Here is a 114,817-nt window from a genome sequence, read left to right on the forward strand (position 1 = left end):
ATCTCGTAGGCCGCACCAAGTAATTGGTAGGTCTGGGCAGATTTGAACTGCCGACCTCACCCTTATCAGGGGTGCGCTCTAACCAACTGAGCTACAGACCTATAACAGGGTCGCGTTACAGCATCGTCTTTCACAATGAATCAAGCAATTCGTGTGGGAGCTCATCAGCAGGCTGATGTCTTCGATTAAGGAGGTGATCCAGCCGCAGGTTCCCCTACGGCTACCTTGTTACGACTTCACCCCAGTCATGAATCACACCGTGGTAACCGTCCCCCCGAAGGTTAGACTAGCTACTTCTGGTGCAACCCACTCCCATGGTGTGACGGGCGGTGTGTACAAGGCCCGGGAACGTATTCACCGCGACATTCTGATTCGCGATTACTAGCGATTCCGACTTCACGCAGTCGAGTTGCAGACTGCGATCCGGACTACGATCGGTTTTGTGAGATTAGCTCCACCTCGCGGCTTGGCAACCCTCTGTACCGACCATTGTAGCACGTGTGTAGCCCAGGCCGTAAGGGCCATGATGACTTGACGTCATCCCCACCTTCCTCCGGTTTGTCACCGGCAGTCTCCTTAGAGTGCCCACCTTAACGTGCTGGTAACTAAGGACAAGGGTTGCGCTCGTTACGGGACTTAACCCAACATCTCACGACACGAGCTGACGACAGCCATGCAGCACCTGTGTCAGAGTTCCCGAAGGCACCGATCCATCTCTGGAAAGTTCTCTGCATGTCAAGGCCTGGTAAGGTTCTTCGCGTTGCTTCGAATTAAACCACATGCTCCACCGCTTGTGCGGGCCCCCGTCAATTCATTTGAGTTTTAACCTTGCGGCCGTACTCCCCAGGCGGTCAACTTAATGCGTTAGCTGCGCCACTAAAATCTCAAGGATTCCAACGGCTAGTTGACATCGTTTACGGCGTGGACTACCAGGGTATCTAATCCTGTTTGCTCCCCACGCTTTCGCACCTCAGTGTCAGTATCAGTCCAGGTGGTCGCCTTCGCCACTGGTGTTCCTTCCTATATCTACGCATTTCACCGCTACACAGGAAATTCCACCACCCTCTACCATACTCTAGCTCGCCAGTTTTGGATGCAGTTCCCAGGTTGAGCCCGGGGCTTTCACATCCAACTTAACGAACCACCTACGCGCGCTTTACGCCCAGTAATTCCGATTAACGCTTGCACCCTCTGTATTACCGCGGCTGCTGGCACAGAGTTAGCCGGTGCTTATTCTGTCGGTAACGTCAAAATTGCAGAGTATTAATCTACAACCCTTCCTCCCAACTTAAAGTGCTTTACAATCCGAAGACCTTCTTCACACACGCGGCATGGCTGGATCAGGCTTTCGCCCATTGTCCAATATTCCCCACTGCTGCCTCCCGTAGGAGTCTGGACCGTGTCTCAGTTCCAGTGTGACTGATCATCCTCTCAGACCAGTTACGGATCGTCGCCTTGGTGAGCCATTACCTCACCAACTAGCTAATCCGACCTAGGCTCATCTGATAGCGCAAGGCCCGAAGGTCCCCTGCTTTCTCCCGTAGGACGTATGCGGTATTAGCGTTCCTTTCGAAACGTTGCCCCCCACTACCAGGCAGATTCCTAGGCATTACTCACCCGTCCGCCGCTGAATCCAGGAGCAAGCTCCCGTCATCCGCTCGACTTGCATGTGTTAGGCCTGCCGCCAGCGTTCAATCTGAGCCATGATCAAACTCTTCAGTTCAATACTGCTTGGGTTTTTAAGAAACCCTAAACTTGGCTCAGCAATCTCAAATGACTATGTGATTTCTCGCATGGCCACTTGTGATGCTGATAATCTATGCGACGATCAGTCCGTACTCACAAGCACCCACACGAATTGCTTGATTCGATTTGTTAAAGAGCGTTTGGCTGAGAGCGTTTCGCCTCAACCGAGGCCGCGCATTCTACAGCAGCCTTGTTTCGTGTCAAGCGTTTATTTTGAAGTTTTTTGCGAGAAACTCGTTTGGCTTCAACCACTTGACTCGCTGCGATCTCTCGTAGCGGGAGGCGAATCTTACAGCACCAGAAGATGCTGTCAACTGCCTTTTTCACCGCTGCCGATCTGGTGATCGAAGCCCTTCGTACAACGCCGAACTCGCTTCACTTGCTAGCTAACCTATTGATTAGAAAGAAGTTTTGCGTTCCGTTTGCTGCGGAAGTGGGGCGCATTATAAGGGGATCCGAACAGGCGTCAACCTTTTATTTCAGGAATCTTTCAGATCGCGGAAAACGCAGCGGGGGGGCCTGTCGGCCTCCCCGCCCATGAAATGCAACACCAGTCAGATCACCCCGGCCACCCTGAGCGACTTTACCGCCTGCTCATCCAGCCCCAGTATCTGCTCGAGCACCGCCTGGGTGTGTTCGCCCAGCAACGGCGGCGCCCTGCGGTACTCCACCGGCGTGCGTGACAACCTGATGGGGCTCGCTACCTGGGGCACATGACCTGCCAACGGATGAGGCAGCTCCAGGGCCAACCCTCGTGCCTGCACCTGCGGATCCTGGAACACCTGCGCGAGGTCGTTGATCGGACCGCAAGGCACCCCTGCCCGCTCCAGAAGCGCCACCCATTCGCAGGTGGTCTTGAACACCGTCGCCTGACGAATGAGCGGAATCAGTATCCCCCTGTTCGCCACACGCTGCTGGTTGGTGGCGAATCGCGGATCGTCCGCCCATTGAGGCTGGCCCGCCACTTCGGCGAACTTGCGAAATTGCCCGTCATTCCCGACAGTCAGAATGAAGTCGCCATCTGCCGTGGGGAAGTCCTGATAAGGGACGATGTTCGGGTGCGCGTTGCCCAGTCGCCTGGGTGCCTGACCGGTGGTGAGGTAGTTCATCGCCTGGTTGGCCAGGCAGGCCACTTGCACGTCCAGCAGCGCCATATCGATATGCTGGCCTTCGCCGGTGCGGTCACGATGGGCCAGCGCCGCGAGGATCGCGCTGGTGGCATACAAGCCGGTCAGAATGTCGGTCAGCGCCACGCCGACCTTGATCGGGCCTGCGCCCTCCTCACCCTCGGGTCGACCGGTCAGGCTCATCAAGCCGCCGAGACCCTGAATCATGAAGTCGTAGCCCGCCCGCCTGGCATAGGGACCGGTCTGGCCGAAGCCGGTGATCGAGCAATAGATGAGCCGCGGATTGATCGCCTGGAGGCTGGGGTAATCCAATCCGTACCCGGCCAACCCACCCACCTTGAAGTTCTCGATGACGACATCCGAGTTCTGCGCCAGCTCGCGTACCAGGCGCTGGCCTTCCGGCTGGGTGAAGTCGAGGGTCACCGAGCGCTTGTTACGGTTGGCCGAAAGATAATAGGCGGCCTCACGGGTATCGTCGCCGCGGGCATCCTTGAGAAATGGAGGCCCCCAGGCGCGGGTGTCATCACCGCTACCCGGCCGCTCCACCTTGATCACGTCAGCTCCGAGGTCGGCGAGGATCTGGCCGCACCACGGCCCGGCCAGTACGCGCGACAAGTCCAGCACGCGCAGATGCGAAAGCGCTCCCATCACTCTGCTCCTCTATTAATAGAAGGCCTGAATGCCGGTTTGCGCCCTGCCCAGGATCAGCGCATGAATGTCATGGGTGCCTTCGTAGGTGTTGACCACCTCCAGGTTGACCAGATGTCGCGCCACGCCGAATTCGTCGGAAATGCCGTTACCGCCCAGCATGTCTCGGGCCAGCCGCGCGATCTCGAGCGCCTTGCCACAGGAGTTGCGCTTCATGATGGATGTGATCTCCACGGCCGCCGTGCCCTCGTCCTTCATTCGGCCCAGGCGCAGGCAGCCCTGCAGCCCAAGAGTGATCTCGGTCTGCATGTCGGCGAGCTTCTTCTGGATCAGCTGATTGGCCGCCAGCGGACGGCCGAACTGCTGACGGTCCAGCGTGTACTGGCGCGCCGTGTGCCAGCACGCCTCGGCTGCACCCAATGCGCCCCACGAGATGCCGTACCTGGCGGAGTTCAGGCAGGTGAACGGCCCCTTGAGCCCACGGACTTCGGGAAAGATGTTTTCCTCGGGCACGAACACGCCGTCCATGACGATCTCGCCGGTGATCGACGCCCGCAGACCGACCTTGCCATGGATGGCGGGTGCGCTCAGGCCCTTCCAGCCTTTCTCCAGTATGAACCCGCGGATGTCACCCTCATCGTCCTTGGCCCACACCACGAAGACATCGGCGATCGGGCTGTTGGTGATCCACATCTTGCTGCCGGTCAGGCTGTAGCCGCCTTCGACCTTGCGCGCCCGGGTGATCATCGCGCCGGGATCAGACCCATGGTTGGGCTCGGTCAGACCAAAGCAGCCGATCCACTCACCGCTGGCCAGCCTGGGCAGGTACTTCTGCTTCTGCGCCTCGCTACCGAAGGTTTCGATCGGCACCATCACCAAGGAGGATTGCACGCTCATCATCGAGCGATAGCCCGAGTCGATACGCTCCACTTCACGGGCGATCAACCCATAGCACACGTAATTCAAGCCACTGCCGCCGTATTGTTCGGCGATGGTCGCACCCAGCAACCCGACCTCGCCCATTTCACGGAAGATCGCCGTATCGGTGCGCTCATGACGAAATGCCTCGATCACCCGAGGCGCCAGTTTGTCCTGGGCGAACTGGTAGGCGCTGTCGCGCACCATGCGCTCTTCTTGGCTGAGCTGCTGGTCCAGCAGCAGCGGGTCGATCCAGTTGAAGCTTGCTTTACCGGCCATGCGACGGCTCCTCGAAATAAGCCTGATTGAATTCAGCTGGCCTTGAGCCTAGGCCGGATACGATTGGAGGACAAACGACAATTGCGCACCCACTCGTGCTGTTTCCTCACTCCGGAAACGGGCAAGATCAGCATGATCGTTATCGACAAGTGAGACTCAGGTACATGCGCCGGAAGATCCCCAGCACCACCGCGTTGATATGTTTCGAAGCTGCAGCTCGCCATGAAAGCTTCACCAAGGCAGCTCAAGAGCTCGAACTGACCCAAGGCGCGGTCTGTCGCCAGATCGCCAGCCTGGAGAGCTTTCTCAATGTGGAGCTGTTCCGGCGCTCCCAGCGCGGCGTGAAGTTGAGCGAAGCGGGGCTTTCCTACAGCCGCCAGGTGAGCGCTCAACTGGACGCCGTGGAGCGTGACACCTTGTCGGTGATGCGCCAGCAAGGCGCCAGTGTGATCGAGTTGGCCGTGGTACCCACGTTCGGAACACAGTGGCTGGTGCCACGCCTGAAGGACTTCCAATTGCATCACCCGCAGGTGACGGTGAACCTGACCAATCGCACTCGACCGTTCCTGTTCGCCGACACGCCTTTCGACGCGGCCATCTACTTCGGTGACGCTGACTGGCCAGGGACCCAGTCACACCGGCTGATGGGCGAGAACCCCGTCCCGGTGTGCTGCCCGCAGTGGCTCGAACGGCAGGACGCTCTGGAGGCGAAGCACATTGCCCGACTGCCGCTGCTGCAACAGACCACCCGCCCCTATGCCTGGCGGCAGTGGTTCGTCAGCCTGGGCATGACCGTGGAGGCCGACATGACCGGCCCGCGCTACGAACTGTTCTCCATGTTGGCCCAGGCAGCCATGCATCAGATGGGTATCGCGCTCATTCCGCCTTTCCTCATTCAGCGCGAGCTGCAGGAGGGGCGCTTGGTGGTCGCTAATGGACATGCGCTGGCCAGTGCCAAGGCCTACCATCTGATGATTCCCGAGCGAAAAGTCGAATCGGCGGCCTTGCGCGCATTTCGTGACTGGCTGCTGAGGCAGGCCCGCGCCTACGTGAGTGAAAAGTGACGCCGGGAATTTGTAGTTGTTACCCTGAATAACCTACAGATATATTCGTATGTCGCATATTCATAACTCTGGAACCAGAACTGCAAGCACCGGTCAGCTCCTCGCAAACCTGAATCACGATGCGGCATTTACGACATTCACCAATCCAGGAGCGAAAAACGCGAGAATATCCTGTTTTCGTGACTGTGCATGCGTAAGCATCTAGTTAGACGAGTCGAAGCACCACATCTGCGTCATTTGGTCACATATTGACTTGTAGTTTTGCATTCGTTTCGCTCCAAAATTGATTGCCGCCTTGTCTCTACATCTGCAAAATGCCTTGCCCGCCCCGCCTGGGGCGGTGCGCATGTTCGACGGCCGCTCCATCCGCCCTACCCGAAGTGGGCTGGATTCAATAACGATAAAGGTCAGCGCAGGAGACAAAGACGTGCACATAGGTGTTCCTCTCGAGACGCAGGCGGGCGAAACACGGGTCGCCGCGACCCCGGAAACCGTCAGGAAACTGGTCGCCCAAGGCCATCGCGTCACCATTCAAAGGGGAGCGGGGCTCAAGGCCAGCATTCCTGACGAGGCCTACGAAACCGTGGGTGCCGGATTGGGCGATGCCGCCGATGCACTCGGCGCGCAGGTGATCCTGAAGGTCGTCGCACCGAGCCAGGCCGAACTGGCCCGGATCGAGCCCGGCAGCATGCTGGTAGGCATGCTCAATCCCTTCGACAACGACCTGATCGACAGGATGGCCGAGCGCGGCATCACCGCCTTCTCCCTGGAAGCTGCACCGCGTACCTCCCGGGCACAGAGCCTGGACGTGCTCTCCTCGCAAGCCAACATCGCCGGTTACAAGGCAGTGTTGCTGGCCGCCCATCACTATCCGCGCTTCATGCCCATGCTCATGACCGCCGCCGGCACCGTCAAAGCCGCGCGCGTGCTGGTGCTCGGCGCCGGCGTCGCCGGCCTGCAGGCCATTGCCACGGCCAAGCGCCTGGGGGCAGTGATCGAGGCCTCGGACGTGCGTCCGGCCGTGAAGGAGCAGATCGAGTCCCTGGGCGGCAAGTTCATCGACGTTCCCTACGAGAACGACGAGGAGCGGGCCTGCGCCGAGGGCGTGGGCGGCTATGCACGGCCGATGCCGGCCAGCTGGATGCAGCGCCAGGCCCAGGCTGTGCACGAGCGCGCCAGGCAGGCGGACATCGTCATCACCACCGCTTTGATTCCGGGCCGCAAGGCACCCACCCTGCTGAGCGCGGAAACCGTTGCGCAAATGAAGCCGGGCTCAGTGGTCATCGACCTCGCAGCAGCGCAGGGCGGCAACTGCCCGCTGACCGTGGCCGACCAGGTGGTCGTCGCCCACGGAGTTACCCTGGTCGGCCCGACCAACCTTCCCGCACAGCTGCCGGCAGACGCCTCGGCGCTGTACGCGCGCAACCTGCTGGACTTCATGAAGCTGCTGTTCGACAAGGACGGCGCACTGGTGATCAACCTCGAAGACGATATCGTCGCCGCGTGCCTGATGTGCCGCGACGGCCAGATCGTGCGCAAGAACGGCTGAGGAGCGCGACTATGGACGACATGCTGATTTCCCACGGCATCTACAACGTGATCATTTTCGTGCTGGCGATCTACGTGGGCTACCACGTGGTGTGGAACGTCACCCCAGCGCTGCACACGCCGCTGATGGCCGTTACCAACGCGATCTCGGCGATCGTAATCGTCGGCGCCATGCTCGCCGCCGCCCTGACCGTGACCCCGGCAGGCAAGCTGATGGGCACACTGGCCGTGGCACTGGCGGCGGTCAATGTGTCCGGCGGGTTCCTGGTCACCCGGCGCATGCTGGAGATGTTCAAGAAGAAAACCAAGAGCGAGGGGCAGAAGCAACCATGAGCATGAATCTGGTCACCCTGCTTTATCTAATCGCCTCCGTCTGCTTCATCCAGGCGCTCAAAGGACTGTCGCACCCGACCACTTCACGGCGCGGTAACCTGTTCGGCATGATCGGCATGGCGATCGCGGTGATGACCACCGTGGGCCTGATCTACAAGCTTGCGGCGCTGTCGCTGGGCGATGGCAGCGCTGCCGCCGGCATCGGCTACGTACTGGTCGGCCTGCTGATCGGCGGCAGCGCAGGCTCGATCATGGCCAAGCGCGTGGAAATGACCAAGATGCCCGAGCTGGTCGCCTTCATGCACAGCATGATCGGCCTGGCCGCCGTGTTCATCGCCATCGCCGCGGTGCTGGAGCCTCAATCCATGGGCATCGTCAGCCGCATCAGCGATCCGATTCCTGCCGGCAACCGGCTCGAACTGTTCCTGGGGGCCGCCATTGGCGCCATTACCTTCTCAGGCTCGGTCATCGCCTTCGGCAAGCTGTCAGGCAAATACAAGTTCCGCCTGTTCCAGGGCGCGCCGGTGCAGTTCCCCGGCCAACACAAGCTCAACCTCGTATTGGGGATCGCGACCCTGGTCCTCGGCCTGCTGTTCACCTTCACCGGGCACTACAGCGCGTTCAGCCTGATGCTGATCCTCGCGTTCGTCCTGGGCGTGCTGATCATCATTCCAATCGGCGGCGCCGACATGCCGGTGGTGGTATCGATGCTCAACAGCTATTCGGGCTGGGCGGCGGCGGGTATCGGCTTCTCGCTGAACAACTCGATGCTGATCATCGCCGGGTCCCTGGTCGGCTCCAGCGGGGCGATCCTGTCGTACATCATGTGCAAGGCGATGAACCGCTCGTTCTTCAACGTGATCCTGGGTGGGTTCGGCGGTGCCGTGGAGGCCAGCGCCGGGAATGGCGCCAGGGAGCAGCGCCCGGTCAAGTCCGGGTCTGCGGACGATGCCACCTTCCTCCTGAGCAATGCCGACAGCGTGATCATCGTGCCTGGCTACGGCCTGGCCGTGGCCCGCGCTCAGCACGCCCTCAAGGAACTGACGGAAAAGCTGACGCATGCAGGGGTGACGGTGAAGTACGCCATCCACCCCGTGGCGGGCCGCATGCCCGGTCACATGAACGTTCTGCTGGCCGAGGCCGAGGTGCCTTACGATCAGGTCTTCGAAATGGAGGACATCAACGCCGAGTTCGGCCAGGCGGATGTGGTGCTGGTGCTCGGCGCCAACGACGTGGTCAACCCGGCGGCGAAGAACGATCCCAAGTCGCCGATCGCCGGCATGCCGATTCTCGAAGCCTTCAAGGCCAAGACCATCATCGTCAACAAGCGCTCGATGGCCAGTGGGTATGCGGGCCTGGACAACGAGCTGTTCTACCTGGACAAGACCATGATGGTGTTCGGTGATGCCAAGAAGGTCATCGAGGACATGGTCAAGGCGGTCGAGTGATTCCCACTGGGATACGCCGCTGAACGCGCAAGGCCCTGGGTGTTGTCCCCAGGGCCTTGCACGTTTCATGACCCAGATCAAAGGCACGCGGGGCTCGTGGCTCCTACGACCATGGTCGTGGGACGGCCCGGGGCGAAATCACTAGACTGCCCTGCTGTAGCCCAGTAGCCCGAGATAACATTTCATGTACCGTGATCGTATCCGCTTGTCCTCCCTGCACAGCAAGGTAATGAGTGCGGCCGATGCCGCTGGCCTGATCGAGGACGGCATGACCGTCGGCATGAGCGGCTTCACCCGCGCCGGCGAAGCCAAGGCCGTACCCCACGCGCTGGCCGCGCGCGCCAAGCTGTCGCCGCTGAAGATCAGCCTCATGACCGGCGCCAGCCTGGGCAACGACCTGGACAAGCAACTGACCGAGGCCGGTGTCCTGGCCCGACGCATGCCGTTCCAGGTCGACAGCACCCTGCGCAAGGCCATCAATGCCGGGCAGGTGATGTTCATCGATCAGCACCTGTCCGAAACCGTCGAGCAATTGCGCAACAAGCAGCTGACCCTGCCCGACATCGCCGTCATCGAAGCCGTGGCGATCACCGAGCAGGGACACATCGTACCGACCACCTCGGTAGGCAACTCGGCCAGCTTCGCGATCTTCGCCAAGCAGGTGATCGTCGAGATCAACCTGTCGCACAATCCCAATCTGGAGGGCTTGCACGACATCTATATACCGACCTATCGCCCCACGCGCACGCCGATCCCCCTGGTGAAGGTGGATGACCGCATCGGTAGCACTGCCATCCCGATCGACCCGGCGAAGATCGTCGGAATCGTCATCAGCGACCAGCCAGACTCGCCGTCCACCGTGGTGCCTCCGGACGACGAAACCCAGGGCATCGCCGACCATTTGATCGACTTTCTCAAGCGCGAAGTGGCGGCAGGCCGCATGAGCAACAGCCTCGGCCCCTTGCAGGCCGGCATCGGCAACATCGCCAACGCGGTGATGTGCGGTCTGATCGACTCGCCGTTCGAGGACCTGACCATGTACTCGGAAGTCCTGCAGGACTCCACCTTCGAACTGATCGACGCGGGCAAGCTGCGCTTCGCTTCAGGCAGCTCGATCACCCTGTCGAGCCGGCGCAACGCCGACGTGTTCGGCAACCTGGAGCGTTACAAGGACAAGCTGGTGCTGCGCCCGCAGGAGATTTCCAACCATCCTGAAGTGGTGCGCCGCTTGGGTATCATCGGGATCAATACGGCGCTGGAGTTCGATATCTACGGCAACGTCAATTCCACCCATGTATGCGGCACTCGGATGATGAACGGCATCGGTGGCTCGGGCGACTTCGCTCGCAACGCGCACCTGGCGGTCTTCGTCACCAAATCCATCGCCAAGGGCGGGGCCATCTCCAGCGTGGTGCCGATGGTGAGTCACGTGGACCATACCGAGCATGACGTGGACATCCTGGTCACCGAGCAGGGTCTGGCCGACTTGCGTGGCCTGGCGCCCCGCGAGCGGGCGCGGGCGATCATCGACAACTGCGTGCACCCGGACTATCGGGCAGCGTTGGACGACTATTTCCAACGCGCCTGTGAACGTGGCGGACATACGCCACATATCCTGCGCGAAGCCTTGAGCTGGCACGAGAATCTGGAAGAAAGCGGTCGGATGCTGGCGGGCTGATCAGTTCACACCCTTTCCAACAAACGGCCATTACACCTCTGCGTGCGATGGCCAATGAGCCGACGGCGCAGACCACGAAAAAACTGTACTACTGTACCGTTTATTCAGACCCTGCCGGTGGTCTAGATACATCATGCCAGGCAAAAATGCACCAATATAGGGCGAACCAGTACAGTTTCGCCATTTCCGGGTGCAACAGTCGCTCTAAACAGTTAACTGGCCACACTCTATACTGTTTAACTGTATCTACTGCGCTGGACAGGACAGGAGGATGATTGGCATCAGTTAAATCACTACCTAGTCCCGCCACAAGCGGAAGGATGACACATCATGGAACGTACACTCAGTTCCGGTCTGGTTTTCGAAAACAACACTGAATCCAAAGCTTCGGCTCCCCTGCGCGCCGTCTCGACCCTGCTGCTGTGGCAACGTCGCATCGCCAGCCGTCGTCAACTGGCTCGCCTCGACGCGCGCCTGCTGGCTGATGCTGGCATCAGCGAGTCCCAGCGCTACCAAGAGCTGAGCAAGCCTTTCTGGCGCTGAGCCTGGCCCACCGGTCTTGCGCCGGATAGGCTTTCCAAAAACCCGTCGCAGGGAACTGCGGCGGGTTTTTTTATGACCGTTAAATATCTTCTGCACAGCCAGTACAGTTACCAATAAAGTAAATTACTGGCGGTACAGTTGGAGTTAGTTGCTTCATATTTCGAAACAATGCGGGGTGTCGGATAAGCTCCTTGGCGCCGTGCCCAATCCCATTACATCATGGTCTTCAGGTATCCTGAGCTGTCTCACAGGCGTCCGAACAACTCGATCCGTTTTCGCAGGAGCTTTATCCATGTCCCGTCAATTCTTGCTCGGCGCCGCCGCGCTGTTAGCCCTGGCTGGTACCGCCCACGCCAGCAGCTTCGTGGTCACCACCGATACCGTGGTACGCGGGGTGGCCGCATCCACGGACGCCACGTCCGATGCCAGCTCGTCGCTGCGTGACAAAAAGATCATCGAGGCCGCACGCGACGATGCCGCCAGCTTCGTCGGCAGCCAGGGTGCCATTCGCGGTGCCAAACTGGAAAGTGCACTGGCCCATATCCGACAGACGACGCCGACGCTGCACGCCAGCGACGCGCAGTTGGCCGAGGCCATCCTGGCCCTCTGAGCAGACCTTCGATTGAGCGCAGTCGGCGCCTTGGTCGACTGCGTCTTACGCATCGAACCCATGCCTGACTGTGATCGAGCCAATGCGTTACCTGATCTTTCTGCTCCTGGCGCTCACCTGCGCGGGAAATGCGTCGGCCATGGACGTCACCACGCAGTTCCCCATCATGACCAGTTACGTCACTTCCCAGGTGACGACCGCCCCCTTCGATCGCAAGATGATCGGTATGGCGCGGGATGACGCCGCAGCATTCGTGGCCAGCGAAGGCAAGATCCGTGGCGCACGCCTGCAAGCCGCGCTGAGGGTACTGCGTCGGAGCCATTCGCTGGACAGCCACGACGACCTTGAACTGGCAGAGGCAATTCTCGTCCAATGACCACCCCCTCGCTCCCTGAATTCTCCGGAGATGCTCCATGCGTAAACCGCTGATCGCCGCCACCCTCGGCATGCTGCTGCTGGCCGACGTGGCTCAGGCACAGACCCTGGTGGCCACCAGCAACATCATCGTTCGTGCCTTCGGCCGGTCGATCGACTTCACGTCCGATACCACCACCTCGATCCGCGACTCCAAGGTGGTGCGAGAAGCCCACGACGACGCCGCCAGCTTCGTCGCCACCCAGGGCGACATTCGTGGCGCCCAGCTGGAGGCAGCCTTCGCCACCCTGCGCGAGCGCGTGCCGCAAGCACGTGATGCCAGCGACCAGGTGCTTGCCCAAGCCATCCTCGCCCTGTGAAGCGCACGCGTGCCTGGCTGTTCGGCTGCGTCCTGACGCTGCTCGGCACGCCCGTGCTCGCCGAATTACAATTGGCGTTGCACACGGACGGCCTGAGCGCCAGCGAGCGCCAGGCGTCGCAAGCGCTGCTCGACGAGGCGATGACAAAGCTGCCGCCGTCCTTCAAGCAGCGACTGGATCGGCGCATTCTGGTGAGCTGGACAGATCGCATGCCGACCGACGCCTACGGCCAGGCGTCGCCCGTTTCCAGCCTGGAACTCAATGCCCGCCTGCTGCCGAGCCTGGCCGACGGCAGCGCCGCCCAGCAGAAGACCGATCGCCCCCACGGCACCGTCCGCGAAGAGCTGCTGGCGACGGTACTGCACGAAGTCACCCACATCTATGATCGCGCGCGTCTATGGCAGGGCGCCGAGCGCTCGCTCATCTTGCGCTGCAAGCGCCAGGAACGTTCGCTTGGCCAGATCGGCCTGCCGCAGCAGTGTCGAGGCGAAACCGCGCGCCGGTTCACCCTGAGCGATGATCCGCGCCTGCTCGACCTGGCCGGATGGCAGCAGTACGTAGGCCGGCGCGGCGAGCGAGAACAGCACAACGGCCAACTGGTACGCAGCCCCGATGCCTACGAGCTGAGCAGTCCCAAGGAATTCATCGCGGTCAACATGGAGTACTTTCTCCTCGACCCCAGCTACGGCTGTCGCCGTCCGGCGCTGAATCAGTACCTGCACGAGCACTTCGGCTGGTCGCCACAGCAGCAAGCCTGCGCCCAGGGCCTGCCCTTCCTCAACGCCGGCAGCGATTTCGCCCGCGAGCCGCTCGGTGAAATCGACCCCGAGCGCGTCTATCAGGTGGATTACCTGCTGGCCGAAGCCAACCAGAACTGGGTCAGCCGCTGGGGGCACAGCATGCTGCGCCTGGTGATCTGCGCGCCAGGCCGGCCGCGTGGCCCGGATTGCCGCCTGGATCTGGACCGGCACCTGGTGCTGTCGTACCGGGCCTTCGTCAACGACGTGCAATTGTCCAGCTGGGATGGCTTGACCGGCGCCTACCCTTCGCGGCTATTCGTGTTGCCGTTGGGCCAGGTGATCGACGAATACACCAAGACCGAACTGCGCAGCCTGTCGTCGGTGCCGCTCAAGCTCGACCGCCAGCAGATCGAGGATCTGGTGCGCCAGGCGGCAGAGATGCACTGGAGCTACGACGGCAACTACTATTTCCTGTCCAACAACTGCGCGGTCGAGACCCTCAAGCTGATGCGCAGCGGCACTGCCGATCCACGCTTCGCCGACCTGGACTCGATCTTGCCCAATGGCCTGCTGGAAGTGCTGAAGGGACGCGGTCTGGCCGATACCCATGTATTGGACGATCCACGCGAGGCCTTGCGCCTGGGCTATCGGTTCGATTCCTACCGGGATCGCTACCAGGCCATGTTCGATGTACTGAAGAAGCAGTTACCGGTGCGTCAAAGTAGCGTGGAAGACTGGCTGGCTCAGGATGCCGAACAGCGTCGGCCCTGGTTCATGCAGGCAGACCTACGCACCAGCGCCGCCTTGCTCCTGCTCGAACAGGCCAGCCTGCGCCGGCAACTGCTCCTGGCACAGGACGAGGTCAAGCAGCGTTACCTCAACGCCACCGCGCTGAAGGACGGCAGCGTCGACAAGGCCAATGCCACGCTCCAGCAGATGCTCGCCAACAGCGGGTTCCTCAGCCGGCCCGCAGAGTTGCTGGAGTCCCAGGGGTATGGCCTGCCCCAGCCGCAGGAGCGGGTGCACCTGGAGAAGATCAGCAAGGAGCGTCAGGCGCAGTTGCTGCGCCTGAGTACCGATCTGGACAAGGAAGTGCGGGCGCTGCTCGAACCTGCCCGGGCCAGGGAAATTGCCGCGATCGAGGCCAACGTCAAGCAGATTGGCGACCACCTGCGGGCCTTGCACAAGGCCGCCGGTGGTCTGCAACTGCCCTGAGAGGTCTGGTTACTTGATCGGACGCCAGGTGAGCGGGTAGCGATAGGGTTTACCTTCGTTGGCCCGCACACCGGCCAGGATGATCAGGATCAGCACCGCCACCGCCAGGATGGCGAACAGGACGATGCCGATCACCACGAACATCAGCAGGAAGCAGATGAACCCGGCGAGGGTGACGGTGATCTGGAAGTTCAGCGCCTCCTTGCCATGGGCGTCGACGAAGGGGTCGGATTCGCGCTTCCAGATCCACATCACCAGTGGCCCGAGCAGATGCCCAAGAGGCATCACCAGCCCGAGCAGGGCGCTGAAATGGCAGAACATCGCCCACTGCCGGACTTCGGCGTTGGGAATGTCGATCGGCGTGTTCGGCTCGCTCATGGTGCATTCGTCCCCTTGGCGAAGGATCAGTCGGCCAGCGCGGCCGTCTGCAGGTCGAAGATTTCGCTCATGCCCTTCTGGGCCAGTGCCAGCATGGCATTGAAGTCTTCAGGCTGGAACGGCGCGCCTTCTGCAGTGCCCTGCACCTCGATGAAGCCGCCGGCACTGGTCATGACCACGTTGAGGTCGGTCTCGGCGGCGGAGTCTTCCAGGTAGTCCAGGTCCAGCACCGCCTCGCCCTGGTACATGCCCACCGACACGGCGGCGATCATGTGCTTGAGCGGGTTGCCGCCCTTGAGGCCGCCCCGCTTCTTGATCACGGCCAGGGCGTCGCACAGCGCGACCATGGCCCCGGTGATGGAGGCGGTACGCGTACCGCCATCGGCCTGGATCACGTCGCAGTCTATGTACAAGGTGATGTCGCCCAGCTTGCTCATGTCCAGCGCGGCGCGCAGGGAGCGGCCGATCAGGCGCTGGATTTCGAGGGTCCGGCCACCTTGCTTGCCGCGGCTGGCTTCGCGCTGGTTACGCTCACCGGTGGCACGGGGCAGCATGCCGTATTCGGCGGTGAGCCAACCCTGGCCCTGGCCCTTGAGGAAGCGCGGGACACCGTTCTCGACGCTGACCGTGCAGATGACCTTGGTGTCACCGAACTCGACCAGTACCGACCCCTCGGCGTGCTTGGTGTAGTTGCGGGTGATGCGGATCGAGCGGAGCTGATCGGCGGCGCGACCACTTGGACGTTTCATCTGGGATACCTGTACTGGAAAGCGAATCAAGCGGTCATTATAGGGCGGCACGCCAACTCAGGGCACGCCCAATGTGACTTCAGGCACGCTCGCCAGGTTTTCCCACGCCGCCCGGCGCCTTGCACCTGCCTGATTGGGCGCCATCGTCGCACTGCGCTACAATCCTGCGCCTTGCCGCCCGAAGGCGCTCCGTTCATACCGTAATTCGCGAGGTTCTCCCATGGTGCACAGCATGACCGCCTTTGCCCGCGTCGAACGCGCTGGCAGCCAGGGCACCCTGAGCTGGGAGCTACGCTCGGTCAATCACCGTTATCTGGAACCCCATCTACGCCTGCCCGAGGCCCTGCGCGATCTTGAAGGCGCGGTGCGCGAAGGGCTGCGCCAGGGGCTGTCGCGGGGCAAGGTCGAGTGCACCTTGCGCCTGGCTGAAGACAGCACCGGCAAACCGCTGCAAGTCGACCGCGAGCGTGCCGCCCAACTGGTGGCCGCTGCCGAGAGCGTGGCGGCACTGATCCAGCAGCCCGCCCCGCTCAATCCCCTGGAAGTCTTGGCCTGGCAGGGCGTACTGGTCGCCGATGCGGCCGATCCGCAAGCGTTGAACGCCGAAGCTCTGACCTTGTTCGACGAAGCGCTCGCCGAACTCAAGGCCGGCCGCCAGCGCGAAGGCCAGGAGCTCGCACGGCTGATCGACGAGCGCCTGGATGCCATGACCCATGAAGTGGCTACCCTGCGTGCCCTGGTGCCCCAGATGCTCGCCGCCCAACGTCAGCGCATCCTGGACCGCTTCGCCGACCTGCAGGCCGAGCTCGACCCTCAGCGCCTGGAACAGGAGATGGTACTGCTGGCGCAGAAAAGCGACGTGGCCGAAGAGCTGGACCGGCTGAGCACCCATGTCACCGAGGTGCGCCGGGTGCTCAAGTCCGGCGGTGCCGCCGGGCGACGCCTGGACTTCCTGATGCAGGAGCTCAATCGCGAAGCCAACACCCTGGGCTCCAAGGCCTTCGACGCCCGCAGCACCCAGGCGGCGGTCAACCTGAAGGTGTTGATCGAACAGATGCGTGAACAAGTACAGAACATCGAGTAAGGCTACCCCACATGACTCACACCAGCGGCACCCTCTACATCGTTTCCGCGCCTTCAGGCGCCGGCAAGACCAGCCTGGTCGACGCCCTGACCCGGAAAGACGAGCAGATTCGCGTCTCGGTCTCCCACACCACCCGCGCCATGCGTCCAGGTGAAAGCCATGGCGTGAACTACCATTTCGTGGCCCATGACGCGTTCAGGGCGCTGATCGCCCAAGGCGATTTCCTGGAGCACGCCGAGGTCTTCGGCAACTTCTATGGCACCTCGCGCAGCGCGTTGCAGGAAACCCTCGCGCAGGGTTTCGACCTCATTCTGGAAATCGACTGGCAAGGTGCGCAGCAGGTGCGCCGGTTGATGCCCGAGGCGTTGTCGATCTTCATCCTGCCGCCCAGCCAGCAGGCGTTGCGCGAGCGTCTGGATGGCCGCGGCCAGGACAGCGAAGAGATCATCGCCGGGCGCATGAAGGAAGCGGTCAGCGAGATGGTGCACTACGACGAGTTCGATTACGTCATCGTCAATGACGACTTCGTCCAGGCCCTGGAAGACCTCAAATCGGTCTTCCGCGCCAACCGACTGCTGCTGGCCAAGCAGAAGCAGCGCCACGGCGCGCTGCTCGAGCAACTGGTCGGTTGAACCTGGGGCGCCCGGCGCCCCGAGGGTCAGTCCTGCAATTGCAGCTTGGCTTGCTGCTGCAAGGTGGCGCCGAGGAAGAAGGCCGGCGCCCGCAGCCGCGACAGCATCATCAGCACGATGCCCAGCACCGAGATGATCGCGGCGATCACGAATACCAGCCCCAGCCCACCGACGTGCGAGCCGCTGCCGAAGTCCGGCGAAGCGCTGTCCAGGGCAGTGCGCACGAAGATCACCGACAGGATCACGCCACCGAGCAGCGGACACAGGCCACGCATGAAGAAGTGGCGCAGGCTGTCGAACAGGCTGGCGCGGAAATACCAGACGCAGGCGAACGCGGTGAGCGAGTAGTAGAAGCAGATCATCATGCCCAGGGCGGTGATGGTGTCGGCCAGCACGTTCTCGCTCAGGCTGCGCATGGTCACGTAGAACGCTGCCGCCGCCACTCCAGCGCAGATCGTGGCGTAGCGCGGGGTCTGCGAACGGGGGCAGACGCTGGCGAAGCGCTGCGGTACGGCGCCGTAGTAGCCCATGGCGAGCAGCGTGCGCGCTGGCGAGACGAAGGTCGATTGCAACGAGGCGGCGGTGCTGGCCAGCACCGCGATCGACATCAGGATCGCCAGTGGCCCCATCACCGGCCCGGCCAGGTGGGCGAAGACATTCTCCTGGATGCGTGGGTTGCCCAGGCCCAACCCGCTGTCACTGACGCCGGCGAACTGCAGGGTGGCGATGGCGGTGAACAGGTACAACCCCAGAATCAGCAGCACGGTCCAGGTGGCCGCCTTGCCGGGCACCTCGTCGCTGCCCACCGACTCTTCGCTGACGGTCAGGCACACATCCCAGCCCCAGAAAATGAAGATCGACAGTGACAAGCCCGCCGCGAAGGCCGAGAACGACTCGACGCCGAACGGGTTGAACCAGGCGAAATCGAACGCCAGCGGCGGCGGCGCCGTGGTCTCGCCGAAAGCGGCGAAACCGAAACCCACCAGCACCAGCAGTTGCAGGGCCACCAGGCCATACTGCACGGTCATGGTGGTGCCCATGCCTCGGCAACAGATCCACACTGCCAGGGCGATGAACACGCAACAGGTGGTGACGTTGACCAGCAGGTTGTCGGCCAGCGCAGCCAGCTGGTGGTGCCCGGTGATCTGGCCAATGAACAGATAGAAGAAGTCCACTGCCACGCCAGCCAGGTTCGACAGCACGATGGTGGTCGCCACCACCAGCCCCCAGCCGCCGATCCAGCCGATCATCGGGCCGAACGCGCGGGCGGACCAGGTGAAGGAGGTGCCGCTGTCGGGTTCGGCGGCGTTGAGCTCGCGATAGCCCAGGGCTACCAGCAGCATGGGCAGGAAGCCGACGATGAACACCGCCGGCAGATGGGCGCCGACCTCACGCACGGTCGGACCGAGCGCGCCGGTGAGGGTGTAGACCGGGGCGATCGTCGAGATGCCCAATACGACGCTGGCCAGCAGGCCCAGCCGACCCTTGGCCAACCCTTTGCCGACACCTGCGGCGTTGCTGCCCTGCTCGGCCGCCGCACCCGGGGGACGGCTGGTTTCTGTGAATTCGCTCATGAGTAAGTGCCATTGCTATTGGTATTGTTTTTCCACAGGCCTTGCGTACAAGGCCCGCTTCCACTCATTGAAAGCTTGCTGCCAGTCAAGCCGTCCGCGGCTTGCGGGTCACGTCAGAATGCTGTCTGTCGCGCGCCCTCCCGTACAGCACGTGCGATGCAGGGCGTGGGAAATGCCTGAAACAGACAAACGCGAACCGAGTTCTGGTTCAAGCGCCATTGCCGGTGGCCATGCACGCCCGGCAGAAAGCTGGCACCGGCCGCATCGCGGCAGGGTACTGACGCTGTAGGGGGCGCCATTGTAATGATGCAGCTCGGCATTTGAAGGCGAACCGGTGAAAAGAATGCCGCACAGATGCTACGGCGCTGCCTGCGAACGGTCGTAGGTGCCACAGGCCGGCACGATCGCCTCAGCGCCTGTAAAGGCCGTCGCGTCGATGCAATGGCCCCGCTGAGGCTCAGTGGCTGCACGCTCATGAGCGTGCCATTTCGGCAAGAAGCATTTCAGGCAAGCAGCGAGTGCACGGGCAGGCCGATGTCATGGCTGTACATCCTGTGGTAGGAGCTTCTGTGGTAGGAGCTCCTGTGGTGGGAGCGGCCTGTGGGGGCAGCAGCGCGGCTAGCGGGAATGACGTCGGCGAGGCGACGATGACGGCTGATCTTGTTGTTCCGACGATCTCTTCGGTGATGGATTCGTCGGGGCATGGGAGCGTTGCTTCCCGCCTGCCGTTGCACTATAAGATGGGCTCCGGCGCAACAGACATTGGCAGATCGGCAAGCAGAGCGTGCAGACATGCAATATCAGATCACCCATGCAGACCTCGTGCTGGTGTTGGCACTGGAGCGCGGACGCTCACTGGCCAAGGCTGCGGAACTGCTCAAGGTCGATGTTTCCACGGTGTTTCGCTCCATCCGTCGGTTGGAAGCGGCCTTGGGCACGGCGCTGTTCGTCAAGAGCCGCAAGGGCTACCTGCCCACCGACACCGCCCAGGCCCTGGCCGAACAGGCCGAGCGCGCCGAACAGGCCCTGGAAGCGGCACGTATCGCCCTGACCAGCGGCGAGCAGGTGGTCAGTGGAACCGTGCGCCTGACCTGCACCGAGGCGGTGCTGCACAGCCTGCTGCTGCCGGCCCTGGCCGACTTCATGCCCAACTACCCGGCCCTGTCGCTGGAAATGGGCACCTCCAACACCTTCGCCAACCTGAGCCGTCGCGACGCCGACATCGCGCTGCGACTCACCAATACACCCCCGGAACACCTCGTTGGCCGTTGCCTGGGCTCGACCTCCTACGTGATCTGCGGGCGCGCGGAATTTCGCGAGCGGCTGGCCGAGTCGCCCTACAGCGTGCCCTGGATCGCGCCGGACGACGCCATGCACGACCACCCTACCGTGCTCTGGCGCAACCAGCACCACCCCGACCTGCTCGCGCGCTACCAGTGCAGCGGCATGTCGACCATCGCCCAGCTGGTGAGCACCGGCCTTGGCGTGGCGGCGCTGGCCGACTACATGGTCGATACCCTGCCCGGGGTCGAGGCGCTGAGCGAGCCGCTGCCAGGCTGCGATACGCAGCTGTGGCTGCTCACTCGCCCCGATTGTCGCGCCTTGCGCTCGGTACAGACCCTGTTCGAAGAGCTCACGCCGCGACTGCGCGATGCCATGCGCTGAACCTGTTGTGTTCGAGGGGGGCCAGGCGTTATCGTCGAGGTACTGCGACAACCCGTCTGTAGCGGCCTTCTGGCAGCTGCTGCAGGGACCCAAGCCGAGCACCGAGGCAAACAGTCCTTCCCTATTGGCTGGTGATTTTTTAAACTATCGAGTCCGCCTGCCCATTCTGGGCTGCACGCCTAACGCATCTGCTACTGAGGAACACCATGGCCCGCGTAACTGTTGAAGACTGCCTGGAACACGTGGATAACCGCTTCGAGCTGGTCATGCTCTCGACCAAGCGCGCCCGCCAACTGGCCACCGGTGGCAAGGAACCACGCGTTGCGTGGGAAAACGACAAGCCTACCGTCGTTGCCCTGCGCGAAATCGCCGAAGGCATCGTGACCAATGAATTCATCGCCGCCGAAGAGATCGTCACCGAGGATCCGGTGTTCGCCGCATTCGAGGACGAGAACAACGAGGCTATCTGATCGATGCCCTGTCGACGTCGCGCGGCGCCCGATCCTCTTCCTGCGCAAGAGGTGAAACCATGGCGGGTATAGAAGCCCTCGCCGAGCGGCTGTCGACTTATTTGGGTCCCGAACAGGTCAACCTGGTTCGAAGGGCCTATTTCTATGCCGAGCAGGCCCACGACGGGCAGCGCCGTCGCAGCGGTGAACCCTACGTGACGCATCCGCTGGCGGTTGCCAGCATCCTCGCCGACATGCACATGGACCATCAGAGCCTGATGGCCGCCATGCTGCACGACGTGATCGAAGACACCGGCATCGCCAAGGAAGCCCTCAGCCAGCAATTCGGCGAAACCGTCGCCGAGCTGGTCGACGGGGTCAGCAAGCTGACCCAGATGAATTTCGAGACCAAGGCCGAGGCCCAGGCCGAGAACTTCCAGAAGATGGCCATGGCCATGGCGCGCGACATCCGCGTGATCCTGGTCAAGCTGGCCGACCGGCTGCACAACATGCGCACGCTCGAGGTGCTGTCCGGGGAAAAACGCCGGCGCATCGCCAAGGAAACCCTGGAAATCTACGCCCCCATCGCCAACCGGCTGGGCATGCACACCGTGCGCGTGGAGTTCGAGGACCTGGGCTTCAAGGCCATGCACCCCATGCGTTCCTCGCTCATTCATCGGGCGGTCAAGAGCGCGCGGGGCAATCGCAAGGAAATCGTCGCCAAGATCGAAACCTCGCTGGCCAACTGCCTGGCGGCCGACGGCATCGCCGGCGAGGTCAGCGGGCGGCAGAAACACCTCTATGGCATCTACAAGAAGATGCGCGGCAAGCGTCGCGCCTTCAACGAGATCATGGACGTATACGCGTTTCGTATCGTCGTCGACAAGGTCGACACCTGCTATCGCGTACTGGGTGCGGTGCACAACCTCTACAAGCCCCTGCCCGGGCGCTTCAAGGACTACATCGCGATCCCCAAGGCCAACGGCTACCAGTCGCTGCATACCACCCTGTTCGGCATGCACGGCGTGCCCATCGAGATCCAGATCCGCACCCGCGAAATGGAAGAGATGGCCAACAACGGCATCGCGGCGCACTGGCTCTACAAGTCCAACGAGGACGAGCAGCCCAAGGGCAACCATGCCCGTGCCCGACAGTGGGTCAAGGGCATCCTGGAATTGCAGCAACGTGCAGGCAACTCGCTGGAATTCATCGAGAGCGTGAAGATCGACCTGTTCCCCGACGAGGTCTACGTCTTCACGCCCAAAGGCCGCATCATGGAGCTGCCCAAAGGCTCCACGGCGGTCGATTTTGCCTATGCGGTGCACACCGACGTGGGCAACAGCTGCATCGCCTGTCGCATCAACCGGCGCCTGGCACCGTTGTCCGAGCCGCTGCAAAGCGGTTCCACGGTGGAAATCGTCAGTGCGCCGGGTGCGCGTCCGAATCCGGCGTGGCTCAATTTCGTGGTCACTGGCAAGGCCCGCACGCACATCCGCCATGCCCTCAAGCAGCAACGTCGTTCCGAGTCGATCAACCTCGGCGAGCGCCTGCTGAACAAGGTCCTGACCGGGTTCGACAGCAGTTTGGAGCAGATCCCCCACGAGCGTGTCCGGGCCATTCTGGACGAGTACCGCCTGGAGCTGATCGAAGACCTGCTCGAGGACATCGGTCTGGGCAACCGCATGGCCTACGTGGTCGCGCGACGCCTGCTGTCGGCAGAAGGCGAGCAGTTGCCGTCGCCCGAAGGCCCGCTGGCGATCCGCGGCACCGAGGGCCTGGTGATGAGTTACGCCAAGTGTTGCACGCCGATCCCGGGCGACCCGATCGTCGGCCACCTCTCCGCAGGCAAAGGGATGGTCGTCCACCTCGAAGACTGCCGCAACATCAGCGAAATCCGACACAACCCTGAAAAATGCCTGCAGCTGTCCTGGGCCAAGGACGTCACGGGCGAATTCAACGTCGAGCTGCGCGTCGAGCTGGAACACCAGCGTGGCCTGATCGCGTTGCTGGCCAGCAGCGTCAACGCCGCAGACGGAAACATCGAGAAGATCAGCATGGATGAACGCGACGGCCGCGTCAGCGTGGTCCAGCTGGTGGTCAGCGTGCGCGACCGCGTGCACCTGGCGCGCGTGATCAAGAAGCTGCGCACCTTGACCGGGGTGGTCCGCATCACCCGCCTGCGTGCGTAGTCCGCCAACCGCAAGGAGTCAACATGACCAAGACCGTCATCAACAGCGACAAGGCCCCCGCCGCCATCGGCACCTACTCCCAGGCGATCAAGGCCGGCAATACCGTCTATATGTCGGGGCAGATTCCGCTTGATCCCAAGACCATGGAACTGGTCGAGGGCTTCGAGGCGCAGACCGTCCAGGTCTTCGAAAACCTCAAGGCCGTGGCCGAGGCCGCCGGCGGTTCTTTCAAGGACATCGTCAAACTCAACATCTTCCTCACCGACCTCAGCCACTTCGCCAAGGTCAACGAAGTCATGGGCCGCTATTTCGAGCAGCCCTACCCCGCACGCGCCGCCATCGGCGTGGCCGCCCTGCCCAAGGGCTCGCAAGTGGAGATGGACGCCATCCTCGTCATCGAGTGATGCACCAGGCGGCGGGCGCACGGCCTGCCGCGTTTCCTGCAGAAGGTCTCAACCCATGCGCCATGCCCTGCCCACTGCACTGGCAGCCCTCGTACTGGGCGGCTGTGCCAGTCATACCCCTGATCAACTCAACGGCACCTGGATCAACCAAGGCGCGATCGATACGGTCGTCACCACGGACCGTGTCGTGCAAACCCTGGACAACGCAGCTGTCGCCCTGGAATGGAAGCTCGATACAGCTGACAAGACCGCTAGCTACAGCACCAGTTTCGAGCGGGTGAGCGGTCAGTTGATGACCGACACGACGCCCTGGAAGGCGCGTTTCGAGGGCGAAGACCAGGAGCTGCAGCTGTCGGGCAAGCGATTGCTCACCCTCGACAAGGAAACCGGACTCCAGCGCTTCGAACGCAGCGACGATCCGGCAGCGGCCAGTGCGGCGTGGGGCGCGACCTTCGAAAAGGCGCTGAACCGCGCATTCCTCGGTGGCCAATGGCGGATCGTGGACGGCCCTGGCCAGGGCAACGTGGTTCGCTTCACCGATGACGGTACCGTCAGTGGCTTCCCCGCTCTGGACCGCTATGCCTTGTGCCTGGGCGGCGACTGCGCCGACATGACCGAAGGTCGGGACAGCCTGTGGCTGGAACACGACCAGCGCGGCGCGCCGTGGATACTCAAGCGTACGGGCAAGCAGATCGAGCTGTATGAGGCGCTCAACCGGGCCGGCCCTACCGAAAAGCCGCATCTGGTGGCCGGCAAGCGTCGATGGTTGCTCGAGCTCGACTGAGTCGACCTGGTCGCTGAGCACCTCCGGGCCTGTCCTGCACCGAGGGATCCGCCGAACGAGGGACGCTCGGTACCGGGTATGCAAAGCCTCCTCACCAGGCTTCGCAGGCCCGGTTCGCCATCATTGCTCTGGGTGCAGGAGAGCGGCATAGCCCTGACGGTAGCTTGGGTACTGTGGAACCCAGCCCAGGGCGCGCGCCCGGGCGTTGCTGCAACGCTTGCTGCCGGTGCGGCGCACTCGCTGCTCGTCCGACCACTTGGTGACGCTCAGGTAGTCGCGCAGCCAGGCCACCACCTCGGCAAGGGGCGCCGGATCGTCATCCACGCCCAGGTAGCAGGTGTGCAGCGCGACGCCTTCGGCGTCGGCCTGGAGCAGGAAGGCCAGCAGGCCTGCCGCATCCTCGGCGTGGATGCGGTTGCCGTACAAAGGTGGCGTCTCGGCGACTCGATACCCCTGGCGCACCTGATTGAGCAACCACTCGCGGCCTGGACCGTAGATGCCTGTCAGACGCACTACGCTGGCCGGTAATCCACTGTCCAGCGCCAAGCGTTCGGCCTCCAGCATGATCCGACCCGAATAACCTTCGGGTTCGGTAGCGTCCTGCTCATCCACCCAGGCACCGTCCTGCTGGGCATAGACGCTGCTGCTGGAGACGAACAGCAGACGCCGCGGACGCTGGCCGGTGCACGCCAGCCACCCCAAAACATGCCGCAGGCCCTCGACATAGGCCGCGCGATAGCCGGCTTCGTCGTGCTCGCTGGCCGCCACGCAATACACCAGGTAGTCCGGTGAGCGATTGGGCCAAGCCTGGGGCACCGAAGACTCGAACAGGTCGGCGGCCACGGGCACGACACCCCTGGGCAACTGCTCGACCCGACGTCGAACCCCCCACACGTGCCAGCCGGCCGACATCAGTCGCTGGGCGAGCCGGCCGCCTACGTCCCCACAACCTACGATCATCGCGGACAGATCCGACATCACTTCCCTCCAGTTACAAAGCTCCAGGCTAGCGCTATCTGACGATCAGCGGTCATGGAGCGCGTAAAAAAGTTACTCTATTGCTTTTGTTAACAAGAATTAGTTGCAATAATGGCGACCTGAAAGTTCTCGGTCCGTCTCGAGGCCATGGGGAACGTCATTCTTTTTCTTCATCAGGTCCGGCCAGCATGACTCGCACTCAACCTTCCGCTTCGCCAACCACATCGCGCGCCTGGGGCGCCATCGCTGCGCTGATGCTCAGCCTGGTGCTCACCCCTGCCGCCATGGCTGAAGAGCCTGCCGCCGCTGGCGCCAGCGCACCGGCCAGCACTGCCGGAGCCGCGCCTTCGGCCGCCCCTGCCGATACCGCGCAGGTGCCGAACCAGGCTCTACCAGCGACAGACGCCCAGGCCCCCGTCGGTCAAGGCACCGAAGCGGTGGTCGAAGACACCTCGCTGGGCATGGCTCACGACCTGTCGCCCTGGGGCATGTACAAGAATGCCGATGTGGTGGTCAAAGCCGTGATGATCGGTCTGGCCATCGCCTCCATCATCACCTGGACCATCTGGATCGCCAAGGGCTTCGAGCTGCTGGGCGCCAAGCGTCGCCTGCGCGGCGAGATCGCCCTGCTCAAGAAGGCCGCAAGCCTCAAGGACGCCAGCAGCGCCACCAACAAGGAAGGCACCCTGGCTCACACGCTGGTCCACGACGCCCTCGAGGAAATGCGCCTGTCGGCCAATACCCGTGAAAAGGAAGGGATCAAGGAGCGCGTCAGCTTCCGCCTGGAGCGTCTGGTCGCGGCCAGCGGCCGATCCATGAGCAGCGGCACCGGCGTGCTGGCCACCATTGGCTCCACCGCCCCGTTCGTCGGTCTGTTCGGCACCGTCTGGGGCATCATGAACAGCTTCATCGGCATCGCCAAGACCCAGACCACCAACCTCGCAGTGGTCGCGCCCGGTATCGCCGAAGCCCTGCTGGCCACCGCTCTAGGCCTGGTCGCAGCGATCCCGGCCGTGGTCATCTACAACGTCTTCGCCCGTTCCATCGCCGGCTACAAGGCACAGGTATCGGACGCCTCGGCGCAGGTCCTGCTGCTGGTCAGCCGCGACCTCGACCACCAGGCTGGCGATCGCGCCGCCCCGCACATGGTGAAAGTGGGGTAAGCCATGGGCCTGCATCTCAACGAAGGTGGCGACGACCTCGCCGAAAACCACGAAATCAACGTTACGCCGTTCATCGACGTGATGCTGGTACTGCTGATCATCTTCATGGTCGCGGCCCCCCTGGCCACGGTCGACATCAAGGTCGACCTGCCTGCCTCCACCGCCAAGCCGGCGCCGAGGCCGGAGAAGCCGGTGTTCGTCAGCGTCAAGGCCGACAAGAAGCTGTACATCGGCGATGACCTGGTGGCCTCGCCCGACCAGCTTGGCGCGATGCTCGACGCCAAGACCAAGGGTGACAAGGAAACCACTCTGTTCTTCCAGGCCGACAAGGGGGTCGACTACGGTGACCTGATGGAAGTGATGAACACCCTGCGCACGGCCGGCTACCTGAAAGTCGGTCTGGTCGGACTCGAGACGGCAGCCAAGAAATGACGAAGACGCGCTCCAACCTGGCGCGCTACGGTGTCAGCCTGGCCGCCGTGCTGGGTGTGCACGCGATCGCCGTGCTGCTCACGCTCAACTGGTCGGTGCCGCAGGCCATCGAACTGCCGCCGGCAGCGATGATGGTCGAGCTGGCGCCGCTTCCCGAGCCGGCACCGCCGCCGCCGCCCAAAGCCGTTCCGCCACCACCGGCACCGGTCGAGGAGCCGCCCCTGCCGAAGCTGGCCGAGGCGCCGAAGCCGAAGATCGCCATTCCCAAGCCGCCCAAGCCAAAGCCCAAGCCGCAGCAGCCCAAGCCGGAGAAGAAGCCGGAGCCGCCGAAGGACGAACCGCCCGCCAAGGAGCCGGTGGCCGATACGCCGCCGAGCAACGCGCCGCCGAAGAAATCGGCCGCGCCCGAGCCGAGCATCGCGTCCAACAGCAATGCCCTGCCGAACTGGCAGAGCGACCTGCTGCGTCACCTGAGCAAGTTCAAGCGGTATCCGGAAGATGCGCGTCGCAGAGGCTTGCAGGGCATCACTCGGCTGCGCTTCGTGGTCGATGCCGAAGGCAAGGTGCTGTCGTATTCGATCGCGTCGGGTTCGGGCAGCGCATCGCTCGACCGCGCGACCATGGACATGATCCGTCGTGCAGGCGCAGTGCCCAAGCCACCGGCTGAAATGCTCAACAATGGTCAGATCGAGGTCGTCGCGCCCTTCGTGTACTCGCTGGACAAGCGCTGACACATTCAATCTGTCACACAGCCGCAAGTCTGATAACGTGCGTCTATCGATTGCACCCGCTATGCTGGGGCCGCAACTTCATGGACGCACGTTATGACCCTCACAGAACTCCGCTACATCGTCACACTCGCCCAGGAACAGCACTTCGGCCATGCGGCCGAACGCTGCCACGTCAGCCAGCCGACCCTGTCGGTGGGGGTGAAGAAGCTCGAGGACGAACTCGGTGTGCTGATCTTCGAGCGCAGCAAGAGCGCAGTACGCCTGACCCCGGTGGGGGAAAGCATCGTCGCCCAGGCCCAGAAGGTACTGGAGCAGGCGCAGGGCATCCGTGAACTGGCCCAGGCTGGCAAGAACCAGCTCACCGCCCCGCTGAAAGTCGGCGCCATCTATACCGTCGGTCCCTATCTGTTCCCGCACCTGATTCCGCAATTGCATCGGGTCGCACCGCAGATGCCGCTGTACATCGAAGAGAACTTCACCCACGTGCTGCGCGAGAAATTGCGCAACGGCGAACTGGACGCAGTGATCATCGCCCTGCCCTTCAACGAGGCCGATGTGCTCACCCTGCCGCTGTACGACGAGCCCTTCTGCGCGCTGATGCCGGCCGATCACCCGTGGACGGCGAAGAAGACCATCGACGCCGGGTTGCTCAACGACAAGAGCCTGCTGCTGCTCGGCGAGGGCCACTGTTTCCGCGATCAGGTGCTCGAAGCCTGTCCGACCCTGACCAAGGGCTCGGAGGCATCCCGGCACACCACGGTGGAATCCAGCTCGCTGGAGACCATTCGGCACATGGTCGCCTCGGGTCTGGGCGTGTCGATCCTGCCGCTGTCGGCCGTGCACAGCCACCACTACGCACCCGGGGTGATCGAGGTCCGTCCGCTGACGGCCCCCGCCCCGTTCCGCACGGTGGCCATCGCCTGGCGTGCGAGCTTCCCGCGGCCCAAGGCCATCGAGATCCTCGCCGACTCGATTCGTCTGTGCTCGGTGGCCAAGGCGCCCACGCAGCAGCCGGCCTGACATCATGACCGAGCTGTCGAAGGTGCCGGTCACCGAGTTGAAGGGCGTCGGCGAGGCCATGGCGGAAAAGCTCGCCAAGGTGGGCCTGGAAAGCTTGCAGGACGTGCTGTTCCACCTGCCCTTGCGTTATCAGGATCGCACCCGCGTCGTACCCATCGGCGCCCTGCGCCCCGGCCAGGATGCCGTGATCGAAGGCGTGGTCAGCGGCGCCGACGTGACCATGGGCAAGCGGCGCAGCCTGGTGGTGCGCCTGGGCGACGGCACCGGCGTGCTGAGCCTGCGCTTCTATCATTTCAGCAATGCGCAGAAGGAAGGGCTCAAGCGCGGCACTCACCTGCGCTGCTATGGCGAAGCGCGTCCCGGCGCCTCGGGTCTGGAGATCTACCACCCGGAGTATCGCGCGCTCAATGGAGACGAGCCACCACCGCCAGTGGAACAGACGCTCACGCCGATCTACCCGACCACCGAAGGGCTCACCCAGCAGCGCCTGCGCCTGCTCTGCCAGCTCAGCCTGGCCAAGCTGGGCCCGCGCAGCCTGCCTGACTGGCTACCCGATGAGCTGGCCCGCGACTATCACCTGGCGCCGCTGGACGATGCCATTCGCTACCTGCACAACCCGCCTGCCGATGCCGACCTCGACGAGCTCGCCGAAGGTCAGCACTGGGCTCAGCACCGGCTGGCCTTCGAAGAGCTGCTGACCCATCAGCTTTCACAGCAGCGCCTGCGTGAAAGCCTGCGCGCGCTGCAAGCGCCAGCGCTGCCCAAGGCCAGCCGTTTGCCCGGCCTGTACCTGGCCAACCTGGGCTTCGCGCCCACGGGCGCCCAGCAGCGGGTCGGCAATGAAATAGCCTACGACCTCAGCCAGCCCGAGCCGATGATGCGCCTGGTGCAGGGGGACGTCGGCGCCGGCAAGACCGTGGTCGCAGCGCTCGCCGCCCTGCAAGCGCTGGAGGCGGGCTACCAGGTAGCGCTGATGGCACCGACCGAGATTCTCGCCGAACAGCACTACCTGACCTTCAAGCGCTGGCTCGAACCGCTGGGCATCGAAGTCGCCTGGCTGGCTGGCAAGCTCAAGGGCAAGGCGCGTACCAGCGCGCTCGAACAGATCGCCGGGGGAGCGCCGATGGTGGTCGGTACCCATGCCCTGTTCCAGGAAGAAGTGGTGTTTCGCAACCTGGCGCTGGCCATCATCGACGAACAGCACCGCTTCGGCGTGCAACAGCGCCTGGCGCTGCGCAAGAAGGGCGTGAACGGCCTGATGTGCCCCCATCAGTTGATCATGACCGCCACGCCTATCCCGCGCACCCTGGCCATGAGCGCGTATGCCGACCTGGATACGTCCATCCTCGACGAGCTGCCGCCCGGCCGCACGCCGGTCAATACCGTGCTGGTGGCCGACAGTCGCCGCTTCGAAGTGGTCGAGCGGGTGCGCGGCGCCTGCGCGCAGGGACGCCAGGCGTACTGGGTGTGCACGCTGATCGAAGAGTCGGAGGAGCTGACCTGCCAGGCCGCTGAGAGTACCTTCGAGGAGCTGGGCAGCGCCTTGGGCGAGCTGCGCGTAGGGCTGATCCATGGGCGCATGAAGCCTGCCGAAAAGGCAGCCGTGATGGCCGAGTTCAAGGCCGGCGAGTTGCAACTGCTGGTGGCCACGACGGTCATCGAAGTCGGCGTGGACGTTCCCAACGCCAGCCTCATGATCATCGAGAACCCCGAGCGACTGGGCCTGGCCCAGCTTCACCAATTGCGCGGCCGAGTCGGCCGGGGCAGCGCCGCGAGTCACTGCGTGCTGCTCTACCATCCGCCTCTGTCGCAGATCGGTCGAGAGCGCCTGGGTATCATGCGCGAGACCAACGACGGCTTCGTCATCGCGGAAAAGGACCTGGAGCTGCGCGGGCCCGGCGAGATGCTCGGCACCCGTCAGACCGGCCTGCTGCAATTCAAGGTTGCCGACCTGATGCGCGACGCGGACCTGCTGCCAGCGGTACGTGACGCCGCACAGGCGTTGCTGGCACGCTGGCCGGAGCATGTCAGTCCATTGCTCGATCGCTGGCTGCGTCACGGCCAACAATACGGCCAAGTGTGACCTTGGTCCCATTCGCGCACCAGCTTGAGTCACAGGCTGGTTATACTTCTTGTTCGAAAAAAGACACCTGGGAAGACAGACCATGACCGAAGTGGCCTTGGAAACCGCACACCCGCACGCCCCGCAGGTCATCCGGCTGTTGCTGGAAAAACTGGGCGTCGGCTACCGCGAGGTGCGCGAACAGCCATCTATGCCCGTCGCTTCGCGCGTCCAGGCAGTGCTGCTGGACGACGAAGTCGGCGCGCTCATGGTCCTCTTTCCACAGAGCCACCTGCTGGACCTCAAGCGTCTGGAGGAACTCACCGGCCGCAAGCTGACCGCAGTTCCCCTGGAGCGTCTCAGGAAGATGCTCGACAAACACTCGCTCAAGTGCCTGCCGGCCCTGCCGGCGCTCACCAGCTCGCCCTGCCTGTACGACGAACGGTTGCTGGCGGTCGAGACGCTGCTCATCCAATCGGGCGAGGACGGGCTGTTGCTCGAAATCGCCCGCGACGACTTCAAGCGCATGCTGAGCAAGGCCAGCGCCGGCGCGTTCGGTGTGGAAGTGGAGGGGATCCGCCGCAACCTCGATCGCCCCCACGACGACACCCGCGAGATTTCCCATGCGGTGCAGGCCTTCACCGCGCGGCGTATCCAGCAACGCCTGGAGCAGACCATCGAGATCCCGCCACTGGCCGATACTGCGCAGAAGATCATCAAGCTGCGGGTCGATCCCAACGCCAGCCTGGACGACATAACAGGCGTGGTGGAGACCGATCCGGCCCTCGCGGCGCAAGTGGTCAGCTGGGCAGCCTCGCCCTATTACGCCTCGCCCGGCAAGATCCGTTCGGTGGAAGACGCCATCGTTCGGGTGCTGGGCTTCGACCTGGTGATCAACCTCGCCCTGGGACTGGCCCTGGGCAAGACCCTGAGCCTGCCCAAGGATCATCCCCAGCAGGCCACGCCCTACTGGCAGCAGTCGATCTACACGGCGGCGGTGATCGAGGGCCTGACCCGTGCCATGCCTCGCACCGAGCGGCCCGAGGCCGGGCTGACCTACCTGGCAGGCCTGCTGCACAACTTCGGCTACCTGCTGCTGGCGCACGTGTTCCCGCCACATTTCTCGCTGATCTGTCGCCACCTGGAGGTCAACCCGCACCTCTACCACAGCTATGTCGAGCAGCACCTGCTGGGCATCAGCCGGGAGCAGATCGGCGCCTGGCTGATGAAGCTGTGGGACATGCCGGACGAGCTGTCCACGGCGCTACGCTTCCAGCACGATCCGGGCTACGAGGGCGAGTATCACGCCTATCCCAACCTGGTATGCCTGGCGACTTCGCTGCTGCGTTCGCGGGGCATCGGTGCCGGGCCGCAGGAGGAGATTCCCGACGCGCTGCTCGAGCGGCTCGGGCTGACCCGCAGCAAGGCCGAGGATGTGGTCAGCAAGGTGCTGGAGGCCGAAGCGCTGCTGCGCGAACTGGCCTCGCAATTCCAGCCGCCCCACTGACGGATTGCTCGCCCGGCGGCTACGTGGTGGAAGCTCAGGTCTTCTTCTTGCGCGGCTTGAGGTATTTCATCAGGCCCTGGAACCAGATCACCAGGGCCGGGTTGCCCTTGATCTGGATGCTCTTGTCCTGGATGCCCTGCATGAATGCCAACTGCTTGTTGGCCGCCTGCAACGTGGCGAAGCCATAGGCGGCATCCTTGAAGGCGATGGCGAACGCAGGATCGGGGTGAAGTCCGCTGCTGCTACGGATGCGCTCGCCGCTGACCTTGAAGTGCCTGGCCACCTTGCCGTCCAGCGTCTGCATCTGGAACACCAGGTCCTTGCCGCGCAGCTGTTGCTGAAACGCCGGGTTCCTGCGGCTGGCCCTGGCCATCAGCAAGCCCATCACCCAGAGAAGAAAGCGAAACTTCATCAGCGTGCCTCGATTGGAATATGACCGAAGCGCGGATTCTAGCCTCTTTCCAAGGCAATTACGTTAGTACCGATCCTGACTGACGGAGGCATGACGGGTGCGTAGCCACCCGTCCAATCCTGTGCCGCGAGCGGTCACTTGGCCTTTTTGGTGGGTTTGGCGGGTTTGGCGGCGCTTGCCGATTCGCCGACGACGCCCTTGAGGTTCTTGCCTGGCTTGAAGGCAACGGTGTTGCTGGCCTTGATCTTCACCGGCTCCCCCGTCTGGGGATTCTTGCCGGTGCGGGCGCCGCGATGACGTTTTTCGAAAGTGCCGAAGCCCACAAGCGTGACGGTGTCCTTTTTGAGCGCAGCCGTGATGCTATCGAGAATGGCGTTCAACACCTGGTTAGCCTTGTCCTTGGTCAGGTCGGCCTTTTCGGCGATGACGGCGGCGAGTTCTGGTTTACGCATGGTGAGGCCTCTTGGACGGAATTTTTGTTGTTATGCCTTGTGCCCGCGAGCGCAGCGCCGTGAGCGCCACAGGCTCTGGTGTGCAGCAGGCGCAGTGAGAATGGCACGGGCATGGGGGGCGCGCTAGTGCCTGGACGGCCATTGTCGCAGGCCTCAGACGCCATACACGACAGACCCAGCGCCATTCACGCCATCAGCGCGGGAAGCTGACGGTTCAAGGTGAGCTTTTCCTTCACGGCATCACCGGTCAGCGCGTAGCCCAGCAACTGACCTTCGGCGCTGTAGCACAGCATCTTCAGGTCCGCACCCTGCCCTTCGAGCTGCCAATGGCCTGTCTGACCCAGGGGTACAGGCGCCACCACCAGTGGGCAAGCCGGTGTCTTCACGGTAACGGGCATCGGGCCGTAAGTCACCGACGTCGGAGTGCCGGCCAGGGTCTGGGCCAGGGCACGGGCGCAGGCCATCAGGGGCATGACGTACAGCAGGTTGATGCCCTCGACCTCGGCGCAATCGCCCAGGGCGAAGATGTTGGCATGCGAGGTGCGCAGCTGACGATCCACCACCACCGCGCGATTGACCTGCAGCCCGGCAGCCGCCGCCAGATCGGTACGTGGACGTAGGCCCACGGCCGACACCACCAGGTCGCAATCGATCACGCTGGCATCGGACAGGTGCGCCCGAAGCGCGCCACCCGCCCGGTCGAGGCGGGTGAGCACCGGCCCCAGGTGGAACCGCACACCCAGCGCCTGCAGGCCGATCTGCACGGCGCTGGCGGCTGCCGGCGGCAGCAGCGTCGGCATCAGCTGCTCGCACGGGGCGACCACTTCGCACTGGTAGCCGCCCAGGCTCAGATCATTGGCGAACTCGCAGCCGATCAGGCCGGCGCCCAGTATCAGCACCCGCTGCTTACCGGCTGCCGCGGCACGAAAGCGCGCGTACTCTTCCAGGTCGTTGATCGCGAAGATCGACGCTGCGCCATCCCCCTCTACCGGAACCGGCACGGTCTGCGCGCCCCATGCCAGCACCAGGTCGCGATAAGGCACGGCTTCCTGGCCGATCCACAGGCGCCTGTGGCCTGGATCGATACCGCTGACGCGGGTGTGAGTGCGAATCTCGGCCTTGAGTTGCTCGGCCATCGCGCCGGGCTCGGCCATGCACAGGGCATCGGCTTCCTTGCCCTTGGCGAAGCTGGTGGAGAGCATGGGCTTGGAGTAGGAACGCCCATCGTCGGCGCTGATCAGCACCAGCGGGGTGTCGCCATCGAGCTTGCGAAATTCCCGTGCAAGGTTGTAGCCCGCCAGGCCAGTGCCGATGATCACCACAGGTGCCGTCATGTCGCATTTCCTCTCGTTGCGCAGTCGTCGATCAGCCGATGGCGATCATCTCGAAATCGCTCTTGCCGACACCGCAATCCGGGCACAGCCAGTCTTGCGGGACATCTTCCCAAGGCGTGCCGGGTGCGATGCCGTCGTCCGGCCAGCCTTCGGCCTCGTCGTAGATCAAGCCACAGACAATGCATTGCCACTTCTTCATCGGGTTTCCTCGCTCAGGCGTCGTGTTGCCGCTGGCGATCCTGGACGGTTGCCAGGGTAGCGCCGCGCAATTCATGGGGGCTTTGTACTGGCCCGGCGGGCAGGATGCAAGCACACCGGGCAATCATGCTAAGCTCGCCGCCTCTGTGGATGTCTCAAGCATACCGACGTGTCTCACGAATCCCCGCAAGCAGCCGCTGTGGCGTGGCTGGCGTATCCGCAAGTGGCGAGCGCACTCGACCGACGCAGCCTCGACTGGCTGTTCGACGAGGGCTCGCTGACCCGGCGCCTGACCCGCCTGTCCGCCGATCACTTCTGCGTCACGCCACTGTGCGAAGGCTGGCAGACCCTGCGCGAGGACGAATGCCTGGCCCTGAACCTGGTGCCCGGGGCGCAAGGCTGGGTGCGCGAAGTGTTTCTGCAAGGACACGCGCAGCCCTGGGTCTTCGCGCGCAGCGTGGCCAGCCGCGCGGCATTGGAGCGCGGGGGCCTGGACCTGGAAACCCTCGGTAGCCGCTCGCTGGGCGAGCTGCTGTTCTGCGACCACGCCTTCATCCGCCACCCCATCCAGGTGTGCCGCTATCCCCAGGCCTGGTTGCCGTCGCACTGCGCCCAGCAAGGTCTATGGGGCCGACGCTCGCGGTTTTCTCGTGAAAACCTGGATCTGCTGGTCGCCGAGGTGTTCCTGCCCGCCCTGTGGCAGGCCGACAAGGAGGTCTCGCACTGATGTACCTGCGCCTGCTGCAGTCGTTGAATCGTCTCCACCCGCGCGCCTGGGACTTCGTCCAGCTCAGCCGTCTGGACCGTCCCATCGGTATCTACCTGTTGCTGTGGCCCACGCTTTCGGCCGTCTGGATCGCCGCGCACGGCTCACCCTCCCTGGCCAACGTGCTGATCTTCGGGCTCGGGGTGGCGTTGATGCGGGCGGCGGGTTGCGCGATCAACGACTTCGCCGACCGCAAGGTCGACGGACACGTCAAGCGCACCGCCGATCGTCCACTGGCCAGCGGACGGGTGAAGCCGCGTGAAGCGCTGATGCTGTTCGCCGTGCTCACGGCGATCAGTTTCCTGCTGGTGCTGTGTACCAATGCCAGCACCGTGTGGCTGTCGTTCGGCGGCGTGGCACTGGCCTTCTGCTATCCGTTCATGAAGCGCTATACCTACTACCCTCAGGTGGTGCTGGGCGCGGCGTATTCCTGGGGCATCCCCATGGCGTTCACGGCGGCGGGCGCCGAACTGTCGGCCGTGGCCTGGCTGCTGTACATCGCCAACCTGCTGTGGACGGTGGCCTTCGATACCTACTACGCCATGGTCGACCGCGACGACGACCTGAAGATCGGCGTGAAGTCCACCGCCATCCTCTTCGGTGAGGCCGACCGGGTGATCATCCTCGGCCTGCAGGTGCTGTCGTTGGGATGCCTGTTGCTGGCCGGCAATCTCGCCGGGCTCGGTGGCGGGTTCTACCTGGGGTTACTCGCAGCACTGGCCTGCTTCGTGTGGGAGTTCCGCTCGACTCGCTCGCGCCAGCGCGAGGCCTGTTTCAAGGCATTCCTGCACAACCACTGGGCCGGACTGCTGGTCTTCGCCGGCGTGGTGCTGGACTACGCGCTGCGCTGAGCCATGGCCACGCCGCCTGGTGTGGCCGATGCAGGCGCCCTACCTTTCGGCCACGCAATCGAGGCCCGGCCAAGGCCGTCCAGCTCGTGGCCGTCACGCGTTACCGCAGGCCCGCAGCTGGCATGGATAACGCTCACCGATCGCTGGCGACAGCCCTTCGCAGCCTGGTCAGGTCACGCAATGTCGCCAGAATGGCCAGCACTCTGTCACACAGCTGCAATAATTCCGTTATCTAATGCGGGCCAAGACACCTTGGATGGGAGAGGTTTGAGCATGGTTGGCAGGAACATTCTGATCGTCGACGACGAAGCGCCTATTCGCGAGATGATCGCCGTTGCGTTGGAAATGGCCGGCTACGATTGCCTCGAAGCGGAGAACTCCCAGCAGGCCCACGCCATCATCGTCGACCGCAAGCCGGACCTGATCCTGCTCGACTGGATGCTGCCCGGCACGTCGGGCATCGAGTTGGCGCGCCGCCTGAAGCGCGACGAGCTGACCGGCGACATTCCGATCATCATGCTCACCGCCAAAGGCGAAGAGGACAACAAGATCCAGGGCCTGGAAGTCGGTGCCGACGACTACATCACCAAGCCGTTCTCGCCCCGCGAGCTGGTCGCGCGCCTGAAGGCCGTGCTGCGCCGTACCGGCCCGAGCGACAGCGAGGCGCCGATCGAGGTCGGCGGCCTGCTGCTCGATCCGATCAGCCACCGCGTGACCATCGACGGCAAGCCTGCCGAGATGGGCCCGACCGAATATCGACTGCTGCAGTTCTTCATGACCCACCAGGAGCGTGCCTACACCCGTGGCCAATTGCTCGACCAGGTGTGGGGCGGCAACGTCTATGTGGAAGAACGTACGGTGGACGTGCACATCCGTCGCCTGCGCAAGGCCCTGGGTGAAGTCTACGAAAATCTGGTACAAACCGTACGCGGCACCGGCTACCGTTTCTCGACCAAGAGCTGAGAACGGCAGCGAACCGCCCTGAGCGGCGGTCAGCAAGCCAATCAATGGACGTGAATGCACCACCGATCCACCTCTACTTGCAGCCTCTGGCCTGCAACTGGTCGCTGGATCCGAAGGATCCTGCGAAGTGAACCAGAACTGGCACGCCACCCTCATTCGCCACCTGCTGCTGTTGATCAGCGTCTGCCTGCTCGGCGGGCTGGTCAGTGGCGAGTATGGCTGGAGCCTGGCCATCGGGCTGGCACTGTACCTGGCCTGGACCCTCAAGCAATTGCTGCGCCTGCACGACTGGCTGCGCAATCACCAGCCCGATGAGGCACCTCCGGATGGCTATGGGTTGTGGGGCGAGGTGTTCGACAGCATCTACCACCTGCAACGCCGCGACCAGCGAGTACGCGGTCGCCTGCAGGCGGTGATCGACCGGGTCCAGGAGTCCACCGCGGCACTGCGCGACGCCGTGATCATGCTCGACAGCGACGGCAACCTGGAATGGTGGAACCGCGCCGCCGAAACCCTGCTGGGCTTCAAGACGCCACAGGACGGTGGCCAGCAGGTGACCAACCTGGTCCGACACCCTCGCTTCAAGGAGTATTTCGAGGCGGAAAACTACGCCGAGCCGCTGGAAATACCCTCGCCCATCAACGACCGCCTGCGCGTGCAACTGCACATCACCCGCTACGGCAACAACGAGCACCTGATGCTGGTGCGCGACGTCACGCGCATCCACCAGCTCGAGCAGATGCGCAAGGATTTCGTCGCCAACGTGTCCCATGAGCTGCGCACGCCACTGACGGTGATCACCGGCTACCTGGAAACCCTGCTGGACAACGTCGAGGATGTGAATCCACGCTGGACCCGCGCCCTGCAACAGATGAGCCAGCAGGGCGCTCGCATGCAGACGCTGCTCAACGACTTGCTGCTGCTGGCCAAGCTGGAAGCCACCGACTACCCCTCGGACAACCAGCCGGTCATGGTCCAGAGCTTGCTGCAGTCGATCAAGGGGGACGCCCAGGCGCTGTCCGGGCCCAAGCGCCAGCACATCACCCTGGAGGCCGTGCCGGGCGTACGGCTCAAGGGCAGCGAGTCCGAGCTGCGCAGTGCCTTTTCCAACCTGGTGTTCAACGCCGTGAAGTACACCCAGGAAGGCGGCAATATCCGCATACGCTGGTGGGCCGACGAGCAGGGCGCGCACCTGAGCGTGCAGGATTCAGGGGTCGGTATCGACGCCAAGCACCTGCCACGCCTGACCGAACGCTTCTACCGCGTCGATTCCAGCCGCGCGTCCAACACCGGGGGGACCGGCCTGGGCCTGGCCATCGTCAAGCACGTGCTGATGCGCCATCGCGGCAAGCTGGAGATCAGCAGCGTACCGGGCCATGGCAGCACCTTCACCTGCCACTTCGCGCCGGCGCAGTTGATCGCCACCCAGTCCTGAACACCGGTCGAGCGCGTACGGCCATGCTCAGCGCACTTTGCTTTTAGCGCCCCAGCCGCTACATTGGATCCCCTGTGCCAGCGCGAGCTGGCACCTTTTTCTCTCCTATCTGAGACGGACCCCGTAAAAACTCCATCATGGACCCTTCCCCTGCTTTAACCCTCGCTTCCCTGTTCGCCGACTTCGGCATGATCCTCTTCGCTCTGTTCCTGGTGCTGCTCAACGGCTTCTTCGTTGCTGCCGAGTTCGCCATGGTCAAGCTGCGCTCCACCCGGGTGGACTCCATCGCCGAACTGCACGGCTGGCGCGGCAGCATTCTGCGCAAGGTTCACAATCAGCTCGACGCCTACCTGTCCGCCTGCCAGCTGGGCATCACCCTGGCCTCGCTCGGCCTGGGCTGGGTCGGCGAGCCGGCCTTCGCGCATCTGCTCGAGCCGCTGCTGGCCTACCTGGGCGTCGACAGCCCCGAGCTGATCAAGGCGGTATCGTTCTTCGTCGCCTTCTTCGTGATTTCGTACCTGCACATCGTGGTCGGCGAGCTGGCACCCAAGTCCTGGGCGATCCGCAAGCCCGAGCTGCTGTCGCTGTGGACGGCGGTGCCGCTGTACCTGTTCTACTGGCTGATGTATCCGGCCATCTACCTGCTCAACGCCAGCGCCAACGCCATCCTGCGCATCGCGGGCCAGGGCGAGCCAGGCCCGCACCACGAGCATCACTACAGCCGTGAGGAACTGAAGCTGATCCTGCACTCCAGCCGTGGGCAGGACCCTAGCGACCAGGGCATGCGGGTACTGGCCTCGGCCGTGGAAATGGGCGAGCTGGAAGTGGTCGACTGGGCCAACTCGCGCGAGGACATGGTGGTGCTCGACGCCAAGGCGCCGCTCAAGACCATCCTGGCCATGTTCCGCCGCCACAAGTTCAGCCGTTACCCGGTGTACGACGCCGAGCGTGGCGAGTTCATCGGCTTGCTGCACATCAAGGACCTGCTGCTGGAGTTGGCCGAGCTCGACCACTTGCCCGAGCGCATCGACCTGGACGAGCTGGCACGCCCGCTGGAGCGCGTGTCCCGGCACCTGCCGCTGTCGCAGTTGCTGGAGCAGTTCCGCAAGGGCGGCGCACACTTCGTGCTGGTCGAGGAAGCCGACGGCAAGGTCATCGGCTACCTGACCATGGAAGATGTGCTGGAAGTGCTGGTCGGCGACATTCAGGACGAGCACCGCAAGGCCGAACGCGGGGTGCTGGCCTATCAGCCGGGCAAACTGCTGGTGCGCGGCGACACCCCGCTGTTCAAGGTCGAGCGCCTGCTGGGCGTGGACCTGGATCACATCGAAGCCGAGACCCTCGCCGGGCTGGTCTACGAGTCGCTCAAGCGCGTGCCCGAGGAAGAGGAAGTGCTGGAGGTCGAGGGCCTGCGGATCATCATCAAGAAGATGAAAGGTCCCAAGATCGTGCTGGCCAAGGTGCTCAAGCTGGACTGAAGCACCACCTTCGCGGCAGCAGGCGCATGCGCTGCCGCGTTCGGTCGATCAGGCGCCGGGGATGAACTGCTTGTGCGCCGTGCCCCGGGCGATCAGCCGCGACAGGTAATCGAGCTTCTGTGCGTCCTGGTCGACGAACTTGAACGTCAACTGCAGCCAGTCGCTCTCCGGCTTGGGCTCGAGGGCAGCGACCGCATGCAGGTAGCCATTGAGCCGTGCCACCTCGGCGTTCTCGCCTTGCTCCAGGTCCAGTACCGCCCCTTCGAGCACCTGCGGCAACGTGGCGCTGCGACGCACCACCAGCAGCGCCTCCTTCAGGCTCAGCGCCTTGATCACGCACGGCTGGTTACCACTGGCCAGGCGCAACTGGCCCTGGCCACGCCCGGTCGGTACCGGCGAAGCGCTTTGCGCGGGCGGCGTGCTGGCAGCCGGCTTCGGTGCCGCGGCCGCAGCGGCGGTGACCGCGACCTTGGCGACCTCTGGCTTGCCGCCGGTCAGGGCACTGAGCGAATCGTTGGCGAAGGCCGAACTGGCCCGCGTCGGCGTCGCCATCAACCCTTCGAGCTTGCCGATGCGCTGCAGCGACTTCTTCACCTTGGTCAGGAGCTGTTCGTTGGTGAAAGGCTTGCCGACGAAATCGGAGACGCCGGCCTGGATGGCCTGGATCACGTTCTCCTTGTCTCCGCGACTGGTCACCATGATGAACTGCAACGCCTTCATCTCAGGCTGCTGACGGCACCAGGCGAGCAATTCGAGGCCGGACATTTCCGGCATTTCCCAATCGCACAGGACCAGGTCGAAACGCTCCTTGGTCAGCATGGCCATGGCCTTGCGCCCATTGACCGCATCTTCGATGACCATGCCGGGGAAGGCGTTGCGCAGGCACTTTCTCACCAGGTCGCGGATGAACGGCGCGTCATCCACCACCAGTACATTGACTTTACTCATCGATACTCCTCTTGAATCCCGACTAGCTTACCGCCGAATGATGGCAATTTGCCAAAGCACTGTTCACGCCGGGACGTTTCAAGACAGTTCGCGGGTGCCTGCTGCGTCAGCCGCCAACGAAAACGCCCGGCCGAAGCCGGGCGTCGATGGCCGCGGGCAATACTATTTATCGTCCGCTCGGCCCGGAACATTAGCCCTTTCCAACGCGGCCAGCGCATCGCCCTGGACCTCCGCCGTCATGCGCTTGAGGCCCATGTGACGCACATCGGTCCCACGCACCAGGTAGATCACCAGTTCGGAAATGTTGCGGGCATGATCGCCGATGCGCTCCAGCGAACGCAGTGCCCAGATCACGCTGAGCACCCGCGAGATCGAGCGTGGGTCCTCCATCATGTAGGTGACCAGCTCGCGCAGGGCGGTCTTGTATTCGCGGTCGATGGTCTTGTCGTACTGCGCGACCGACAGGGCCAGGTCGGCGTCGAAACGGGCGAAGGCGTCCAGGGCGTCACGCACCATGTTGCGCACCTGATCGCCGATGTGTCGCACCTCCACGTAGCCGCGTGGCGATTCGCCTTCCTCGCACAGCTGGATGGCCCGACGGGCGATCTTGGTCGACTCGTCGCCGATGCGCTCCAGGTCGATCACCGATTTGGAGATGCTGATGATCAGGCGCAGGTCGGAGGCCGCTGGCTGACGACGGGCCAGAATGCGCACGCACTCCTCGTCGATGTTGCGCTCCATCTGGTTGATCTGCTCGTCGACCTCACGCACCTGCTGGGCCAACCCCGAATCGGCCTCGATCAGCGCGGTGACGGCGTCGTTGACCTGTTTCTCGACCAGCCCGCCCATGGCCAGCAAGTGGCTGCGCACCTCTTCCAGCTCGGCGTTGAACTGCTGGGAGATGTGATGGGTGAGGCCTTCTTTGTTGATCATCGTTTCGCTCCGTGAAGCTGCTAGGGGCGCAGGCTTGAAGGGGTTCGGGGGTCATCCCGGCCTGTGGCCGCTGGTGGTCATGCAATGGCGACTAGCCGTAGCGCCCGGTAATGTAGTCTTCGGTCTGCTTTTTCGCCGGGTTGGTGAACAACGTGTCGGTATCGCCCACCTCGATCAGCTTGCCCATGTACATGAAAGCGGTGTAGTCCGAAACTCGGGCCGCTTGCTGCATGTTGTGGGTGACGATAACGATGGTGTACTTGGACTTGAGCTCGTAGATCAGCTCCTCGACCTTGAGCGTGGAGATCGGGTCCAGTGCCGAGCACGGTTCGTCGAGCAGCAGCACTTCCGGTTCCACGGCGATGGTGCGGGCGATCACCAGACGCTGCTGCTGACCACCGGAAAGGCCCAGCGCCGAGTCGTGCAGGCGGTCCTTGACCTCATCCCACAGGGCCGCACCCTTGAGCGCCCACTCCACCGCTTCATCGAGCACGCGCTTCTTGTTGATGCCCTGGATACGCAGGCCGTAGACCACGTTCTCGTAGATGGTCTTGGGGAACGGGTTGGGCTTCTGGAATACCATGCCCACCCGACGGCGCAGTTCGGCCACGTCCTCGCCCTTGCGGTAGATGTTGTGGCCGTAGAGGTTGATGGCGCCTTCCACGCGGCAACCGTCCACCAGGTCGTTCATGCGGTTGAAGGTGCGCAGCAGGGTCGACTTGCCGCAGCCGGACGGCCCGATGAAGGCGGTCACGCGCTGCTTGGGGATGTTCAGTTGCACATCGAACAACGCTTGCTTGTCACCATAGAACAACGACAGGCCTGGCACTTCGATGGCCACGGTCTCATCGGCCAGGCGCAAGCTCTGCTTGTCGCGTCCCAGGGCCGACATGTCGATGCCGTGAGCGGGGGTATCGTGTTGCATGGTCTCACTCCGGTTGTAGCTGCGCGCATCGGGCTGCCAGCTGCCAGTGGGGTAACGCGGCGTGCCGCTTGCCGCGCGTGGCTCGACGCCGGGATCAGCTGTCGAGGGCCTTGTACTTCTCGCGCAGGTGATTGCGGATCCACACGGCCGACAGGTTGAGGCTGGCGATCACCAGCACCAGCAGCAGCGCGGTGGCATAGACCAGCGGTCGCGCCGCCTCGACGTTCGGGCTCTGGAAGCCGACATCGTAGATGTGGAAGCCCAGGTGCATGATCTTCTGGTCCAGGTGCAGATAAGGGTAGTTGCCATCGACCGGCAGGGACGGTGCCAGCTTCACCACACCCACCAGCATCAACGGCGCGACCTCCCCTGCCGCCCGCGCCACGGCGAGAATCATGCCGGTCATCATCGCCGGGCTGGCCATGGGCAGGACGATCTTCCACAGCGTCTCGGCCTTGGTCGCACCCAGGGCCAGCGAGCCCTCGCGCACGGTCCGCGGGATCCGCGCCAGGCCTTCTTCGGTGGCCACGATCACCACCGGCACCGCCAGCAACGCCAGGGTCAACGAAGCCCACAGCAGGCCAGGCGTGCCCAGGGTCGGGGCCGGCAGCGACTCGGGGAAGAACAGCCGGTCGATCGAGCCGCCCAGCACGTAGACGAAGAAGCCCAGGCCGAACACGCCGTACACGATCGCCGGCACCCCGGCCAGGTTGTTCACGGCGATGCGGATCAGCCGGGTGACCGGGCCCTGGCGGGCATACTCGCGCAGGTACACCGCCGCCAGCACGCCGAACGGCGTGACGATCACCGCCATGATCAGGGTCATCATCACCGTGCCGAAAATGGCCGGGAAGATCCCGCCTTCGGTATTGGCTTCACGCGGGTCGTCACTGAGGAATTCCCAGACCTTGCCGAAATAGGTGCGCAGCTTGGTCATCGTCGACATGCCGTTGGGCTGGATCGCATGCACCACCTTGCTCAGGTTGATCTCCACCTGGCGGCCGCTGCCGTCACGGGCCACCAGGCTGTCGCGGGCGAAGGCCTGGTGCAGACCGCTGAGGCGCTCCTCGATGGTCTTGTAGCGGTTGTTGAGCTCGGCGCGCTCGGCCTCGATATCGGCCTGGGCGACGGCGTCCAGCTTGCCTTGCAGTTCGAGCTTGCGACTGTGCAGCCGCAGGCGTTCCAGACCGTGGTTGATCGAGCCGATATCCTTCTTTTCCAGGCTCACCAGCTGGTCGTTCAGTTCGCTGGCGCGCTTGAGCCGCGCTTGCAACTCGCTCCAGGCGCTCGGCCCGGAGGCGACCACACGGCCGTCTTCCTTGACGCTCACCAGATAGCCGTAGAAATTGCCCCACTCACGGCGCTCCACGGCCATGAGCTCGGCGGGCTTGCGCTGATCCACCAGCCAGTCGCCGACCAGCCAGGTGAAGTCGCTGCCATTGAGGTCACGGTTACCGACCTTGACCAGTTCGCGGGTCATGAACTCCGGGCCTTGGTCGGGCACCGGCAGCCCCGCACTCTTCAAGCGCGCGCGCGGCACCTCTTCCTGCTGCACCACTTCACCGACCACCACCACGTCGGCCTGGCCAGGCACCTTGTAGGTCGCCTGGACCAGGTCGGCTGGCCAGAAGTGGCCCAGACCGCGCACGGCGATCACCGCCAGCAGGCCGATGGTCATGATCACCGCCATGGCGACCGCGCCACCGCTGATCCACACACCGGGGGCGCCGCTCTTGAACCAGCCTTTGAGGGAATCCTGTTTCACGGATCTCTACCTTTCTATCAAAGCGACGAGTATTTCTTGCGCAGACGCTGGCGAATCAGCTCGGCCAAGGTGTTCATCACGAAGGTGAACAACAGCAGCACGAGTGCGGCGAGGAACAGCACACGGTAGTGGCTGCCACCGACTTCCGATTCGGGCATTTCCACGGCCACGTTGGCGGCCAGGGTGCGCATGCCCTCGAACAGGTTCATTTCCATCACCGGGGTGTTGCCGGTCGCCATCAGCACGATCATGGTCTCGCCCACGGCCCGGCCCATGCCGATCATCAGGGCCGAGAAGATACCCGGGCTGGCGGTGAGGATGACCACCCGGGTGAGGGTCTGCCAGGGCGTCGCGCCGAGAGCCAGCGAACCCAGGGTGAGGCTGCGCGGCACGCTGAACACGGCGTCTTCGGCGATCGAATAGATGTTGGGGATGACCGCGAAGCCCATGGCGATCCCCACCACCAGGGCGTTGCGCTGGTCGTAGGTGATGCCCAGGTCGTGGCTGATCCACAGGCGCATGTCGCCGTTGAAGAACCAGCTCTCCAGGAACGGGCTCATGGACAGGGCGAACCAGCCGATCGCCAGGATTACCGGAATCAGGATCGCCGCCTCCCAGCCATCCGGGACCCGCAGGCGAATCGACTCGGGCAGGCGACTCCAGCCGAACCCCACGAGCAGGATGCCGATCGGCAGCAGCAACAGCAGGCTGAACACACCCGGCAGGTGGCCTTCCAGGTACGGCGCCAGGAACAGCCCGGCGAAGAAGCCCAGGATCACCGTGGGCATCGCTTCCATCAGCTCGATCACTGGCTTGACCTTGCGGCGCATGCCCGGCGCCATGAAATAGGCCGTGTAGATGGCCGCGGCGATCGCCAGGGGCGCGGCCAGGATCATGGCGTAGAACGCGGCCTTGAGCGTGCCGAAGGTCAGCGGCGACAGACTCAGCTTGGGTTCGAAGTCGGTGTTCGAGGCCGTGGACTGCCAGACGTACTTCGGTGCGTCATAGTTTTCGTACCAGACCTTGCCCCACAGCGCGCTGAAAGACACTTCCGGGTGGGGGTTGCGCAGGCTCAGCGGCAGCAGCTTGTCGCCCTGCTCGATCATGATGCGGTTGGCACGTGGCGACAGGGCCAGCAGCCCGGCGCCCTCGGCAACCGGCTCCACCAGCAGGGTGCGATGCGCGGTGCTGTGGAACACCCCGAGCTTGCCGTCGCGGTCCAGGGCGATGAAGCCCTTGCGGCGCTCTTCGGCGTCGATCTGCACGATCGGTGCCTTGCCCAACTGGAAGCTGCGGATCAGCTTGAGCCGAGATTCGCCATCGGAATCGCGGGCCATGAACCACTGGCTCAGCCCACCTCTGGAGTCGCCGAGGATCAGCGAAATGCCACCCACCAACTGGCCACTGGCGGTGATCTCGGCATTACCGTCGTCGAGCAGCTTGTAGCGACCGTTCAGGCTCTTGTCGCGCAGGCTGAAGACATCGGCGGTGGCACGGCCGTTGATCACGTACAGCCACTGCTGGCGTGGGTCGATGAAGATGTTCTTCACCGTTTCGGCCATCTGCGGCAAGACGATGCGCGCCTGCTCGGTGCTGACCTCGCCGGTGAGCATGTTCTCGCTGCTGGACAGCGACAGCACCTGCAACTGGGCACCGGTGGAGCCGGCCAGCAACAGCGTGTCGCCGCTTCGACTCAGGCTCACGTGCTCCAGCGCCCGGCCTTGCTCGTCGAGCAGCAGCGGTGCCTGGCCGTAGGGGTAGTCGATATCGGGCGTGATGGTCTTCTTGTTGTCCGGATAGGTGATCTTGTAGCTATGGTGAAAAACCAGGGCGCGGCCATCGGACAGGCCCAGCACCATGAGCGGGCTACCAGGCTGGTCGCTACCGATCGCCGTGATCGAGGCGCCTGCCGGGACCGGCAGGTCGACGCGCTTGAGCTGCGCGCCGGTGCGGGTGTCGAAGAACAGCGCCTGGCCCTTGTCGGAGACCCGCAGGCCCACCAGGTTCTGCTCCTCCAAGGCCAGTGCCAGCGGCTTGCCGGCGTCGTGCTGCAACCAGGCTGGTTGCAGGGCGGCCTTGCGGGTCAGCTCGGCACCCTGAAACAGAGGCAGCACCACATAGGCCAGGTAGAAGAAGATCAGCGTGATCGCTGCCAGCACGGCCAGCCCGCCCACCAGGACATACCAGCGGGTCAGGCGATCTCTCAACGCGCGCAGACGGCGCTTGCGTTGCAGCTCGGGCGTATTGAAGTCAATGCGCACGGGAGGGGAATCGGAGGTCATCGTGGAATTGGCCAGGTCATTCATGGGCACACCGTAGCGGCACCTTATTACAGAAACATGACAATAGGGTGACGCAAAAAAGCCCGCCGCTCAGGGGACCTGGCACCGGACTGAAAAGGCGCTGCAAGCGAACGGCGGGTGAGGCCGCGCGCTTGCAGGACAGCGGCTTACTTGTGGGCCAGGCCCAGGTCGTTCAGGGTCTTTTCCACGACCTTGGCGGGCAGCGGGATGTAGCCATCCTTGACCACTACCTGTTGGCCAGCCTGGGACAGCACCAGCTTGACGAACTCGGCTTCCAGCGGCGCCAGCGGCTTGTTCGGCGCCTTGTTCACATACACGTAGAGGAAGCGCGACAGCGGGTACTTGCCGTTCAGGGCGTTCTCTTCGGTGTCTTCGATGAACTCGCTGCTGCCCTTCTTGGCCAGGGCCACGGTCTTGACGCTGGCGGTCTTGTAGCCGATGCCCGAGTAGCCGATACCGTTGAGCGAAGAGCTGATCGACTGCACCACCGAGGCCGAGCCGGGCTGTTCGTTGACGTTAGGCTTGAAGTCGCCTTTGCACAGCGCCTCTTCCTTGAAGTAGCCATAGGTGCCCGATACCGAATTACGGCCGAACAGCTGGATCGGCTTGTTGGCCAGATCACCGGTCACGCCCACGTCGCCCCAGGTCTTGACCTCGGCCTTACCACCGCACAGGCGAGTGGAGGAGAAGATCGCATCGACCTGCTCCATGGTCAGGTGCTGGATCGGGTTGTCCTTGTGCACGAACACCGCCAGGGCATCGACCGCCACGGGGATGGCGGTCGGCTTGTAACCGTACTTCTGCTCGAAGGCCTGCAGTTCGACGTCCTTCATCTTGCGGCTCATGGGGCCCAGGTTGGCGGTACCCTCGGTGAGCGCGGGCGGCGCGGTGGACGAGCCGGCGGCCTGGATCTGGATGTTGACGTTCGGATATTCCTTCTTGTAGGCCTCGGCCCACAGGGTCATCAGGTTCGCGAGGGTATCGGAACCTACGCTGGAGAGGTTGCCCGATACGCCAGTGGTCTTGGTGTAGGACGGGATTGCAGGATCGACAGCGGCTACCGCGGTGGCGGCTGCCACGCCAGCGGCGGCAAATGTCAGGGCCGCCATCAAACGCTTCAATTTCATGCCTTGCTCCTAGCAGGAATAGGGGGTGTCGGATGGAACGGGGCCCAGTATCGGCAGGCCGCGTGAACACGATATGACCCAATTGTGACAAATGGATGAAATGCCATCATCGCTGGCGCACCTTCCACCCTTCCCTCTGGGCACCCCCCGCTGCCGCGCGAATCAGCGCCTGTTGACCAGCAAGTAGCCACCCACACCCAGGCCCACCATGCACAGCCCCGCCACGTAGTAGGCCGGCGCCATCGGGCTGACCTTGAGCAGTCCGGTCACCACCATGGGTGTGAGGCCGCCGAAAATGGCGTAGGCCACGTTGTAGGAGAACGACAGACCACTGAAACGCACCACGGCCGGGAAGGCCTTGACCATCACATAGGGCACTGCACCCACCAGGCCGACGAACAGCCCGGTGACGGCATACAGCGGGAACAGCAGTTCCGGGCGCGTCGGCAGGCTGTGATAGAAGCTCCAGGACGACACCAGCAACCCGATGCTGCCGAGCACGAACACGCGGCCGGCACCGAAGCGATCGGCCAGGCGGCCGGCGCCGATGCAGCCAAGGCTGAGCAGGACGATTGCCAGGCTGTTGGCCTTCAGCGAGTCGGTAGGGCTGATGTGATACAGGCTCTGCAACAGCGCCGGGGTCATCAGGATCACCACCACGATGCCGGCAGACAGCAGCCAGGTCAGCAGCATCGACAGCACGATCGCGCCCCGGTGGTCGCGCAGCACCGCCCGCAACGGCAGCTCTTCGGCCAGCGCCTTGCGCTGCTGCATCTCGGCGAACACCGGGGTTTCATGCAACCAGCGACGCAGGTACACGGCCAGGAAGCCGAACACGCCACCCAGCAGGAAGGGAATGCGCCAGGCGTAGTCGGCGACCTGCTCGGGTGTGTACAGGCTGTTGATCAGGGTGGCCACCAGCGAACCCAGCAGAATTCCCGCCGTCAGACCGGCCGTGAGCGTACCGCAGGCATAGCCGGTGTTGCGCTCGGACACATGCTCGGAAACGAACACCCAGGCGCCTGGCACCTCGCCGCCAATGGCCGCACCCTGGACCACGCGCATCAGCAACAGCAGGATCGGCGCCCATAGGCCGATCTGCGCGTAGGTCGGCAGCAGGCCCATGATCAGGGTCGGCAAGGCCATCATGAAGATGCTCAGGGTGAACATTTTCTTGCGCCCGAGCAGGTCACCGAAGTGGGCCATGACGATGCCCCCCAGCGGTCGGGCCAGGTAGCCTGCGGCGAAGATGCCGAACGTCTGCATCAGGCGCAGCCACTCGGGCATTTCGGCCGGAAAGAACAGCTTGCCGACCACCGTGGCGAAGAACACGAAGATGATGAAATCGTAGAACTCCAGGGCGCCGCCCAGCGCGGACAGCGAGAGGGTCTTGTAGTCGTTGCGGTTCAGCGGGCGCGAAGGCTGCTCGAGGGGGGTGGGCACGGAGGTCATGAACGTTCTCTTTATGGACAGGCCGCTTGTGCCGCGGCTGCTGAAGCGGGAAGGACGAAGATAGCAAATTGCCGGGTACGGCTCCTAGCGATACAAAAACCCTACACTTATTCATCCGTGAACGGTCGTACCAGGCAGATCCCGCCTATATACTCGCCGCTTGTAGGAATAGGTTGAATATGATGTGGGATGTTGAGCTAAAGCGGTGGTCATTATGGCCTGGCAGATGCTCAGAATGTTCTCAGGGCCGCCAACTGCAGCGAGATCAGCGTAGTATGTTTCAGGCTGAATCGTTCTCAAGGCGTCCACTCCTGCGCCAATCCATGAAGCTTCAAGGGTCAGAGGCCCCCCGGCATGATCGAGCTCGAACAAGAAGATCCCATTCCGCAAGGTGACCTGGCGCTGCAGATCACTGCACTGCCGCGTGAAACCAACGGCTTTGGTGACATTTTCGGCGGCTGGCTGGTCGCCCAGATGGACCTGGCCGGCACGGCCATGGCCAGTCGCGTGGCCGCGGGTCGCGTGGCCACGGTGTCCATCGACCGCATGGCCTTTCTGGTGCCCGTTGCCGTGGGCGCGCAGTTGTCGTTCTACACCCAGACCCTGGAAGTCGGGCGCAGCTCCATCCACATGATGGTCGAGGTGTGGAGCGACGACCCGCTGTCCAGCGAATGGCGCAAGGTCACCGAGGCGCGGTTCGTGTTCGTCGCCATCGACGGTAGCGGAAGAACCCGCTCGGTGCCCCGCTGCTGAGGCGCCGGAAGGGGTAAACTCGTCGCTGACATCGAGGTCCAACGGCCTCACCTGCACAGCACGAGGCTCCCCATGGCAACCTTCAAGGTCGACAACGAGCAACACGGCGAATTGAACTGCTGGCGCATCGTCAGCCCACACGCCGAACTTCTCATCGCCCAGCAGGGCGCGCAAATCCTCAGCTACCAGCGTACCGACGAGCCGCCGCTGCTGTGGTTGAGCGATCAGGCCACCTTCGGCCAGGGCAAGTCGGTCCGGGCCGGGGTGCCCGTATGCTGGCCATGGTTCAGCAACTTCCAGCGCAACCCCGACTCGGTCAAGGCGGCCTACCACGGCAGCGATGCACCGGCCCACGGCCTGGTGCGTGGGCGCGACTGGCAGCTGCTGGGCATCGAGGAGCGCGGCGACGCCCTGCGCGTCGAGTTCGACCTGCCCGAGGCGCAAGGTCGTCTGCCAGGCTGGCCGCACAAGGTCGAGCTGCGCCTGGTGATCGAACTGGGGGCACACCTGCATATCGCCTTGTCCAGCCGTAACCTGGGCGACTCATCGGTGACTCTGGCCCAGGCGCTGCACAGCTACTTCGCCGTCAGCGACGTACGCGAGGTACAGGTCGAGGGCGTGGAGGGGCTGACCTATATCGAGACCCTGGAAAACTGGGAGCCGCGCACCCAGCATGAAGTCCTGAGGTTCACCGGTGAAACCGACCGCATCTACCTCAATACCCCGCAACAACTGGCCATCATCGACCCCCGCTGGAACCGCCGCGTCACCCTGCGCACGCGCGGCTCACGCAGCGCGGTGATCTGGAACCCCCATGTCGAACGCGCCCGCGAACTGCCCGACATGGCCGACGATGGCTGGCAGCGCATGCTGTGCATCGAGACGGCCAACGTATGGGACGACGTGATAACGCTCGAACCGGGCGATCGTCACGTGCTGGAGGTGCAGCTGGACAGCGAAGCGCTCTGAGCGCAGCGCCGCTCAGAGGTCGGCGTCTTCCACCACCCTCACTTTCGTGGCGTCCAGGGCATAGGCAGCGTCGGCCAGGTCGTTGCTGACCTTCTCGATCTTCAATGCGCCGCTGACCCACAGCGGCGTGTAGATATCGCTGATCTTCAGCCCCTTGGGATAGCGCACCAGCACCAGCTGGTTGGGCGGCGGCGGCGGCACGTGGATGCAGGCTCCTGGATAAGGCACCAGGAAGAACAAGGTGCTGTTGCCCTTGGCATCGCTCTCCAGGGGCACCGGATACCCACCGAGCCGGATCTGCCGACCCTCGAGGCTCGCCACTGTCTTGGTGGAGTACATCACCGCTGGCAACCCCTTGCTCTGCTTCAGGCCGCCCTTGGCGGTGAAGGTACCTTGGGCTTCGGGGGAGTTGTGGTCGATTTCGGGCATCTGCTCGAGGGCTTTCTGATCCGACTTGGGCATCAGCTCCAGCCAGTCGGTCTCGGGCAGTTCGGCATGGGCCAGGGCGCTGGCCAGCAACAGGGGGAGAAGAAATGACGCACGCATGGCAATGCTCGGCAACTCGAATGAATTGCCGCGCATTCTAGCCTGTGTTCAACGCTTCTTGATGAATCCGTAGATCACCAGCAACACGATGGCGCCCACCAGTGCGCCGAAGAAGCCCGCCGCCTGACCTGCATGATAGATACCCAATGCCTGGCCACCGTAGGTCGCCAACAGCGAGCCGGCGATACCGAGCAGAATGGTCATGATCAAGCCCATGCTGTCGTCGCCTGGCTTGAGGAAGCGTGCAAGCAGGCCGACGATCAGGCCGATGAAGATGGTTCCGATGATACCCATGGCAATCCCTCCAAAAAAAATGGCAACAGGCCAGAGCCCGTAAAGCGCTTTGGCGTGTTGCCACTTCAGAGGGCGTGCGCCCGGCAGAAGTTCGATCAGTGGCCGATCAGTTGCTCGACTTCGGCGATTTTCGCCTCCAGGGTAGGCATGTCCTTGCAGCGCAGCGTGGCGTGTCCCACCTTGCGCCCCTGCTTGAAGGCCTTGCCATAGTGGTGCAGATGGCAGTCGTCGATGGCCACGACCTTGTCCACGGCAGGCACTTCACCGATGAAGTTGAGCATGGCGCTCTCGCCGACCTTGGCCGTGGAGCCCAGTGGCAGGCCGGCCACCGCGCGCAGGTGGTTCTCGAACTGGCTGCACTCGGCGCCCTCGATGGTCCAGTGCCCGGAGTTGTGCACGCGCGGGGCGATTTCGTTGGCCTTCAGGCCGCCGTCCACTTCGAAGAACTCGAAGGCCATCACCCCCACGTAGTCGAGGCTGTTCAGTACCCGGCCGACGTAGTCCTCGGCCAGGGACTGCAAGGGGTGCTCCTGGCTGGCGACCGACAGGCGCAGAATGCCGCTGTCGTGGGTGTTGTGCACCAGCGGGTAGAAGCGCGTCTCGCCGTCGCGGCCACGCACGGCCACCAGCGACACCTCGCCGGTGAACGGCACGAAGCCTTCCAGCAGGCAAGGCACGCTGCCCAGCTCGGCGAAGGTACCGACCACGTCCTGCGGCGTGCGCAGTACCTTCTGGCCCTTGCCGTCGTAACCCAGGGTGCGGGTCTTGAGTACGGCGGGCAGGCCGATGCTGGCCACGGCAGCGTCGAGGTCGTCCTGGGAGAGGATGTCGGCGAAGGCCGGGGTCGGAATACCCAGGTCGCGGAACAGGCTCTTTTCGAACAGCCGGTCACGGGCGATGCGCAAGGCCTGCGCGCTGGGATAGACCGGGACGAATTGCGAAAGGAAGGCGACGGTCTCGGCCGGCACGCTCTCGAACTCGAAGGTCACCAGGTCCACCTCATCGGCCAACTGGCGCAGGTGGTCCTGGTCGCCATAGTCAGCGCGCAGGTGCTCGCCCAACGGTGCGGCACAGGCATCCGGCGCGGGGTCCAGGAAGGCGAACTTCATGCCCAGCGGGGTGCCCGCCAGTGCCAGCATACGGCCCAACTGGCCACCACCGATTACACCGATCTTCATGTCGTCAGCCTCAAGCCTGGCGTGGGTCCGGATTGTCCAGAACGGTTTCGGTCTGCTCCGTTCGGAACTGCTTGAGCGCCGCATGGTACTGCGGATACCTGGCGCCCAGGATGCTGGCCGAGAGCAGCGCGGCGTTGATCGCACCCGCCTTGCCGATGGCCAGGGTGGCCACCGGTACACCGGCGGGCATCTGCACGATCGACAACAGCGAATCCACGCCCGACAGCATCGAGGACTGCACCGGCACGCCCAGCACCGGCAGGTGGGTCTTGGCCGCGCACATGCCCGGCAGGTGCGCAGCGCCCCCGGCACCGGCGATGATCACCTCGATTCCGCGCGCTTCGGCCTGTTCGGCGTACTGGAACAGCAGGTCGGGGGTACGGTGGGCGGACACCACCTTCACCTCGTAGGGAATGCCGAGTTTTTCCAGCATATCGGCGGTGTGGCTAAGGGTGGACCAATCGGACTTGGAGCCCATGATCACGCCAACCAGTGCACTCATCGTCGAGCCTCTTCGCTTGTGCGCCCGGGGGCGCCGTCAAAAAACAACAAGCCACGCGGGACGACCGGCGTGGCTTGTTTGCTGTTGATGACCGGATCGATCCGGTCCGGGGGCCGCGCAGTATAACGTAACCCGGCGCCCTACAGGCACCCCCGCCGACGGCCTGTCGGCCTTATTTTTCGGGGCCTGGACTGACTTTCGGGTCAACTGCGCCGCCGAGCCCGACGCCTTCGAGCTTGCGCCACAGCAGGCGCACGTTGGCCTTGCGCACCAGGGCGCAGCGGTACAGGCGGATCTCCAGCGGCACATGCCACTGGCTGGAGCCGCAGATCGCCAGCTCGCCACGCTCCAGCTCGCCGCGCATCGACAGCCGCGGCACCCAGGCGATGCCCATGCCTTCCAGGGCCATGCTCTTGAGGCTGTCGGCCATCGCCGTTTCGTACACCGTGGTATAGCGCAGGTTGCGCTGGCGCAGCAGCAGGCTCACCGAGCGCCCAAGGAAGGCGCCGGCACTGTAGGCCAGCAGCGGTACGCTGCCCTCCCCCTCCAGGTCGAACAGCGGCGCGCCATCGGCGCCCACGCCACACACCGGCAGCATTTCCGTGGTGCCCATGTGCAGGGACGGGAAGATCTCGGCGTCCATCTGCAGCGCCGCATCCGGATCGTAGAACGCCAGCATCAGGTCGCAGCCGCCTTCGCGCAGGGCATGCACCGCGTCGCCAACGTTGGTGGCGACCAGTCGGGTGGCGATATTCAGACCATCGTTGCGCAACTGCGCCACCCAGCGCGGGAAGAAGCCCGAAGCCAAGGAGTGCGCGGCGGCCACCTGAATCACCTCGCCCTGCCCGCCTTCGAGGTGATGCAGGTGGCGGAGCACCTCGCTCAGCTGGTCCACGACCGTGCGCGCCGTCACCAGAAACAACTGGCCAGCCTCGGTCAGCTCGATCGGCGTGCGCGAGCGATTGACCAGGGTCAGCCCCAATGCCGCCTCAAGGCTGCGAATGCGCCGGCTGAAGGCGGGTTGGGTCACGAAGCGACGCTCGGCCGCCTGGGAGAAACTGCGCGTGGAGGCCAGGGCGCTGAAATCTTCCAGCCATTTGCTTTCGAGATTCATCAGGAAGCTCCGCAGGCGCGCACCAAAATGGAACACGCTCGTTCACTGGTCGGCGTCACATCAATCATTATGCCGTTTGTGCATAGGTTAGCGTGCAACAGCATTGGCCGCCAAATCCGCTGCGGCCTAGGATTGGCGGCATTCCGGCAGGTGCCGGGCCAAAACCGAGATGATATCCATCATGTCCTCCGCTGCATCGTTCCGTGTCGAAAAAGACCTGCTTGGTACCCTTGAAGTCCCTGCCGATGCCTACTACGGCATCCAGACCCTGCGCGCTGCCAACAACTTCCATCTCTCCGGCGTACCGCTGTCGCACTATCCGAAGCTGGTCGTGGCCCTGGCCATGGTCAAGCAGGCCGCTGCCGACGCCAACCGGGAGCTGGGCCACCTCAGCGATGCCAAGCACGCCGCCATCAGCGCCGCCTGCGGCCGCCTGATCAAGGGCGATTACCACGACCAGTTCGTGGTGGACATGATCCAGGGTGGTGCCGGTACGTCCACCAACATGAACGCCAACGAGGTGATCGCCAACGTCGCGCTGGAGGCCATGGGTCACCAGAAGGGTGAATACCAGTACCTGCACCCGAACAACGACGTGAACATGGCGCAGTCCACCAACGACGCCTACCCCACCGCCATTCGCCTGGGCCTGCTGCTGGGTCATGACGCCCTGCTGGCCAGTCTCGACAGCCTGATCCAGGCATTCGCCGCCAAGGGCAAGGAATTCAACCATGTGTTGAAGATGGGCCGCACCCAGCTGCAGGACGCGGTGCCGATGACCTTGGGCCAGGAATTCCACGCTTTCGCCACCACCATGACCGAAGATCTCAACCGTCTGCGTTCGCTGGCACCGGAGCTGCTCACCGAAATCAACCTGGGCGGTACCGCCATCGGTACCGGCATCAACGCCGACCCGGGCTACCAGGCCCTGGCCGTGCAGCGCCTGGCGACCATCAGCGGCCAGCCGCTGGTGCCGGCCGCCGACCTGATCGAAGCCACCTCCGACATGGGCGCCTTCGTGCTGTTCTCCGGCATGCTCAAGCGCACCGCGGTGAAGCTGTCGAAGATCTGCAACGACCTGCGCCTGCTGTCCAGCGGTCCGCGCACGGGCATCAACGAAATCAACCTGCCGGCGCGCCAGCCAGGCAGCTCGATCATGCCAGGCAAGGTCAACCCGGTGATCCCGGAAGCCGTCAACCAGGTGGCCTTCGCCATCATGGGCAACGACCTGGCGCTGACCGTCGCCGCCGAAGGTGGCCAGTTGCAGTTGAACGTCATGGAGCCGCTGATCGCCTACAAGATCTTCGACTCGATCCGCCTGCTGCAGCGCGCCATGGACATGCTGCGCGAACACTGCATCGTCGGCATCACCGCCAACGAGCAGCGCTGCCGCGAACTGGTCGAGCACTCCATCGGCCTGGTCACTGCATTGAACCCTTACATCGGCTACGAGAACGCCACCCGTATCGCCCGCGTCGCCCTGGAAAGTGGCCGTGGCGTGCTGGAACTGGTGCGCGAAGAGAAGCTGCTGGACGACGCGATGCTCGACGACATCCTGCGCCCTGAAAACATGATCGCTCCCCGTCTGGTTCCGCTGAAGGCGTAACCCGACCGCTGCACACCGTCTCACCAGGTCGAGGGACTAGACACCTCTCAACCTTTCCAGGGCCCGCGCCATGCGCAGGGCCCTTTTTTTTGCGCGCGACGCGGCGCCGGGATTGTCACGGCACACAACTTGCTGTCGCCAAGGCTCAACCGCAATGGGAAGCCGCGCATGCTGCACAGCCACCTCACTACGCTCAATGCCGTGTCGCTGATCCTCAACGTCTTCCAGGAGACTGGCTGCAACGCCGGTGAGCTGCTCGTCGGCAGCGGCATAGGCCCGGCCGACCTGGGCCATCCCGATGCGCGCATCACCACCCAGCAAGAGTTGCAGGTCTGTGCCAATGCGGTGGCTCGACGCGCGGAAATCGGCCTGGAGCTGGGGCGACGCATGCACGTGTCGTGCTATGGCATGCTCGGTTACGCACTGCTCTCCAGTGCCACTTTGGGTGACGCTCTGCGCCTGGCGCTGTGTTTTCCGGCACTGCTGGGAACGATCTTCCAGTTGCGCCTGGTCGATGACGGCCAGCGTGTCTGGCTGGTTGCCAGCGAGTACCGCGAAGCGCCGGCCCTGGCGGCCTTCAACGCCGAGTTCTGTCTGGCGTCGCTGAAGGTGATCTGCGACGACCTGCTCGGTCGCCCATTGCCACTGCTGGCGGCGCGCTTCGAGCATGCGCGGCCGCACTATCACCCCCTCTACGCCGATGCCTTCCAGTGCCCCCTGGGCTTCGGCTCGCGCGACAATGCCTTCGCCTTCGAACGGCGCTGGCTGGACAGGCCACTGCCCCTGGCCGATCCCATCACCCACAAGGCCATGACCGAGCGCTGTCGGCGCCTGAATCTCGAGTTCACCGGGCGCCAGGCCTGGCTGGGGCGCATTCGCCAGCTGCTGCTCGATCAGCTCGATGCCGCGCCGGGGCTGGAAGGCCTGGCGCGGCAGATGAACTGCTCCTCGCGCACGCTGAGAAGGCACTTGCAGGCCTTGGGCAGCAGCTACCAGCAGTTGCTCGACGAACTGCGCTTCGACCGCGCCAAGCAGTTGCTGGCCGAGGACCAGATGCCGATCTACCTCATCGCCGAGACGCTCGGCTTCAGCGAAACCGCCAGCTTTCGGCACGCCTTCCAGCGTTGGAGCGGCGTGGCGCCCAGCCACTTTCGCGGTTAGTGCCCAACGATCATCCACTTGCCGGGAAAGGGCACCCATATGGCCACGGTCAGTGGCCACATCGATCCCCTTTTGGCCATTTGCACCGTTCTCCCCGGCGCGCCGCGCCCACCACAATGGACGCACGCCTGTCCCCTCGGAGAACAATGAATGCTGACCATCTATTCCGATGATCACCGCTTGCATCACGGCCGCTGCGAGCTGATCGACGGCAAGCTGATGCCGTGCTTCGAAATGCCGTCCCGCGCCGACCACGTGCTCGATCGGGTGAAACAGCGCACGCTGGGCCCCATCCGGGCGCCGTCGGACTTCGGCCGCGCCCCACTGCTGCGGGTGCACAGCGCCGCCTACCTGGATTTCTTCGAAGGGGCATGGGCCCGCTGGGCCGCCATGAATCAGGAAGGCGATCTGCTGCCATTCACCTGGCCAGCACGCACCTTGCGGCAGATCAAGCCGCAAGGCCTGCACGGCGAGCTGGGTTACTACAGTTTCGACGGTGGTGCGCCGATCACCGCTGGCACCTGGCGGGCTGCCTACAGCGCCGCTCAGGTAGCCTTGACCGCCCAGGCCGCCATCCAGGACGGCGCCCATTCGGCCTTCGCCCTTTGTCGGCCGCCTGGTCATCATGCCGCAGCCGAGGTGATGGGTGGCTACTGCTACCTGAACAATGCTGCCATCGCGGCTCAGGCGTTTCTCGACCAAGGTCGAGGCAAGGTCGCGATACTCGACGTGGACTACCACCACGGTAATGGCACGCAAGACATCTTCTACCACCGCAACGACGTGTTCTTCGCCTCCATTCACGGCGATCCGACCGACGAATTCCCGTTCTTTCTCGGCTACGCCGATGAAACCGGGCATGGTGCAGGCGAAGGCTTCAACGTGAACTACCCCCTGCCGGCAGGCAGTGACTGGGCGACCTGGAGCGCCGCACTGGAGGACGCCTGCCAGCGCCTGGCCAGGTTCGACGCGGACGTTCTGGTGATCTCGCTGGGCGTGGACACCTTCAAGGACGACCCCATTTCCCAGTTCAAGCTCGACAGCCCGGATTACCTGCAAATGGGCGAACGCATCGCTCGGCTGGGCAAGCCAACGTTGTTCGTGATGGAGGGCGGCTACGCCGTCGAGGAAATCGGTATCAACGCGGTCAACGTGCTGGAAGGCTTCGAGCGCCACCAGCCAGGAGCCTGCTCATGAATCCCTTCAAAGGTCTGCTCGCCCCCCTCGTCGCCGTCGGCCTGCTGGCCGGCGCCACGCAGGTCGAAGCCCAGGAACGCACCCTGCGGGTGTACAACTGGTTCGACTACATCACGCCGCAAACCCTCGTGGATTTCCAGAAGACTGCACAGGTCAAGCTGATCTACGACATCTTCGATACCAACGAAGCGCTCGAGGCCAAGCTGCTGACCGGTAATTCCGGCTACGACGTGGTGGTGCCCTCCAACGTGTTCCTGGCCAAGCAGATCGAAGCCGGCGTGTTCCAGCCGCTGGACCGCAGCAAACTGCCGAACTGGCAGCACCTTGACCCGGCGCTGATGAAGCTGGTGGAAGCGAACGATCCCGGCAACCGCTTCGCCGTGCCTTACATGTACGGCACCATCCTGATCGGTTTCAACCCGGCCAAGGTCAAGGCCGCGCTGGGTGACGGTGCGCCCGTCGACAGCTGGGACCTGATCTTCAAGCCGGAGAACATCGCCAAACTCAAGCAATGCGGCGTAGCGCTACTCGATTCTCCGTCGGAAATCCTGCCCCTGGCCTTGCAGTATCTCGGCCTGTCGCCCAACAGCGACAAGCCCGAGGACTACAAGAAGGCCGAAGCACTGCTGATGAAGATCCGGCCGTCCATCACCTACTTCCATTCCTCCAAATACATGGCAGATATCGCCAATGGCGACATCTGCGTGGCGGTCGGCTATTCCGGCAGTTTCTCCCAGGCCGCCAACCGTGCACGTGAAGCGAACAACGGCGTAGTGGTGGATATGCGCCTGCCCAGGGAAGGCGCGCCCATCTGGTTCGACATGCTGGCGATTCCGAAGAACGCAGCGAATCCCGAGGATGCCCACACGTTCATCGACTACCTGCTGCGACCCGAGGTGATCGCGCCGATCAGCGACTTCGTCGGCTATCCGAACCCCAACAAGGATGCTACCGAAAAGGTCAATCCGGACATTCGCAACAACCCCAACCTGTACCCCACACCCGAGGCGATGGCCAAGTTGTATACGCTCAGGCCATTGCCACGCGAGGCGGAGCGCGCCCGGACCAGGGCATGGACACGCATCAAGTCGGGGACTTGAGCCGCCCACGTGAAGTGCCCGCGACCTGACGCGGGCGACTCACGCCTGCGACAGGCTGCACAGGCCTTTCACGCTGAACGAAGCGCGGGTGATGGTTGCATACGCAGAACCCTGAACCAGGTTGGCGATGAACCTGCCAGCGTAGGGCTTATCGGCCGCCACGTAGACTTCGGCCCCGCCGAGGTCGGCCGGGTATTCGATGTTTTCACCTTCCTCGATGAGATAACCGATAGTGATCTTGCCCTCAAGGCTGACGACATTCTGACCTTCGGTAATATCGTCATCGGCTGCGAACGAGATATAGCGGCGGCCTCGTTCCGTGGTGATGACACCCAGCACAATGTTCACGCCGAAGCTCGAATAACCGAGAACCTGAGTGGCCTCGAAGGGTTGTCCATCGATGGTGGCGATGAAGAAGTCCTCGATATCGCGTTTGCCGGTCTGGCAGCCCTGGGCCGCGCAGATGGCGGCCTTCATGCACTTCATGTGTGTTTCTTTCATCAGTGGGTCTCCGCTAAAGAATGTAGACATCGACATGCCCGCCAAACTTTCGAACAACCCCGCTGGGTACGCAAGCGAAATACTTGTGCAATCATTTCAAAATAAATTCAAACATAAAGTGTATAAACAACTACATCATCATCAGAACTTTCCTATTTTCTTCAGCCACTATAAACGCTATCGCCAAACATCTCTTAATCTGTCGCACGCTGCTTTTATGGCCGTAGGCGCTACAGCGGCAAACCCCAGTACCAACCCGGCGGGCGCAGGTCTGTCGTGGTCATCGGCTGCCAGCCAGTAATCGCTCAGGGCGTTGATCTCGACACCCACCGTCTCGGCCAGTCCGATCAGTTCGCGCTCGCGTTCGATGCCTTGCACCGGCAACGCCAGGTGCAGCCCGGCCGAAACCGTCGGCATCGGCCCCACACCCGGCACACCCTGCGGCCAGGCCGCGAGTAGCGCGTCACGACGGGCAAGCGCGGCTCGCCGCATGCGACGGATATGACGCTGAAACTCGCCCTGAATCATGAACTGCGCCATCACGCATTGTGTGGATACTTCCGAATGCCGCACATGCAGCGCGCGCGCTCGAGCGAATGCAGTGGTCAATGAGTTGGGCAGTACCAGATACCCCAGCCTCAAGGCCGGAAATGCCACCTTGCCGAAGGTTCCGACGTAGATCACCCGCGCCTGTCGGTCCAGGGCAGCCAATGGAGCCAGCGGCGCCCCGCTGTAGCGGTATTCCCCATCGTAGTCATCTTCGATGATCCATCCCTGGTTTCGGCTGGCCCATTCGAGCAGGGCCAGCCGCCGCGCGAGGCTGAGCGTGACGCCCGTAGGGTACTGGTGAGCTGGGGTGACGTAGACCAGTCGACAGGCCGGGAGCGATTCCAGGACCGTACAGTCGATGCCTTCGTTATCCACAGGTACGCCGGTGACCTGCGCGCCTGCCAAGGTCAACGCGTGGGCCGCTGCCCGATAACCTGGGTTTTCCACAGCGACGCAAGCGGCCTGCTCGAGGAGCAGCTGTGCACAAAGGCTGATGGCCTCCTGCGCACCTTGGGTGATCACAATTTGTTCAGCCGCGCAAGCCAACCCCCTCGATCTGCGCAGATAAGTCGCGATCAGCTCACGCAGCTCCCGCTCGCCAGCCGGGTCGCCGTAGCCCAGCCTGGCAAGTGACGGATTTCGCCAGAAACCCGCTTGCAGCTTGGCCCACACCTCGAATGGAAACTGGTCGAAGGCGGGAATGCCTACTCGAAATGCCCGTGGCGCCCCCGCTTTCGGACTAGGCAGATGGTGGGATTGCAGCCGTCGAACGACGCTACCGATCGTGTCCAGACTGTATGAATCCTCAGTGTCATCGCTGTGAAATGTGGATAAACCTGTGGGTAACCCAGGTGGTAAACCTGTGGGTAACTGTGTGGACAGTTTGTTCAGGGACGTGACGTAGGTTCCATCCCCAACCCGGCTTTCTATGAAGCCTTCGGCATACAACTGGTCATACGCGCGGATCACGGTGTTTCGCGATATACCCAGCAGCGCGCCGAGCTCGCGGCTTGCCGGCAGCCGCGTGCCGCTACCAAGGCGTCCATCCAGAATCCTGCCGCGCAATACCTGGTACAACTCGCGGCCAAGCCCCTTGGCCGGGTCCAAGGCAATTCCCGAAGGGTCGAAGGGCAGCACGACGTCGCCTGTGCTCATGGAATTGGACCTATGAAATTGATCAGGAATGGATCTTACATCGGACCAATAGCCTGCCTAGGATCACGGTATTCCACAAGGATGCTGCCATGTACGCCCTCCGACCTCATCAAGACAGTGAGCTTCGATCCCTTCATGAACACATGCAGCAGACCCGCCTGGCGGTACTGGTCAGTCATGGCGCACAGGGTCTGCTAGCCACCCATCTGCCGGTGCTGCTGGATACCGGTCTCGGTGAATCCGGTACCGTCCTCGCCCACATGGCACGCGCCAATCCTCAATGGCGAGACCTGCAAGAGGGCGGCGAAGCGATGCTGGTCTTTCCCGGTGTCGATGCCTACGTGAGCCCGAGCTTCTATCCCAGCAAGGCGAGCAACCCCAAGGTGGTGCCAACCTGGAACTACACCGCCGTACACGCCTACGGTCCGGTCGAGGTGATTCACGAGGACAGTGCCCTGCTGGACATCGTCACCCACCTGACCGAACGCCACGAAGCGCGGCGTGAGCAGCCATGGCGCATCACCGACGCACCCAGCGACTACCTGGAAGGCATGTTGCGCGCCATCGTCGGAATCCGCCTGCCCATCGCCCGCCTGCAAGGGGTGCGCAAGCTCAGCCAGAACCGCAGCGTGGACGACCTCCGTGGTGTCCGCGATGCCTTGGCCAGCAGCGCCGACCCACTCGACCAGTCAATTGCCGCGCAGATGCGCACCCTCTGAAGGAAGCGTCCATGTCCAACGTCACCCTGCGTCCGATCACCCTCGACGACCACGCCGCCTGGCTCCCCTTGTGGCAGGCCTACCTGCGTTTCTACACCACCGAACTGCCCGACGAAGTGACCGCCAGCACCTGGCAGCGCCTGCTCGATCCGAGCGAGCCCACTCATTCGACCCTGGCCTGGGTCGAAGGCAAGGCGGTCGGGATGGTCAACTTCATCTATCACCGATCGAACTGGAGCATCGAGAACTCCTGCTATCTGCAGGATCTCTACGTCCACGAGCATCAGCGCGGGCTGGGCATCGGTCGCCAGCTCATCGAGCACGTCTATGCCACGGCGAAGGCGGCCGACTGCATCAAGGTGCACTGGCTGACCCACGAAACCAACGCCACCGCCATCGCCCTGTACGAGCAGGTGGCCGAGCGCCCTGGTTTCATCCAGTTTCGCAAAGGGTTGTAGGCCAACATGACTGACGCACTGAGCTGGACACCTGCCAAGGCTGCGCAGGCCACTACGCTGAACGGCCGCTTCGTTCGCCTGGAAAAACTCGACCCTGCACGCCACGGCGACGACCTGTGGCTGGTACTGCAAGGTCCGGGTTCGGACCCAAGGCTGTGGGACTATCTGCCCTACGGCCCCTTCACCGAACGCGCGGCTTTCGACCGCTGGCTCGACGGCCAGGCCAACAGTTGCGACCCGCTGTTCTTCACGGTCATCGATCCGCGCGAAGGCCAGGCCCAGGGCATCCTCAGCTACATGTCGATCGTGCCCGACCATGGCCGCTTCGAGATCGGTCACATCGCTTTCGGCGCCGCCATGCAGCGCTCGCCCAAGAGCACCGAAGCGGTGTTCCTCCTGGCCAGGCTGGGCTTCGAACTGGGCAACCGGCGGCTGGAGTGGAAATGCAACGATGCCAATGCGCGCTCCAAGCGCGCGGCACTGCGGCTGGGCTTCGTGTTCGAGGGCGTGTTCCGCCAGCACATGGTGATCAAGGGGCAAAACCGCGACACAGCGTGGTACTCGATCACCGATGCAGAATGGCCAGCCGTTGCAGCCGGGTTCGAGCGGTGGTTGAGCGACGACAATCAGCCGAGCGACGGTCAGGTCCAGACCCTCGAGGCGTGTCGCCAGCGCGCATCCGCGCGTTGATACTGCCTGGGCAGCGGATGAAAAAAAGGGGAGCTTGCGCTCCCCATGAGGTAACCCGTAGTGTTCGAGGGCCGTGAATCAGCCCTCGATCTCGATCAGGATCTCGCCTGGCGTGACACGATCGCCCTTGCCCACGTGAATCGCCGCCACCTTGCCAGCGATGGCTGCCTGTACTTCGGTCTCCATTTTCATGGCCTCGGTGATCAGCACGGCCTGACCGGCCTTCACCACATCCCCTTGCTTGACCAGCACATCGACGATGTTGCCCGGCATGGTGGTGCTGACGTGGCCCGGTGCGCTGGCTTGCTTGCGCTTGCTGCTGCCCGCGCCGACGAAGTCGTTGAGCGGCTCGAACACCACCTCTTCAGGCATGCCGTCGATGGAGAGGTAGAAGTGGCGCTTGCCCTCAGCCTTCACACCCACGCCGGTGATATCCACACGGTAGGTCTCACCGTGCACGTCGATGACGAACTCGGTAGGCACGCCCTCGCCGCCCACCGAGGCGACCGCCCCCGCCTCCGGAATCGGCAGCAGCACCTCGGGTTTGAGGGTGCCGGCTTCACGTTCCTCGAGGTACTTGCGGCCGATGTCCGGGAACATCGCGAAGGTCAGCACGTCCTCTTCGCTACGCGCCAGGCTGCCGATTTGCTCACGCAACTTGGCCATCTCCGGCTTGAGCAGATCGGCCGGACGCACGTCGATGACCTCTTCGCTGCCGATCGCCTGGCGCCGCAGCTTTTCATCCACCACGCCTGGGGCCTTGCCATAGCCGCCTTGCAGGTACAGCTTCACTTCGTTGGTGATGGTCTTGTAGCGCTCGCCGGCCAGCACGTTGAAGAACGCCTGGGTGCCGACGATCTGCGAGGTGGGGGTAACCAGGGGTGGGAAGCCGAGGTCCTCACGCACGCGTGGAATCTCCGCCAGCACTTCGTTCATGCGGTTCAGCGCACCCTGCTCCTTGAGCTGGTTGGCCAGGTTGGAAATCATTCCGCCTGGCACCTGGTTGACCTGCACACGAGTGTCGACGGCGGTGAATTCGCTCTCGAACTGGTGATACTTCTTGCGCACGGCGTAGAAGTACAGACCGATTTCCTGCAGCAGCTCCAGGTCCAGCCCGGTGTCGAATTCACTGCCCTTGAGCGCGGCGACCATCGACTCGGTGCCGGGATGGCTGGTCCCCCAGGCGAAGCTGGAGATCGCCGTGTCGATATGGTCGGCGCCGTTCTCCACCGCCTTGAGCTGGCACATGGCAGCCAGGCCAGCGGTGTCATGGGAGTGGATGAACACCGGCAGCGACTGCTCGGCCTTCAATGCCTTGACCAACTCGCCCGTGGCGTAGGGGGTGAGCAGGCCGGCCATGTCCTTGATCGCCACCGAATCGCAGCCCATGGCTTCCATCTGCCTGGCCTGCTGCACGAAGGCATCGATGGTGTGCACCGGGCTGGTGGTGTAGGCGATGGTGCCCTGCGCGTGCTTGCCAGCGGCTTTCACCGCTTCGATGGCCACGCGCAGGTTACGCACGTCGTTCATGGCGTCGAAAATGCGGAACACGTCGATGCCATTGACCGCTGCCTTGGCCACGAACGCCTTGACCACATCGTCGCTGTAATGACGGTAGCCCAGCAGGTTCTGACCACGCAGCAGCATTTGCAGTCGCGTGTTGGGCAATGCCGCGCGCAGCTGGCGCAGGCGCTCCCACGGGTCTTCCTTGAGGAAACGCACACAAGCATCGAAGGTCGCGCCGCCCCATACCTCCAGGGACCAGTAGCCGACCCTGTCGAGCTTGTCGCAGATCGGCAGCATGTCTTCGGTGCGCATGCGCGTGGCCAGCAAGGACTGGTGCGCATCACGCAGGATCGTGTCGGTAACGTGGATTTTCTTGGACATTCTTTCTCCTTTGAACGGCGAGCTGCAGCGCCAGGCTGCCGGAAAGCCGATGGGCTTCCACGTGCAGCGGCCACCGGCCGCTCGCCGCTGCGTTCAGATGCCTGCGTGGGCGGCGATGGCGGCGGCGATGGCCAGGGCCAACTCTTCGGGTTTGCGCTTGATCGAGTAGTTGGTCAGTTCAGGGTGGCTCTCGACGAAGCTGGTATTGAACTGACCACTGCGAAATTCCGGATTGCGCAGGATCTCCTGGTAGTACGCGGCGGTGGTCTTGACCCCTTGCACGCGCATGTCGTCCAGGGCGCGCAGGCCACGGTCCATCGCCTCTTCCCAGGTGAGCGCCCAGACCACCAGCTTCAGGCACATGGAGTCGTAGAACGGCGGAATGGTGTAGCCGGTGTAGATCGCCGTGTCGGTGCGCACGCCCGGCCCACCCGGGGCGTAGTAGCGCGTGATCTTGCCGAAGCTGGGCAGGAAGTTGTTCTTCGGATCCTCGGCGTTGATGCGGAACTGCAGCGCATAACCGCGGTGCACGATGTCTTCCTGCTTCACCGACAGTGGCTCGCCGGAGGCGATGCGGATCTGCTCGCGAACGATGTCGATGCCGGTGATTTCCTCGGTGATGGTGTGCTCCACCTGCACCCGGGTATTCATTTCCATGAAGTACACCTCGCCCTCGGCGAGCAGGAACTCCACGGTACCGGCGTTCTCGTAGTTCACCGCCTTGGCAGCGCGCACCGCCAGGTCGCCGATGTAGGCACGCTGCTCAGGGGTGAGCTGCGGGCTCGGGGCGATCTCGATGAGCTTCTGGTTGCGGCGCTGGATCGAGCAGTCGCGCTCGAACAGGTGCACCACGTTGCCGAAGCTGTCGCCCAGGATCTGCGCTTCGATGTGCTTGGGATTGACGATGCACTTTTCCAGGAAGACCTCGGCCGAGCCGAAGGCCTTGGTGGCTTCGGAGATCACCCTGGGGAAGTTCTGCTCCAGTTCTTCACGGCTGTTGCAGCGGCGAATACCGCGTCCGCCTCCCCCGGAGGTGGCCTTGAGCATCACCGGATAGCCGATACGCTCACCCTCGCGCAGGGCCTCGTGGATATCGGCCACATTGCCTTCGGTGCCGGGCGTGACCGGCACCCCGGCCTGGATCATGGTGCGCCGCGCCTCGGTCTTGTCGCCCATGCGGCGGATCACCTCCGCGGCCGGGCCGATGAACTTGACCCCGCGCTCGGCGCAGATTTCCGCCAGCTCGGCGTTTTCCGACAGGAATCCATAGCCCGGATGCAGGGCATCGCAGCCGGTTTCCACCGCCAGGTTCACCAGCTTGCGCGGGTTCAGGTAACCGGCCAGCGGCTCGGCGCCGATGCTGTAGGCCTCGTCGGCGCGCTTGACGTGCAGGGCGTGCCGGTCAGCGTCGGAAAAGATCGCAACGGAACGAATGCCCATCTCGGCGCAGGCCCGCACGATGCGGACCGCGATTTCACCCCGGTTGGCGATCAGGATTTTTTTTATCACTGGATTCTTCCCAAAGCCGTTCGAACAGTCGATCCGGATATCCCGGTCGGCGCGTGACCAAAGGTTGTTGGCCAGTCGCGACTCAAACCTAGCGCTCCGTGGGAATAAATAAAAATCAATATTTGTTAGGTCGTGTATTAGCAAAACCTTATATTTGGGTAACAGGGTATTGCCGAGCCGGAGACAAATATGCGTAAGTCGTTGATGCGTATGACATTGCGTCAATTGCAAATTTTCAACGAAGTGTGCGACCTGCGTTCCTACAGTCGAGCAGCCGAAGAAATGTCACTGACGCAGCCGGCCGTCAGCCTGCAGATCCGTCAGCTGGAAGAGCTGGTGGGTCAGCCCCTGTTCGAGTACGTGGGCAGAAAACTCTACCTCACCGAGGCGGCCGAGGCCCTGCAACGCGCCAGCCGGGACATCTTCGGGCGACTGGAAAACTTCGACATGCAGCTCTCCGACATGCAAGGATCGCTGCAAGGGCAGTTGAAACTGGCGATCGAATCCAGCGCCAAGTACTTCGTGCCGCACCTGTTCGCCGCATTCAGGCAACGTCACCCAGAAGTCAGCCTGACCCTGACCGTAGTCAATCGTGCGCAGGCCATCAGGCGCCTGTCCGACAACCGCGATGATCTGATCATCATGTCGATGGTGCCCCAGGACATGGGCCTGGAATTCCTGCCATTCCTGAACAACCCGATCATCGCCGTGGCGCCCCCGGAACATCCGCTGTGCCAGCTCGACCGCCTGCGCCTGCAGGACCTGGAGCCGCACACCCTGCTGGTGCGCGAGCAGGGTTCAGGAACGCGCAAGGCGTGCGAGGAGTACTTCAAGGACAAGCGCGTGCATTTCACCCAGACACTGGAGGTCGCCTCCGCCGATGCCCAACGCGAGTGCGTGATCGCCGGCCTGGGGATCGCCCTGCTGACGCGCCACGCGGTGAACATGGAGCTGGCGACCGGGCTGTTGCGCGAGCTGCCGGTGGAGGAACTGCCCCTGTACCGCAGCTGGTGCCTGGTCCAGGCCAAGGCCAAACGGCAGTCGCCGGTAGCCCTGGCCTTCCAGGCGTTCATTCGTGGCGAACGTGCGCAGATCAGTGGGCTGGTGGAGCGATTTTCTGGGAAGCTGCCGGGGCCACCTGCCATACCGTGATGTCTCGCAACTCGGGATAGTCGGTGATTTCGCGAAGCAGTTGACGCTGGTCGCAGTAGCTTTCGATCGCGCGGCGATATTCCATGCGACGCTGATCCTTCTCAGCCTGCTTGCGAGCCTTGGCGTTGGGTTGGTACGAACCGAAGTGATCGTTTGCCATTGCCTGTCTCCCAGATCGGATGCGGGAGCCTCAGAGTGGCGGCCGGGCCTTACCGATTGGTGACAAGCTGATGAATATTGCTGGTCACTGACGGGATCGCCCGTTCAGTCGTCGGTCGCCTTGATCGACTTGGGCGACAAACGAAGGCTGCGCAGGCTGCGCTTGACGCTCTTCAAGTGGTTCACCAGGCTCGGTCCGCGGGCCATGGCAACGCCCATGGCCAGCACGTCGATCACCACCAGGTGGGCGATGCGCGAGGTCAGTGGCGTATAGATCTCGGTGTCTTCATGGACGTCGATGGCCAGGTTGACCGTCGACAGCTCGGCCAGTGGCGTCTGGCTGGGGCACAGGGTGATGAGGTTGGCACCACTCTCGCGCACCAGGTTGGCCGTGATCAGCAGGTCCTTGGAACGGCCCGACTGGGAAATGCACACCGCCACGTCGCCCTGCTTGAGGGTCACGGCAGACATCGCCTGCATGTGCGGGTCGGAATAGGCCGCAGCGCTGAGCAGCAAGCGGAAGAACTTGTGCTGGGCATCGGCAGCTACCGCTCCCGAGGCGCCGAAGCCATAGAACTCCACACGCTGGGCCTGGGCCATGGCGCTCACCGCCTGCTGCAGCGCCTGAGGATCGAGATGCTCGCGCACCTCCATCAGGGTGTGCAGCGTGGTGTCGAAGATCTTCAGGCTGTAGTCGGCCACCGAATCGTCTTCATGGATGGCGAACTGGCCGAAGCTGGCGCCGGCCGCCAGGCTCTGGGCCAGCTTGAGCTTGAGATCCTGGAAGCCGGTACAGCCGATCGCCCGGCAGAAGCGCACGATGGTCGGTTCGCTGATCCCGACGCTATGGGCAAGATCGGCCATCGAGCTGTGCATGACGGCGGCCGGATCGAGCAGCACGTGGTCGGCTACCTTGAGTTCCGATTTGCGCAGCAGATGGCGCGATTGGGCGATATGTTGCAACAGGTTCACGGGCTGGACTCGGTTGGGATCGGCTGGCCGGGGTTGTAGCTATCTTGTAGTTATACTACATGACCGCCTGAGCGCCCAGCTAAACCCATCGCCTGCTCGCTGGATCGACAGGGCCTGAATCCTGCAAGCCAGGCATTGCGAGACCTCGGTGAATAGTTTCTGTCTGATACGAGCTTCACGCCCATGTGAAAGTCCAGATGCAACCACTATCAACCACGAGGACTGCACCATGGAACATATCTACGAGTTCACCGCCGTCAACGACAAGCGGGCAGAAACCCAAGGCTTCAGAGTGACGGGCACTGTCACGGTGGCGAACCCGACCATCACTGCGGTGTTGATTCAACCAGAAGTCGCTCATCTGGGAGGCTGGGAAGAGCTGGAGCTGAAGTTCGAGGGCGGTGACCAGGGAGTACCCGATGAGCCGACTCGCAAGACCGTGAGTTTCGAGCGTAAATCGGGTACTGGATGGTCCTTTGTCAAACTGCGCTATCCGGAGGGTGGTGACATCTTCCCTATCGAAGTCATCGAATAAGCGTTTCGCCTGCAGCCCTTTGCGCTGCTCCTGAAGCCGATACCGGCCTGTTACCGGGATTGCGTCTCGAGCAGGTCGGCCAAGCTTTGCGCATCCACAGGTCGGCTGATCAGATACCCTTGCGCCTCGTCACAGCCCTGTTCGCGCAGGAACGCCAGCTGTGCGGGCGTTTCCACCCCTTCAGCCACCACTTCCAACCCCAGGCTCTTGGCCATGTCGACGATCGCGCGAATGATCGCGGCATCCTGATTGCCCTCGGGCAGCCCCCGGATGAACGCCTGGTCGATCTTCACGTAGTCCACCGGGAAGCGCTTGAGGTAGCTCAGCGACGAATAGCCCGTGCCAAAATCGTCGATCGCCAGCTTGACCCCCAGCGCATGCAGTTGCTCGAAGGTGGCGATGATGTGCTCGACGTTGTCCAGCAGCTGGCTTTCGGTGAGCTCCAGCTCCAACAGATGCGGCGCCAGGCCGGTTTCTTCGAGCACCTGACGCACCAGGCTGAACACTTTGCCCTGGCGCAGTTGATACACCGACAGGTTGACCGAAACCCGAATTTCCCGGCCCTGGCGCAACCACTCGCACCCCTGCAAGCAGGCCTGGCGCAGGACGAACTCGCCCATAGGCGCGATGAGACCGGTTTCCTCGGCCAGCCCGATGAACTCGCTGGGCGGCACCATGCCCCATTGCGGATGCTGCCAGCGCACCAGCGCCTCGGCAGCGTGCAGGCGTCCGCTGCGCAGGCATAGCCTCGGCTGATAGAACACCAGCAGTTGCTTCTCGGCCAGCGCCTTGCGCAACTGGATCTCCAGTTGCAGGCGCTCCAGGGTGCTGGCGCGCAGGCTTTCGGTATAGAACTGGAAGCAGTCGCCGCCTAGGTGCTTGGCGTACTGCTTGGCCATATCGGCCTGGCTGAGCCAGGTATCCAGGTCGCACGATGGGTCGGACAGCAGGCTGATCCCGACCGACGCGCTCACTACCACCTCGTGATCGCCCAGCCGTTGCGGCACCCGCAGCTTGTCGAGCAGGCGCGTGGTGACCCGTACCAGGCTGGACAGATGGCTGTAGCCATCGAACAGCACCACGAACTCGTCACCGGAAATGCGCGCCACGGTATCGGCCTCTGGCACCGCATTGGCCAACCGCCGCGCCATCTGCCTGAGCAACTGGTCGGCCAAGGCCTGGCCCAGGCTCTCGTTAAGCAGCTTGAAGCGATCCAGGTCGACATGCAGCAACGCCAGGCTGCGGCCATTGACGCGCACCCGCTGGCGCGCCTGGTCCAGGCGCAGGCGGAACAGCGTGCGATTGGCCAAGCCGGTCAGTTCGTCATAGTGGGCCAGGTGGCGCAGACGCTCCTCCGACTGGCGGCGCATCGACAGGTCGGTGAAGAACGCGACGATGTTGCTGAGCCTGCCGGTGGCGTCGTGCACGCCATTGAGCTGCAACCACTGCGGATACAGTTCACCGTTGCGCCGCGCCTCCACCACCTCGCCTTGCCAGCGCCCCTGCTGGGCGAGGGCCTCGCGGATCGAATCGCTGTGGCGAATCACATCGCGGCTGCCAGGCAGCTCCAGCAGGTCGCGTGCCAGCAGATCTTCACGGTCGTGACCGGTCAGCTCGCAGTAGGGCTGGTTCACGGCCAGCACCTGGAAGTTGGCATCGAGGATGGCGATACCTTCGCTGGCCGCCTCGAACACCGTGGCGGCCAGCCGCTGCTGCTCTTCATGCTGGGCCAGCCGCTGTGCACTGGCCCCCAGCGCCTGTTGTGCCAGATGCAGTTCATGCCCGCGCTCGCTCACCCGCCGCTCCAGCGCGAGCTGGGCATGGCGCAGGCGCTCTTCGGCCTGACGGCGCTGCTCGACTTGCGCGCTCAAGGCCTGGTTCAACTGCTCGCCCTGGCGCTGCGCCTGCTGCAGGTGCTCGATCAGCGCCTGGTTCTGAAAGCGCCGCAGCAACCCGTTCTCGATCAGTCGATGGACCTGCCACGCCACCACGATCAACGCCCCCAGCAGAATCAGCCCGAACCAGCCCCAACCGCGTTGCGCGCCTTCGTGATAGAAGAACAGCAGGCCGATGGGCGGTAGCAACCCCGGTAACACGAAGCTGAGAAACGCCGTCAGGCTTGCGGCATAGGCAACGCTGGCCGACAGCGCCGCCGCACCCAGCAGACCGAACACCCAGGTTTGCTGGACGAAGCTGCCCACCGGTACCAGCGCGATCGCCGCGCAGGCCAGGGTCAGGCCACTGAAGGCCGAGCCACCTAGAAACATCCGCCACCAGTGCGCCCTGGCCTGGCGCGACGGCAACGCCGCTTCGAACGCCGCCACCTGCACGACCCGCAACCCCACCAGGGCCAGTAGCCAGAGGGTCCACACCACTACCAGCAGGTAGCGCTCCGGGCTCCAGAGTAGCCAGGCGCAGAGCAGGCCGTTGAGCAACATGAACAAGGTGGGCAGCAGAGAACCTTGATACAGCAGGCGGGTACGCTCGATGCTGAGCTGAGTTGCGAATTGCCTGCGAACGCGCTTGGTCGTCTCGGGTGATGCGTCGATCACCCTGCAATTGCGAGTCATATGGCCGTGTTCTTGTCAGTGTTCTTGTAATGGTCAGCCGCTAACGGTGACGGAGGATACACAACCGGACCGCGCGACCAAACTGCTGTAGGTCATCTTTTCAAAGCAGGCCGATGCTTTGGCCATCTTCCCCTGCCGACGGACAGACCGTCGCCACGCCGCAGATTTCTCCGACACCCGTTTGCCCCCGCACCCGCGGCCCCCTAGAATGGCCAGATGCACACTGACGACCTCTCCCTCCTGCTCAACTCCCTCAACGATGCCCAACGCCAGGCCGTAGCGGCTCCGCGTGGCCGTCAACTGGTGCTCGCCGGCGCCGGCTCCGGCAAGACCCGCGTGCTGGTGCACCGCATCGCCTGGCTGATCCAGGTCGAGCAGGCGTCGCCGCACTCGATCCTGTCGGTGACCTTCACCAACAAGGCGGCGGCGGAGATGCGCCATCGCATCGAGCAGTTGCTGGGGCTCAATCCTGCCGGCATGTGGGTCGGGACCTTCCACGGCCTGGCCCATCGCCTCCTGCGCGCGCACTGGCAGGAAGCCCGGCTGACGCAGAACTTCCAGATTCTGGACAGCGACGATCAGCAGCGCCTGGTCAAGCGGGTCATCCGCGAACTGGGCCTGGACGAGCAGCGCTGGCCTGCGCGCCAGGCCCAGTGGTTCATCAACGGGCAGAAAGACGAAGGCCTGCGCCCGCAGCACATTCAACCCGGCGGCGACCTGTTCCTGGCGACCATGCGCGGGATCTACGAAGCCTATGAGCAAGCCTGCGAACGTGCTGGCGTCATCGACTTCTCCGAACTGCTGCTGCGCGCCCTGGACCTGTGGCGCGACCAGCCAGGCTTGCTGGAGCATTACCAGCGACGATTCCGCCACGTGCTGGTGGACGAGTTCCAGGACACCAACGCCGTTCAGTACGCCTGGCTGCGCCTGTTGGCGGCGGGGGGCGAAAGCCTCATGGCAGTGGGCGACGACGACCAGTCCATCTACGGCTGGCGTGGCGCGAAGATCGAGAACATCCATCAGTACACCGCCGACTTCCCCGACGCCGAGCTGATCCGCCTGGAGCAGAACTACCGTTCCACCGGCGGCATCCTCAAGGCTGCCAACGCCTTGATCGCCAACAACAGTGGGCGCCTGGGCAAGGAACTGTGGACCGACCTGGGTGAAGGCGAACCCATCACCCTGTATGCGGCCTACAACGAGCACGACGAGGCCCGCTATGTGGTCGAGAGCATCGAGCGGGTGATCAAGGACGGTCATTCGCGCAATGACATCGCCATCCTCTATCGCTCCAACGCCCAGTCGCGCGTGCTTGAAGAAGCGTTGCTGCGCGAGCGCATCCCCTACCGCATCTACGGCGGCCAGCGCTTCTTCGAGCGCGCCGAGATCAAGAACGCCATGGCCTACCTGCGCCTGCTCGAAGGACGCGGCAACGATGCTGCGCTCGAACGCGTGATCAACGTGCCGCCGCGGGGCATTGGCGAGAAGACCGTCGAGGCCATCCGCGAGCACGCCCGCCACAGTCAGCTGTCGATGTGGGATGCGATGTGCCAGCTCCTGGCCGCCAAGGCCCTCAAGGGCCGCGCGGCCAGTGCCCTGGGAGGCTTCATCGAGCTGATGGAGGGCCTGGCGGCCAAGGTCAGCGAGATGCCGCTGCACACCATGACCCAGACCGTCATCGAGCAGTCCGGGCTGATCGTCTATCACCAGGAAGAAAAAGGCGAGAAGGGTCAGGCACGGGTGGAAAACCTCGAGGAACTGGTCAGTGCCGCGCGCAATTTCGAGACCAGCGAAGACGACGGCGACCTCACGCCGCTGTCGGCCTTCCTCGGTCATGCGTCGCTGGAAGCCGGCGATGCCCAGGCCGACGAGCACGAAGACAGCGTCCAGCTCATGACCCTGCACAGCGCCAAGGGCCTGGAGTTCCCCTTCGTGTTCCTGGTGGGCCTGGAAGAGGGCCTGTTCCCGCACAAGATGAGCCTGGAGGAGCCTGGGCGCCTGGAAGAGGAACGTCGCCTGGCCTATGTAGGCATCACCCGGGCCATGCGCCAGCTGATCATGTCCTATGCCGAAACCCGCCGCCTCTATGGCAGCGAGACCTATAACAAGGTATCGCGCTTCGTACGGGAGATTCCGCCAGGCCTGGTTCAGGAAGTACGTTTGTCCAACTCGGTCAGCCGACCTTTCGGCGGTTCGCAGGCGCCTGCCAGCAGCCTGTTCGCCAATGCCAGCATCCCGCAGACGGCGTTCAGTCTCGGTCAGCGCGTCCAGCACTCGGTGTTCGGCGAAGGCGTGATTCTCAATTTCGAAGGCTCCGGCGCCCAGGCGCGGGTACAGGTCAACTTCGATGAAGGCAGCAAGTGGCTGATGTTGGGTTATGCCAAGCTCGAGGCGATCTGACGCGACGGGCAGCGCGATGCTGCCCCTGTTCATACAGCCTTTCCAGAACTTCCCTACGGCCTGAATCCCCTCATTAGGCAAAAGCTCGAAACATTCTTGCGCTAGCCATGTCTGTCAGATCATGTGCACCATGACGCGCGTGCAATCCACAAAACGGGAAATCCCATCTTATGCAACGTATTCTTAGCATCGCACTGGCGCTCTGCGTCGGCCTGACGCTGAGCCTCGACGCCAACGCCAAGCGCTTCGGCGGTGGCAAGAGCTCGGGCGCAGCGCCCATGCACCAGACCCGCCAGGCCTCGCCCACCACCCCTGCCGCCACGCCGATGGCACCAGGCCGCGCGCCGGCCGCTGCCAGTGGCGCTTCGCGCTGGCTCGGCCCCCTGGCCGGTATCGCCGCCGGTGGCCTGCTGGCCTCCATGTTCATGGGCGATGGCTTCCAGGGCATGCAGATCTTCGACTTCCTGATCATGGGCCTGATCGCCTTCCTGGTCTTCCGCTTCATCGCCGCCCGTCGTCGCCAGCAGCAGCAGCCGCAGGCCGCCGGTCACGCGCCATACCAGCGCGAAGTGCAGCCTCAGCAGCCGGCTCAGCCGATGTTCGGCGGTTCTGCCGCGCCGGTAGCAGGACCGGTCATCAATGCACCGGCCTGGTTCAACGAGCAGAACTTCCTGGCCGCCGCGCGCAACCACTTCCAGACGCTGCAGCAGCACTGGGATGCGAACGAGATGGACAAGATCGCCGAGTTCGTCACGCCGCAGATGCTCGAATTCCTCAAGCGCGAGCGTGCCGAGGAAGGCGACGGGTTCCAGTCCACCTACATCGACAACCTCGATGTGCAGCTCGATGGCGTAGAGGACCGTGCCGACAAGACCATCGCCACCCTGACCTTCCGTGGCGTGTCGAAGAACTCGCGCTTCGACCAGGGCGAAGCCTTCAGCGAAAGCTGGCACATGGAGCGCGCCCAGGGCGAGAACCAGCCCTGGATGCTTGCCGGTATTCGCCAGAACGGCTGATTCCCACACCCCGCAGCAAAGAACCCCGGACTCGTTCCGGGGTTTTTGCTTTTGCCATAGCGCACTACTAGGGTATAAACCGCAGCGTTGTCATCAAGGCCAGAGGAAATGAAACGTGGAAGAAGTGATCGAACAACTCCGTGAAGCCAACGAGCCGGTACCGGTGCCCCTCGAGCTTCCCGACGAAGACCTGCTGGTCGAGATCGAGGAAGAGCTGTTCATCAACATTCCCTTCGTGTTCAAGGAGTTTTTGCTGACGGTCAGCGACGTGGTGTACGGCACGATCGAACCGGTCACGGTCACCGATCCGCAGTCGCACACCTATCTGCCCGAGGTGGCGGCCAACGCCTGGGACCTGGGCGTGCCACGCGACCTCATCCCGCTGTGCGAGCATGAAGGCGACTACTACTGCGTCGAGGAAGACGGCACCGTGGTGCTCTGGGAGGGCGAAGAAGAAATCGTCGGCGAAGAGAGCTGGGAGTCGGTCTGGCATTGGGCGCGTGACGTCTGGCTGGAAAGCTGAGCATTTCGGCGGTCGCGCGTTCCACCATCGGCGATGACTAGGTCATCGCCAATTACCCTGGTTTCAATGCGAATGATCGCGGCTGTTCTCCAGGGTTTCCAGCAGCGCGACCTGCATCCGCGTGTGCATGCGCACGAACCAGCGCCACAACAGCGCGACCACCACCGCAGCCACCACCGCGATGATCAGCAGCAGTTCGCTGGTCGGCAGGATGCTCGCCGACAACGCGGACAGCAGCAGGAAGATCACCAGCAGCGACAGCAGCGGGATCACTTCGGCGATCACCCGTCGCACCCTTTGCGTATGTCGCCCTGCCATCTCCGGCTTGACCCCCATTTCCGCCAGCAACATCGACAGCGCCTTGAGCTTGCGATAGGCCGCGATCAGGAACGGCAGCGACAGCAACAGCGCCGCGCCCCAGATCACGGCCTTCTGATGCCCGACATCGCCGATCCATTCACTGAGCCAGACACCCAGGCGACTGGCGAAGTAACCGCCACTGAAGAAGATCGCGATCACCAGCGCCAGGTTGACCCCGACCTGCATCAGGATCCGACGGATCATGGCCGCCAGCATGGCGCCCTGCCCCTGGGGCTGGATGCTGCGCAGCCATTCGCCATACAACGAGAAGACCCTGGACAGCCTCTGCGGGACGGCATTGCCCAGGCGGATGGACAGCGGGTCCGCCGCACGGATCAGGTAGGGCGTGAGCAGCGTGGTGATGGCCGATACGGCGACCGCGACGGGATAGAGAAAATCGCTGGTGACCTGGAGGGTCATGCCGAGCGCCGCGATGACGAAAGAGAATTCGCCGATCTGTGACAGACCCATCCCAACCCGCAAGGAGGTCCGCCCATCGTTGCCAGCGATGAAAGCGCCCATGCCGCACGAAAGCATCTTGCCCAGCACCACCGCGAAGGTAATGACGACGATGGGCCAGGCGTAGTCGACCAACACCTGAGGATCGATCATCAGGCCGATGGCGACGAAGAAAATGGCGCTGAACAGGTCACGCACGGGTTCGATCAGGCGCTCGATCTTCAGCAGCTGACGGGACTCGGCCATGATCGCGCCGATCAGGAAGGCACCCAGCACCATGCTGTACTCGAGTTTCACCACCAGCAGGCAGAAACCGAAACACAGCCCCAGCACGGTGATCAGCAGCATTTCGTTGCTTTCGAACCTGGCCACGTAGGCCAGCAGCCGGGGCACCAGCAGGATGCCGATGACCAGGGCGACGATCATGAACAGCGAGAGCTTGCCGACGGTCGAGAATACCTCGCCCGAACTCACCGTGCCGCTGACCGCGATGCCGGACAGCAAGGCGATGATACCGATGCCGAGAATGTCCTCGACGATCAGCACGCCGAAGATCAGTTGGGCGAATCGCTCGTTCTTCATCTTCAGGTCGTTGAGCGCCTTGACGATGATGGTGGTCGAGGAAATCGCCAGGATGGCGCCGAGGAACAGCGAGTCCATGGTGCTCCAGCCGAACCAGCGGCCGATCTCGAAACCGATCCAGATCATCAGCACGATCTCGAGGAACGCGGCGATGAACGCCGTCGCACCGACCTTGAACAGCTTGCGCAGGCTGAATTCCAGGCCCAGGCAGAACATCAGGAAGATCACCCCGAGTTCGGCGAGGGTCTTGATGGTGTCCTCGTCGTGAATCAGACCGAACGGCGGGGTATGCGGCCCGATGATGAACCCGGCGACGATGTAGCCCAGCACCACGGGCTGGCGCAGACGATGAAAGATGATGGTGACCACGCCTGCGACCAGCATGATCACGGCCAGATCCTGAATGAAGCTTATGGCATGCATGGCGTGGTACTCCTTTATCGACGCGCGGTTCTGCAGCGGCAGGAAGCGAGCCGCTCTCGGGCGGCGCCCATGGCGCGACCAATACGTTCTGTCCTGGACGAGGGATTGCCCGTATTGCACGGGCGTACTCAGGGTAACACCGGGCTTGTCGCTCGAACGGTCACGCAATATGCAGAAACAGATCGGCAAAACCGGGTGAGGTAATGGCATGATCGGCGTGACGGCTGATGAGTCGGAATCGTCCGTAAAGTTGATAAGCCATTTCATCGATGGGGTTAGAAAGTGTCCAGAGACCCTCACCCCGATTCAGCGCAACCACACCGTGAGCACACTATGGAACCCGGAAACGCCCAGCTGACCATGACCGTCCTGATGACCCCGGACATGGCCAACTTCTCTGGCAATGTACACGGCGGCACCTTGCTCAAGTACCTGGACGAAGTCGCCTATGCCTGCGCCAGCCGCTATGCGGGTACCTATGTGGTGACCCTGTCGGTCGACCAGGTGATCTTCCGCGAGCCCGTACATGTGGGCGAGCTGGTGACCTTCCTCGCGTCGGTCAACTACACCGGCAACACCTCCATGGAGGTGGGCATCAAGGTGGTGACCGAGAATATCCGCGAGCGCTCCGTGCGCCACTCCAACAGCTGCTTCTTCACCATGGTCGCGGTCGACGACCACCGTCGCCCCGTTGCCGTGCCGCCGCGCCAGCCCCAGAACAGCGAGGAGAAGCGGCGCTTCCTCCAGGGCCAGCAACGCCGGCAGATTCGCCAGGAGCTGGAAAAGCGCTATCAGGACCTGAAGACCGAGTGACTCAACAGGCGAGCGCCTGGGCCTCGAAGCGCACCCGCGGGTGCGCGATGCGATCCTGCGCGCGCACCAGTTGCAACTCGTAGCTGGCGCAGGCCTGGGTTTCGAGCAGCACCTCGTGCACCGCTGCCGCCGTGAATTCGAACGCCTGCAGCCACGAGTCGCCCAGTACCACCCGCGCCAGGAACAGCCCTGAGGTGAGGTCGCCCACACCCACCGGTTGGCGTGGGAAGGCCAGCAGCGGGCGGCGCAGGTGCCAGCTCTGCTCGCGGGTCACCAGCAGCATCTCGAAGGCGTCGGCGGCGCGTCCCGGGTAGGCCAGGTGCTTGACCAGCACCACTTGCGGCCCACGCTCCAGCAGGCTGCGCGCCATGGCCACGCAATCTTCCAGCGACTCGGCGCGGCGAGCGCAGAAGCTGTCCAGCTCCAGTTGATTCGGGCACAGGATATCGGCGGCCGAAGCCGCCTGGTCGAGCAGAAAGTCGCTGACCTCCTGGGGCACGATGCAGCCCTTTTCCGCATGCCCCATGACCGGGTCGCACAGGTACAGCGCGCGCGGATTGGTTTGCTTGATACGCTTCACACCCGCCAGAATCGCCCGCCCCTGCTCGGCGCTGCCCAGGTAGCCGGACAGTACGGCGTCGCAATGACCCAGCTCGCCGATGCTGCGAATGCCTTCCACCAACGCGGGAATCTGCGCCGGCGCGAGCACTTCTCCCGCCCACTGGCCATACTGAGTGTGGTTGGAGAACTGCACGGTATTGAGCGGCCAGACATTCACCCCGACGCGCTGCATGGGAAAGACCGCCGCACTGTTTCCAGCATGACCAAAGACCACATGGGACTGGATGGCGAGCACGTGCGGTGTACGTTTCATGCAGGAGATTTCCGAAGCTGTGTGGATAAGTGAAGGTCGAGCAGTATGAACCCGAAAGCCACCTGTACGACAGGCCAGCGACGCAGTTAAGCTGCGCGCACTTGTCTGGAGCGATGCACCATGTTGACCTTGGAGAACCTGTTCCTGCTGATGCTCGTGGCCACGGCCGGCGCCTGGCTGTGGCACAACCACGGCCTGCGCGAAAAGGCGCTCGAGCGGGTCAAGCAGCATTGCGCCAAGCTCGACCTGGAACTGCTCGACGAGGCGGTGGCGCTCAAACGCCTGGGTTTCGTCCGCGATGCCAACGGCCGCAAGCGCCTGGCGCGCATCTATGCCTTCGAGTTCACGGTCACCGGTGAGCAACGCCATCCTGGCACGGTCACCCAGTTCGGCGCCCACGCCATGCACATCGAACTGGCGCCCTACCCGTTCGAGATGAAGACCGCACCCGGCGCGGACAACGTCATCGAAATGAAGCAGTGGCGCCAGGAGCACAACCGATGGCACAACTGATCAGTGCGGCCCGCCACAGTCGGCCATAGCCTGTTGCAACGCAGGCATCGCCTGGGGCTCGTCGAAAATCAGCTCCACTCTGGAATCCTTGCGCCATTCGCTCGCCCGCCACTCCAGGGGCCCGCCATCGAGGCCATTGAACGAGCGCCAACCCTCCAGGCCGTGGATAACCCCTTTCGCCCGGCGCCAAGGCCAGCCCTGCAGAACAGCACGCAGGCGGGTTTCGTCCAGGCGCAGGCCAGGCTGCCAGCGCCAGCCTATGCTCCAGCCCGCTTCATCTCCCTGGGCCAGGCAGATGGGGAGGTGCGGACTTGTCCACAACGCCGGCACTTGCATGGGGCCGCTGTCCACAGGCAAAGTCGCGTTAGCCTGCGGGGAAGCGCCAGCTGTGGATGAAATCGGCAGCATGTCCAGGCTTACGTACGAACGGTCCGCCCAGATTGCAGTTCGATCAGAGAATTGCGCACTTATCCCCAGCCTGAGCTCGTCAGTCAGGCCCCTCGATTTGTTGAGCACGAGCAGCCCGGCCTCGGCACAGGCCTGTCGCTGCACCTGCGGCAAGTCATCGCCCCGCGCCAGCGCTTGGGCATCCAGCACCATGACCAACGGTTGCACGTGAAGAATGCCAGTCCAGGGCGACTGGCGCAGCTGGGCCATGAGTTGCAAGGGGTGACCCAGCCCTGAGAGTTCGATGAACAGCCTGGTCGGTCGAGCACGACGCAGCAGCCGGCTCAGACCCACCTGGAACGGCACACCGGTGACGCAGCATACGCAGCCGCCCGCCACCTCACCGATGGCGATGCCGGATTCCTCGCGCGCGAGCAAGGCTGCATCGAGCCCGATCTGGCCGAACTCGTTGATCAGCACTGCCCAGCGCTCGTGGTCCGGCCGCTGATTCAACAGATCACGGATGAGGCTGGTCTTGCCAGCCCCCAGAGGCCCTGCGATCACGTGGGTTGGAATGTGCTGCAACATGGTGTCGTGTCGATCGGAAATGGACGGCCAGTCTACCGCGAGAGTCAGGCGGCGCACTGACCGTTCGCGTCAGGCCAGCCAGTCCAGGCTCAGCAGCAGCCGTTTTTCGCCCTTGGACGAAGGCGGCGACCGGTGCACCAGGCCTGCACCTTCGTTGCCTATCCATTTCTCACCCTTGAGCAAGGCGACCTCGCCCGAGAGCAGGCGTCGAACGTTATCCACAGGCAGATCAGCGTCCTTCAGCGTCTTGGGGTCGATCATCCCTTGCGCCAGCCACTCGCTGCCGGGACCCGTATAGGTCGTCAGCAAGCGCAACGGTACGTGGTCCACATGAAAGCGCGGACACATCGCACCTTCGAGCACGCGCAAGCGCAGTCCTACCCGCCGGGCACCCAGCAGGCAAGTGAATGCTGCCACCAGCCACTCGACGTCGGCCACGAAGCTCTCGTATCCGTGCAGATCCGACGCTTCGCGCAGCAACCCGGCAAGCACGGGGCGGTCGTGCTCATTCACTTCGATCTGCCGTTCATCGTTCATCGGCTGGTTCATACGGGTCACCAGCACGGCGAAATCCTCCAGCTGGGCTGGCAGGCGTCGCTGCCAGACGGCCAGATTGACGCCATCGTGGAGAATTTCCGACATGATCTGTGGAGAAGTTCCGAGCGCCTGGCGGATATCCACAGGCTTGAGTGCCAGATTCACGCCACTGCCTCCTCGTACCAGGGGCCGAAGGGATCAGGCAGGCGCAACCAGGCCGTCGGCGACATCGCCATTTCCTGGTCGGTGAGCAGGCAGGCCTCCAGCTCTGTGGATAACCGTTCGAAGTCGATGTTCTGCCCGATGAACACCAATTCCTGGCGGCAGTCACCCGTGTCCACGGTCCAGTGCTTGAGGATGGCTTGAAGGTTGTCTTCGTCCTGTGGCCACTGCTCACGTGGCACGAAACGCCACCAGCGTCCGGCCAGGCCATGACGCATCATGCCGCCAGCCTGCGACCAGCTGCCGGCTTCCTGATACTTGCTGGCCAGCCAGAAGAAACCCTTGGAGCGCAATAACCGGCCGTTGCTCCACGGGCTGTGGATAAAATCGAAGAAGCGCTGTGGGTGAAAAGGCTTGCGTGCCTGCCAGGTGGTCGCAGATATGCCGTATTCCTCGGTCTCCGGCACATGTTCACCCCGCAGCTCATGAAGCCAGCCGGGCGCCTGCGCAGCCTGGTCGAAATCGAACAGCCCCGTATCCAGAATGCGCGACAGCGCCACCTGGCCCATCACCATGGGAATGATCTGCGCCCGAGCATTGAGGCTGCGCAGGATAGCGGTCAGCTCGTTGCGTTCGGCCTGGCTGATCAAGTCGATCTTGCTCAGCAGCAGGACGTCGGCGAACTCGATCTGCTCGATCAACAGGTCACTGATCGAACGCTCGTCCTCTTCACCCAGTGTCTCGCCTCGGCTGGCGAGACTGTCCGCAGCTTGATAGTCGCGCAGGAAATTCAAGCCGTCGACGACAGTGACCATGGTATCCAGGCGCGCCATATCGGACAGGCTGCGCCCTTGCTCGTCGCGGAAGGTGAAGGTTTCCGCCACCGGCAGTGGCTCGGAAATCCCCGTCGACTCGATCAACAGGTAGTCGAAGCGGCCTTCATCGGCGAGCTTGGCCACTTCTTCGAGCAGGTCTTCGCGCAAGGTGCAGCAGATGCAGCCGTTGCTCATCTCGACGAGTCGTTCTTCGGCGCGATTGAGGCTGACGTTGCGTTGCACCTCGCTGGCATCGATGTTGATCTCGCTCATGTCGTTGACGATCACGGCCACCCGCAGATCTTCACGATTGCGCAGGACATGGTTGAGTAGAGTGCTTTTTCCAGCGCCCAAAAAGCCGGACAGGACGGTGACAGGAAGACGGTTGGGCATGATGGACCTCATCGGCTGAGCGCATTCGAAACGATGCATTGCAATACGTTATAATATAACAATACACTTTCGCCAAGCCGTGTCTGTCGAGCGGCGATCACCGAGGATGACCATGAACCGCTCGAAGCTCGCGCTGCTGGTGCTGACCCTCTTTGCGTGCCCGATGCTGGACGCCGCTGTGAAACACAACGGCTTGGCCACCTGTACGCGCAGCGGCACGCTGCTGGCCTGCGAAGACGGCCAGGGCAGCTACTACAGTGTGCGAACCGAAGCCGGAGAGCTGCATTTGCGTGGATACGACCGAGTCAGCAGGCGACTCTGGGCGCAGACCAACAGCCGCTACGGCCAGATGACCTTTTTCACCGGTCTGGCCAGTGACGGCGAAACCTGGGTGGGCTACAGCCGTCGAGTTGGCTGGACCACCCTGAACCGGGTCTCGAGCTCCAGCGGGCAGCACTTCAACCTGCATTGCAGCCTGATCGGCGGCTGCCGCTGATCTCACCCGAACATGAGAACGCCCGATGAACAGTTTGACCCTCCCCGACGTCGCCTCGGAAACCCGCTCAACGTTGCAGCCCTTGAGTTGGGTAGGTATGCAGGGCATCGCCCTGCCCGTGCAATTGAAGCGCTGCGTGCTGAGCGCCTGGGCTGACGCAGGCGTGAGTCTGGACGATGGAGAATCTCGCGGGATTCACATGTCAAGGTTGTACTTGGCGCTCGAAGCGCTCGAACATCAGGAACTGACCCCGGCGCTCCTGCGCCAGTTGTTGGAACGCTTCCTCGTCAGTCATGAGGGGTTATCTGCCTGCGCGTACATCAGGCTCAAGTTCGACTACATGCTCAAGCGACCCGCTCTGGTCAGCCCGGCCGAAGGTTGGAAGCGCTACCCGGTCGTGGTGGAAGCCAAGATCGAAGGCGGTATGTTCCACGTGGAACAACATGTGGAAATCCCTTACTCGTCCACGTGCCCCTGTTCGGCAGCCCTGGCTCGACAGCTCATCCAGCAGCAATTTCTCGATGATTTCGCCAATCGGCCCCTGGATTCCAAGGCGATCCTGCAATGGCTCGGTAGTACCTCGGGCATCGTCGCGACGCCGCACAGCCAACGCAGCCGGGCCATCATCAAGATTCGACTGCTCGACACCGTCGAGAACCTACCGATCGAGTCGTCGATAGACACCGTGGAGCGTGCCTTGGGCACCGCTGTGCAGACGGCAGTGAAGCGGGCCGATGAACAGGCGTTCGCCTTGGCCAACGGCCAGAACCTGATGTTCTGCGAAGACGCCGCCAGGCGGCTACATCAGGCCCTATGCGGCCTGGAGGGGTGTGCAGGATTCGATCTGCGTGTGGAACATGCAGAGAGCCTGCATGCCCACGACGCCGTCGCTGCCAGCCGTTGGCAGTGGTGAGGAATCAGCTGCGCGGGCGAACGTTGCCACAGTCCTTGCCCTGCCAGACGGCACGCGTGTTCATGCTGCCCTGTTGCTGAACCCCGGAGGCGTTGAAGGTGCCATTGACCTGGGTGGTGAATTCACGGTCGCTGAGGAACGTGGCCTGACCGCTGCCTTGCGCCTTCGGGCAGGTGAACTGGAACTTCCAGACCTTGCCCTGACGGTCGGTGATCTTCTGCGTGCACCCGGACTGCGGGTCCTGAAGCGGAATGTCATTGGTTGCGACCTGCTCAGGCGTCAGGCAGGCACGTACGCCTTTGCCGCCGACGGTGATGCCCTGCTTGGCCAGCATGCCTTCCATCATGGCCCGCTGTTCGGGCGGCAGGTTCTTCAGTTGGCCGAGCATGAACTGCATGTCGGGCAGGGGCTTGCCATCGACCTGCATGTCACTGGTGGTCAACTCCCAGAGACCGGGCTGCAGCATCTGCGCGTGGGCCAGCAGCGGGCTCCCTACACCCAGGGCCAGGGCGATGAGTGGCAGGCGAATCTTCATGGATCAGTGCTCCTCGAAATGCCGACTTCGCGCCGGCCTGAGGGTTAGACGTAATTTTCGCCCTTCGGTTGCAAGCGCAGCGGTGAACATGCACTGTGGAGGTCTGTCTGAATATGTCTGCGTCAAGGCCCCACGCGGTTGTACGAGGCTTGCCCGCGCGGTACGGGTAAGCACGTGAGCAGGTCGAATGCAGCTGGGCACATAGGCCCAGCTCATAGTGTTCTCGCAATGCAGGATGCATATGGATTACCACAGCCCCTATTTCTTCGGCTACGTGCTGGGCCTCGTTCATCTGCTCGGCATCGTCGCTGCGCTGCACGCGGTGTTCACCGTGCGTACCGCCCAAGGCGCCATCGCCTGGGCCATGTCCCTGCTGTTCATCCCCTACCTGACCCTGATTCCCTACCTGGTCTTCGGCGCTCGCTCCTTTTCCGCCTACATCCAGGCTCGTCGCCAGGCGAATCAGGAGATGCACGTGGCCATGGCCAGCCTCAACTGGCGCCCCTGGGTGGAGGAAGCGCTGGCCGCACGGGAATCGCAAAGCTACGTCGCGCTGCGCGCCATGCCCAAGCTGGGCCGTATGCCGTGTCTGGCCAACAACCAGGTGAAACTGCTGATCGACGGTAACGCGACCTTCGACGCCATCTTCGCGGCGATTGGCCAGGCGCGGGATACGCTGCTGGTGCAGTTCTTCATCATTCATGACGACGCGTTGGGCCGAAAGCTTCAGCAACTGCTGCTGCGCAAGGCGGCCGAGGGCGTCAAGGTGTATGTCCTGTACGACCAGGTCGGCAGCCACGCGTTACCCTCGCGCTACAGCCAGGTACTGCGCGAAGGCGGCGTGCAGATCCAGGCCTTTTCCTCCAAGCGCGGCTGGTTCAACCGTTTCCAGGTCAACTTTCGCAACCACCGCAAGATCGTCGTGGTCGACGGACTGGTCGGCTTTCTCGGTGGGCACAATGTGGGCGACGAATACCTGGGCCTGAAACCGCCGTTGTCGCCATGGCGCGATACCCATGTGCAGGTGAGTGGTCCGGTGCTGGCCTGCCTGCAGGAGTCGTTCGCCGAGGACTGGTACTGGGCCACGCGCGAGTTGCCGCCGTTAATCCTGCCCGATGCGTATCCGGACCACGGCATGCTGTGCCAGGTGCTGGCCACGGGGCCGGCCGATCCGCAGGAAACCTGCCAGCTGTTCTTCGTCGAGGCCATCCAGTCGGCGACCCGGCGCATCTGGATCACCAGCCCCTACTTCATTCCGGACGAGGCAGTGGTGGCAGACCTGCGCCTGGCGGTGCTGCGCGGGGTGGACGTTCGTGTGCTGATCCCGTCTCGACCTGATCACCGTATCGTCTACGCCGCCTCCAGCCTGTTCGCCTTCGAGGCGGTGCGTGCGGGGGTGAGGATCTTCCGTTACCAGCCAGGTTTCGTTCACCAGAAGGTCGTTCTGGTAGACGACGATGTCAGCGCTATCGGCAGCGCCAACATGGATAACCGCTCGTTCCGACTGAATTTCGAGATTACCCTGCTCACCATTGATCGCGCCTTCGCCGACCAGGTCGAAGCCATGCTATTGCGCGACTTCGAGCGCTCCCTGGAAATCACGGCCGAGGACATCCGAGCCACTCACCGTCTGCAGCAACTCGGGATGCGTATCGCGCGGCTGATCTCGCCGATTCTCTAGAAGCGGTACAGATCCTCGCGAGTCCACGGCACATCGTGATGACCATCCGCATAGGGCTTGAGCGCGAGTATCTGATGCAGGTTGATCCAGCCCTTGGTGAAGGCGTAGGCACATCCGGCCAGATACAGGCGCCAGATGCGCAACGTCTTCTCGGGCACCAGAGCCGCGGCCCGGTGCAGCTGGTGCTCCAGGTTCTCGCTCCAGTGGTTGAGGGTCTTGGCGTAATGCAGACGCAGGCTCTCGACGTCCACCACCTCAAGGCCCGCTTCGCAGATGCGCGCCGTGATCATCGAAAGATGGGGCAGCTCGCCATGGGGGAAGACATAGCGATCGATGAACTCCCCTGCTCCACGACCGACCGGCCGGCCGTCGACATGCTTGGCGGTGATGCCATGGTTCATCACCAGGCCGCCCTCCCGCACAGCACCAAACAGGCGCTGGCAGTAGATCTCCAGGTTGGCGTGCCCCACATGCTCGAACATGCCGACACTGACCGCCTTGTCGAACCGACCATCCTGGGGCAGGTCGCGGTAGTCGAGGATCTGCAGTTCGACCTTGTCGGCCAGCCCCTCTTCGTCGACGCGCTGACGCGCCAGGGCCAGCTGCTCTTTGCTCAGGGTGATCCCGAATACCTTGGCACCGTATTCACGGGCGGCGAAGCGCGCCAGCCCACCCCAGCCGCAGCCGACGTCCAGCAGATAGTCACCTGACTGCAACCGCAGCTTGCGACACAGGTGGTCGAACTTGTCCTGCTGGGCTTGCGCGAGGGTATTGTCCGGCTCCTTGAAGTAGGCGCAGGAATAGACCATGTCCGGGTCCAGCCACAGTTGGTAGAACTCGTTGGACAGGTCGTAATGGTAGGAAATGGCTTGGGCGTCGGTGTCCTTGTCATGCGGGGTGCGCACCGGCGTCGCATCCGCCTCGTCGTGAAGCAGGGCTTCGCTCAGCTCATCGCAGACGCGGATGACTTCGCCGATGTCGCCTTCAAGCTCCAGCTTGCCTTCGACGAACGCGGTGCCCAGCTCATCCATGCTCGGGTGGGTCAGCTGAGCGATCAACTGGGGTTCCTTGACCAGAATGGTGACCTGGGGGCTGGGTCCCAGGTCGAACTCGTTGCCATCCCAAAGCTTCAGACGCAGAGGCAAGTGCAGGCTTTGCAAGGCCGGCGGAAGTTGCGCGAGCATGAAAGACCCCCTTCAAGTTGGCGCGCCCCTGGAAATCGCGAGCGCCATCGATTGAGGTTAGTTCATCCGTCAGAAATTTCCTTGCAAGACCCGGGTGGCCACTGCCTCAGACCACCGCCCAGTTGGTGTCCATCGCCTGGCCGAATCGTCGGGCCAGGAACGGGGTGATGTCCAAAGGCGGCGTTTCCTGGTTGATCACCTTGTCCAGCAGCACGCCGGTGATCGCCGAGGTGAGAATGCCCGTGCGAAAGTGCCCGCAAGCATTGAAATAGCCCGGCGTGTCGTCCACCGGCCCGAGGATAGGCAACTCGTCCGGTGAGCCTGGGCGCAAACCGGCCCAGGTGCGCTTGAGGTTCACATTGGCCAGCTCGGGTACACAGCGCACCGCGCCCTGCACCAGGCCGGCGATCTCCGGGAAGGTGGTGCGCACGTCGAAGCCTTTGTCTTCGGTGGTGCTGCCGATCAGTACCTCGCCGTTGTCCTTCTGCGCCATGTAGCAGTCGCTGGTGGTGAGGCAGCCGTCGAGCAGCTTGGGCAGGCGCTCGGTCAGGACGATCTGGCCTTTCACTGGCTTGACCGGAATGGACGTGCCGGTTGCCCACTCGCTCAGCTCGCCGGCCCAGGACCCGGCGGCGTTGAGCAGGGTATGGCAGTGGAAGAATCCGGCCTCGGCGGTGCGCACACCCTTGATTCGCGAGTTCTCGTGCAGCACACCGGTGACGTTGGTGTTGAGGTACAGATCGACGCCGTTCTGGCGCGCCGCTTCCAGAAACGCATCGCCCAGCCTGAACGGGCTCACCTGGTGATCGCAGAGAAACTCCAGCGCCCCGCTGGCCTGGTGACTGACCGCCGGCTCGCGCTCGCGGAGGGCCTGGCGATCCAGCCAGCGCACTTGATCGGCCAGGTGGGGAATGTGCGAGACGATGTGCTCGGCGTACAGCTGATCTTCCTCGTCCTGGATGATGTACTTGAGCCCGGTGCGCTCGAACTTGAAGTCCATGCCGTGCCGCTCGATCAGTTCCTGATGCAGCTGTGGATAAATCGCGTTGGACTGCAACGCCAGGTCGAAGAAACACTGCGGCAGGATATGCGGTGTGCTCGAATCGACCGCCACGGCGGCACCATGGGCCTCACGCTTGTTGCGCGAGGACATCATGCGAAAGAAGATCACCCCGCAGCCCAGGCCCACCGATTCACCGATGGCCCACAGCCCGCCCGCCGAGGCACGCGTCGCATTTCCGGGGCGCTTGCTGTCGATCAGGGCAATCTTCAGGCCCTTGCGCTTGGACAGCTGGTAGGCGCAGGAGGCGCCGATCACGCCGCCGCCAGCGATGACGATGTCGTAGGTCTTGTTCATGTTCAGGCCTCCGTGGCCAGGTCCAGGAATGCGGAAAACGGAATCGGGTCGATCGGGAACCGCGGTCGCAGCCAACCGACGTCGGCCTGTCCGGTCTGGGCGCGCAGACGATCGCTGCAGTAGCCCACGCACATCCGGCCCTGGCAGTCGCCCATGCTCACTCGGGTGCGCATCTTCAGGCTGGCCATGTCCTGCACGCCCTGCTCCAGGGCTAGGTCGATATCGCCGCGGGTGACGTGTTCGCAGCGGCAGATCACCGTGTCGGCGGCCGCCAGTTCGATCTGCGCGGCGCCACGGCTGGTGTAGCGTTCGACCCCGGAACGGAAGCGCTTGATCGACGCCAGCTTGCCCAGGTAGCGCTCTCGCTTCTCGATGGCGCGTTCGGCATCGAGCACACCCCGTTGCAGCAGGATCGACACGGCCGCGATGCGCCCGGTGAGCATCGCCGCTTCGCCACCGCGGATGCCGCCCATGTCGCCGGCCAGATGGATGTGCGCCTCGCTGCTCTGCTGCCAGACATTGCACTCGGGGCGCAGATGACCGTCATCGCTCAAGCCATGGGCAAGACCCAGTTGCTGGCTCAGCTGGGTACGTGGAATGAAGCCATAGCCCACTGCGAGGGTCTGCACCGCCTCGCGCTGCTCACGGCTCGGATCGGGCTTCCAGTTCTGGTCGTAGGGGGCCACGCGGACCTCGCTCAGTTCCCCGTTTTCCCCCGACGCACCGACCACCCCCCAGCCGTAGTGCATGGGAATGCCGTTGAGCTTCATGTAGGCCAGCATGCTGAGGCCATCGAGGAACAACTGCGGCTTGTTCATCAGCGCCAGGCTCTGCTTGGCGATACGGTTGAAGGCGCAGGCCTCGTAGACCCCCGCCACCTTCGCGCCGGCGGCGTGCAACTGGCACGCCACCAGTGGCAGCAGTGGCCCGGTCCCGGCGATCAGGGTGCTGCCCAACGGCTTGACCACATTGCTTTTGATCTGCAACTGCAGCCCGCCCAGAAGCATGACGCCGGGCAAGGTCCAGCCGGGAAACGGCACGTTGCGCTCATGACAACCTGCTGCCAGCAGGAGCTGGGCGTAGTCGATCTCGTGCAGGTATTCGTTGCCGTCGAGCACGATCAATTGCGCGTTGTCACCGCCGATCACGCGGCTGTTCAGGCGTATGTCGATGTACTGGGCATGGGCAGCGAAGTCTTCGTGCAGGCGCTGCAGCGCCTTGCTGTAGCGTGCACCCAGGTAACCCAGGTCGACCCCGGCACGCAGCGGTCCCCGATACACCACGCCACCCGGACGCGACGCCTCGTCGAACAGCAGGCACTCCACGCCGTGTTCGGCCAGCTCGATGGCCGCCGCCATCCCCGCCGATCCACCGCCGACGATAACCGGACGCGCGCTCATGGCCGCACCTCCCCGACCACCGCATTCACCGCGGTTTCGACGCGCATGCCCTCACGCACCACGGTCTGGCAGGCTCGCCGCTTGGGCCGTCCATCGATCGCCACCAGGCAACAGTGGCAGACGCCCATGCCGCAGAATGCCCCAGTCCGCTGGCCATGATCGTTGACCGCCACCTTGCGCAGGCCGATGGCGTTGAGCACGCTCAGCACTGTCTCGCCCTCGGCAGCACGAACGGTCTGACCGTCGACCTGAAGCGTGAGGTCGGTCCGTCCGATCGGTTGTATGTCGAGCACCCGTTCCCGTGATTGCATGAGCTTCGTCCTTGTTTTGAAGAGCACAGGACGTTACGTCACTCTTATGTATCGACACATTGATCTGCGCCGTAGGAAATGAAGGAATTTTCCTAGGAATTTGTACGCCGACGACCGGTGTACTGGCACTTTGGATATCTACGAACGGCTCGATGGGCGGTGCTCGCTGGACGGCGGACACGCCTCAAGAAATTTGCGCAGGATGTTGTGCGCAGAATTCGTTTGAGACCTGGAAGCATTTTGCCCAAGGTGATCGCTGGAGAGGGCCTGGTAGCGCGTGTGCGACTGGCTCGCGTTCGCTGGCGCCGCCCCGTGCAGGCGGCTCCAGCGTGCCCGGCGCACTGGGAGATGCCCGTTCACCCAATAATAAGAGACGCCAAGACATGCAAGACAGCGGATTGAAGCAAAGCCTCAAGCAACGCCACATCACCATGATCGCGCTCGGCGGCGTGATCGGGGCCGGCCTGTTCGTCGGCTCCGGCAGCCTGATCGCCACGGCCGGCCCCGCCGCCATCCTGTCCTACGCGATCGGCGGGATCATCGTCACCCTGGTGATGTTCATGCTCGGCGAAATGGCCTCGCGCAATCCGGACGCCGGCTCATTCTCCACCTACGCCAACACCTACCTGGGCAACTGGGCCGGGTTCACGGTGGGCTGGCTGTACTGGCTCAAGTCGATGGTCACCATCACCCTGGAAGCCGTGCTGCTGGGCGCTATCCTCAATGACTTCCTGCCCTGGCTGCCCATCTGGACAGGCGCCTTCATCATGCTGGTGACCCTGATCGCCAGCAATGCCTACTCGGTGCGCTCGTTCGCCGAGGTGGAGTACTGGCTGGCCGCACTGAAGGTCGTCACCATCCTCATCTTCATGCTGCTGGGCGCTTCGATCCTGCTGGGCTGGCAGGAGAACATCCCAGCACCGGGGCTGGCGAACCTCACCGAGCACGGCGGCTTCATGCCCAATGGCCTGACGCCAGTGATGGCCGGGGTGATCGTGGCGATCTTCTCCCTGGGCGGCAGCGAAATCGCCGCGGTCGCCGCCGGTGAATCGGAGAACCCCCGACGCAACGTGATCCGCGCGATCAAGAGCGTGATCGTGCGGGTGATGCTGTTCTACGTGGGCTCGGTGTCGATACTGGTGCTGTGCCTGCCGTGGATCGACAAGACCCACCTCGCCTCACCCTACGTCGCGCTCTTCACCCTCGCCGGCTTCAAGGGCGCGGCAGTGGCGATGAAACTGGTGCTGTTCGTGTCGTTCATGTCGGTGATGAACTCGTTCATGTTCTCCAACTCGCGCATGCTGTTCTCCCTCAGCCAGCGCGGCCACGCCCCGGCGCTGTTCGCCCGTACCAACGCCAAAGGCGTGCCGGTCAACGCGCTGGCCCTGGCCTTCAGCGTGTGCGTGACGATTCTCACCGTACATTTCCTGAGCGGCGGCGACCTTTTCCTGACCCTGGCCAGAAGCACCGGCGCATTCATCATCTTCGTGTGGATCTTCATCATCTTCGCCCACCTGGCCATGCGCTGGCAGACCCGCCATGAACGCGTCGATCCGGCGGTCTTCAGGGCCTGGGGCTTTCCGGTGACCAATGTGGTCGCGTTCCTGGCGCTGGTCGCGGTGCTGACCACCCAGGCGCTGGACCCGGCGACGCGGCTCAATTCGTGGATGGTGCTGGGCACGTTGGTAGTGATCGGTGCGGCCTATGGGCTGGTGGGGCGGCAGGGCAAGGGTGTGACGCGCCAGGTGGTGCGAGGGTGAATTCAGGCGCCAACCCCGCTGGATGAACGCCTCCAGCGGGTTGGGCACGGGGCCTTTTCAGGTGCGGTCGCTGGGGTTCTCGGTCCAGTCGAACTCCATCTGCCTGGCCGTACGCTCGGCCAGGCCTCGGCCATGCAGGCGCTCGACCAGGTGCAGGCTCATGTCGATCCCTGCCGAGATGCCAGCCGAGGTGACCAACGCGCCCTGATCCACCCAGCGCACGCCACCGAGCACCTGCAGCGCCGGGAACATCCGCTGCAGATCATCGATGTCTTCCCAGTGCGTGGCGACCTGCAGCCCGTCGAGCTTGCCAGTGCGGGCAAGCAGGAATGCACCCGTGCAGACCGACGCCACCACCCTGCAGGGGTCCATCTGTCGGTCGATCCAGCGGATCACGTCGGCCTTCTCCAGCTCGGCGTTCACCACGCCGCCCGGCACGATCAGGCAGTCCAGGGGCGGATGGTCATCGAGGGTGAAATCCGGATCGATCTTCAAGCCTGCCCGGGCGCGCACAGGCTCGCGATCGCGGCCGATGGTGAAGACATCGAACAGCGGCGCGGCGTCTGGATGCGTTCGTCCCTGCACGCGAGTCGCGGTGGTGAAGACTTCATAAGGGCCGGCGAAGTCCAGGACCTCGACGTCGTCGAACACGTAGATGCCGATGTTCAGGGGCATGGCGGGAACTCCTGCAGGACGCGATGGCGTGAGGGGGACATGAACAGGGGGGTGGCTGTGATTGCGTCGCAGACATCAATAGCCGGTCGGGAGCGGCCATGCAAGGATCACGACCACCCCGCGACAGGGCTCAGCCACTCCAGCCGGCGTGGCGCAAACGGCAGTTCAAGGATTCATGCCGGCGCCAGTTCCACCGTTTCGCCGAACAGCGTCGCCAACCTCTCCTGGTGAGTCACCGCCACCACGGTACAGCCCGGCAATTCCCGCTTGAGCATCTCCAGCAATCCCTGGGCACTGGCACTGTCCAGCTGGCTCGTCGCCTCGTCCAGGTACAAGGTGTCCGGCCGGTACAACAGTGCGCGCGCCAGGCTTGCCCGCTGCTGTTCACCGCCAGACAGCACGCGCGCCCATTCCGCCTGCGTGTCCAGCTGCCCGATCAAACCGCCCAGCCCTACCTTGCCCAGGACATCGACCAACAGCCTGTCGTCGATCGAGCGCACCTGTGGATAGGCGAGTAACCGACGCAAGCTCATGTGTGGCATGTAGGGCTTCTGCGGCAACAGCAGGCTGCGCCCCGGTGGCAACTGCCAGTCACCCAGGCAATAGGGCCACAAGCCCTGCAAGGTTCGGAGCAAGGTCGACTTGCCCAGCCCGCTGCGCCCGCCCAGACGCAACCATTGCCCTTGCCCGACACGCAGGTCGATGTCTCGCAGCAGCGTGCTGCCGTCGGGTCGGCGCAGCGTCAGCCCGCGCATGCACAGGCAGTCGCCACGTTCAGCCGTGGTGGCCTGCCTGCGACTGGCAGCGATGGCCCGTTCGAACTGGTCCAGACGCTGCAGGGCTGCACTCCAGCGCACCAGCTTGTTGTACAGCTTGATGAACCAGCTGAGCGAGCCGTGCACAGCGTTGAAGGCGCTGCGAATCTGCATCAGGCCACCCAAGGTGATGGTCTTGGCCATGAACGCCGGCAACGCGGCGAACACCGGGATGATCAGGCTCAAGCGTTCGTAGGACACGGTGAACAGGCTGAGGTTGCGCTCGCGCCCCATCAACTGCCGCCAGTTGTCGGCGATGGCGCGAAAGCGCTCTGCCAGGTGCTCGCGCTCCACGGCTTCGCCCCGGTACAGGGCAATCTGCTCGGCATGATCACGCTTGCGCAGCAGGCTGGCGCGAAAGTCTGCCTCGCGGTGTTCTCGCTCGTAGTTCAGCGCATGCAGCGGCTTGCCGATCAGGTGGGTGAGTAGACTCCCGAACAAGGTATAGGCCAGCACGATCCACACCAGGTAGCCGTGCACCGTGAAGGCCTCGCCGAACAGCGTGAAGGTCTGCACCCCCGACAGGTTCCAGAGAATCACCACGAAGGCGCCGACCTGCGCCAGGTTGATCACCAGCGAGGCCACCAGCTCGATGCTCAGGCCGACCATGAGGTCGATATCCTGGGCGATGCGCTGGTCGGGATTGTCCGGCTCGCCAGTCAGCCCCAGCCGGTAGAAGGCCTGGTCGGCCAGCCATGCATCGAGCAGACGTCCGGTCATCGCCCGGCGCCAGCGTAGTTCCAGCGCCTTGCGGATGTAGTCCATGGCCACGACGATCAGCACGTAGCTGCCCAGGTAAAGCCCGTACTCGCCCACCAGGCCGTACAACCCTTGGGTGTCGAACGCAGCGAGGGTGTCGTAGAACGCTTTGCTCCAGCTGTTGATCAGCACGTTGATCTGCACCACCAGCAGCCCCAGCCCGATCACCGCTGCCATCATCAGCCAGGCCCGCCATTGCCGACGGTCGTGCCAGAACGGGCGGCTCAGGCGATAGAAGGTACGCAAGGTGTTCACAGGGCCTGCTCCAGCGCGGCAGGCGATGGCAGCAGGCGCAACTGCACCTGGTTGGCGGCCGGGAACAGCTGCCGCGCCAGTCGCTGCATCGCCGGCAGAGTCAGCGCCTGTGGCAGGGTCGCCTGTTCGCTGAGGTAGCGTGGGTCCTGCCAATGGCGTTCACTGAGGATCAGGCGCTTGAACTGGGTTTGCGGGTCTGCGCGACGTCTGGCCTCCTGGCGCTCCAGTTCCCTGCGCTGCGACAGCAGCCACGCTTCATCCACGCTCAGTTCGGCCAGCGTGCGTTGAGCCAACGCCCAGAGCTCGTCCACGCGCGCAGGGTCGCAGGTGAAGCTCAGGGTACTTTCGATGCGCTGGGAATCTGGATCGAGCTGCGCGTCGAAACTTAGCCGATACACCCCGGATGCCTCACCGCGCAGTCGCTGCTTGAGTCGCTGGTTGGCCAGCTCTCGCAGCAGCGCGACGCGCATGGCGGCCTGGGGTTGCCAGGCCAGCGGCTGGAAACTGCTGGCCTGCAGGACAGCCCGCGGCTCCGGCGCGATGGCCAGATCGCTGCGGCGCGCGCCTGGTCGCTGCAGCGCGGCGTGCGCGGCGGGCGCAGCGCCACGTGGCACATTGGCCAGGTAGCTGCGCACCAGCGGCTCCAGCTGGTCAGCCGCTACATCGGCCATCAGGTAGTAGGTCACGGGGGCACGGGTCAGGCGCTGCCAGTCTGCCTGCAACTGCGCGCGGTCCAGCTGTTGCAGGGCAATCGGCTCAGGCATCGGCCAATCATCGGCGCCGTACTTGAGCGCGCGCAACTCGCTCTCCTGGCGCGACCGTACATCCTCGGGTCGGCTGCGCACCCGTTGCAGCAGATCGCTGCGCGCTTGCTCGAACGACGTCGAGTCGATCTCCGCCTGCTGGCTCAGGCGATAGCTCTGCAGCAAGGCGGGCAGCTGCTGCGGGGCACCGCTGAGGTTCAGTTGCAGGCGCTGCGGCTGATGCTCGAGCCCGAGCGTGGCGCGCTGGGCCTGGCGCCACGCCAGTGCGCCCTGCGGCCCGCTGCGCACCGCCAGTTGCGCGGCCATCTGCAAGCGCCAGGCAGGCACGCCAGCCTGATGGTAGCCGGCGGACGAGTCGGCTTGCAGCAACCAGTTGCCGTCCGGGCCGTTGCGGCGCAGCCACACCAGGCGGTCACCGTTGCCCAGAGTCCAGTGCTCGACCTGCTCGGCAGCGAAGGCCTTACGGGCGACGATCTGCCCGGCAGGCGCGGGTGCAGCCGGCGTGTAAGTGGCGGTGACCGGCGCGTCTACCTGCTGCTGCACAGGGGCGCTTAGCGCCTGGCGGGCGATGGCCGCCTGCAATGCCTCGACGGCGGCCACGCTCGGCAATTCCACCTGCGCCTGCCCAGGCACACTGAACTGCAGCACCCGATCGGCACTGCCAAGCCATAGTCGCAGCCGGTCGTCGAGGTCTTTTCGCTCGATGCTGGGCAACACCTCCAGGTAACGACGTGCCGCAGCCTGGCGTTCGACCACGCGGGCGTCGGGTGCCGTGGCATTGTTGAGCTGTTCGACCCACTGCTCGAAGGTGCGGGGCGTCTGGTTGGCCAAGGTCTTGTCGCCGAGCGCACGAATGTGGGCGCTTTCGTTGGCGAAATCCTGCGCGCTGAAACCATGCTGGCGCAGGCGCTCTATCTCGGTCAGCAGCTGGCGCAGGGCTTGTTCGTGCTGCAGGTCCTCGACGCCAGCGGCGATTCCCAGCACCGTGGACTGGCTGCCGATCAGGGTCTTCTGCGCGGTCAGGCTGCGCACGCCGGGCTGCCTGGGCTGGCGACGCAGGCTGTCGACCAGGGCCGCGAGCGTCATGCGGTCGATCAACCGCTCACGCAGGGCGGCGCGCGTGGTACCGCGACTGTCGGGTTCGTGCAGGCGCAGCAGCAACGACACCTGATTGCTGCCGGACTGCGGGTCCTGCAGACGGAAGATCTTCAAGTGGTCGTCCAGCGGCAGATCGCGGTGATCACGCTGCGGCGTGGTGCCCGCCTGGGTCTTGCCGAAGACTGCTTCGATCTGCGCCAGCATCGCTGTAGGCTCGAAGTCGCCCACGGCTGAGATAACCATGTTCGAAGGCTGGTACCAGGTGGCCTGGAACGCCTTCAGGCTGGCCAGGCTGGCGTTGCGGATGGCCGCTTCGTTGCCGATGGTGCGGTGTGCCGGGTAACGCGAGCCAACCCGCTGCGAAGCCGTGCGCTGTTCGTTCATGCGCTGCGCCACGCCCAGCCCACCACGCCATTCCTCGATCACGATCGGCCGCTCCCGCTCCAGATCAGCCGCGCTGTAGTCACGGGAGAACGCCATGTCGGCAAGCACTTGCAGGGCCTGCGGCGCCTGGCGCGTGCCCGTAGGCGGGCTGAGCATGTACTGGGTACGCTCGTAATTGGTCACGGCATTGAAGTGCCGGCCTTGCACCCAGCCCAGGCCGACCATGCGCGCCCGCAGGTTCTCGTTGTGCCCGGCATGGCTGTGGAACACCAGGTGCTCGACCAGGTGGGCGACGCCGACCTGGTCGTCGGCCTCGTCCACAGAGCCGGCATTGATGGTCATGCGCAGGTCCAGTCGGCCAGGTTGTGCGGTCTCGCGCACCAGGCGGTAGTGCATGCCGTTGGCCAGCGTGCCCTGGGTCACCTGGGCGTCCCACGGCAATGGCGAATCAGGTTCGGGCAGCGCAGCGCAGGCGCCGAGCAGCAGCGGGCCGAGCAGGCCCGCGAGGAGCGTTTTCATCGGGGTTTCCACGGTTTTTTGTAGGAGGTGTCAGAACCGGTAGCCGACTTCCAGCCAGTACTGGCGGCCGATCTCGTAGGTGGTGCGGGCGGTGCTGCTGTTGCTGACGATCGGGTTGACCTTGTCGGTGACGTTGGTCACATCCACGGCCACGAACAGCGCCTGCTCCCGGGCCGTGGGGATTTCCCATTTGACGCGCATGTCCCAGGTCGGCGCCGCAGCCACCGACGCCGTGTCGTAGACCCGCAGGGATTCGCCGTCGACGTCCTGGTAGAGTCCGGTATCGATGATCTGCTTGTACGCACCGCGATAGCGCAGGAAGTTGCTGATGCTCAGGTGCCAGCTGGGAATTTCGGTGATGGTGGTCAGCCGCGCGGTCCAGGGGCGGTTGAAGTCGCTGGCCGGCAGCTCACTGTAGGCCAGGCGGCTGCCGTCATAGATCACGTCGTCGTCGGCGTATTCCGCTTCGCTGAAGCCGCTTTCGTAGGTGCTGTAGGCGTTCTTGCTGCGTGACCAGTCCAGCGCCAGCTGCAGGCTGGTGACGCTGCCCAGTACGCGCCACGACTGGCTCGGGGTGATCGTCAGGGAGACGTTGTCGCTCTCGCTGGCACCGGCGTTGACATAGGTGTAGTAGATGCTCTGGTAGCCATCGACTGGGTCGAGGCCGAGCGTGCGCGACGATGTGCGCACCACCTGATCGTTGCCCTTGCGGTGCACGTATTTCAGACGGAAGTCAGTGTCCAGCCAGCGCTGCTCCAGCCCCAGCATCAACTCGTCGTCGTAAGGAATGTCCATGTCCGAGAAGCGGTTGGTATTGAGCGTCTGGCGCCCTACCCATGCGCCGTTCTGGGTGGTGCGGGTATAGGTGGTGTTCAAGCCCTGGCGGCCGTCGGCGAGGCGGTACTTGAACAGGTTGCGCCCGTAGTAACGGTTGGCGCCGAACACCAGCACGGTACTGCGGTCGCCGAAGAAGTCGTAGTCACCGGCAAAGCGCGGCGACACGGTCTTCTGCTTCATGTAGTCGTCGCCCTCGAAGCGCAAGCCCGGACGCAGGCTGAGCTTGCCGATCTGCATCTGGTCGTCGATGAAGAACGCGTAGGCATTTTCCGTGAGGTCGATCTTGCCCGCATTGTACTGGGTGCGGGTGCTGCCCCACTGGCGGGTGCTACCGTTGAGCAGAGGGCTGACGGAGCACCAGGGGTCACTGCCGGCACAGCCGGTGCCATTGTCGCGCTTGAACACTGAGACGCCCTGCCCGGTTTTCTCGCGCTCCCAGGTGGCACGCTGCTGCGAAAGCTCAATACCCGTGGTGAATCCATGGCTGATGCCGGCGAACTCGAAAGCCTGCCACTCGCCCTTGAGGGTGTAGTCGATGCCGCGCTGGGTCTGGTCGAGATTGCCGAACGCGCCCTCCCCGCTGCGGGACGTGTTACTGCTGGGGTTGCCCCAGTTCTTGGCCGCGGAGTAGTACCAGAGCACGGTATCCGTCTCGTCCGACTCGCGCGAACTGTACAGGTTGGTCAGCGCCAGGGTATGGGTCCAGCGTGCCTGGTCACCCTCCCAGATCGCCTTCAGCGAACCCTGCCAGCCACCATTCTTGTTGGTGAACTGGGAGTTCAGGAAGTTCTGGCGAAAGAACACGTTCTCCTGGGGCGCCTGGATGAAAGAGCTTTCCAGGGTCAGCCGATCGTTGACGTCCCAGTAGGTCTTGAGCATGTAGTTGTCCAGCTGCCGGGTCTGATCCTGGCGGCTGTCGGCATTGGGGCTTGCGTAACCGTTGTCGTAGAGGTTGAGCGGGATCACCGAACGGCGCTGGGAAAAGCTCAGGATCGCGCCGAAATCATCGGTCAGGTGGCCTTCGAGCATGCCGCGCAGCGTGGTTTTCTCGAACTCTGGCTGGTACTGCTCCGAGGACGAATTCTCGAAGCTCTCCTGGTCCTGCTCGGTGATGTGGTAGCGCGTCCATTCGGAGCGACTGAGTCCATAGGAGAACTTGCCGTGAAGATCCTTGCTCGGACGCCGGGTGATGGCATCGATCACGCCGCCATTGAAGCCGCCGTACTCGGCCGGCACGTTGCTGTCGTAGACCTTCACTTCCTGCAGCAGGTCGGCGTCCAGGGCGATGCCATGGGGGTTGCTGGGCGCGGCGTCGAACTGGCGGTTCTCGCTGTAGCCATGGGCCCCGGGGTCGAGGTCGTTGTTGATCGAGATGCCGTCGATCATGAAGTTGTTCTGGTAGAACTTGGCGCCATTGATGCTGATGTCGGCCGGGTCGATCTCGCCTGGCGTGCTGGAGCTTTTCTGCGACCCGGAGAACTGCACGCTGGGGTGCATCTGCAACAGCGTGGTGATGTCGCCGTTGGCCCCGGGGAAGGCACGGATGGCATCGTTGCTGATGACCGTGGCGCCGAGGTAGCCATTGCCTTCGGTGTCGCCCAGCACCAAAGTATCGTGCAGCTCCATCGGGCCGGCAGCGGCTTCGCTGTGCAGCAGACGCAGGCTGACTCCGTCACCGTCCGCGTCCCAGGTCAGGCCGCTGCCTGAAAGCAGACGAGACAGTGCGGCCTCGCTGCTGAAGTGGCCACGCACCGGGTTGCCGTTGGCACCTTCGAGCAGTTGCGCATCGGCACTGACCTGCAGCCCGCTCTGCTGACCGAAGGCGATCAGCGCGGCGGCCAACTGCTGCGCCGGGATAGCGAACGCGTGCACCTGCGACAACTGCGCGGGTGCGTCGGCGGCCCACGACATCGCCATCGGCAGCAGGCAACCCAGGCCCAGCGCGCCGCTGCCCAAGGCGTATTTCAGGCGCAACGACCAATCCCGCGCGCTGCGCGGCTTGCGGATTGTTGTTTGAGTCATGCCACATCCCCACCCCCGGACGAGCGCCGGGTCGTAAAATTGAATACGAATCGATATCAGTTGTTGCGCGCGGGGGAGAAGACGGGGCAGTTCGAGGAATTTTCAGAAAATTCTGAAATTATTTTGCTGGGGTCGTTAAAAGGCTGTGGCGCAATGACCGCGAGGGGTGTCACGGCTTGCTCAGAACCACAAGCCAGGGCCCATAGCTGTGCACTTCACCGCCATGGGGCCGGAGCATCGCGCGCAGCGCGGCCTGAGGCTTGCGCAGGTCGTAGACCCCCGTGACACGCTGGTCACCCAAGGCCTCGTCCCGCAGCACCACCAGGCCTGGCAGATACCGCGCCAGCTCCTGCACCAGTTCGGCGACACGTTGATCGTCGGCGATCAACTGCCCCTGTCGCCAGGCGGCCGCCTGGGAAGGCGCGAAGGCTTGCACCTGCGCGACGCCATCGGCGTAGCGCAGCCGCTGCCCGGCCGTGAGCGCGCCAGACAGTACCTGGTCATTGCCGGTATCTTCGACCCGTACCGAGCCATGCTGCACGTCCACCCCCACCCTGTCCGGCTGCAGCTGGACGTTGAACGCGGTGCCAGTGACCGTCACCCGCACTTGGTCCGCGCGCACATGGAACGGCTTGGCCTTGTTGGGCACGACTTCGAAGAACGCCTGGCCACCGAGCAGGCGCACGTCGCGGTGGCCACCCGAGTAGTCCACGCTGATGGCCGTGTCGCTGTCCAGTTGCACCACGCTGCCGTCGGCCAGCGTGACATCTCGCGTCTCGCCCTGGGCGGTGCGGTAGTCGGCCTGCAGGCGCAGGCTCAGCGCTGGCGCCACGGCCACCAGCAGACACGCCGCCACCGCGGCCCCGAGCCACCAGCGACGCGCGCGCCGTGGCTTTCTCGTCGGAAGCTGGAGCGGCACCGCCGCCGCCATGGCAGGCGGCTCGGGCCATTGCTCGACGGTGGCAGGCGCCAGCTGGCCAGTCAGTCGCCAGAGCCGCTCGGCCTTGCCATAGGCGTGGGCATTGGCCACGTCGCTGGCGCACCACTGTGCCAGCTCGGCACGCAGTTGCACATCGTGCGGGGCCTGCTGGATGCGCAGGAGCCAGTCCAGCGCCTCGTCGCGGTGGCTGGATATGCGGTCTGCTGACGTCATGTCCGGCGAATCTCCATGGGGCTCAAGGGCGCGAAGGGTCGCACAGAGTCGGCCCGTTCAGCAAAGGACGCGCCAGCCGCAGGTTTTTTCACTGCTCGTCCTCCAGATGGGCCATGCAATGGCGCAAGGCGTCGTGGACCAATTGATGCACCAGGCTCACCGACACATTCAGGTGCGCCGCCACCTGCTGCAGGGTGAAGCCACCCAGGCGGTGCATCTCGAACGCCAGCCGGGTACGCGCGGGCAAGGTTTCGAGGGCACGGCCGATGGCCGCGAGCTCGTTCTGCTGGGTGACGGTGGTCTCGGGTGAGGCAGTGCTGGAGGGCAGTTCGGCGAGTAGCTCGTCGCCACCGGGCTGGGCCTTTTCAGTGGCCATGCGGCGGGTATGGTCGAGCGCCAGGTTGCGCACGATTCGATAGAGATAACTGGCTGGGTGGCAGATTTCAGTACTGTCGTCATGACGGCTGAAGCGTAGCCAAGCTTCCTGCACCACGTCTTCGGCGCGGGCCCGGCAGCCCACGATCGGCGACGCATAATCGAGCAACGCCGCTCGATGAGCCAGGTAGAGCTGGAGCTTGTCGTCCGTCACAGCACGGTAACCGAAGATTACGAGGGCGAGGATGGTATACGCGACCAAGAATCATTATCAAGTGTTACACGGTGACCAAGGCGTTTGGTGGCCGCTGGACGGATGACCAGCGGTATCGAGTGAAGCGGTCGGGCGAGGTACACCCGGACGCTTCCCGGTAGGAGGAAGTGGTGACGTCAGGAGCGTGCTCAGCCGGAAGCGGAGTGAGATCGACTAAGGCGCGCGCCAGAACTTTTCAAAATCTCCTACCCCGATGCGTGGTCGGGGCAGGAGGCAGTAACAACCTTCCCATGCCAGGATGCCAAATTTGACCTTGAATCTGCTGACACTCCGCCCCTCGGCTCCACCTCTACCAGGCATACGCCTGAGGTGCTTCGCCGCCTGGGCCGGGCCAGATCGTGTCCAGCCTCGACAGGGTGGAAGCCGAGAGTTTCAGCTCAAGTGCCTTGAGATTCTCGCGCAATTGCTCGGCAGTCCGAGGTCCACTGAGCGCTGCGGTTACCACTGGGTTTTGAAGGAGCCAGGCGAGTGCCACATCAGCCGGCGCGGCGCCCAACTCGTCGCATAGCGCTTCATAGGCCTCAAGTTGCGGTCGGAGCAGCTCGATCCTCTGCTGCAAGTGAGGCGTCGCTCGACGGCCTCCAGCGATCTTGCGCAGGACGCCACCCAGTAGCCCCATACCGATCGGGCTCCAAGGGATCAGCCCGATCCCGAAGTGACGCAGCGCCGGGATCACTTCAAGCTCAAGAGTGCGTTGGGTGAGGTTGTACAGGCTTTGCTCCGAGGCAAGCCCCAACAGGTTGCGCGCACCGGCCATGCACTGGGCGGTGGCGATGTCCCAGCCGGCGAAGTTGCTGCTGCCGACGTAGGTGATCTTGCCTTCACGGATCAACTGCTCCATTGCCTGCCAGACTTCTTCCCAAGGCGTAGCACGGTCAACATGGTGCATCTGGTAAAGGTCGATATGGTCAGTTTTCAGACGCCGAAGACTGGCTTCGCAGGCACGACGTATGTGATAGGCCGACAGGTACTTGTCGTTGGGACCCGTATTCATGGGCTGGTACACTTTCGTCGCAAGCACGATCTTGTCGCGTCGCGACGGGTCCTGAGCAAGCCAGTTACCGATGATCTCTTCGGAGGTGCCATAACCCCTGGCCATGTCCGGTGACTGCGGCCCGCCGTACACATCGGCGGTGTCGAAGAAGTTGATGCCGGCGTCAATAGCCTCACTCATGATTGCAAAGCTGGTCTTTTCGTCGGTCAGCTCGCCGAAGTTCATGGTGCCAAGCCCGATGCGGCTGACCTTGAGGCCGGTTCGGCCCAGATTTGAATATTTCACTGCCTTTAACTCCTGTGACTTCGCAAGTTTGGAGAATTCTGATCAGGCGTTCGTTGGCACTGTCGACAAGAGCGCTTACGCGGCCGTCGTACCTGTCACTTCAGGTTGTCGTCGAAGAACCTGGCAATACGATCAAAAGGAATTTTGTCAGTGCGGTCATACAAATCGACGTGGCTTGCCCCGCGAACGATCAAGAGCTCTTTGGGTTCCTCGGCCGCCGCGAATGCGGTCTCGCTGAAGTAACGCGAATGGGCTTTTTCCCCGTGGATGAAGAGGATGGGGCGCGGCGAGATTTCCTTGATATAGGTCAGCAGCGGCATGTTCATGAATGACAGCGGTGTCGTCACCGTCCAGGCATTACCGGAGTTGACAGCCCGTGGATGGTAGCCGCGGGGCGTCATGTAGTAATCGTGGTAGTCAACGAGAAACTGTGCCTCACCGCCCTCGAGCTTGTTATAGGGTGGCTGATAGCCGGGCGCACCGCCTTGAGCATCGACCCAGCGCTGCTGACTGAGTCGCTCCAGCGTTTGCGTACGCTGCTCGAGTGTCACGCTGTCGTTGTAGCCCTTGGACATTAGTCGCGTCATGTCATACATGGTGCTGGTCACCACGGCTTTGACTCGCTTGTCTACAGCCGCAGCGTTGAGTGCCATGCCGCCCCATCCGCAAATACCGATGATACCGATGCGCTGGCGATCGACCTCCGGCAGCAAGCCAATAGCGTCCACGGCGGCGCTGAAGTCCTCGGTATTGATGTCGGGGGATGCCACATTGCGCGGCTGACCACCACTTTCTCCGGTGTACGATGGGTCGAACGCCAGCGTGACAAAGCCGCGTTCAGCCAAGATTTGTGCATACAGCCCAGAAGACTGCTCCTTGACCGCGCCGAACGGACCGCTGACGACCACCGCCGGCAGGCGCGCATGGGGGCGCTGCTTGGGGACGTAGACGTCGGCCGCGAGCGTGATGCCGTAGCGATTGGTGAAGGTGACTTTGCGATGATCGACCTTTGCACTCTGCGGGAAAGTCTTGTCCCATTCCTGCGTCAACTGCAATTGCATTGTCTTGGCTCCAGGGTTGGTTGCGGAGTTGGCAGGGGTATTGGCTTGGCAGCCAAATAGCGCCATCAGCGCGGCCGCGAGTCCTAGCATTGGCAAAAGCCAATTGCTGCGCTGGTGAGGCTTGCGTTGCGGGATGTTCATGGCGTTCTCCTGAGATTCTGTGCTTGCAAAGAGCGATGACCGGCCACGCCCCTCTTGTTGGCTGCGTTAACGGGCCGAGTTAGTCGAACGTGCTGTGACAAGGGTCAAGACCGCCGAAACCAGCAAGACTGTGGCGCTCATCAGGAAAGCACTCTCAAAGCCTCGTTGGTCGAACAAGAGCCCGCCCAGCGTGGAACCCAAGGCAATGGACAGCTGGACAACGGCGACGAAAAGGCCTCCCCCTGCTTCCGCATCGTTGGGGAAGACCCTGGCAATCCACGCCCACCAACCCACTGGTGCCGAGGTACCGGTCAGTCCCCAAAGCCCGAGCAGGGCGATGACAATGACCAACTGGTCCCCGAGTGCCACCAAGGTGGTGGCAATCAGGCACATCACGAACGGAATGACCGTCAGCGTCTCGTAGAAGCGGTGCTGGAGAACTCGGCCAATAACAAGGGTGCCGATGAAGCCAGCAGTGCCGATCACAAGCAGGACGAAGGAAATTCCAGCGCCGTGCACATCCGTCACGCTCTCCAGGAACGGTCGAACGTAGGTGAACAAGGCGAACTGCCCCATGAACAGCAAGCTGCTCGCCAGCATGCCAACCGGCACTGCGGGACGTTTGAGCAGCGCGAAGACCTTGAACACATTGGCCTTCCCCGATGCGGGCGCGGTAACCGGCATGGGCGGCAAGGTTTTCCATTGCCAGGCAAGTGCCGCCAGGGCAATCGGCACAAGACAGAGAAAGGCTCCACGCCAACCTATGAGCGTGCCCAGCCAGGCACCCAGCGGGGCAGCAACCACCGTAGCGAGTGCGTTACCACCGTTCACCAGCGCCAGTGCCCGGGGCACGTCGCGACTGGAAACCAAGCGCATGGCCGTAGCTGCTGACATTGACCAGAATCCGCCGATCACGACTCCGATCAATGCCCGGCCCAGCATGTAGACCCAATAAGAAGATGCCAGCGCGACAATTGCGCCGGATACCCCCATGGCTGTCGTCAGCCACAGCAGCAGTTGCTTACGGTCTAAGCTGCCAGCCAGCGAAGAAATGAACAGGCTGGTGATCACCGCGAACGCCCCAGAAATAGCGATGCCCTGACCTGCCATGCCTTCGGTAATGCCGAGGTCGTTGGAAATAGGGGTCAGCAGGCTAACCGGCAAGAATTCGGAAGCGACCAACGCAAATGCGCACACGGATATCGCTAAAACCCCACCCCAGGAGCTGGATTGGGCAGAGGACTCACGGTTGGGATTGAGAGTACTGACAGTCATTGCATGCCCTAGCGTTTGCGGATCGCTCCGCGAAGCCCTGAATGTTCAGGCATGCGATGGTGGGCGACTAGCTAATCAATACTGAACAGGGTTATTAGCTTCACTAATAAATCATTCGTGCCAGACTAAGGTCATGTTCAAACGTAACCTCAATGATCTCCTATCATTCGTGACTGTCGCGCGTGAAGGTACCTTCACCCGCGCCGCAGCACAGTTAGGTTTCACTCAATCCGCCCTGAGCCAGGCGATCAGTGGGCTTGAAGCGCGCCTGAAAATACGGTTGCTCACTCGCACCACTCGCAGCGTCGCGCTCACGGCAGCGGGTGAACGCTTGCTCAATGCAATCGGCAATCGGTTCGATGAGATCGAGGCTGAGCTGGATGAGTTGTCTGCGTTGCGCGACAAGCCCACGGGTACGGTCCGGATCACTTGCGGAGATCATATCCAGAGGACATTGCTGCTGCCCAAACTTACGTCGCTGCTTTTCGAGTATCCAGACATCAAGCTGGAATTCGACATCAACTACGGTTTCCGCGATATCGTGGCCGATCGCTTCGATGCCGGCGTGCGTCTGGGTGACACCATCGATAAGGACATGATCGCGATGCCCATTGGTCCGCCATTGCGCATGGCCGTCGTCGCTTCACCCGCATACTTCCGCGTGCACCCAAAGCCACGCAAACCGAATGACTTACTCGGTCATAACTGCATCAACATGCGCATGCAGTCCGGGGGTGGACTGTATGTCTGGGACTTTCAGCGCAAAGACAAGCAAGTCAACGTCCGGGTCGAAGGACAATTGGTGTTCAACACGTCCCCCAACGTCGTGGACGCCGCGTTGGCGGGGCTGGGGGTCGCCTGGTTGCCTGAGGAAGAATTCGCGCCTCACATTGAGAACGGTAGCCTGGTACGCGTTTTAGAGGAGTGGTGCCCTGCCTTTCCAGGGTATTACCTGTACTACCCAAGCCGAAGACAGCCATCCCCAGCATTCTCTTTGGTACTGGAGGCGTTACGAGTTCCGAGATAACACAATTTCATTTATGGATCAGTCATCAGGAAAGCGAAACCTGAATAGCCGCTCTTCCCGCGACACAGGGTTCAACTGAGGGACGTGGGTTGATTTCACCAAGCCTGGGAGGCAGGTTTCGGCTCTCTGCAGGAGCATCCATGATGGCTGCTTTGAGTCCTGAGGATCGAGCAAGGAAGGCCTGGAGATGAAGACCCCCGTGAACACGGGGGTCTAGGGCTTGTCTCGAGCTATATTGGGCTGTGTCAAACTCTGATGTAATGTCTGAATCTTAATGTAACAACACAACCATTACATACCCAAACAACCCTTCACTCCACCGTCACCGACTTCGCCAGATTACGCGGCTGGTCCACATCGGTCCCCTTCAGCACTGCCACATAGTACGACAGCAACTGCAACGGGATGGTGTAGAGGATCGGCGCCAGGGCATCGATGATGTGCGGCACCTTGATCACGTGGGTGCCTTCGCCGTTGCTCATGCCCGCGTTCTCGTCGGCGAACACCACCAGCTCACCGCCGCGGGCGCGCACTTCCTGCAGGTTGGACTTGAGCTTCTCCAGCAGTTCGTTGTTCGGGGCGACGGTCACCACCGGCATGTCGGCATCCACCAGCGCCAACGGGCCGTGCTTGAGTTCGCCAGCCGGGTAGGCCTCGGCGTGGATATAGGAAATTTCCTTGAGCTTGAGCGCGCCTTCCATCGCGACCGGGTACTGGGCGCCGCGGCCGAGGAACAGGGTGTGGTGCTTGTCGGCGAACAGTTCAGCGGTCTTCTCCACCACGGCGTCCATGGCCAGGGCTTCGCCCAGGCGGGCTGGCAGGCGGCGCAGTTCCTCGACCAGCTCGGCTTCTACAGCGGCGTCCAGGGTGCCACGCACTTTGCCCAGGGCCAGGGTCAGGAGCATCAGTGAGACCAGCTGGGTGGTGAACGCCTTGGTGGACGCCACGCCGATTTCCGGACCCGCCAGGGTCAGCAGGGTGAGGTCCGATTCTCGTACCAGCGAGCTGATACCGACGTTGCAGATCGCCAGGCTGCCGAGGAAACCCAGCTCCTTGGCGTTGCGCAGTGCGGCCAGGGTGTCGGCGGTCTCGCCGGATTGGGAGATCGACACGAACAGGGTGTCGGGCTGCACCACTACCTTGCGGTAGCGGAATTCACTGGCCACCTCTACCTGGCACGGGATACCAGCCAGGCTTTCGAGCCAGTAACGGGCGACCATGCCGGCATGGTAGCTGGTGCCACAGGCGACGATCTGCACGTTGCGCACTTTGGCGAACAGCTCGGCGGCCTGCGGGCCGAAGGCCTGGACCATGACCTGATCCTTGCCCAGGCGCCCTTCCAGGGTGCGCTGGACGACCGAGGGCTGCTCGTGGATTTCCTTGAGCATGAAGTGGCGGTAGTGACCCTTGTCGGCCGCTTCGGCGCCTTCGTGATATTGCACGGTCTCGCGCTGCACGGGAGTGCCGGCCTGGTCCCAGATGCTCACCTGGTCGCGACGGATCTCGGCGATGTCGCCCTCTTCGAGGTACATGAAGCGGTCGGTGACCTGGCGCAGGGCCAACTGGTCGGAGGCCAGGAAGTTCTCACCGTGACCCAGGCCGATCACGAGCGGGCTACCACTGCGGGCGGCGACCAGGCGATCCGGTTGCTTGGCGCTGATCACCGACAGGCCGTAGGCACCGTGCAGGCGCTTGACCACGGCCTTGAAGGCCTCGGTCAGGTCGGGGATCTGCTTGAGGGTGTGATGGATCAGGTGCACGATCACTTCGGTGTCGGTCTGCGACGCGAACACATAGCCCAGCTCCTTGAGCTCCTCGCGCAAGGCTTCGTGGTTCTCGATGATGCCGTTATGCACCACTGCCACTTCCTGGCCGGAGAAATGCGGGTGGGCGTTGTGCTCGGTCGGGGCACCGTGGGTGGCCCAGCGGGTGTGGGCGATGCCCAGGTGACCGTTGAGCGGCTCGGCGTTCACCGCCGCCTCCAGTTCGGCCACCTTGCCGATCCGCCGGCGACGGTCCAGCTGACCCTCGGCCGTGATAACTACCAGGCCAGCGCTATCGTAACCGCGGTACTCGAGACGCTTGAGGCCTTCGATGAGGATGGAGGTGATGTTACGCTCGGCGACTGCACCGACGATTCCACACATGGTCATTGCTCCTGGCTGATCGCGGCGCAGATCAGGTTGATGCCGCGGGCTTGAATGTCGTCGCGTGCCGACTGGGGCAGGCGCTCGTCTGTAATGAGGGTGGTGACGCTGCTCCACGGCAGCTCGAGGTTGGGAATCTTGCGCCCGACCTTGTCCGACTCGACCATCACGATCACTTCCCGGGCCACCTCGGCCATGACGCGGCTGAGGCCGAGCAGCTCGTTGAAGGTGGTGGTGCCGCGGTTCAGGTCGATGCCATCGGCACCGATGAACAACTGGTCGAAATCGTAGGAGCGCAGGACCTGTTCGGCGACCTGCCCCTGGAAGGATTCGGAATGCGGGTCCCAGGTACCGCCGGTCATCAGCAGCACCGGCTCATGCTCCAGCTCACTGATGGCGCGGGCCACGTTCAGCGAGTTGGTCATCACCACCAGGCCTGGGTGGCGTCCGAGTTCGGCAATCATCGCCGCCGTGGTGCTGCCGCTGTCGATGATGATGCGCGCATGTTCGCGGATGCCGGCCACCGCCGCACAAGCGATGGCTCTCTTGTAGCTGGATACCGGGTGGGTGACGCCGACGAACATTTCCTGGGGAACGGGGACGGCGCCGCCGTAGCGACGCAACAGCAGGCCATTGGTTTCCAGAGCGGCCAGGTCCTTGCGGATGGTCACCTCGGAAGTCTCGAATCGCTTGGCCAGGGCGTCCACACTCACCTCGCCCTGCTCGGCGAGCAGCGCCAGGATGTTATGACGACGTTGAGGCGTATTTCGTTTCGACATGGATCTTTTAAGTTTCGATTCGAAAGATAATTTGCGCAATCAAAACCTAACTGTGGCTGTTCGTCAAGTGAGAGTTAGGGCTCAAGCTTCTGCTGCCGATCATCAGTGCGAGTCCAGCCCAGCTTCGCAAAGTGCCGGGCAGTGGATAACTTGAATGTTGAGAAACGCGCCTGTGTCCGGGCACTTATCCACACACCATGAAAAAGCCGACTGATTCGCATCAGTCGGCCTGTGGATAACTTAGCTGTTGATAACTCAGTATTTCTTGATCTTCACGGGTCGCTTCCATCCATCGATGTTGCGCTGGCGCGCCCGACCGACCGCCAGCTGAGCCGGCTCGACCGATTGAGTGATGGTCGAACCGGCCGCAGTGGTGGCGCCATCGCTGACTTGCACAGGGGCCACCAGTGAATTGTTAGACCCGATGAACACGTCCTCCCCCAGCACCGTCATGAACTTGTTGGCACCATCGTAGTTGCAGGTGATGGTTCCCGCTCCGATGTTGGTGCGGGCGCCAACCTGCGCGTCGCCCAGGTAGCTCAAGTGACCGGCCTTGGCACCTTCGCCCAGGTGCGCGTTCTTCAACTCGACGAAGTTACCCACATGGGCCTTGGCCTCCAGCACGCTGCCGGGGCGCAGGCGGGCGAACGGACCGGCATCGCTGCCCTCGCCCATCACGGCGCCTTCGATATGGCTGTTGGCCTTGACGACCACGCCCTTGCGCAAGGTGCTGTTGCTGATCACGCAGTTCGGACCGATCTGCACATCGTCCTCGATGACCACCTTGCCCTCCAGGACAACGTTGATGTCGATCAGCACATCGCGGCCTACAGTTACCTCGCCGCGCACGTCGAAGCGGGCCGGATCGCGCAAGGTCACGCCCTGGGCCATGAGACGCCGCCCCTCGCGCAACTGATAGTGACGCTCGAGCTCGGACAGTTGGCGACGGTCGTTGGCGCCCTGCACTTCCATGGCATGATGCGGCTGCTCCGTGGCCACCACCAGTCCGTCCGCCACGGCCATGGCGATGACGTCGGTAAGGTAGTACTCGCCCTGGGCGTTGTCGTTGGACAGGCGTCCCATCCAGTCGGCCAGGCGCGCGGCCGGCATGGCGAGGATACCGGTGTTACCCTCCTGAATGGCCTTCTGGGCGTCACTGGCATCCTTGTGCTCGACGATGGCGGTGACCTGGCCTTGGGCGTCGCGCACGATACGCCCGTAACCGGTGGGATCGTCCAGGTTCACGGTCAACAGCCCCAGTTGACGCTCGCTCACCCTGGCCAGCAGCCGTTGCAGCGTTTCCACCTCGATCAGCGGAACATCGCCGTACAGCACCAGCACGGTGTCGGCGGTGATGGCCGGCAGCGCCTGGGCCACAGCGTGACCGGTGCCCAGCTGTTTGTCCTGCATGACGAAGTTCAGGTCGTCCGCCGCCAGACACTCGCGTACACGCTCGGCGCCGTGGCCGATCACCACATGAATGCCATTGGGCTCGAGCTGCCGGGCGCTGTGGATAACATGACCGAGCATGGAGTTGCCGGCCACCGGGTGCAGCACCTTGGGCAGCGCCGAGCGCATGCGGGTGCCTTGGCCTGCGGCAAGAATAACGATATCGAGGGACATTGACTGGCTACCAATCCTGGGCGGTCAGGGATGTGACCGAGGGGAAAATTCGGGAAAAGAAAAAGGGTAGCCGAGGCTACCCTTTAACTCAATCGCGATGCAGATGACCGGCCAAGCCGATCACTTGCCTCTGCGCATTTGCTGGACAGTACGCAGCTGAGCCGCGGCCTCGGCCAGACGTGCGGCAGCAGCGCCGTAGTCGAAGTCCGAGCCTTTGGTGTTCAGTGCGTTCTCGGCAGCCTTGAGGGCGGCCTGAGCCTGAGCTTCGTCCAGGTCGGCAGCACGTTGCACGGTGTCGGCCAGAACCTTGACCATGTTCGGCTGCACTTCGAGGAAGCCACCGGAGATGTAGTACACCTCTTGAGTGCCACCCTGCTTGGTCAGCGTGATCGGACCCGGCTTGAGATTGGTGATCAGCGGCGCGTGGCCTGGTGCGATACCCAGATCGCCCAGGTTGCCGTGCGCTACTACCATCTCGACCAGACCGGAGAAGATCTCTCCTTCCGCGCTGACGATATCGCAATGGACTGTCATAGCCATCTGCTTGCCTCAACCTGATTAGCGCCCCTTGCGGGGCGCCGGGATTACAGTTTCTTGGCTTTCTCGATCGCTTCGTCGATGCTGCCGACCATGTAGAACGCTTGTTCTGGCAGGTGGTCGTAGTCACCTTTGAGGATACCGCTGAAGCCAGCGATGGTGTCCTTGAGCGAAACGTACTTGCCTGGCGCGCCGGTGAAGACCTCGGCCACGAAGAACGGCTGCGACAGGAAGCGCTGGATCTTACGAGCGCGGGCTACCAGTTGCTTGTCGGTCTCGGACAGCTCGTCCATGCCCAGGATCGCGATGATGTCCTTCAGCTCTTTGTAGCGCTGCAGAACGTACTGGACCTGACGGGCAGTTTCGTAGTGCTCGGTGCCGATCACGTTCGGATCCAGCTGGCGCGAAGTCGAGTCCAGTGGATCGACCGCCGGGTAGATACCCAGGGATGCGATGTCACGGGACAGAACGACGGTGGCGTCCAGGTGGGCGAAGGTGGTGGCTGGCGACGGGTCGGTCAAGTCGTCCGCAGGTACGTAGACGGCCTGGATCGAGGTGATCGAGCCTTCCTTGGTGGAGGTGATGCGCTCTTGCAGAACGCCCATCTCTTCAGCCAGGGTCGGCTGGTAACCTACGGCCGAAGGCATACGGCCCAGCAGTGCGGACACTTCGGTACCGGCCAGGGTGTAACGATAGATGTTGTCGACGAACAGCAGAACGTCGTTACCTTCGTCACGGAACTTCTCGGCCATGGTCAGGCCGGTCAGCGCCACGCGCAGACGGTTTCCTGGTGGCTCGTTCATCTGACCGTAGACCAGCGCTACCTTGTCGAGAACGTTGGAGTCCTTCATCTCGTGGTAGAAGTCGTTACCCTCACGAGTACGCTCACCCACACCGGCGAACACGGAATAACCGCTGTGCTCGATGGCGATGTTACGGATCAGTTCCATCATGTTGACGGTCTTGCCAACACCGGCACCACCGAACAGACCGACCTTACCACCCTTGGCGAACGGGCAGACCAGGTCGATGACCTTGATGCCGGTTTCCAGCAGGTCGTTGCCGCCTGCCTGGTCAGCGAACGAAGGTGCTGGCTGGTGGATACCGCGACGCTCTTCTTCGCCGATCGGACCGGCTTCGTCGATGGGGTTGCCCAGGACGTCCATGATACGGCCCAGGGTCGCCTTGCCGACGGGCACGGAGATGGCCGCGCCGGTATCGACGACGTCCAGACCGCGCTTCAGGCCTTCGGTCGAGCCCATCGCAATGGTACGCACCACGCCGTCGCCCAGCTGCTGCTGAACTTCCAGGGTGGTTTCTGCGCCTTGAACTTTCAGCGCGTTGTAAACACTCGGCACGACGTCACGTGGGAATTCCACGTCGATGACGGCGCCGATGATTTGAACGATACGTCCGCTACTCATAGCTGGATCCTCTGAATATGTGAACCGTTAAACCGCGGCAGCGCCGCCGACGATTTCCGAGA

103 protein-coding genes, 1 tRNA gene and 1 rRNA gene (1 of these 105 cut by a window edge) are annotated in these 114,817 nt (G+C 63.2%); 49 read left to right on the plus strand and 56 right to left on the minus strand.

The window, feature by feature from the left end; translation table 11 throughout:
* Positions 1–24: 24 nt before the first annotated feature.
* The 4 genes from IAE34_RS02830 to IAE34_RS02845 form a co-directional block, all read right to left on the minus strand.
* Positions 25–101: transfer RNA gene (locus IAE34_RS02830), tRNA-Ile, on the minus strand.
* A gap of 85 nt (positions 102–186) precedes the next feature.
* Positions 187–1,723: ribosomal RNA gene (locus IAE34_RS02835) — 16S ribosomal RNA — on the minus strand.
* 577 nt (positions 1,724–2,300) lie between these two features.
* Complete coding sequence (locus tag IAE34_RS02840) at positions 2,301–3,524, minus strand: CaiB/BaiF CoA transferase family protein (protein WP_200137340.1); 1,224 nt, start codon at positions 3,522–3,524, stop codon at positions 2,301–2,303.
* A gap of 12 nt (positions 3,525–3,536) precedes the next feature.
* A complete protein-coding gene (locus IAE34_RS02845; protein WP_200137341.1) occupies positions 3,537–4,718 on the minus strand; it encodes an acyl-CoA dehydrogenase in 1,182 nt (393 codons plus the stop codon).
* A 164-nt stretch (positions 4,719–4,882) separates the two neighbouring features.
* On the opposite strand from IAE34_RS02845, the gene IAE34_RS02850 reads away from it, so the two are divergent.
* The 10 genes from IAE34_RS02850 (at position 4,883) to IAE34_RS02895 (ending at position 14,631) form a co-directional block, all read left to right on the plus strand.
* On the plus strand, positions 4,883–5,782 hold the full coding sequence (locus IAE34_RS02850; protein ID WP_200137342.1) for a LysR family transcriptional regulator: 900 nt from the start codon (positions 4,883–4,885) through the stop codon (positions 5,780–5,782).
* Positions 5,783–6,209: 427 nt separating this feature from the next.
* Positions 6,210–7,331 (plus strand): Re/Si-specific NAD(P)(+) transhydrogenase subunit alpha, encoded by a 1,122-nt coding sequence (locus IAE34_RS02855; RefSeq protein WP_200137343.1) that lies wholly within the window; start codon positions 6,210–6,212, stop codon positions 7,329–7,331.
* 11 nt (positions 7,332–7,342) lie between these two features.
* Complete coding sequence (locus IAE34_RS02860; RefSeq protein WP_200137344.1) at positions 7,343–7,663, plus strand: NAD(P) transhydrogenase subunit alpha; 321 nt, start codon at positions 7,343–7,345, stop codon at positions 7,661–7,663.
* The gene (locus tag IAE34_RS02865; protein WP_200137345.1) at positions 7,660–9,111 is read left to right on the plus strand and encodes an NAD(P)(+) transhydrogenase (Re/Si-specific) subunit beta; all 1,452 of its coding nucleotides are present in this window, start codon (positions 7,660–7,662) and stop codon (positions 9,109–9,111) included. The genes IAE34_RS02860 and IAE34_RS02865 overlap by 4 nt, the downstream gene beginning before the upstream one ends.
* A gap of 184 nt (positions 9,112–9,295) precedes the next feature.
* The gene (locus IAE34_RS02870) at positions 9,296–10,789 is read left to right on the plus strand and encodes an acetyl-CoA hydrolase/transferase family protein (RefSeq protein WP_200137346.1); all 1,494 of its coding nucleotides are present in this window, start codon (positions 9,296–9,298) and stop codon (positions 10,787–10,789) included.
* Between the two features lie 330 nt (positions 10,790–11,119).
* Positions 11,120–11,332 (plus strand): DUF1127 domain-containing protein, encoded by a 213-nt coding sequence (locus IAE34_RS02875; protein WP_200137347.1) that lies wholly within the window; start codon positions 11,120–11,122, stop codon positions 11,330–11,332.
* Positions 11,333–11,624: 292 nt separating this feature from the next.
* The gene (locus tag IAE34_RS02880) at positions 11,625–11,942 is read left to right on the plus strand and encodes a DUF2388 domain-containing protein (protein ID WP_200137348.1); all 318 of its coding nucleotides are present in this window, start codon (positions 11,625–11,627) and stop codon (positions 11,940–11,942) included.
* 82 nt (positions 11,943–12,024) lie between these two features.
* Positions 12,025–12,318 (plus strand): DUF2388 domain-containing protein, encoded by a 294-nt coding sequence (locus tag IAE34_RS02885; protein WP_200137349.1) that lies wholly within the window; start codon positions 12,025–12,027, stop codon positions 12,316–12,318.
* Between the two features lie 37 nt (positions 12,319–12,355).
* Positions 12,356–12,676 carry a DUF2388 domain-containing protein gene (locus tag IAE34_RS02890; protein WP_200137350.1) on the plus strand — a complete coding sequence of 107 codons (321 nt, stop codon included), beginning with the start codon at positions 12,356–12,358 and terminating at the stop codon, positions 12,674–12,676.
* Positions 12,673–14,631, plus strand: coding sequence for a DUF7844 domain-containing protein (locus tag IAE34_RS02895; RefSeq protein ID WP_200137351.1), 1,959 nt, complete (start codon positions 12,673–12,675; stop codon positions 14,629–14,631). The genes IAE34_RS02890 and IAE34_RS02895 overlap by 4 nt, the downstream gene beginning before the upstream one ends.
* 9 nt (positions 14,632–14,640) lie before the next feature.
* Here IAE34_RS02895 and IAE34_RS02900 read toward each other — a convergent pair whose 3' ends face one another.
* Positions 14,641–15,009, minus strand: a complete 369-nt coding sequence (locus IAE34_RS02900) for a DUF4870 domain-containing protein (RefSeq protein ID WP_200137352.1) — start codon at positions 15,007–15,009, stop codon at positions 14,641–14,643.
* A 26-nt stretch (positions 15,010–15,035) separates the two neighbouring features.
* Positions 15,036–15,758: a ribonuclease PH gene (gene rph / locus IAE34_RS02905; protein ID WP_200137353.1), complete on the minus strand. Its 723-nt coding sequence runs from the start codon at positions 15,756–15,758 to the stop codon at positions 15,036–15,038.
* Positions 15,759–15,978: 220 nt separating this feature from the next.
* Here rph and IAE34_RS02910 point away from each other — a divergent pair, with 220 nt between their 5' ends.
* A complete protein-coding gene (locus IAE34_RS02910) occupies positions 15,979–16,842 on the plus strand; it encodes a YicC/YloC family endoribonuclease (RefSeq protein WP_200137354.1) in 864 nt (287 codons plus the stop codon).
* An 11-nt stretch (positions 16,843–16,853) separates the two neighbouring features.
* Positions 16,854–17,474 (plus strand): guanylate kinase, encoded by a 621-nt coding sequence (gene gmk, locus IAE34_RS02915; RefSeq protein WP_200137355.1) that lies wholly within the window; start codon positions 16,854–16,856, stop codon positions 17,472–17,474.
* A gap of 26 nt (positions 17,475–17,500) precedes the next feature.
* Here the strand turns inward: gmk and IAE34_RS02920 are convergent, their stop codons facing one another.
* Positions 17,501–19,048, minus strand: coding sequence for an APC family permease (locus tag IAE34_RS02920; protein WP_200137356.1), 1,548 nt, complete (start codon positions 19,046–19,048; stop codon positions 17,501–17,503).
* A gap of 792 nt (positions 19,049–19,840) precedes the next feature.
* Here IAE34_RS02920 and IAE34_RS02925 point away from each other — a divergent pair.
* The 5 genes from IAE34_RS02925 to IAE34_RS02945 all read left to right on the plus strand — a co-directional run bounded on the left by IAE34_RS02925 (position 19,841) and on the right by IAE34_RS02945 (position 24,539).
* Complete coding sequence (locus tag IAE34_RS02925; protein ID WP_200137357.1) at positions 19,841–20,713, plus strand: LysR family transcriptional regulator; 873 nt, start codon at positions 19,841–19,843, stop codon at positions 20,711–20,713.
* 206 nt (positions 20,714–20,919) lie between these two features.
* Positions 20,920–21,183, plus strand: a complete 264-nt coding sequence (gene rpoZ / locus IAE34_RS02930; RefSeq protein WP_200137358.1) for a DNA-directed RNA polymerase subunit omega — start codon at positions 20,920–20,922, stop codon at positions 21,181–21,183.
* 59 nt (positions 21,184–21,242) lie between these two features.
* Positions 21,243–23,351, plus strand: coding sequence for a bifunctional GTP diphosphokinase/guanosine-3',5'-bis pyrophosphate 3'-pyrophosphohydrolase (gene spoT / locus IAE34_RS02935; protein WP_200137359.1), 2,109 nt, complete (start codon positions 21,243–21,245; stop codon positions 23,349–23,351).
* Positions 23,352–23,374: 23 nt separating this feature from the next.
* A complete protein-coding gene (locus IAE34_RS02940; protein ID WP_029612280.1) occupies positions 23,375–23,755 on the plus strand; it encodes a RidA family protein in 381 nt (126 codons plus the stop codon).
* Positions 23,756–23,810: 55 nt separating this feature from the next.
* Entirely contained in the window at positions 23,811–24,539 is a 729-nt protein-coding gene (locus IAE34_RS02945) for a hypothetical protein (RefSeq protein ID WP_200137360.1), read from the plus strand.
* 120 nt (positions 24,540–24,659) lie between these two features.
* Here IAE34_RS02945 and IAE34_RS02950 read toward each other — a convergent pair whose 3' ends face one another.
* Positions 24,660–25,517: an NAD-dependent epimerase/dehydratase family protein gene (locus IAE34_RS02950; RefSeq protein ID WP_200137361.1), complete on the minus strand. Its 858-nt coding sequence runs from the start codon at positions 25,515–25,517 to the stop codon at positions 24,660–24,662.
* 188 nt (positions 25,518–25,705) lie between these two features.
* On the opposite strand from IAE34_RS02950, the gene exbB reads away from it, so the two are divergent.
* The 6 genes from exbB to IAE34_RS02980 all read left to right on the plus strand — a co-directional run bounded on the left by exbB (position 25,706) and on the right by IAE34_RS02980 (position 32,432).
* Complete coding sequence (exbB, locus tag IAE34_RS02955; RefSeq protein ID WP_200137362.1) at positions 25,706–26,680, plus strand: tonB-system energizer ExbB; 975 nt, start codon at positions 25,706–25,708, stop codon at positions 26,678–26,680.
* Between the two features lie 3 nt (positions 26,681–26,683).
* Positions 26,684–27,112 (plus strand): TonB system transport protein ExbD, encoded by a 429-nt coding sequence (gene exbD, locus IAE34_RS02960; protein ID WP_200137363.1) that lies wholly within the window; start codon positions 26,684–26,686, stop codon positions 27,110–27,112.
* Positions 27,109–27,843: an energy transducer TonB gene (locus tag IAE34_RS02965; RefSeq protein WP_200137364.1), complete on the plus strand. Its 735-nt coding sequence runs from the start codon at positions 27,109–27,111 to the stop codon at positions 27,841–27,843. The genes exbD and IAE34_RS02965 overlap by 4 nt, the downstream gene beginning before the upstream one ends.
* A 93-nt stretch (positions 27,844–27,936) precedes the next feature.
* A complete protein-coding gene (locus IAE34_RS02970) occupies positions 27,937–28,863 on the plus strand; it encodes a hydrogen peroxide-inducible genes activator (RefSeq protein ID WP_200137365.1) in 927 nt (308 codons plus the stop codon).
* Between the two features lie 4 nt (positions 28,864–28,867).
* Positions 28,868–30,946, plus strand: a complete 2,079-nt coding sequence (recG, locus tag IAE34_RS02975; RefSeq protein ID WP_200137366.1) for an ATP-dependent DNA helicase RecG — start codon at positions 28,868–28,870, stop codon at positions 30,944–30,946.
* 82 nt (positions 30,947–31,028) lie between these two features.
* Positions 31,029–32,432 (plus strand): aminoacyl-tRNA deacylase and HDOD domain-containing protein, encoded by a 1,404-nt coding sequence (locus IAE34_RS02980; protein WP_200137367.1) that lies wholly within the window; start codon positions 31,029–31,031, stop codon positions 32,430–32,432.
* 34 nt (positions 32,433–32,466) lie between these two features.
* Here IAE34_RS02980 and IAE34_RS02985 read toward each other — a convergent pair whose 3' ends face one another.
* The 4 genes from IAE34_RS02985 to IAE34_RS03000 form a co-directional block, all read right to left on the minus strand.
* Positions 32,467–32,844, minus strand: a complete 378-nt coding sequence (locus IAE34_RS02985; RefSeq protein WP_200137368.1) for a helicase — start codon at positions 32,842–32,844, stop codon at positions 32,467–32,469.
* Positions 32,845–32,978: 134 nt separating this feature from the next.
* A complete protein-coding gene (locus IAE34_RS02990; protein ID WP_200137369.1) occupies positions 32,979–33,296 on the minus strand; it encodes an HU family DNA-binding protein in 318 nt (105 codons plus the stop codon).
* A gap of 185 nt (positions 33,297–33,481) precedes the next feature.
* A complete protein-coding gene (locus tag IAE34_RS02995) occupies positions 33,482–34,630 on the minus strand; it encodes an FAD-dependent oxidoreductase (RefSeq protein ID WP_200137370.1) in 1,149 nt (382 codons plus the stop codon).
* Between the two features lie 31 nt (positions 34,631–34,661).
* Positions 34,662–34,829: a rubredoxin gene (locus tag IAE34_RS03000; RefSeq protein WP_200137371.1), complete on the minus strand. Its 168-nt coding sequence runs from the start codon at positions 34,827–34,829 to the stop codon at positions 34,662–34,664.
* A gap of 168 nt (positions 34,830–34,997) precedes the next feature.
* Here IAE34_RS03000 and IAE34_RS03005 point away from each other — a divergent pair, with 168 nt between their 5' ends.
* The 5 genes from IAE34_RS03005 (at position 34,998) to IAE34_RS03025 (ending at position 40,321) form a co-directional block, all read left to right on the plus strand.
* Positions 34,998–35,555, plus strand: a complete 558-nt coding sequence (locus tag IAE34_RS03005) for a chorismate--pyruvate lyase family protein (RefSeq protein WP_200137372.1) — start codon at positions 34,998–35,000, stop codon at positions 35,553–35,555.
* Positions 35,555–36,445 carry a 4-hydroxybenzoate octaprenyltransferase gene (ubiA, locus tag IAE34_RS03010; protein ID WP_200137373.1) on the plus strand — a complete coding sequence of 297 codons (891 nt, stop codon included), beginning with the start codon at positions 35,555–35,557 and terminating at the stop codon, positions 36,443–36,445. Before IAE34_RS03005 ends, ubiA begins: the two co-directional genes overlap by 1 nt.
* 273 nt (positions 36,446–36,718) lie before the next feature.
* Positions 36,719–37,408: a phosphate regulon transcriptional regulator PhoB gene (gene phoB, locus IAE34_RS03015; RefSeq protein WP_200137374.1), complete on the plus strand. Its 690-nt coding sequence runs from the start codon at positions 36,719–36,721 to the stop codon at positions 37,406–37,408.
* A 127-nt stretch (positions 37,409–37,535) separates the two neighbouring features.
* Positions 37,536–38,843, plus strand: a complete 1,308-nt coding sequence (gene phoR, locus IAE34_RS03020; protein ID WP_200137375.1) for a phosphate regulon sensor histidine kinase PhoR — start codon at positions 37,536–37,538, stop codon at positions 38,841–38,843.
* Positions 38,844–38,980: 137 nt separating this feature from the next.
* The gene (locus tag IAE34_RS03025) at positions 38,981–40,321 is read left to right on the plus strand and encodes a hemolysin family protein (RefSeq protein WP_200137376.1); all 1,341 of its coding nucleotides are present in this window, start codon (positions 38,981–38,983) and stop codon (positions 40,319–40,321) included.
* Between the two features lie 48 nt (positions 40,322–40,369).
* Here IAE34_RS03025 and IAE34_RS03030 read toward each other — a convergent pair whose 3' ends face one another.
* The 7 genes from IAE34_RS03030 to IAE34_RS03060 all read right to left on the minus strand — a co-directional run bounded on the left by IAE34_RS03030 (position 40,370) and on the right by IAE34_RS03060 (position 49,774).
* On the minus strand, positions 40,370–41,269 hold the full coding sequence (locus tag IAE34_RS03030; protein WP_200137377.1) for a response regulator: 900 nt from the start codon (positions 41,267–41,269) through the stop codon (positions 40,370–40,372).
* Between the two features lie 162 nt (positions 41,270–41,431).
* Positions 41,432–42,202, minus strand: a complete 771-nt coding sequence (phoU, locus tag IAE34_RS03035; protein WP_200137378.1) for a phosphate signaling complex protein PhoU — start codon at positions 42,200–42,202, stop codon at positions 41,432–41,434.
* A gap of 91 nt (positions 42,203–42,293) precedes the next feature.
* Positions 42,294–43,127 carry a phosphate ABC transporter ATP-binding protein PstB gene (pstB, locus tag IAE34_RS03040; RefSeq protein ID WP_200137379.1) on the minus strand — a complete coding sequence of 278 codons (834 nt, stop codon included), beginning with the start codon at positions 43,125–43,127 and terminating at the stop codon, positions 42,294–42,296.
* A 94-nt stretch (positions 43,128–43,221) separates the two neighbouring features.
* On the minus strand, positions 43,222–44,892 hold the full coding sequence (gene pstA / locus IAE34_RS03045) for a phosphate ABC transporter permease PstA (RefSeq protein WP_200137380.1): 1,671 nt from the start codon (positions 44,890–44,892) through the stop codon (positions 43,222–43,224).
* Between the two features lie 17 nt (positions 44,893–44,909).
* Entirely contained in the window at positions 44,910–47,198 is a 2,289-nt protein-coding gene (locus IAE34_RS03050; protein WP_233630914.1) for an ABC transporter permease subunit, read from the minus strand.
* A 143-nt stretch (positions 47,199–47,341) separates the two neighbouring features.
* On the minus strand, positions 47,342–48,322 hold the full coding sequence (locus tag IAE34_RS03055) for a phosphate ABC transporter substrate-binding protein PstS (protein ID WP_200137381.1): 981 nt from the start codon (positions 48,320–48,322) through the stop codon (positions 47,342–47,344).
* A 162-nt stretch (positions 48,323–48,484) separates the two neighbouring features.
* Entirely contained in the window at positions 48,485–49,774 is a 1,290-nt protein-coding gene (locus tag IAE34_RS03060) for an MFS transporter (RefSeq protein WP_200137382.1), read from the minus strand.
* A gap of 354 nt (positions 49,775–50,128) precedes the next feature.
* Between IAE34_RS03060 and IAE34_RS03065 the strand changes: the two genes are divergently transcribed.
* Both IAE34_RS03065 and IAE34_RS03070 read left to right on the plus strand, forming a co-directional pair.
* Complete coding sequence (locus tag IAE34_RS03065; protein ID WP_200137383.1) at positions 50,129–50,527, plus strand: acyl-CoA thioesterase; 399 nt, start codon at positions 50,129–50,131, stop codon at positions 50,525–50,527.
* Positions 50,528–50,599: 72 nt separating this feature from the next.
* Positions 50,600–51,496, plus strand: coding sequence for a D-hexose-6-phosphate mutarotase (locus tag IAE34_RS03070; protein ID WP_200137384.1), 897 nt, complete (start codon positions 50,600–50,602; stop codon positions 51,494–51,496).
* Between the two features lie 12 nt (positions 51,497–51,508).
* On the opposite strand, the gene IAE34_RS03075 is transcribed toward IAE34_RS03070, so the two are convergent.
* From IAE34_RS03075 to IAE34_RS03095, 5 genes are all read right to left on the minus strand, one after another.
* Positions 51,509–52,042: a DUF3299 domain-containing protein gene (locus tag IAE34_RS03075; protein WP_200137385.1), complete on the minus strand. Its 534-nt coding sequence runs from the start codon at positions 52,040–52,042 to the stop codon at positions 51,509–51,511.
* A 48-nt stretch (positions 52,043–52,090) separates the two neighbouring features.
* Entirely contained in the window at positions 52,091–52,336 is a 246-nt protein-coding gene (locus tag IAE34_RS03080) for a GlsB/YeaQ/YmgE family stress response membrane protein (protein ID WP_200137386.1), read from the minus strand.
* A 95-nt stretch (positions 52,337–52,431) separates the two neighbouring features.
* Positions 52,432–53,514: a 5-(carboxyamino)imidazole ribonucleotide synthase gene (locus tag IAE34_RS03085; protein ID WP_200137387.1), complete on the minus strand. Its 1,083-nt coding sequence runs from the start codon at positions 53,512–53,514 to the stop codon at positions 52,432–52,434.
* 10 nt (positions 53,515–53,524) lie between these two features.
* Positions 53,525–54,016 carry a 5-(carboxyamino)imidazole ribonucleotide mutase gene (purE, locus tag IAE34_RS03090; protein ID WP_200137388.1) on the minus strand — a complete coding sequence of 164 codons (492 nt, stop codon included), beginning with the start codon at positions 54,014–54,016 and terminating at the stop codon, positions 53,525–53,527.
* A 172-nt stretch (positions 54,017–54,188) separates the two neighbouring features.
* On the minus strand, positions 54,189–55,130 hold the full coding sequence (locus IAE34_RS03095) for a LysR substrate-binding domain-containing protein (protein ID WP_200137389.1): 942 nt from the start codon (positions 55,128–55,130) through the stop codon (positions 54,189–54,191).
* A gap of 181 nt (positions 55,131–55,311) precedes the next feature.
* Here IAE34_RS03095 and aspA point away from each other — a divergent pair, with 181 nt between their 5' ends.
* The 4 genes from aspA (at position 55,312) to IAE34_RS03115 (ending at position 60,194) form a co-directional block, all read left to right on the plus strand.
* Positions 55,312–56,736, plus strand: coding sequence for an aspartate ammonia-lyase (gene aspA, locus IAE34_RS03100; RefSeq protein WP_200137390.1), 1,425 nt, complete (start codon positions 55,312–55,314; stop codon positions 56,734–56,736).
* A 168-nt stretch (positions 56,737–56,904) separates the two neighbouring features.
* Entirely contained in the window at positions 56,905–57,897 is a 993-nt protein-coding gene (locus IAE34_RS03105; RefSeq protein ID WP_200137391.1) for an AraC family transcriptional regulator, read from the plus strand.
* A gap of 150 nt (positions 57,898–58,047) precedes the next feature.
* On the plus strand, positions 58,048–59,094 hold the full coding sequence (locus IAE34_RS03110) for a histone deacetylase family protein (RefSeq protein ID WP_200137392.1): 1,047 nt from the start codon (positions 58,048–58,050) through the stop codon (positions 59,092–59,094).
* Entirely contained in the window at positions 59,091–60,194 is a 1,104-nt protein-coding gene (locus IAE34_RS03115; protein ID WP_200137393.1) for a polyamine ABC transporter substrate-binding protein, read from the plus strand. The genes IAE34_RS03110 and IAE34_RS03115 overlap by 4 nt, the downstream gene beginning before the upstream one ends.
* Before the next feature lie 39 nt (positions 60,195–60,233).
* On the opposite strand, the gene IAE34_RS03120 is transcribed toward IAE34_RS03115, so the two are convergent.
* Both IAE34_RS03120 and pdxR read right to left on the minus strand, forming a co-directional pair.
* Entirely contained in the window at positions 60,234–60,671 is a 438-nt protein-coding gene (locus tag IAE34_RS03120; RefSeq protein WP_200137394.1) for a hypothetical protein, read from the minus strand.
* Between the two features lie 201 nt (positions 60,672–60,872).
* Entirely contained in the window at positions 60,873–62,399 is a 1,527-nt protein-coding gene (gene pdxR / locus IAE34_RS03125; protein ID WP_200137395.1) for a MocR-like pyridoxine biosynthesis transcription factor PdxR, read from the minus strand.
* Positions 62,400–62,488: 89 nt separating this feature from the next.
* Here pdxR and IAE34_RS03130 point away from each other — a divergent pair, with 89 nt between their 5' ends.
* The 3 genes from IAE34_RS03130 to IAE34_RS03140 are packed head-to-tail and all read left to right on the plus strand — an operon-like array spanning position 62,489 to position 64,266.
* A complete protein-coding gene (locus tag IAE34_RS03130) occupies positions 62,489–63,118 on the plus strand; it encodes an FMN-binding negative transcriptional regulator (protein ID WP_200137396.1) in 630 nt (209 codons plus the stop codon).
* A gap of 11 nt (positions 63,119–63,129) precedes the next feature.
* Positions 63,130–63,576: a GNAT family N-acetyltransferase gene (locus IAE34_RS03135; protein ID WP_200137397.1), complete on the plus strand. Its 447-nt coding sequence runs from the start codon at positions 63,130–63,132 to the stop codon at positions 63,574–63,576.
* A gap of 6 nt (positions 63,577–63,582) precedes the next feature.
* Positions 63,583–64,266 carry a GNAT family N-acetyltransferase gene (locus IAE34_RS03140; RefSeq protein ID WP_200137398.1) on the plus strand — a complete coding sequence of 228 codons (684 nt, stop codon included), beginning with the start codon at positions 63,583–63,585 and terminating at the stop codon, positions 64,264–64,266.
* A 78-nt stretch (positions 64,267–64,344) separates the two neighbouring features.
* Here the strand turns inward: IAE34_RS03140 and oadA are convergent, their stop codons facing one another.
* Both oadA and IAE34_RS03150 read right to left on the minus strand, forming a co-directional pair.
* Positions 64,345–66,153, minus strand: coding sequence for a sodium-extruding oxaloacetate decarboxylase subunit alpha (gene oadA / locus IAE34_RS03145; protein WP_200137399.1), 1,809 nt, complete (start codon positions 66,151–66,153; stop codon positions 64,345–64,347).
* Between the two features lie 93 nt (positions 66,154–66,246).
* Positions 66,247–67,662, minus strand: coding sequence for an acetyl-CoA carboxylase biotin carboxylase subunit (locus tag IAE34_RS03150; RefSeq protein ID WP_200137400.1), 1,416 nt, complete (start codon positions 67,660–67,662; stop codon positions 66,247–66,249).
* Positions 67,663–67,866: 204 nt separating this feature from the next.
* Here IAE34_RS03150 and IAE34_RS03155 point away from each other — a divergent pair, with 204 nt between their 5' ends.
* The gene (locus IAE34_RS03155) at positions 67,867–68,814 is read left to right on the plus strand and encodes a LysR family transcriptional regulator (protein ID WP_200137661.1); all 948 of its coding nucleotides are present in this window, start codon (positions 67,867–67,869) and stop codon (positions 68,812–68,814) included.
* Here IAE34_RS03155 and IAE34_RS24285 read toward each other — a convergent pair.
* Both IAE34_RS24285 and hexR read right to left on the minus strand, forming a co-directional pair.
* Positions 68,756–68,974, minus strand: coding sequence for a PA3496 family putative envelope integrity protein (locus tag IAE34_RS24285; RefSeq protein ID WP_233630915.1), 219 nt, complete (start codon positions 68,972–68,974; stop codon positions 68,756–68,758). The genes IAE34_RS03155 and IAE34_RS24285 overlap by 59 nt on opposite strands.
* A 104-nt stretch (positions 68,975–69,078) precedes the next feature.
* The gene (hexR, locus tag IAE34_RS03160; protein ID WP_200137401.1) at positions 69,079–69,945 is read right to left on the minus strand and encodes a transcriptional regulator HexR; all 867 of its coding nucleotides are present in this window, start codon (positions 69,943–69,945) and stop codon (positions 69,079–69,081) included.
* A 229-nt stretch (positions 69,946–70,174) separates the two neighbouring features.
* Here hexR and IAE34_RS03165 point away from each other — a divergent pair, with 229 nt between their 5' ends.
* On the plus strand, positions 70,175–70,480 hold the full coding sequence (locus IAE34_RS03165) for a hypothetical protein (protein WP_200137402.1): 306 nt from the start codon (positions 70,175–70,177) through the stop codon (positions 70,478–70,480).
* A gap of 50 nt (positions 70,481–70,530) precedes the next feature.
* Here IAE34_RS03165 and IAE34_RS03170 read toward each other — a convergent pair whose 3' ends face one another.
* On the minus strand, positions 70,531–73,050 hold the full coding sequence (locus IAE34_RS03170; RefSeq protein WP_200137403.1) for a putative bifunctional diguanylate cyclase/phosphodiesterase: 2,520 nt from the start codon (positions 73,048–73,050) through the stop codon (positions 70,531–70,533).
* Between the two features lie 216 nt (positions 73,051–73,266).
* Between IAE34_RS03170 and uvrD the strand changes: the two genes are divergently transcribed.
* The 3 genes from uvrD (at position 73,267) to IAE34_RS03185 (ending at position 76,989) form a co-directional block, all read left to right on the plus strand.
* Positions 73,267–75,450: a DNA helicase II gene (gene uvrD / locus IAE34_RS03175; protein WP_200137404.1), complete on the plus strand. Its 2,184-nt coding sequence runs from the start codon at positions 73,267–73,269 to the stop codon at positions 75,448–75,450.
* Positions 75,451–75,620: 170 nt separating this feature from the next.
* Entirely contained in the window at positions 75,621–76,466 is an 846-nt protein-coding gene (locus IAE34_RS03180) for a Tim44 domain-containing protein (RefSeq protein ID WP_200137405.1), read from the plus strand.
* 115 nt (positions 76,467–76,581) lie between these two features.
* Positions 76,582–76,989, plus strand: coding sequence for an SMI1/KNR4 family protein (locus tag IAE34_RS03185; RefSeq protein ID WP_200137406.1), 408 nt, complete (start codon positions 76,582–76,584; stop codon positions 76,987–76,989).
* A gap of 63 nt (positions 76,990–77,052) precedes the next feature.
* Here the strand turns inward: IAE34_RS03185 and IAE34_RS03190 are convergent, their stop codons facing one another.
* Positions 77,053–78,813 (minus strand): cation:proton antiporter, encoded by a 1,761-nt coding sequence (locus IAE34_RS03190; RefSeq protein ID WP_200137407.1) that lies wholly within the window; start codon positions 78,811–78,813, stop codon positions 77,053–77,055.
* Positions 78,814–79,146: 333 nt separating this feature from the next.
* Between IAE34_RS03190 and IAE34_RS03195 the strand changes: the two genes are divergently transcribed.
* Positions 79,147–79,626 (plus strand): acyl-CoA thioesterase, encoded by a 480-nt coding sequence (locus IAE34_RS03195; RefSeq protein ID WP_200137408.1) that lies wholly within the window; start codon positions 79,147–79,149, stop codon positions 79,624–79,626.
* A gap of 1 nt (position 79,627) precedes the next feature.
* On the opposite strand, the gene pdxY is transcribed toward IAE34_RS03195, so the two are convergent.
* A complete protein-coding gene (gene pdxY, locus IAE34_RS03200) occupies positions 79,628–80,500 on the minus strand; it encodes a pyridoxal kinase PdxY (protein ID WP_200137409.1) in 873 nt (290 codons plus the stop codon).
* A 120-nt stretch (positions 80,501–80,620) separates the two neighbouring features.
* Here pdxY and IAE34_RS03205 point away from each other — a divergent pair, with 120 nt between their 5' ends.
* Entirely contained in the window at positions 80,621–81,013 is a 393-nt protein-coding gene (locus IAE34_RS03205; RefSeq protein ID WP_200137410.1) for a DUF3301 domain-containing protein, read from the plus strand.
* On the opposite strand, the gene IAE34_RS03210 is transcribed toward IAE34_RS03205, so the two are convergent.
* The 3 genes from IAE34_RS03210 to zigA form a co-directional block, all read right to left on the minus strand.
* Positions 81,014–81,988: a CobW-like GTP-binding protein gene (locus tag IAE34_RS03210; RefSeq protein WP_200137662.1), complete on the minus strand. Its 975-nt coding sequence runs from the start codon at positions 81,986–81,988 to the stop codon at positions 81,014–81,016. It abuts the gene before it with no gap.
* Between the two features lie 69 nt (positions 81,989–82,057).
* Complete coding sequence (locus IAE34_RS03215; protein ID WP_200137411.1) at positions 82,058–82,690, minus strand: DUF1826 domain-containing protein; 633 nt, start codon at positions 82,688–82,690, stop codon at positions 82,058–82,060.
* On the minus strand, positions 82,687–83,895 hold the full coding sequence (zigA, locus tag IAE34_RS03220) for a zinc metallochaperone GTPase ZigA (RefSeq protein WP_200137412.1): 1,209 nt from the start codon (positions 83,893–83,895) through the stop codon (positions 82,687–82,689). Before zigA ends, IAE34_RS03215 begins: the two co-directional genes overlap by 4 nt.
* A 112-nt stretch (positions 83,896–84,007) precedes the next feature.
* Between zigA and IAE34_RS03225 the strand changes: the two genes are divergently transcribed.
* The gene (locus tag IAE34_RS03225; protein WP_200137413.1) at positions 84,008–84,391 is read left to right on the plus strand and encodes a glutamine synthetase; all 384 of its coding nucleotides are present in this window, start codon (positions 84,008–84,010) and stop codon (positions 84,389–84,391) included.
* A gap of 25 nt (positions 84,392–84,416) precedes the next feature.
* Positions 84,417–85,304 carry a GTP cyclohydrolase FolE2 gene (gene folE2 / locus IAE34_RS03230; RefSeq protein ID WP_200137414.1) on the plus strand — a complete coding sequence of 296 codons (888 nt, stop codon included), beginning with the start codon at positions 84,417–84,419 and terminating at the stop codon, positions 85,302–85,304.
* A 4-nt stretch (positions 85,305–85,308) separates the two neighbouring features.
* Here folE2 and IAE34_RS03235 read toward each other — a convergent pair whose 3' ends face one another.
* Entirely contained in the window at positions 85,309–85,839 is a 531-nt protein-coding gene (locus IAE34_RS03235) for a DUF3617 domain-containing protein (protein WP_200137415.1), read from the minus strand.
* A 241-nt stretch (positions 85,840–86,080) separates the two neighbouring features.
* Between IAE34_RS03235 and cls the strand changes: the two genes are divergently transcribed.
* Positions 86,081–87,520, plus strand: coding sequence for a cardiolipin synthase (gene cls, locus IAE34_RS03240; RefSeq protein ID WP_200137416.1), 1,440 nt, complete (start codon positions 86,081–86,083; stop codon positions 87,518–87,520).
* Here the strand turns inward: cls and cfaB are convergent.
* From cfaB to hcnA, 4 genes are all read right to left on the minus strand, one after another.
* Complete coding sequence (cfaB, locus tag IAE34_RS03245) at positions 87,517–88,704, minus strand: C17 cyclopropane fatty acid synthase CfaB (protein ID WP_200137417.1); 1,188 nt, start codon at positions 88,702–88,704, stop codon at positions 87,517–87,519. The genes cls and cfaB overlap by 4 nt on opposite strands.
* A 106-nt stretch (positions 88,705–88,810) precedes the next feature.
* Positions 88,811–90,061 (minus strand): cyanide-forming glycine dehydrogenase subunit HcnC, encoded by a 1,251-nt coding sequence (gene hcnC / locus IAE34_RS03250; protein WP_200137418.1) that lies wholly within the window; start codon positions 90,059–90,061, stop codon positions 88,811–88,813.
* A gap of 2 nt (positions 90,062–90,063) precedes the next feature.
* Complete coding sequence (gene hcnB, locus IAE34_RS03255) at positions 90,064–91,461, minus strand: cyanide-forming glycine dehydrogenase subunit HcnB (RefSeq protein ID WP_200137419.1); 1,398 nt, start codon at positions 91,459–91,461, stop codon at positions 90,064–90,066.
* The gene (gene hcnA / locus IAE34_RS03260) at positions 91,458–91,772 is read right to left on the minus strand and encodes a cyanide-forming glycine dehydrogenase subunit HcnA (protein ID WP_200137420.1); all 315 of its coding nucleotides are present in this window, start codon (positions 91,770–91,772) and stop codon (positions 91,458–91,460) included. The genes hcnB and hcnA overlap by 4 nt, the downstream gene beginning before the upstream one ends.
* A 383-nt stretch (positions 91,773–92,155) precedes the next feature.
* Between hcnA and IAE34_RS03265 the strand changes: the two genes are divergently transcribed.
* Entirely contained in the window at positions 92,156–93,532 is a 1,377-nt protein-coding gene (locus IAE34_RS03265) for an amino acid permease (protein WP_200137421.1), read from the plus strand.
* A 57-nt stretch (positions 93,533–93,589) separates the two neighbouring features.
* Here IAE34_RS03265 and IAE34_RS03270 read toward each other — a convergent pair whose 3' ends face one another.
* The 9 genes from IAE34_RS03270 to IAE34_RS03310 form a co-directional block, all read right to left on the minus strand.
* The gene (locus IAE34_RS03270; RefSeq protein WP_200137422.1) at positions 93,590–94,207 is read right to left on the minus strand and encodes a DJ-1/PfpI family protein; all 618 of its coding nucleotides are present in this window, start codon (positions 94,205–94,207) and stop codon (positions 93,590–93,592) included.
* Between the two features lie 173 nt (positions 94,208–94,380).
* Positions 94,381–96,036: an ABC transporter ATP-binding protein/permease gene (locus IAE34_RS03275; protein ID WP_200137423.1), complete on the minus strand. Its 1,656-nt coding sequence runs from the start codon at positions 96,034–96,036 to the stop codon at positions 94,381–94,383.
* Positions 96,033–98,801 carry a M16 family metallopeptidase gene (locus IAE34_RS03280; RefSeq protein ID WP_200137424.1) on the minus strand — a complete coding sequence of 923 codons (2,769 nt, stop codon included), beginning with the start codon at positions 98,799–98,801 and terminating at the stop codon, positions 96,033–96,035. The genes IAE34_RS03275 and IAE34_RS03280 overlap by 4 nt, the downstream gene beginning before the upstream one ends.
* Positions 98,802–98,831: 30 nt before the next feature.
* On the minus strand, positions 98,832–101,660 hold the full coding sequence (locus IAE34_RS03285) for a TonB-dependent receptor (protein ID WP_200137425.1): 2,829 nt from the start codon (positions 101,658–101,660) through the stop codon (positions 98,832–98,834).
* 169 nt (positions 101,661–101,829) lie between these two features.
* Complete coding sequence (locus IAE34_RS03290) at positions 101,830–102,813, minus strand: FecR family protein (protein ID WP_200137426.1); 984 nt, start codon at positions 102,811–102,813, stop codon at positions 101,830–101,832.
* A gap of 88 nt (positions 102,814–102,901) precedes the next feature.
* Complete coding sequence (locus IAE34_RS03295) at positions 102,902–103,402, minus strand: sigma-70 family RNA polymerase sigma factor (protein WP_200137427.1); 501 nt, start codon at positions 103,400–103,402, stop codon at positions 102,902–102,904.
* 349 nt (positions 103,403–103,751) lie between these two features.
* A complete protein-coding gene (locus IAE34_RS03300) occupies positions 103,752–104,741 on the minus strand; it encodes an aldo/keto reductase (protein WP_200137428.1) in 990 nt (329 codons plus the stop codon).
* Between the two features lie 95 nt (positions 104,742–104,836).
* Entirely contained in the window at positions 104,837–105,943 is a 1,107-nt protein-coding gene (locus IAE34_RS03305) for an alpha/beta hydrolase (RefSeq protein ID WP_200137429.1), read from the minus strand.
* Positions 105,944–106,009: 66 nt separating this feature from the next.
* A complete protein-coding gene (locus IAE34_RS03310) occupies positions 106,010–107,218 on the minus strand; it encodes an MFS transporter (RefSeq protein WP_200137430.1) in 1,209 nt (402 codons plus the stop codon).
* Positions 107,219–107,351: 133 nt separating this feature from the next.
* Between IAE34_RS03310 and IAE34_RS03315 the strand changes: the two genes are divergently transcribed.
* Positions 107,352–108,245 (plus strand): LysR family transcriptional regulator, encoded by an 894-nt coding sequence (locus IAE34_RS03315; RefSeq protein ID WP_200137431.1) that lies wholly within the window; start codon positions 107,352–107,354, stop codon positions 108,243–108,245.
* 311 nt (positions 108,246–108,556) lie between these two features.
* Here IAE34_RS03315 and glmS read toward each other — a convergent pair whose 3' ends face one another.
* From glmS to atpG, 6 genes are all read right to left on the minus strand, one after another.
* Positions 108,557–110,392 carry a glutamine--fructose-6-phosphate transaminase (isomerizing) gene (gene glmS / locus IAE34_RS03320; protein ID WP_200137432.1) on the minus strand — a complete coding sequence of 612 codons (1,836 nt, stop codon included), beginning with the start codon at positions 110,390–110,392 and terminating at the stop codon, positions 108,557–108,559.
* 2 nt (positions 110,393–110,394) lie between these two features.
* Positions 110,395–111,171 carry a DeoR/GlpR family DNA-binding transcription regulator gene (locus tag IAE34_RS03325; RefSeq protein ID WP_200137433.1) on the minus strand — a complete coding sequence of 259 codons (777 nt, stop codon included), beginning with the start codon at positions 111,169–111,171 and terminating at the stop codon, positions 110,395–110,397.
* A 255-nt stretch (positions 111,172–111,426) separates the two neighbouring features.
* Entirely contained in the window at positions 111,427–112,794 is a 1,368-nt protein-coding gene (gene glmU / locus IAE34_RS03330) for a bifunctional UDP-N-acetylglucosamine diphosphorylase/glucosamine-1-phosphate N-acetyltransferase GlmU (protein ID WP_200137434.1), read from the minus strand.
* A 120-nt stretch (positions 112,795–112,914) separates the two neighbouring features.
* Positions 112,915–113,334, minus strand: a complete 420-nt coding sequence (locus tag IAE34_RS03335) for a F0F1 ATP synthase subunit epsilon (RefSeq protein WP_200137435.1) — start codon at positions 113,332–113,334, stop codon at positions 112,915–112,917.
* Positions 113,335–113,378: 44 nt separating this feature from the next.
* Complete coding sequence (gene atpD / locus IAE34_RS03340; RefSeq protein WP_200137436.1) at positions 113,379–114,755, minus strand: F0F1 ATP synthase subunit beta; 1,377 nt, start codon at positions 114,753–114,755, stop codon at positions 113,379–113,381.
* A 27-nt stretch (positions 114,756–114,782) separates the two neighbouring features.
* Positions 114,783–114,817: the final stretch of a F0F1 ATP synthase subunit gamma gene (atpG, locus tag IAE34_RS03345; RefSeq protein WP_051096516.1), read on the minus strand. Its footprint extends 826 nt past the window's final position; the window shows 35 of its 861 coding nt (coding positions 827–861); its start codon lies off the right edge, out of view; it ends in the stop codon at positions 114,783–114,785.

The organism is Pseudomonas sp. S30 (assembly GCF_016518545.1).
Lineage (GTDB): Bacteria > Pseudomonadota > Gammaproteobacteria > Pseudomonadales > Pseudomonadaceae > Aquipseudomonas.

Bases quoted from the DNA above. Each gene is read 5' to 3' on its own strand.
- IAE34_RS02845 (WP_200137341.1), bottom strand. From the start codon at position 4,718: ATGGCCGGTAAAGCAAGCTTCAACTGGATCGACCCGCTGCTGCTGGAC.
- IAE34_RS02850 (WP_200137342.1), top strand. From the start codon at position 4,883: ATGCGCCGGAAGATCCCCAGCACCACCGCGTTGATATGTTTCGAAGCT.
- IAE34_RS02860 (WP_200137344.1), top strand. From the start codon at position 7,343: ATGGACGACATGCTGATTTCCCACGGCATCTACAACGTGATCATTTTC.
- IAE34_RS02865 (WP_200137345.1), top strand. From the start codon at position 7,660: ATGAGCATGAATCTGGTCACCCTGCTTTATCTAATCGCCTCCGTCTGC.
- IAE34_RS02870 (WP_200137346.1), top strand. From the start codon at position 9,296: ATGTACCGTGATCGTATCCGCTTGTCCTCCCTGCACAGCAAGGTAATG.
- IAE34_RS02875 (WP_200137347.1), top strand. From the start codon at position 11,120: ATGGAACGTACACTCAGTTCCGGTCTGGTTTTCGAAAACAACACTGAA.
- IAE34_RS02880 (WP_200137348.1), top strand. From the start codon at position 11,625: ATGTCCCGTCAATTCTTGCTCGGCGCCGCCGCGCTGTTAGCCCTGGCT.
- IAE34_RS02885 (WP_200137349.1), top strand. From the start codon at position 12,025: ATGCGTTACCTGATCTTTCTGCTCCTGGCGCTCACCTGCGCGGGAAAT.
- IAE34_RS02890 (WP_200137350.1), top strand. From the start codon at position 12,356: ATGCGTAAACCGCTGATCGCCGCCACCCTCGGCATGCTGCTGCTGGCC.
- IAE34_RS02900 (WP_200137352.1), bottom strand. From the start codon at position 15,009: ATGAGCGAGCCGAACACGCCGATCGACATTCCCAACGCCGAAGTCCGG.
- rph (WP_200137353.1), bottom strand. From the start codon at position 15,758: ATGAAACGTCCAAGTGGTCGCGCCGCCGATCAGCTCCGCTCGATCCGC.
- IAE34_RS02910 (WP_200137354.1), top strand. From the start codon at position 15,979: ATGGTGCACAGCATGACCGCCTTTGCCCGCGTCGAACGCGCTGGCAGC.
- gmk (WP_200137355.1), top strand. From the start codon at position 16,854: ATGACTCACACCAGCGGCACCCTCTACATCGTTTCCGCGCCTTCAGGC.
- IAE34_RS02920 (WP_200137356.1), bottom strand. From the start codon at position 19,048: ATGAGCGAATTCACAGAAACCAGCCGTCCCCCGGGTGCGGCGGCCGAG.
- IAE34_RS02925 (WP_200137357.1), top strand. From the start codon at position 19,841: ATGCAATATCAGATCACCCATGCAGACCTCGTGCTGGTGTTGGCACTG.
- rpoZ (WP_200137358.1), top strand. From the start codon at position 20,920: ATGGCCCGCGTAACTGTTGAAGACTGCCTGGAACACGTGGATAACCGC.
- spoT (WP_200137359.1), top strand. From the start codon at position 21,243: ATGGCGGGTATAGAAGCCCTCGCCGAGCGGCTGTCGACTTATTTGGGT.
- IAE34_RS02940 (WP_029612280.1), top strand. From the start codon at position 23,375: ATGACCAAGACCGTCATCAACAGCGACAAGGCCCCCGCCGCCATCGGC.
- IAE34_RS02945 (WP_200137360.1), top strand. From the start codon at position 23,811: ATGCGCCATGCCCTGCCCACTGCACTGGCAGCCCTCGTACTGGGCGGC.
- IAE34_RS02950 (WP_200137361.1), bottom strand. From the start codon at position 25,517: ATGTCGGATCTGTCCGCGATGATCGTAGGTTGTGGGGACGTAGGCGGC.
- exbB (WP_200137362.1), top strand. From the start codon at position 25,706: ATGACTCGCACTCAACCTTCCGCTTCGCCAACCACATCGCGCGCCTGG.
- exbD (WP_200137363.1), top strand. From the start codon at position 26,684: ATGGGCCTGCATCTCAACGAAGGTGGCGACGACCTCGCCGAAAACCAC.
- IAE34_RS02965 (WP_200137364.1), top strand. From the start codon at position 27,109: ATGACGAAGACGCGCTCCAACCTGGCGCGCTACGGTGTCAGCCTGGCC.
- IAE34_RS02970 (WP_200137365.1), top strand. From the start codon at position 27,937: ATGACCCTCACAGAACTCCGCTACATCGTCACACTCGCCCAGGAACAG.
- recG (WP_200137366.1), top strand. From the start codon at position 28,868: ATGACCGAGCTGTCGAAGGTGCCGGTCACCGAGTTGAAGGGCGTCGGC.
- IAE34_RS02980 (WP_200137367.1), top strand. From the start codon at position 31,029: ATGACCGAAGTGGCCTTGGAAACCGCACACCCGCACGCCCCGCAGGTC.
- IAE34_RS02985 (WP_200137368.1), bottom strand. From the start codon at position 32,844: ATGAAGTTTCGCTTTCTTCTCTGGGTGATGGGCTTGCTGATGGCCAGG.
- IAE34_RS02990 (WP_200137369.1), bottom strand. From the start codon at position 33,296: ATGCGTAAACCAGAACTCGCCGCCGTCATCGCCGAAAAGGCCGACCTG.
- IAE34_RS02995 (WP_200137370.1), bottom strand. From the start codon at position 34,630: ATGACGGCACCTGTGGTGATCATCGGCACTGGCCTGGCGGGCTACAAC.
- IAE34_RS03000 (WP_200137371.1), bottom strand. From the start codon at position 34,829: ATGAAGAAGTGGCAATGCATTGTCTGTGGCTTGATCTACGACGAGGCC.
- ubiA (WP_200137373.1), top strand. From the start codon at position 35,555: ATGTACCTGCGCCTGCTGCAGTCGTTGAATCGTCTCCACCCGCGCGCC.
- phoB (WP_200137374.1), top strand. From the start codon at position 36,719: ATGGTTGGCAGGAACATTCTGATCGTCGACGACGAAGCGCCTATTCGC.
- IAE34_RS03025 (WP_200137376.1), top strand. From the start codon at position 38,981: ATGGACCCTTCCCCTGCTTTAACCCTCGCTTCCCTGTTCGCCGACTTC.
- IAE34_RS03030 (WP_200137377.1), bottom strand. From the start codon at position 41,269: ATGAGTAAAGTCAATGTACTGGTGGTGGATGACGCGCCGTTCATCCGC.
- phoU (WP_200137378.1), bottom strand. From the start codon at position 42,202: ATGATCAACAAAGAAGGCCTCACCCATCACATCTCCCAGCAGTTCAAC.
- pstB (WP_200137379.1), bottom strand. From the start codon at position 43,127: ATGCAACACGATACCCCCGCTCACGGCATCGACATGTCGGCCCTGGGA.
- IAE34_RS03050 (WP_233630914.1), bottom strand. From the start codon at position 47,198: ATGAATGACCTGGCCAATTCCACGATGACCTCCGATTCCCCTCCCGTG.
- IAE34_RS03055 (WP_200137381.1), bottom strand. From the start codon at position 48,322: ATGAAATTGAAGCGTTTGATGGCGGCCCTGACATTTGCCGCCGCTGGC.
- IAE34_RS03060 (WP_200137382.1), bottom strand. From the start codon at position 49,774: ATGACCTCCGTGCCCACCCCCCTCGAGCAGCCTTCGCGCCCGCTGAAC.
- IAE34_RS03065 (WP_200137383.1), top strand. From the start codon at position 50,129: ATGATCGAGCTCGAACAAGAAGATCCCATTCCGCAAGGTGACCTGGCG.
- IAE34_RS03070 (WP_200137384.1), top strand. From the start codon at position 50,600: ATGGCAACCTTCAAGGTCGACAACGAGCAACACGGCGAATTGAACTGC.
- IAE34_RS03075 (WP_200137385.1), bottom strand. From the start codon at position 52,042: ATGCGTGCGTCATTTCTTCTCCCCCTGTTGCTGGCCAGCGCCCTGGCC.
- IAE34_RS03080 (WP_200137386.1), bottom strand. From the start codon at position 52,336: ATGGGTATCATCGGAACCATCTTCATCGGCCTGATCGTCGGCCTGCTT.
- IAE34_RS03085 (WP_200137387.1), bottom strand. From the start codon at position 53,514: ATGAAGATCGGTGTAATCGGTGGTGGCCAGTTGGGCCGTATGCTGGCA.
- purE (WP_200137388.1), bottom strand. From the start codon at position 54,016: ATGAGTGCACTGGTTGGCGTGATCATGGGCTCCAAGTCCGATTGGTCC.
- IAE34_RS03095 (WP_200137389.1), bottom strand. From the start codon at position 55,130: ATGAATCTCGAAAGCAAATGGCTGGAAGATTTCAGCGCCCTGGCCTCC.
- aspA (WP_200137390.1), top strand. From the start codon at position 55,312: ATGTCCTCCGCTGCATCGTTCCGTGTCGAAAAAGACCTGCTTGGTACC.
- IAE34_RS03105 (WP_200137391.1), top strand. From the start codon at position 56,905: ATGCTGCACAGCCACCTCACTACGCTCAATGCCGTGTCGCTGATCCTC.
- IAE34_RS03110 (WP_200137392.1), top strand. From the start codon at position 58,048: ATGCTGACCATCTATTCCGATGATCACCGCTTGCATCACGGCCGCTGC.
- IAE34_RS03115 (WP_200137393.1), top strand. From the start codon at position 59,091: ATGAATCCCTTCAAAGGTCTGCTCGCCCCCCTCGTCGCCGTCGGCCTG.
- IAE34_RS03120 (WP_200137394.1), bottom strand. From the start codon at position 60,671: ATGAAGGCCGCCATCTGCGCGGCCCAGGGCTGCCAGACCGGCAAACGC.
- pdxR (WP_200137395.1), bottom strand. From the start codon at position 62,399: ATGAGCACAGGCGACGTCGTGCTGCCCTTCGACCCTTCGGGAATTGCC.
- IAE34_RS03130 (WP_200137396.1), top strand. From the start codon at position 62,489: ATGTACGCCCTCCGACCTCATCAAGACAGTGAGCTTCGATCCCTTCAT.
- IAE34_RS03135 (WP_200137397.1), top strand. From the start codon at position 63,130: ATGTCCAACGTCACCCTGCGTCCGATCACCCTCGACGACCACGCCGCC.
- IAE34_RS03140 (WP_200137398.1), top strand. From the start codon at position 63,583: ATGACTGACGCACTGAGCTGGACACCTGCCAAGGCTGCGCAGGCCACT.
- oadA (WP_200137399.1), bottom strand. From the start codon at position 66,153: ATGTCCAAGAAAATCCACGTTACCGACACGATCCTGCGTGATGCGCAC.
- IAE34_RS03155 (WP_200137661.1), top strand. From the start codon at position 67,867: ATGCGTATGACATTGCGTCAATTGCAAATTTTCAACGAAGTGTGCGAC.
- IAE34_RS24285 (WP_233630915.1), bottom strand. From the start codon at position 68,974: ATGGCAAACGATCACTTCGGTTCGTACCAACCCAACGCCAAGGCTCGC.
- IAE34_RS03165 (WP_200137402.1), top strand. From the start codon at position 70,175: ATGGAACATATCTACGAGTTCACCGCCGTCAACGACAAGCGGGCAGAA.
- IAE34_RS03170 (WP_200137403.1), bottom strand. From the start codon at position 73,050: ATGACTCGCAATTGCAGGGTGATCGACGCATCACCCGAGACGACCAAG.
- uvrD (WP_200137404.1), top strand. From the start codon at position 73,267: ATGCACACTGACGACCTCTCCCTCCTGCTCAACTCCCTCAACGATGCC.
- IAE34_RS03180 (WP_200137405.1), top strand. From the start codon at position 75,621: ATGCAACGTATTCTTAGCATCGCACTGGCGCTCTGCGTCGGCCTGACG.
- IAE34_RS03190 (WP_200137407.1), bottom strand. From the start codon at position 78,813: ATGCATGCCATAAGCTTCATTCAGGATCTGGCCGTGATCATGCTGGTC.
- IAE34_RS03195 (WP_200137408.1), top strand. From the start codon at position 79,147: ATGGAACCCGGAAACGCCCAGCTGACCATGACCGTCCTGATGACCCCG.
- pdxY (WP_200137409.1), bottom strand. From the start codon at position 80,500: ATGAAACGTACACCGCACGTGCTCGCCATCCAGTCCCATGTGGTCTTT.
- IAE34_RS03205 (WP_200137410.1), top strand. From the start codon at position 80,621: ATGTTGACCTTGGAGAACCTGTTCCTGCTGATGCTCGTGGCCACGGCC.
- IAE34_RS03210 (WP_200137662.1), bottom strand. From the start codon at position 81,988: ATGTTGCAGCACATTCCAACCCACGTGATCGCAGGGCCTCTGGGGGCT.
- zigA (WP_200137412.1), bottom strand. From the start codon at position 83,895: ATGCCCAACCGTCTTCCTGTCACCGTCCTGTCCGGCTTTTTGGGCGCT.
- IAE34_RS03225 (WP_200137413.1), top strand. From the start codon at position 84,008: ATGAACCGCTCGAAGCTCGCGCTGCTGGTGCTGACCCTCTTTGCGTGC.
- folE2 (WP_200137414.1), top strand. From the start codon at position 84,417: ATGAACAGTTTGACCCTCCCCGACGTCGCCTCGGAAACCCGCTCAACG.
- IAE34_RS03235 (WP_200137415.1), bottom strand. From the start codon at position 85,839: ATGAAGATTCGCCTGCCACTCATCGCCCTGGCCCTGGGTGTAGGGAGC.
- cls (WP_200137416.1), top strand. From the start codon at position 86,081: ATGGATTACCACAGCCCCTATTTCTTCGGCTACGTGCTGGGCCTCGTT.
- cfaB (WP_200137417.1), bottom strand. From the start codon at position 88,704: ATGCTCGCGCAACTTCCGCCGGCCTTGCAAAGCCTGCACTTGCCTCTG.
- hcnC (WP_200137418.1), bottom strand. From the start codon at position 90,061: ATGAACAAGACCTACGACATCGTCATCGCTGGCGGCGGCGTGATCGGC.
- hcnB (WP_200137419.1), bottom strand. From the start codon at position 91,461: ATGAGCGCGCGTCCGGTTATCGTCGGCGGTGGATCGGCGGGGATGGCG.
- hcnA (WP_200137420.1), bottom strand. From the start codon at position 91,772: ATGCAATCACGGGAACGGGTGCTCGACATACAACCGATCGGACGGACC.
- IAE34_RS03265 (WP_200137421.1), top strand. From the start codon at position 92,156: ATGCAAGACAGCGGATTGAAGCAAAGCCTCAAGCAACGCCACATCACC.
- IAE34_RS03270 (WP_200137422.1), bottom strand. From the start codon at position 94,207: ATGCCCCTGAACATCGGCATCTACGTGTTCGACGACGTCGAGGTCCTG.
- IAE34_RS03280 (WP_200137424.1), bottom strand. From the start codon at position 98,801: ATGAAAACGCTCCTCGCGGGCCTGCTCGGCCCGCTGCTGCTCGGCGCC.
- IAE34_RS03285 (WP_200137425.1), bottom strand. From the start codon at position 101,660: ATGACTCAAACAACAATCCGCAAGCCGCGCAGCGCGCGGGATTGGTCG.
- IAE34_RS03290 (WP_200137426.1), bottom strand. From the start codon at position 102,813: ATGACGTCAGCAGACCGCATATCCAGCCACCGCGACGAGGCGCTGGAC.
- IAE34_RS03305 (WP_200137429.1), bottom strand. From the start codon at position 105,943: ATGAACATCCCGCAACGCAAGCCTCACCAGCGCAGCAATTGGCTTTTG.
- IAE34_RS03310 (WP_200137430.1), bottom strand. From the start codon at position 107,218: ATGACTGTCAGTACTCTCAATCCCAACCGTGAGTCCTCTGCCCAATCC.
- IAE34_RS03315 (WP_200137431.1), top strand. From the start codon at position 107,352: ATGTTCAAACGTAACCTCAATGATCTCCTATCATTCGTGACTGTCGCG.
- glmS (WP_200137432.1), bottom strand. From the start codon at position 110,392: ATGTGTGGAATCGTCGGTGCAGTCGCCGAGCGTAACATCACCTCCATC.
- IAE34_RS03325 (WP_200137433.1), bottom strand. From the start codon at position 111,171: ATGTCGAAACGAAATACGCCTCAACGTCGTCATAACATCCTGGCGCTG.
- glmU (WP_200137434.1), bottom strand. From the start codon at position 112,794: ATGTCCCTCGATATCGTTATTCTTGCCGCAGGCCAAGGCACCCGCATG.
- IAE34_RS03335 (WP_200137435.1), bottom strand. From the start codon at position 113,334: ATGGCTATGACAGTCCATTGCGATATCGTCAGCGCGGAAGGAGAGATC.
- atpD (WP_200137436.1), bottom strand. From the start codon at position 114,755: ATGAGTAGCGGACGTATCGTTCAAATCATCGGCGCCGTCATCGACGTG.